The sequence below is a fragment of the Bacteroides sp. ET225 genome (assembly GCF_024733745.1).
Taxonomy (GTDB): Bacteria; Bacteroidota; Bacteroidia; order Bacteroidales; family Bacteroidaceae; genus Phocaeicola; species Phocaeicola excrementipullorum.
The window spans coordinates 1-115,343 of sequence record NZ_JANRHN010000006.1; the positions used below are offsets into that span (position 1 = coordinate 1).

Sequence of the window (115,343 nt, forward strand, 5' to 3'; positions counted from 1 at the left end):
GGTATAAAAGCTGTTTTTTGAGGAAGTAAGCGGAGGAGAAGTAGCAGAACGGGGCAAAACAGCAAAGGACTTGTCGAGGAATTATTGAGTATTCTGCAAAAAGAATACACCTGTCTGAAATCAAGAGAGTTAGAAGAATGACCCCGGTATTGGGTAATGAGTTGGCAACCGTCCTAATTGCCGCAGTCTGCATCGCTTTGCTTGTTTGGGTAACTCTTACGGATGCAAAAATAAAAAAAGCCCGTAAGAAAAAAAGGAGAAATATGTTTTTTCTTATGGGCTTACATTTAATGATGGCTTTTTATTTTAAATATTCTATGCCATTATCGGTATAATTAAATTCTGTAATAAGAACAGTCTCTTTTTGTCCAATCACTTTCTTCACAAATATTTTAGATTCACCTTTTCCTGGATATACAGTAACTGTGAATTGAATTTCGCTATTGCCACTCCGTTTAGTATATAAATTAACTAAAACACGATATTTGCCAATTGGAGCAGTTTCTTCCCAGTAGATATTTTCAACTGGCGTTGTGGTGTATGGTGATCCTGCATTTGCGTCAATATCTAAACGCCCAATTACATTTTGACAAATACGCTCTTTTTGACTAAAATATATCTCCTGTCCAGCAGGATCTATTACATGTAAATCTAAATCATCTGTCGTATTCCATTTTAATGTAATCTTTAAGCCACCCCTTCCTCCTACACTCTCAGTATTAGAAGTTTTTTTAATAATATCTATTTCAGAATTAATTGTATTAATTTGATTTTCAACAAAACTAACTTTTTCCTCTGTTTCTTTTTGCTCCTTTTCAATCTGATTTATTGTTGAATTTATGGCAGCTTCATTTGCTGCGTTTTGTTTTCGTATTAAAGCTCTTTGTTCTTCAGTATTTGCGGTTGCTAATTGTGCAGCAACTTGCCTATGAAGTTCTTCTTTCTGCTGAACTATTATATTTTTTTCCTTTACTATATCAGAAACCTGTTGACTTATCATTTCATGCTGGCGATGAAGAGCTTCACGAACTTGAACCCTTTCTTCTATTGCAGATTGTGTTGTTTTATGATCAATTTCGGCTATTGAACATGAAGAATTATCCGGCATAATTCCAAACTCTTTCATCGTTTCGATTATGCGCTGGTTATCAGGGCATAAAGCTTGTGCTTTTATGAGAATCTGTTTTCTATCTCCAATACTTCTTTTAGCTCTAAGAACAAGCTCTTCACTAATATATTGTTTAAATGAACTTCTGTCATACTGAGGTCTATCAGGAACTGTCGCAGGCATCTTTTCGACCTGCTTAAATTGTATTAAAAGGGAATCAAATACATCAATAAAAGCATTTGTTATTGTTGGTAGTTCATCTATTATGATAACATCTTCTTTGTTTATTTCTTCTGCATAAAATGTCCAATTATATGAGCCTGTTATTGTCGTACTATCATCAATAATACAGAATTTATAATGAAGCATTTCTGGATATTCAACAAGATGTAAGATCAGACCGCAATCTATTAATTCATCAAAATTAAGACAATATCCACCATTATTAATAAGATCATTATTCGTAACAAGGATGACTTTTACATTTCTGCTTAAAGCTGCTTTGATACAATTGAATAAATCCAAATTAGTAAACCATGCTACAGCTATTTTGACAGAGGATTTTGCTGCATTAATTCTATTAATAACATTATTTGCAATATCTTCGAATAGTGGAACAACAGTCCCTATAGGAACTTCTATTACTTTAGTTTCTTCTATTTCATTGGTTTCAGGTTCAGGTAATGAAATGCCTAATTTGTTAAGAATAAGTTGGCGATCTGTAGCATCGCTTATTTTCCAAAGATTTGCGATGGTACTGTTGCTGGTATATGAGATGAGATTCTCTTTCCACATTTTTGCACCATACTTTCCATTACATTTGCTAAAAAGTTCCTTGTATAAGGAAGGGCGAAAATGAAATTTTCGATTTGCTAATATTAATTGTTTTGCTAAGTCAAATTTGATGTCGTTATCTATAATCTCACCAAGTAAATTGTATATGGAATCAAATAAAGACATGTTAAATATCTCATTTTCAGAAGAAAAGTTGATTGATATGGAAAAAGTTTCTTCTTCTTGTGCTTTTTCATCCAAGGCATGCATATTAGAGGAAAAAATAGACTTTCCATCTACGACCTTTATGCATAATAGTAGTATTGTCCTTCCTTGTTTCATTGCGTCAAAGAGTTTTACTTTATCCCTAGAGATGTCTTTAGACAAAGGAAGTAGTCCTTGATTTTTAGAAGCAATCTCTTCTACGATAAATGTACGTGTTTCCCTCATATAAGAAACAATTTTACAAATGCTCTTGTCGCCAATCATATCTTTGTTTTTTTATATATATACATAACTTACATACGAATATGGTATTTTTAACACGAAGCGTGAACTGTATGCCACACTCTTACTTGAAGGTCGTAGGAAACCTTGGATACAGATGTAACAATAGCAGCCCACGCTATAGCGTGAGAACCACTATGCTATCCTTGTATCCAATTTGAAAATTTCCTACGTTTTCAAGTACAAGATAAGCATAACGCTTCTTCTTTTTCTCGTATGTCGTGGAAAGAGTTGCCTCAATCCGATTACAAAGATAGGGGATTTTTGTGATAACCCCCTATCTTCTAATGTCTTTATTTGCTTTGGGAATGGATTTTAGAGTGTATTTTATATTTTCAACCCTTTATCATGTTCAGTGGATATAAATCCTAATCCCTTTCTCCATTCATGTGCTTTCTCCTTAAACCACTGCACAAGTGGAATGCCATTCACGGATATGTGGTAATGCCCGTTCCTGTTCTTGTCCTCCTCAAACGAGAAGGCCGCATTTTCATCACGGAACTTTCGGTTGAACTCAGGAGAATAGAAATCACCTTTCAACCTTACTTTCTTCAATTTGCACAACTCTTGGATTACTCTTTCAGAGAATTTCAAGGTGTTTCGGCAGAAGTCAATCAACGGCAACAGCTTCTCCACATAAGGGAAGTACCGCTGTATCTTGTCCATATACTCGTTGAACTTGGTGCGTTCCGATTGATGCTCCCGTTCCTTTTGCTTGATATGCTGCATTAATTTTTTATTCTGCTTTTCAAGCACAGATAGACGTTGCTGTAATACTTCCCTTTCCTCTTTCAACTTATTACTGCCCAAAAGAGAACCGACCTTTGCCACAAGTGCCGTTTTCGCTTCGGTCTTGGCGGCTTCCAGCTTCTCCGACTTGATTTCTTTCCTGACCTCGCTAAGCTGCCGTTCTGCCTGCCGCTGTTCGGTTTGTAGTTGTTGCACGTTGGCTTCAAGCTCTCCCGTCTGTCGTTTCAGGTCACGGTAGTATTGGGCGGTGGCGGTGTGCCGTGCTTCCGAACCACGGACACCGCGCTGCAAGCCGTATTTCGCCATCGCCTCGGCGTAGCTGTCGTGGTAAGCGGTCATCCTTTCACGTGTCAGCAGGTCATCGGCGCACAGGCGCACGGCGTTGGCTTTCTTGCGGTAGGTGCGTTTGCCCTCCGCCTGCTTCTTCCTTGCTTTCCTGCGCTCGCCCGTCACTATCGGCACGACCGTGGCATGGATGTGCGGCGTATGCTCGTCCATGTGCAGCACTGCCGATACGGTGTTCTCCTTTCCGAACGTGCGTTGCAGCCATTGCAGGTTGTCGTTGCACCATTCGTTTAGCCTGTCCTCGTCCTGCACTCTCACCATGTCCTCGTGCGTGCCCGAAAGCACAATGCGGATTGCCCGCACTTGGTCGGGCGTTATCTTCCGCTTGATGCCAGCCGTGCGGATACGGTGGCTTATCGCCTCGGTGCGGTCTGCCACACCGTCAGGGAACTCCACCAGCTCACGGTTGAGGTGGGTGCGTGTCGGGTCGGCGTTCTTTGGCATAGTCTTGCGTTCGATGTGGTCGGATGCGCCCGTGTCAGCCGACCCTTTCGCCTTGTTGATTTGGATGCTTCTGTATCCCATGTTCGTTTCTTGTTTTTTTAGGTTCTACAAACTTGTTTGTCGGTATCCGTCCGCCTGCGGTCGTGCCGCACGGGGCAAACGGGGGTGTCCAGATGGGTGTAACCCCGTTGGCTCATTAGGGTGTTTTTAGTATGAGCGGTGCGGTGCGTGAAGAAAACGCCCTAATGAGCTATGGCTTTTTGTTTCTCAAAAGCCTGCGGCGGTGTCGGCGGTGATGTTGGCGGATATTGGTCGCCCTTTTCTTTTCGCCAGCAACATTGGTTTTCCCTTGTCGGTCGGCAGGATGGAAGTCCGTCCGACCAGCCTGCGGATGGCGGTGTTCACCTCTGTTGCTTTCCCGGCGGATTTGTTGATGGGTGAAAATCCGATGAATTGACGAATGGATACATTAACGCATTGACATACACTACAATATACATTCATCAGCGTTTCATCAAACCGCTCGCCAAAAGAGAAGTGATGTACGAGGTTACGTTCGCTTTCTCTTTTCATCAGCCATTTCCTTTTGTTGAGCCTTTGATGAGAATGTAAGTTGCTGTTATTCTTTATGTTTATAGACCCTTTCATCATTTCATCAAAATATCAGAGTGTTTCCAACTGTGCCTTGCTTACAGTGTAGTAGCGTCCTATCCTCCTGACGGGTGAATATCGGCACTCACGGTTGTAGGCGTATTCATAAGTGGTGTAGGAAAGCGAATTGGATGCAGGTGCCAGCTTCCAGCACTCCTGCACCACTTTCCGTACCTGTGACTTCTCCACCTTGACTTGCGAGCAGACGAGCAACGGGATGATGTCATTGAGGCAAAAAGAAACAGACTCAACATTCATGTTCGCCATGATATCAAGCAGCAGTTCTGTCATTTCTATCTCCAGTCTATTACGGTTGCTTCGGATAATCTCTTCCCTTTGGCACGGTTGCCCTTGGCATCCCAAAGCGTCTTTGAGATGCTCCGCTTGCAACTGAACTGCGCCACCGTCCCGTTGATTGTAACCCGTCCCATGATGGGGACAATTCCGTTCTTCTCCTTGCTGCCGTTCGCATAGAACAGCACGCGAAATGTACTTCTTGCCATACTCGTCTTTTTTTGGTTGCAAAACTATAAATCAACGAGTTAAACCTTGACAAGCAAACCTACGCAGAACGGCGCAAATAAAACTGATACTGTTAAATCTGCATTTTCAACGGGTAACGAATAGGAAACCGTTTTCCTGCTGCAATCCGCTTTGAAACGGTTTTCAGCCATTTCTCCAACTTCCGTGATTTTCTCCTAACTGCTTAAATCTCAATTCCTATTGCGTTAATCTGCTGGTTTTGTTCGATTTTTCCAGCGATATTGAGTATTCTTGAAAATCCATATATTAAGTCTATAGCCAATAGAGGCACAAACAGACAATAAAAATAAGCATCAAACCACTGATTCTTATTTAAATAAGATTGTGTATAACGGAAATTCGCTATCTTTGTATTTAGTGAGAGGAACTCTTTCCAAGACATATGATAAATCAAAGAAGCGTTATGCGCATCGAGTATTTGGAAACATAGGAAATTTTCAAATTGCACGCTCAGATGGCATAGTTGGCTCACGTTTTCATTATATAGTAAACATTTTGATAGAGTCAATCAAGAATATAGTAGTTAGAATATGAACAGGTTAATCATTTCATTTCTGTTAGTTACTGTGTTGGGGATATCAGCTTGCAGTGATGATGAGCCCCAAGATGCGGTTAAGGAAATCAGAATGTCCGTTTCTTCGGAAACTGGTTTCAGCTCTGTTTTCGGCAGCGAACAGCCCATTGAGTGTATGCTCGTCATGTCGGAAGATAATCCCGGAGTATGGGAGCCTCTTGGATTCAACAGCATCGAGGGCTTTACCTATGAAAGAGGACACGAATATTATCTTTCAGTAAAACGGACAATCCTTGCAAACCCACCTGCGGATGCTTCCGACCGTACATATTCACTTATCCGTATTCTTGAGGATAGAGTTGTCACGGAACCGGAAGTTCCGGTTGATGAGAAGATAACGTCAGAAGAAGATATCGAATACCATGATTTGTGTCCTTTTGAGAAATATGCCGTCAGCAAGGGATATATTGTCGACGGAAATGGTAAAATACTCTATGATGACGGTTCTGGCTCATCGCTGCCATCCTATGATGCAGCGCGTATATGGCTGGAAGATGTCCTTGACAAAGGAGATCCGAATTGGGTGAAATTTGAGTCCGTGCCTTACATGGCTATTTATTCGTTTGTCCTGTCCCCGTTTACTGATGAGATTCGTTTGGTACGCAACGGATCATCCGGTCCGATGTTCAAGGATGTTATACCCGAAGATGAGTTTGCCCGTATTCAATCCATGCAGTCCGGTGAAGAGGTCCATTATGCACTGATCCTTGCGAATGTCCATAAAAAGGGGCTTCAGAAGTTAGAGTTTACTGTGAAAAAACAATAACACATAGTCATTTAAGCCGAACATGCTTCCTGCCGATACCATCTTCCAAGAGGCTATAGCCGAAGCCTCCAAAGCCAACTCTCTGACCGTCAGCGGGAATACTCAAATCTGCTTATTTTTGTAAGATAATCCGGCGGACAACGGGCTTCTTGAAAAGAAACGTTATCTTTGTAGGGATTATTGGGATTATTCATTTCCTTATTTTATACAGCCATTAAAAACAGATAGATCGACATGAAAAAAGAATTTTTATTTGCCTGCGCCTTGGGACTGAGTCTGACCGTGCAGGCGAAAGGACACTTGGACATCACTTCATACAGGTATGCAGGACCTTATCTTGTCAGCCGTCCGCTGCTGGTAGACAGTACGGATGTCAACGCGAAAGCCTGGTCCGCTGCCAGTTTGCTGAAAACCCCTCTGTCGCTTGACGCTGTAGGCCAGGCTCCCGTATCGGATGCGGACAAGCTGCCTTCTGCGCCTGCCGAAGGCTATGCCTTGCATCTGATGCAGTTTGATCTGGAGAATACGGCCTACGGAAAAGCGAAGTTCAATGTGTCTGAAGTGAAGGACTGGCAGCTGTATGTTGACGGAAAGCTGACAGACAAACAGGAAATGGCGCTTGAACCGGGCACGCACGAAGTGGTGCTGAAATACCTGTCTGCTCCGGGTGAATCGGTCAAGCCCAAAGTGTCTGTTGATTCGGACGGCGAATTTTCTTTGCACCAGGGGCAGAGCCGCCTCTATACGCTGGCCGATGCCATGCACGGAACCAAGTGTGCCGGCGTGCAGGTGTCGCCCGACGGAAAGTATCTGATTGTCACTTACCTCACAAGCCTGAAGGAGGGAAGGTCGGAAACCGTATACTGCGTGAAGGAAACGCTTACGGGGAAGGAAGTGGCACGGCGCTCTGAAGCGATCCGCTGGATGCCGCTTTCGGGAGATTATTATTTCGTCCGTCAGGGCGTTTCCGGAAGGCAGCTCGTCAGCGTCAGTCCGGCAACAGGATTCGAGCGGGTGATTGCCGAAGGTCTTCCGGAAGGGAATTTCAGCATTTCGCCGGCAGAAGACTATTTGCTTTATACGCTTGTGCAGGAGGGGCCGAAAGAGCGGCAGGAAATTTATGAGGTAATTGATCCGGACGACCGCCAGCCGGGATGGAGAAACCGCACGTATGTGGCGAAGTACGACTTGAAGTCGGGGCTGATGCAGCCGTTGACTTTCGGCTACAGAAACGCGTGGGTGAGCGACATTTCTGCCGACGGACGCGAAGCGTTGCTGATGGTTTCCACTCACCGCATGGGCAAACGTCCCACTACGCTTTTCTCTGTATACCGGATGGACATGCAGACGCTGGAGGTTGACACGCTGGTTGAGGAGGACGGGTTCATAAGCCATGCGCTGTTTGCTCCCGATGCCCGGCAGGTATTGATACAAGGATCTCCCGAAGCACTGGGCGGCGTGGGGATGAATGTGGAAAAGGGACAGACGCCGAGCATGATCGACAGCCAGTTGTTTCTGATGAATGTTGCCGACCGGAAAGTGACTCCGCTTACACGCACGTTCAATCCGAGCGTTCGGAGTGTGCAGTGGAACCTGTCGGACGGACAGATTTATTTCACGGCCGAAAACAGGGACTGCTATTCGCTGTACCGGCTTGATCCTTCGAGCGGAAAGATTACCCTGCTGGATGTGCCGGAAGAGATGGTGCTTGCTTTCTCGCTGGCAGACAAGGCTCCTGTGATGGCATTCTACGGCGAAAGCGCTGCAAACTCTCACCGCATCTATACCATGAACCTGAAAAAGCAGAAGGCGGAGTTGCGGGAGGATCTGAGCGAAAAGCTGCTGAAAGGCATACGGCTGGGCAGATGTGAAGACTGGAACTTTGTCAGCTCGCGAGGCGACACCATTTACGGAAGATATTACCTGCCTCCTTATTTCGATGAAAGCAAGAAATATCCGATGATCGTTTACTATTACGGCGGATGCAGTCCGACGAGCCGCAACTTCGATACGCTTTATCCGTTCCACGCTTATGCGGCGCAGGGCTATGTGGTCTATGTCGTCCAGCCGAGCGGGGCGACCGGTTTCGGACAGCGGTTTTCGGCGCGCCATGTCAATACGTTCGGCGATTATGTGGCCGACGACATCATCGAAGGGACGAAGAAGTTCGTGAATGCCCATCCCTATGTCAACGGCAAGAAGATAGGCTGCCTTGGAGCGTCCTACGGCGGTTTCATGACACAGTATCTTCAGACGAAGACGGATATCTTTGCTGCGGCGATATCACATGCCGGGATCAGCGACCACACCAGCTATTGGGGAGAGGGATACTGGGGCTATTCGTACAGTGAGGTTTCGGGTGCCAACAGTTATCCGTGGGCGAACCCCGAACTGTTTGTGGACCACAGTCCGCTCTATAATGCCGACAAGATACATACGCCGCTGCTCTTCCTCCACGGATCAGTCGACACGAATGTGCCGGTAGGCGAAAGTATCCAGATGTATACGGCCCTGAAGCTTCTGGGACGTGAAACGGCATTGGTGGTTGTAGACGGGCAGAACCATCACATCCGCGACTACAGCCGGCGCATCCTGTGGCAGAATACGATCTTTGCATGGTTTGCCAAATGGCTGCAAGATGACGCTTCATGGTGGAATGCGATGTATCCTCCCAAAACACTGTGACGGATGAAGATCATTCATACCAGCGACTGGCATCTGGGACATCTGCTCTATGAGTACGACCGGACAGAGGAACACCGGCATTTTCTGTCGCAACTGGCCGGAATCGTGAGGGAGGAGCAGCCCGACGCATTGGTTGTAAGCGGAGATGTGTTCCATTACAGCAATCCTTCGGCTGCCTCCCAGCGTCTGTTTACCGACGCGCTGCTCGCTATACACAACGCATGTCCCCGGATGCAGATCGTGGTGACGGCAGGCAATCACGACAGCAGTTCCAAACTGGAAGTAGCGTCTAATCTGTGGAAGTATGCGGGCGTGTCCGTTATCGGGCAGATTGAAAGGAAAGACGGAAAAATCAATCTCGACCGCCATATCGTGGAGATAAAAGGGAGCGGCGGGGAACTGAAAGGCTATGTGGCGGCTGTCCCGCATGTGTTTCCGCAGAACTTCCCGGCACTTGGCGGGGACCTGCCGAGGCTGGAGCGTCAGCAGGCATTCTTCCAGACCTTGCTCGATGAAGTTGCCGGACGGAACAGCAGCGGTGTTCCGGTGGTAATGACGGCGCATCTGGCCGTAACGGGGAGCGACGTGACCGGACACGATGAAGGAAGGGGAGGCATGGAATATACTGATATCGCCGTCCTGGGAACGGGCTACGATTACCTGGCTCTGGGCCATATCCATTGCCCGCAAACTTTGAAAGGGGGGCGTGCGCGTTATTCCGGTTCGCCTGTAGCCGTCAGTTTCGATGAAGATTATGTGCATTCCGTCAGCATTGTCGAGTTGGACTCGCACGGGTCCATCCCGGCAATCCGTACAGTTCCGCTGGCTACGGAATGGCCTCTGAAGGTAATTCCGGACAAGGCGGTTCCGATCGAGGAGGCATTGGAACTGCTGGAGGCTGTGCCCGACGAGGAAAAGGCATACATCGAACTGTTTGTGCGGATAGCGGACGTTCCTCCGGCTTATTGCATGGAGCGCGCGAACCGGATTGTGAGCGGAAAGAAATGCCGCTTCTGCAGATACAAATGGGAGCGCGTTTCTGCGGAACAGGAAGAACGCCTGCACATTATCGATGCGGACAAATTGCTGACTCTGTCGCCTCAGGAGGTGGCATCGGTCTACTATCAGGACAAGTACGGACAGGATATGGGTGAAGATTTGCGCGTGATGCTGGACACGGCTGTCCGTAGGGTGAAGGAAGCCGGCGATTGACTGCCTCCGTGCAGCAAAAACTAAATCAGTCATTTATGAAACTTCAGAAATTAACGATCAGGAACATCGCTTCCATCGAACAGGCGGAGATTGATTTCGAAAACGGACCGTTGGGACAGGATGCCATTTTCCTTATTTGCGGTCCGACCGGGGCGGGCAAGTCGACCATACTCGACGCCATTTGCCTGGCTCTCTATAATACGACTCCGCGTTTGGTGCAGTCGGCGAACGAACGGTTTTATGACAGCGACTTTTCAGGACAGTCTGACGACATTGGTATCAGCGACCCGCGCATACTGATGCGCCGTGACAGTACGCTCGCATCTGTCGCGTTGGAATTTGCAGATTCTGACGGGCATGAACTGGTGGCCGAATGGAGTGTGGCGAGAGCGCGCGGAAACCGCAACGGAAGGATTCAGCGCATATCGTGGACTTTATCGGAGAAAGACGGGACGCAGATAACTGCCCGCGCCACCGACACGAGGCAGGAGATTGAACGGAGAATCGGACTTTCTTTCGAGCAGTTCTGCCGGACAACGCTGCTTGCACAGGGGGAGTTCACCAAATTTCTCAAGAGCAAGGAAGAAGACAAGTCGAATATCCTTGAGAAACTGACGGGAACCGAGATTTATTCGAAGGTAAGCCGGGAGATTTATGCCATACAGAATGAAATGAAGGCCGAGCTGGCGAATTTGCAGGCGAGGACGGAAGGGATTGTGCTGCTTTCGGAAGAGGAACTGAAGGCATTGCAGGAGGAAGCGGAACGGCTCGACAGCCGGCTGAAACAGGAAAAAGCGGATCTTTCCCGGGAAACCGTCCGGAAAAAGTGGATGGAAGACCGGAAGGCTCTGGAAATGAAAAGCGAAAGGGCGGTGGGGGCTTGCCGGGAAATGCAAGAGGAGCTGGAGTCGGAAGGGTGCAGGCAGAGCCGGAGGCTGGTTGCCGATTGGGACATCACGGAGGAGGCGAGAAGATGCCTTGCCGCACAGAAGGAACAGCAAGGCGTTATCCGGAGTGCTGAAGCCGAATTGAATCTGCTTGAAAAGGAATATGTGAGTCTGTTGGGTTGCAGGCAAGGGCTCGACCGGAAAATCGATGACGTGAAGGGATTTATTGCACAGACCGAAGCGTTCTTGGCGCAAGAGAAATGTTTTGAGGAAATGTACAGCCAGTCGCAGGCCATCATTTCGCTTGAACGGCAGCTGCTGGCTTCGCAGCGGAAAGTGAAAGAGGGGCTGGCCGGACGGCAGAAGCTGGCAGAACAGCGTCAGAAGCAGGCGGCGACGCTTGAAGAAAAGAACAGCCTCCATGAGAAAGCCAGGGAGGAAGAACAACGGAAGCAGGCGGAGGTCGACATGCTCGGCAGACAGTTGGAAGCCATGCAGGCTGATGCACTGAAAGCTGATCTGGAGAAATCCGGAAAGCGCATGGCCGAACTGGAAACGCTGAAGGAAGCGGTTGCCCGTCTGAATGAGCGGAAAACTCAGCTTGACGAAGCGGAAAAAACATTGGATGAGTTGAGAGCGCAACTGAAATCGCTTGAAGAAGTCCGGCAAGGTCTGGCGGGGGAAGTGGCTTCCGCAAAATCAGAAGCGGACAAAATGCAGGAAATCTACGACAAGCAGGAAATGGCTTGCGAGAATTGGGCAAAAGAAGCGCGGAGGCGTTTGTCGGCAGGAGATGTGTGCCCTGTCTGCGGACGGGAAATTCTGTCGCCGCTTGAACCGGACGAGCATTTCGTGTCGGTGCTTGAACCGGTAAAGAAGGAGCTTGACAAGAGCAGGGCGAAGCTTGAAGAGGTGACCGGCAAGCTGCAACGGAACGAAGCGGACTATCTGTCGCATGTCCGGTTGGCGGAATCGCAGCAGAAAAAGAAGGAGCAGGCCGAGAAGTTCTTCGGGGAAGCGCAGAATGCGGTTCTGTCATGTGCAGCCTATCCGGAAGTGTCTGATGCGGAAAACAAGATGGAAGCGGTCGGACATCTGCTTCAGACGGAATCGACGGTTCACGACGGACTGATGGCACGCTGGGGTGAGGTCAATGAATTGCATAAAAAGATAATGGGGCTGCAGAAGGTGAAAGACAGCCTGGCCCGCGCAACCGAAACCGCACGGAGCGAAAAGGAAGCTGCCGAAAAAGAACTGGCGAAGCTGGACGCTGACATCCGTGACCGGGAGAATGCGGTTGCCCGTGAGCAGAGCGCATCGGAGGATATGGAAAAGCATATCGTTCCGCTGGTAGTGTCTGGAGCATGGCAGCAGCTCAGAAAAGACAATCCGGATGACTTCATGCGCCAGCTGGACATGAAGTCACGGAACTATGTCGCCGAAGATAAAAAACGGACATCCCTGCAACAGCTGATGGACGCATATGTGCAGGAAAGGGAGGTTGTTGATGAAATCAGGAAGAATGTACTCGACAGGGAACCGGGATGGAAGGAGCTTCATGCCGAAAAAGCGGAACGATTTGAAGGTATGCGCAGCCGCTGGAACGCGCTGCTCGTTTCTGTAGCGACAGGGAAAAGCAGGCTCTTGCAGGCGCGTCAGCGGGCGGAGGAAGCGGCAGGGAAGCTGGCGGATTTTCTTGCTTCGCATCCCGAGATTTCCGGCGGCAGGCTGGAGCAGCTGGCGTTGCGCAGCCCGGAGGAGGTGAAACAGCAAAGGGAAAAGCTTCGGAAGCTGGATGAGGACCTGGTTGCCCGGCAGACGGAAATGCGGCGCGCCGCCGATGAGCTGGAAGCGCATTTGGGCATACGGCCTGAAATGAGCGAAGAGGCAACAGAGGAATCTCTCGCTGCAGAAATGGTGCGGCTGGAAGCGAATGTGTCTGACTTGACCCGCCAACTGGGAGCCGTTTCGCAGAAACAGAAGGACAATGCCGAGAATGCCGGACGGATGAAGCATCTGACAGAGCTGATTGAGTCTAGACGGAAAGAAGCGGAAGGATGGGGAAGGCTGTCTGCCTTGTTCGGCAGCGCCGACGGGAAAAAGTTCCGCAATATAGCGCAAAGCTATGTGCTCAGACAGTTGCTTTCGGGTGCCAACCACTACCTTGCGCGTCTGACCGACAGGTACCGGATGGAATGCCAGCCGGGATCGCTGACAATCCTGCTCCGTGATGAATATGAAGGCGGCGTATGCCGTCCGACATCCACGATTTCCGGTGGAGAGAGCTTTCTGATTTCGCTCTCGCTGGCGCTCGGACTTTCTTCCCTCAACCGCAAAAGTCTGTCGGTCGACACCTTATTCATCGACGAGGGCTTCGGCACGCTCGACAGCGATTACCTGAACACCGTGATGGATGCCTTGGAGCGGCTGCATCAGATGGGGGGCAGGAAGGTCGGCATCATCAGTCATGTAGACAGTCTGCGCGAGCGGATCCATACCCAGATTCATGTAGAACGGATAAACAGTACGCTGAGCCGGATTGAAGTCACAACGCTGTTCTGACCGAAGCCTCCGGCTGCGGGATATAAGAAGGTGTGTTCCGACGTTGGTTTCTCTGATCGGAACACACCTTCATTTATTGGTAGTTGACCGGTTGTTTCCCGGATACATTTCAGTCGTCGGTCTTCAGAAACTTCCACACGCCTGCACTGATTGCGCCTCCCAGGAACGGAGCGACGATGAAGAGCCACAATTGTTCCATGGCCTGTCCGCCTTCCATCAGTGCCGGACCTATGCTGCGTGCCGGGTTGACCGATGTTCCGGTGATGGGGATACATACGATATGGATCAGTATGAGGGTAAGTCCGATGATGAGTCCGGCAAAATTTCCGGCGCCTTTCTTCTGGTCGGTTGTGGCCAATACAACCAGCACGAAGATAAAGGTAAACACCGTTTCAGCGATAAAGGCCTGCGCGATGTTTCCCGGGTCGAACGTGTTTGAGCCGGTTGCTGTAGGGCCGTCATGTGTACCGGTAGAAACCAGCAGCGACAGAATCAGCGAGCCTATGATTGCACCCACAATCTGGAAGAGCATATACATCAGCGCGCGTTTCGGTTTCATTCCTCCCGACAGCCATACCCCCAGTGTAATGGCAGGATTGATATGACACCCCGATATGTTTCCGATTGTATACGCCATCGCTACCACGGATAATCCGAAGGCCATTGCAACTCCGATTGTTCCGACGCCGGCACCCACTGTGTCGGCCACTCCTCCTGCGAATACGGCGCTGCCGCATCCCATCAGTACGAGAACCATTGTTCCGACAAGTTCTGCTACATACTTTTTCATAATAATAACTTTTAAAGTGATAAGTTGCTTCTAAAGTATAGCTTTTTTGTCAGAAAAACAAATGTTTTCTCAAAAACAATGCGTTCAGACTGTCATTTTCTAAGGACCGGCATCAGGCTTCCGCCTGTTATCCGGTTGCGGAAAACGCCCGGTCGGACGGGGTGGGAGCAGGTGAGGCCTTCTGACTGTCCCGCATCCGGCCAGACAAAAGCCGAGAAGGGCGGCGGTCAAGAATGAGGACCGCCTGCTCATGTCATTTCAGCTTTTTGCCTTCCGCAAAGGCTTTGCCCACCTTTTCGCCGATTCTCAGGTATTCGTTGTTGAACGGATCAAATACAATGGGAGCCACTTTTGCCGCGTCCACTTTGCCGTTCTCGTCAAGCACACGCTCGTCTGCGCTGACGTTTACGATTTCTCCTCTCAAGATGCACGTGTCCGGATTGTAGTCTTTTACCTTGCACTCCAGCGCAACGGCAAGTTCGTCGATAAGCGGGGCGTTGACAAAAGCCGACTTCGTGGCATGGAAACCGGCCCGCTGAAACTTGTCGGGAACTTTATTTCCGGATACGAGCCCCACATAATCGCAGGCTGCCACGTGAGGCGCATCGGCCATGCTTACCGTAAACGCACCGGTTTTCAGCAGGTTCTTCACTGTCTTGTGGCCTGCGCTCAGACACAGGCTGATTTCGTTCATTTCGCTGATGCCGCCCCATGCCGCGTTCATCGCGTCCGGAGTTCCGTTCTCATCGTATGTGGCAATGATGAATACAGGCTGGGGATAGCATAAAGGCTTTGCGCCGAAATTCTTTCTCATAGTCTTTTCTATTAAAGGGTTTGCTGCTTTTGCCGCTTTCCTGAAGGGAGCGGGCATTACAAAATTGGAATAAAAAAATGAAATATGCAATAGAAACAGCACAATCTGCGCGCAAAAATGCCATTGCTGCCTGTTCAGAACTGCAGACCGCATTGTGGTTTGTATAAACGGCAGTGCTGTTTGCAAAAACCACAATGCGGTTTGTATAAACCACGTTGTGGTTTTCAGTTTTATCCGAAAATATTCAGGCTTTCTTCGGTGTCCGCCCGTTTTTTCAGTGGCTTGCCCGGCCGGAAAATTCGCCTCCGTCTGCCGGCGAAACGGCCTTGAACACCGGAAGCGGATGCTGGCTCTCGGTTTCAAATCCGTACCAGTAGCAGCAGCCGGATGCCGGATCGGAAAGACAGCACAGGCGCATCTCCTTTTTGTATGTCCCGAACCGGATATCCCATTGCGGGGGAGGCGCAACGTGTTTGGTGCGCACCTTTTCGGCAGGAGCCTTTTTGAGCGACATGCCGGCTTCGATCCATGCCAGCGCAACGCCGGTAAGGTAAGCGGGGTAATGGCTGCGGCAGAACTCGTAGAGAATAACTCCGCGGCGTTCCAGTCCCAGCGGCTGGTCGGCTACCCCCCTCGCGATGAGGTGTTCCAGCAAATGCTTCAGAAAATCTTCTTCTCCCAGAATGAGCCTGCGGGTTATCTGCTGCCACGCTTTTGCATTGTAGAATCCGTCGATCAGCCGTGACAGTTGCCGGGCTGCCTGAAGCTCATGCGGTGTAATTTCACGTGTTTGCAGCACTTCGTAGGGAGGGAGCGGAGAATAGCATACGCCCAGTTCTGCGGCACGGCGGCGCATTTCGGTTCCCGGCAGCACTTTCAGTGATTCCAGCTGGATTTCGCCGGCATGGTAGGACGCCAGCGTCCGGATGTCGTCAAAAATCTGCTGCAGATGGTACAGCGGAAGTCCCGCAATCAGATCGGCGTGCGTTTCCAGGTTGTCCAGTGAGCAGAGGTAGCGGAGCCCTTCGAGCGAACTGTTCAGATCGCCTGCCCTGCGTGAGGCAGCGAGTACATCTTCGTGCAGACTTTGTATGCCGGCTTCCAGATGGAGCAGTCCCTTCGGCATCGATGCAAGTTCGGCTTTCAGCTCTTCCGTAAGCAGTGCCGGATGTATTTCCAGATGGAAGCGGATGCCGGCAAATTCGCGGAACAGGCCGAGCAGTTCTTTGGCGCGGCGGCTGCTGTAATTGAACGTGCGGTCAAGGATGCGGATATTCTTTATTCCGTGGCTGCTGATGGTTTCAATCCGTTTCCGTACGACTTCGATGGGCAGCGTGCGCACCGGCTTTTCTCCTCCGCTCACGCAGAAAGCGCATGTGTTGAAGCATCCCCGTGTCGTTTCGAGCTGCACGAACGGTTTTCCCCAGTTGAAGAAGGGGCTCTCTTCCGGCAGGGCAAGGCGGTCGAAGTGCATGACGCGCGCCAGTCCATTGTCGTGATACGCCCCCTTTTCGTCGAGGTAGCACAGCCCTTTTATGTCCGTCCATTTCTCTTTCTCCTGCCACACATCGAGCCATTGCGGAAAAGATTCTTCCCCCTCTCCCCTGAATACAACGTCGACAAAGCGGTTTTGCCTGAGAAAGCGTTCATTGCAGCCGAGAAATTCGGGTCCTCCCAGTGCCATTGCGCAGGCGGGAAGCAGCGCATGCACTCTTGCAAGTATGTGCATCAGCGCTTCGTGAGTGAAGAGCCAGCAGGTGGCTGCTACAAGGTCGGGCTTGAGTCCGGCGACAGCCCCGGCTATCATTCCCGGATTTTCGTTTATGGTTGCCGATACCACTTCCCACTTGCATCCGGTGTTGTTCATCACCTGCGCATGAAGCGCGGGCAGCGCAAGTGAAGAATGTGCGTATGAACTGTTGAGGTCGAGCCAGAGAATCTTCATAGAAGTGCAGGGAGATTAAGAAACTGTTTTGAATTTCTCCAAAAAGTTTTTCTTGGCTTGATGTGTTCGTTTTCGTGTGTGCTTTGGGCTATTTTTTGGTCTTTTCCGCTTCTGTTCTTCGTCAGATAGCCCGCTATCTTCCTCATCACACAAACGGAAATGCCTCAAAAACTCATCCCAAATCAGCACACGATAAATTCAAAACAGTTTCTAAAAGAAAAGAGGAAGTGCCAGAGAGAAAAGTTTCGGCACGTCCTCTTCCTTGTATGTTATGTTGTTTGATTCCGCTTCCGTCAGATCAGATACTGAGAGCTGATGGATTCGTTTGTCATCACGCGGTGGATTGTTTCAGCAAACATGTCGGCGATGGAAAGCTGTTTCACCTTCGCGCAACGGAGCGAGTAGGGGATGCTGTCGGTAAAGACAATTTCCTCCAGTTCCGAATTCTGTACACGCTCTGAAGCCGGGCCCGACATGACACAGTGTGAAGCGATTGCGCGCACGGAACGTGCTCCTGCTTCCTTCATGATGTCGGCCGCCTTGGTGATGGTTCCCGCTGTGTCGACCATGTCGTCGATCAGAATCACGTTCTTGTCCTTCACATCTCCGATGATCTGCATGGAAGCCACGACATTTGCTTTCTCGCGTGTCTTGTGGCACAGCACCAGAGGCACGTCAAGGAACTTCGCATAGGTGCTGGCACGCTTCGATCCGCCTACGTCGGGCGTTGCGATAACCAGATTCTCCAGATTGAGTGACTGGATGTAGGGAGCGAAGATGGTTGAAGCGTACAGGTGGTCGACAGGGATGTCGAAGAAGCCTTGAATCTGGTCGGCATGCAGGTCCATCGTAATCAGACGGTCGATTCCAGCCACGCTCAGCAGGTCGGCCACGAGTTTTGCGCCGATGGAAACGCGCGGTTTGTCTTTGCGGTCCTGACGCGCCCAGCCGAAATACGGGATAACGGCGATGATGCTCTTTGCAGAGGCGCGTTTCGCCGCGTCAATCATCAGGAGAAGTTCCATCAGGTTGTCTGAATTCGGGAAGGTCGACTGTACCAGAAATACATACTGTCCACGAATTGATTCTTCGTAAGATACTGCAAATTCGCCGTCGGCAAAGTGGGTGATGTTCATGTTGCCCAGTTCGCATCCCAGGCTCTTGCAGATCTTTTCAGCAAGGTATCTCGAATTTGTACCCGAGAATACTTTAAAAGGTGTTGTTGCGCTCATTTGATTATATAGATATATTGCCTTATAATGATGCAAAGTTAGTCCATTTCTGTCAAGCAGACAAGTTATCGGACAGAAATTTGTTGCAGGATTCAGTCTGCCAGCTCCTTCAGCTTCTTGAAGTGGGCCAGGAGAGGCTGGTAGTTATAGTCGGAAGCGGGATTGAACTTGTTCCACAGGTCGCCGAGAACGGCGGCTCCTCCGAATCCGAAGTCCTTTATACGCAGCATGTTCTCTTCGTTCACTCCGCCCAATGCGATCACCTTCTTGTCGATGATGCCTTTTGCCGCCGCCTCGCGTATTCCCTCCGGAGTAAAGGCAGCATGGCGTCCTTCCTTCGAAATGCTGTCGAAGACAGGGCTCAAGAACACATAGTCGCAGGTCTTTTTGTCGGCCATGACTTCTTCAAGCGTGTGGCACGATGCGCTGATGTGCCCGGTATAGTTGTCGGGAACCAGCGGATTGCGGTGGTTCAGGTGGATTCCTTTCAGGTTATACTCATCCTTCAGATAAAAGTGGTCGTGCACGACGATCCGTTTGCGGTATTTTTCCGGAATCAGTGTCAGAAGCCTCTCTGCATAGACAGGCGGCGTATCCGGCTTGCGCAAATGAAGAATATCCAGCCCTGCATCGAACAAAGCCGTAAGAATTTTGTCTTCTTCGACAAAATAATTGGGGGTTGTGATAACTATCAGTTTCATTCAAATTCGTAAAAAGTCGCGCAAAGTTAATACGCTTGCCCAAATTATCCTAATGTTTACAGGGAAATCGTGTGCGTTTCCAGCGTTTTCAGGTTGATGTGCCACAGTTTTCCGCTCAGTGTATCTCCATATCCGAGAATAAGCTTGAGGGTTTCGCTGGCCTCCACACACCCGATGATGCCGGGCGTAACCCCCAGAACAGCTTTCGACGGGTGCGGCTGCGCAAGCATCCCTTCCTCGTCGGGAAACAGGTCGCGGTAGGTAGGTCCTCCCTGATGGTTGAAAACGGCTACCTGCCCGTCGAACTCACGGATAGCGCCGTAAACATAAGGTTTGTTCAGCTGCACGCACGTGTCGTTGATAAGATAGCGGGTGGCGAAATTGTCGCATCCGTCTACAACGATGTCATATCCGGCGATGATCCGGGCAGCGTTGGCGGGTGTCAGCCTTTCAGGATAAGCTTCAACCTGAATGGTATGGTTCAGGGCCTTCAGCCGTTTCTGCGCACAGAGTGCCTTCATCATTCCCGTTTCGGCTTCTGAATAGAGCACTTGCCGCTGGAGATTGCTTTCGCTGACCACATCGTCGTCTGCCAGGCCGATGTGACCGACTCCGGCTCCTGCCAGATAAAGGGCTATGGGCGAGCCCAGCCCGCCTGCACCGACAATCAGCACTTTTGCTTCTTTCAGTTTCTGCTGGCCTTCATCGCCTATCTCTTCAAGCAGAATCTGCCGGCTGTAGCGTTCTTTTTCGTGTGGGGATAGTGTGTTCATGAGCATGTTTCTTTACGTGTTGGAACCAGAGGCGCAAAGGCGCAAGCTTCCTTCGTTTCTCCGCTTGCGTTCCGGTGCCTCTGGTTGGGTTTTGCTGTTCGTTTATTTTCAGCCGTGCACTGCTGCCGGGCGGATGTGGGACACATGATCGAACGAGGCGTCCCAGTCCTTCCATACGGGTTCGCGCCCTACGGCCTTCAAAGCCTTTTCCACTTCAGCCGCTGTGCGGTCGTCGCTTATGTGGAACTGCTCCAGCGCCTGCGGATAGGTGTAATAGCCTCCCGGCTCCGTCTTGCTTTCCGCACTCATGGTCGTCACGCCCAGCGAAGCCATGTGGTCGCGGATATAAGCCGGTTCGCGGGTCGAATAGGATATGTCTACATCATGGTCAAAGATACGCATGGCAAAAGTAACCTGCGCCAGTTCTTTGTCGCTCATGATGACGTTCGGCTGGAATCCTTCGTTTTCGGCAGGGCGCATGCGCGGGAAGTTGACGCTGTATTTTGTTTTCCAGTAATGTTTCTGCAAGTAGCGCAGGTGGTATGCCATCATGGTGACATCCGTGCGCCAGTCCTCCAGTCCGATCAGCACGCCCATTCCGATGGAGTGAACTCCTGCCTGTCCCATCCGGTCGAAGCCGTTTACGCGCCATTCGAATTTCGACTTCATGCCGCGCGGGTGATAAATTTTGTACCGCTCCTTGTGGTACGTTTCCTGAAAGCAGATCACCCCGTTCATTCCATGCTTCACAAGTTCGGCATACTCTTCTGTCTTGAGCGGCATCACTTCAATCTTCAGGTTCGAGAAATAAGGCTTTGCCAGATCGAGCGCCTTTGCCAGATACGGCACGCCCGCTTTGGCCGGATTCTCTCCGGTCACGATCAGCAGGTTTTCGAAAGGCGCCAGCTTCTTGATCGCCTTGTATTCGTTTTCGATTTCTTCGGCAGTGAGAATGGTGCGCGCCATCGGATTGCTGATATGGAATCCGCAATATACGCATGAATTTGTGCATGAGTTTGTGAGATACAGCGGAATGAACATCGAGATGGTTTTTCCGAAGCGTTCTTCCGTATATTTCCTGCTGAGCCGTGCCATCGGCTCCAGGTATTTTTCGGCAGCCGGCGAGATGAGAGCCATGAAATCATCCACGTCGCAATGAGATTTGCCGAGAGCGCGGAGCACATCCGCCTCGGTTTTCGAATAGATGGCTTCGGTTGTCTTCTCCCAGCTTATTTTTTCTAATTCGTCACTAAACATGTTGTGAATGAACAATTAAAAGTTTGCGGTCGGTAGCGGAATGACCGGACTCCCTTTGCCGGTCATTCCGTTATCAATGTTATTGTTTGTTATTGATTGAAGCAAGATCCCTTGAGAGCTTCATCGCGCAGAAGTTCGGTCCGCACATCGTGCAGTATTCACCGTCGGTATGGCGGCCCTCATTGAAATATTCCAATGCCCGTTCGGGATCCAGACTCAGGTGGAACTGGTCGCGCCAGCGGAACTCATAGCGAGCCTTGCTCAAGGCATTGTCACGGATCTGTGCGCCGGGGTGTCCTTTTGCCAGATCGGCGGCGTGAGCGGCGATCTTGTAGGTAATGACTCCTGTGCGCACATCCTCACGGTTGGGAAGTCCCAGGTGCTCTTTGGGAGTGACGTAGCACAGCATGGCAGTTCCCAGCCATCCGATCTGCGCAGCGCCGATGGCCGAAGTGATGTGGTCATATCCCGGAGCGATGTCGGTTACAAGCGGGCCGAGCGTATAGAATGGCGCGTTGTGGCAATGCGAGATCTGGCGTTCCATGTTTTCGCGGATCTTATGCATAGGCACATGTCCCGGGCCTTCGATAAACGCCTGCACGTTCTTTTCCCATGCGCGCACCACCAGTTCGCCCATCGTGTCGAGTTCGGCAAACTGCGCTTCATCGTTCGCGTCGGCAATGCAGCCCGGACGCAAGCCGTCGCCCAAAGAAATGGCCACGTCGTATTGCGCAAGGATGTCGCAAATGTCATCAAAGTGTTCATAGAGGAACGATTCGCGGTCGTGTATCAGGCACCATTTGCTCATGATGGAACCTCCCCGCGACACGATGCCGCAAAGACGCTTGTCGGCCAGATGCACGTTATGCCGGCGGATGCCTGCATGAATGGTGAAATAGTCTACTCCCTGCTCGCACTGCTCGATCAGCGTGTCGCGGTAGATCTCCCAAGTCAAATCTTCCACTTTGCCGTTCACCTTCTCCAGTGCCTGATAAATAGGTACGGTTCCTACCGGCACGGGACAGTTGCGCACAATCCATTCGCGCGTTTCGTGTATGTTGTCGCCTGTAGAAAGATCCATCAGCGTATCGCCTCCCCACTTGCAGCTCCACACCGCTTTGTCCACTTCTTCGTCGATGCTTGAAGTTGTGGCAGAATTTCCGATGTTTGTGTTGATTTTCACGAGGAAGCTCCGTCCGATGATCATCGGTTCGCTTTCCGGGTGGTTGATATTGGCAGGCAGCACCGCACGTCCTGCCGCGATTTCGTCGCGCACGAATTCCGGAGTGATATAAGTGTCGATGCCCAGCTCCTTGCAGTTCATGTTTTCGCGTATGGCCACGTATTCCATTTCCGGAGTCACGATGCCCTGTTTCGCATAATACATTTGCGTGCAGCACTTGCCGGCTTTTGCGCGGTAGGGCAGGGCGATATGCTCGAAGCGCAGGTGGTCCAGCGACGGGTCGTCACGGCGCATTTTGCCGTATGCTGAGGTGACGGAAGGCAGCTGTTCCACGTCACCGCGCGAAATGATCCATTCTTCGCGCATGCGGGGCAATCCCTTTTTCAGGTCGACCTCAATGTTCGGGTCGCTGAACGGTCCGCTCGTGTCATACACATAGACCGGCGCATTGGGAGTTGTCACTTTCTTTCCGTCCACTACGGTAACGGTAGGGGTGAGGTTCACTTTCTGCATGCCCACCTTGACGAACGGAAATATTGTTCCCTTCATGTAGGCTTTCTCTGCATGTGCGTAGGCTCTGTTGTCTTTTTCCATATCGGAGAGATTTTGAAGGTTATCGTTAATCGTTTAAGAATGCGGTGAGGGGAGATGAAGCCGAAGCCTCAAAGTTTTCTCTCTGGATTCCCAGTCCGGCTTCGTATGCCCGGCGTCCGGCAATGACTGCTTCCTTGAAGGCTGTTGCCATTTCCACCGGATCTCCGGCCACAGCTATGGCTGTATTTACGAGGCAGGCCGCCGCGCCCATCTCCATTGCTTCGGCTGCATGGCTCGGAGCACCGATTCCGGCGTCAACAACCACCGGCACGTTGCTCTGTTCGATGATGATGCGCAGGAAGTCGCGCGTCTGCAGTCCTTTGTTTGTGCCGATCGGTGCGGCCAGCGGCATCACAGTAGCTGCGCCGGCTTCCTCCAGGCGTTTGCACAGAGTCGGGTCAGCCTGGCAGTAGGGGAGCACAACGAAGCCCAGCTTCACCAATTCTTCGGTAGCCTTCAGCGTTTCGGTCGAATCCGGCAGCAGGTAGCGCGGATCGGGATGAATCTCCAGCTTCAGCCAGTTGGTGCCGAACGCCTCGCGTGCCATCTGGGCGGCGAATACAGCTTCCTCAGCAGTGCGCACGCCCGATGTGTTGGGCAGCAGCTGGATATGCGGATGTACGATATGCTTCAGCATGTCATCGTCTTTGTTGTCAAGTTCGATACGTTTCATGGCCACGGTAACCATTTCTGTTCCCGAAGCCAGGATGGATTTTTCCATCACTTCATTGGAGTTGAATTTTCCGGTTCCAAGGAACAGGCGTGAGCCGAATTCCTTGCCGGCAATGACTAAATTTTTCATTTCGGTTATCTGTTTATGTTTTGTTGTTGTTTGTTCAGATTGCTGTCTGGCTGACAAGCGAAACAATTCTGCGCGTTTCGGCCACAGGATCTTCCGCGCGCAGGATGGAGCCGCTCAGGGCAATGCCCGACACGCCGGTCTGCATGACAGCCGGGATGTCATCATAGGTGATTCCTCCGATGGCGACGACAGGCAGGGAGATTCCCTCCTCTTTCATGCGCGCAATGATTTCGCGGTATCCGTCCAGTCCGAGAATCGGGCTGAGCTGCTTCTTGGTTGTGGTAAAGCGGAACGGTCCGCATCCGATGTAGTCGGCTCCGGCTTCAGCGTGCGCCTTCACGTCCTCAAACGTGTTTGCCGTTCCTCCGATGATGTAGCCTTTTCCGAGCATCCTGCGCGCTTCGGCAACCGGCATGTCATGCTTTCCTAAATGCACGCCGTCGGCATGTATCTTTTTCGCCAGTTCCACCTGGTCGTCAAGGATGAATGTCGCGCCATATTCCCTGCAGAGCGGCTGGATGCGCAGCGCTTCTTTTTCGATTTCTTCCACATCCGCGTCTTTCATGCGCAGCTGAATCCACCGGCACCCTCCTTCGAGGGCAATGCGTGCCGAGTCAGAATAAGAATACTTGGCGGTGAAATGTGTAATGAACTGAAGTTCCATTTTCTACCCTCCGCATGCAGCTTTGATGATCACCAGGCTGTCGCCCGGCTGCAATGTCTGTTCTTCCCACTGCGTGCGCGGCACCATGCGGTTGTGCAGTGCGATTGCCACTCCTTGAGCCGGCAGTTCCAGCTGGCGGGCCAGGTCGGCAACGGTGCTTCCTTCCGCCAGTTCCGTTTCTTTGTTATTTACCAATACTTTCATAATCAGTTGGGTTTAAGGATGAAAACTGCAAAGAGGCGCAGAAGGACGGGAAAATCTGAAAAGAAACTTTAGCGAACAATCCCTTCGTCGGTACTAACCGCATCAGGTTCGTAGGGTATGATCTCAGCCCGTCCGGTAGGGCACCCCTTTGTTTTGTCGTCTGCAAATATAAGAATAAAAATAAGAATGCAGGCTTTTGGAGGAGAAAATAATTTTTCAGGGAATCTTTATCTCCAGCTTGGATATGCAAATCTCCAGCCTAAAGACATGCATCTCCAGCTTGAAGATACATATCTCCAGACTGGAGATAAAGACTGTTTTCGGAAAAGCTGCGTCTTTTGCCCCGGTTTCCGCAAATCCGCGGGCCTTTCCGGACAACTATAATTTCTGGTCGGAGATCAGGCGTACGATGCGTGTCTTGCTCTGCGCGCCTTTGGTGAGCAGATACACGTGCTTGTAGGCATCCCTGTTCAGTTCGGTAGGCGAACCGTTGATGAGGATGATGTTCCGGTCGTTGGCAAATCTCAGGATACCGTTCACGTTGTTCGGATGCAGTTTCCCGATTTCATCCATCATGCAGTGCAGCTTGAAGTCCTTGAACTTTCTCGATGCGCTTTCCTTGAACACGTTCAGGAGCATGATGTTGATCATTGCCTTCACCAGAATGTCCGTTCCTTCCGATCCCACATTCGACAGTTTCTCTACAAACCCTGTGTCATTGTCGTTCTCGATGATGCGGAAACGCAGCTCGAACGAATCATACAGGCGGACGGAATCATACCGGCAGGCATGGATCTCTTTGATGAAATCGCGGAGCAGGGCGATGGCTTCCTGCTTCACCAGCTGTTCGTTCTCGGACGAAAACAGGTTGGTGCCGGGCATCAGGTCGTAGGCATGCTCCGAATAGTATTTGTGGATCGCTCTGAGGCTGTTCACAACCCGGTTGCTGCTTTCTTCCACTTTCATCTCGATGCACTGGATGACACCTACAAAGTTGCAGGTCTGGAAACCCTTGTTCACCATGCCGATCAGATGCTGGATGTCATCTTCCGAAGCTGTGAGCATCGAAGCGTCCATGCTGATCCGCTTGAAGATGTCCGAGTGTTCGTTGTTGATGCGCCGCACGAACTCGCTGATCTTGTTCTCTTCCACAAAATCATAAAGCTCGTCGGCAAAGCGCACATATTCCCAGTCGTCGGTAAATTTGGTCTGGAACTTGAACGTATTGTCTTCGTCAAAATGTCCGGTAAAGAGATTCACCTCCTTGCGCAAACGGTTCTGCAGCACAAGATACTGGTTGTCTGCGCGGTTCAGTTCGGCGATCAGCTCTGTGCATGACTTCTGGGGTACGGCCGTGCTTCCCGGATAACGGCTGTCTTCGCTGAAAATATCCTGATGCGCCTTGAACCAGTCGTATGCGGGGATCTTGCCGAAAGCCTCCTGGTCGGCAAGCAGACGCGCCTCTTCCTGTTCGGCCGCTTGCGCCTCTTTGTCCAGCCGGTCTATATCTTCCTGAAGCGATGCCGTTTCCTTTTTCAGATTTTCTTTCTCCAGGTGAAGCTCCTGCTTCTGCGCGTCCCGCCTGCGCTTCCATTCCGGAATGTTGTCGATCAGGTCGCGCTTGTCTTTCCGGTACTCGATGATGAGCGCGGCATGGTCTTTGATGAAAAGCAGTTCCCGGTCGATGTCCTGCAGCTGCCCCGCTATCTGCTGGAGGCGTTCCGTATCAGCCCCCTGCGAATGGAGTTCCTGCTTCATTTGCGACTCGTATTCCGCCTTCTCCGCGCTGATGCGCCTCTTTTCATCTTCGTCCTCCTTTTTGACCGACTCCGCGAGCCGCTGCTTTTCACCGGCGATGCGCTGCTGAAGCGCGTTCCATTCCTGCTTCAGCCGGTTAAGCTCCCTGCTCTTTTCTTCGTTCAGTCCTCCCAGCTTTTCGTCGATCCGCTTCAATTCTGCCGCCAGTCCCGTCTTTTTCTGCTGCAGAGCCTCCAGTTTCTTTCCGCATTCGGCCTCTGCCTTTTTCTTCCATTCCTCCAGGTCAAGCATATCCTGCTGGTACTGCTGTTCCAGTTTCTCAATCTCATATTCCTGAAGGCTGATGATGTCTTTCTGTTCCTTGATTCTGGGCTGGTACTTAGCCTTCAACTGGTCGGCCAGCATTTCTTTTTCCTCTTGCAGGCGACCGACGGCAGAAGCTATTTCCTTGAGCCTGCATTCGCCCGCTTCTTTTTCCGCCTGATAATCGTTGATCGACTTGATGTGCCTGTCTACAGCGTCAAGCGCGAGATTGATGCCGTAGAATGAGTTCCCGCCGTCTGCCGCCAGTTGCGGAGCCAGATCAGTCTGCCAGAGGATGGATTCGTCGCAAAGTTTCCCGATGTTGTCCTCCCATCCTTTCTTATGCTCCTTGAGCCATCCCTGCAGCGTGCGTTTGCTGTTCTTCAGAAACACCTCAAGCTCGTCCACTCTCGGGCGCAGGCTATGCTGCTCGGCCTGGAGGCGCATCATCTCCTCGTCTTTCTCCTTCAGCCCTTTCTGCAGCTCCTCTTCCCACTGCAAGGTAAGCTCCTTGATGACCAGCTGAGAATTTTCAATGCGGTTGCGCTTGCTCGCATGAAGCCCCGTGTACGACTGGATGCGGTGTTTCAGCTCTTCCTGCTCTTTTTCGAAGTAGCGTTCCTTCCTGCACAATTCCATCTGATAGTTCAGGGCAGTCAGTTCATTCTGTCCGGCGCTCTTTTCGGGATGCAGCTGGAGCGAAAGCTCCTCGAATTTCTGGTATACCGCTTCCGTATCCGCCTCATATTGGCGGCGTGCCTCTTCGATCCGCCTGTTGCTGTCGTTGTTCAATTCTTCGATCTGCCTGATTTTCGCCTCGTGAATCTTGTTCCACTGCTGGTCGAGGTTTTGAACGAGCGACTTGTATTTGGTTGATATTTCCGTATAATGCGAAGTCAGTATGCGCTGTTCTTCGGTGAGTCCCTGCCTCCGGTTTTTCCATTCATCCTTTCTTGCCGAACGTTCGATGACCGATCCGATCTGCTGGACTGCGTATTCTTCCTCCTTTTTCACCGCCTTCTGCAATTCGTTGTTCAGCACGGCAAGTTCTTCCTGCATCTTGTCGCAACGCTGGCGCGACTGTTCCTGGAGCATTGTCCGGCGTGCGATGAATCCGTTCCGTTCGGTTTCGGCCTTCCGCTTCTTTTCCGTCCATTGCGGCAGTGCCTCCACCGCATTGCGGTGAGCTGCGGCAAGTTCGCGGCATCCTTGTGCCAGGGCAGCTTGCTGGCGCGACACCTGACGTGAAAGAGAAGTGATTTCTTTCACCAGTTTCTGCGTTTCGCGTTTCTGGAATTCTTCCACATCATGCAGCCGCGTTTCAAAATTCTTCAGATGCTCCTTGTACGTGTTCAGGTCGATGGCCGTTTCGTCTTCGTTAATCGAAGAAATGATGGTCTTCTTGATGAACTCCGCATCCAGCTTGGAGTTGAGAAACACATTCTGTATGGTGCGGGGAATATTCTGATACTGCCTGCTTTCCATCAGCGCATAACGGTCCATTTCGGGGTCGCTTCCGTTTCCGTACAGAATGTTCCTGTATTCATCGTACGTGTAGATGATGCGCGAATAGTCCACTTCAGCCTGATCGAGGGCGGCACGGATGCGGTCGGTTCCGCTGTATGCCGTCCGGTTCTCATCGATAAAGAACTCCTTGCGGTACGGAGAGTCGATGAAGCGGTAGCAGACCCTTCCCATTGACTTGAAGCTGAGAATGCAGAAGAAGCCATGCTCTGTGGCCACCTCATACACGATATACGAGTTTGAATAAGGGAAATAGTATTCCGTATAGCTCTGCTTCTCCACCGGGATTCCCAGCTTCTGCGTGTCGGCGTTATAGAAAAAAAGGATGGCCCGCAGAACTGTACTCTTGCCCACGCCCTGCGTTCCGATGAAATGCACGTTGCCGTCCAGATAGATATCGTCGGCATACGGTATGTTTGCGCTGTTTATAAATATGATTCTATTCAGGTTTCTCATTGTCTTCTTCTGTGTCATCATAAATTTGAATGCTTTCTATCAGTCGCTCCAGGTAATGCCACGAGCTCAGCACCTTGTAAGTGTTGTTCTTCTCGTTTTCCAGTTCGATGAACGATTCCTTGACAAGCAGGCGGATTATGTTGTCGAGCACCTCCTTCCGCACATCTCTGTCAGAGAAATGCTTTCTCATGCCGTCGAGCTTGTTCTGCAGCGTGGCGTTGATGTTTGCCTCCACCAGAATCTGTTCGGGCTGGAAGCGGAACCCCGCGCCGAACGTTTCATCATAGGTCTTGAAAAGGTCGAGCACATCAATCCAATAGTAAGCCCTCAGGATTTTCTGTTCGAGCGTAGCCCTCGGCTCCGTGCGTGAGAAATAAAAGTATTCGTTTCCTCGCTCCAGCGTATAGCCTATCTGAGAGAAGAACAGCGAAAGCGCGTCGTAATCGTCGTCAATCATGTCATACATGTCGCGGACCGACTCGCTGCAACTGTTCGAGCAGACAAACTGCCCTTTTTGCAGGTAGTCGAAAATGGCGGATGTATGGTCGGGAATTCTAATGTTCAGTTCCATTGATGTTGTTTGAATAAGTCGATATAAAGATTATGCCGGATATACTTTGGCATATTCGTATTCTTTGTACACGCCGTACCGGTCGGTAATGCGCAACTGGTTTTCGTAGAGCGAAACGATCTGGCAGAACAGCGTCGTGCGTTCCCGGTCGTCCACTTCACGCGGAAAAGAATAACGCATGAGGAAAGAGAACAAATCCTCGGGATCTTTCTCCGGATGATTCCATAAAGCCTGTGCTTGCGCCTGGATATAACAGCCTGCCGTTTCATCGAGATCGATGGCTTCCTGATAGACGGCGGCGGCCTCCATATCTTCTTCGCTGAAAGCTCCCGCTTCGTTGCTGCGTGCGGTTTCACGGTATTGCAGATTCTTCAGCACCTTCAGAATCACCGGGCGTGCCTCGTCGCCGCTCAAATATCCGAGCGAGAGCTTGAACGAAGACGGCGGATTGCCTTCCAGCAGCACCGAATGTTCCCGTTCCACCACCTCTGTAAGGTTACTTTTGGCGCGAAGTTCGAACGTGTCGTGCAGGTATTTCACCTTTCTGATCTTTTCTACCAGAATCACCTGGCTCTTTATCTGGTTGAGGTAGTTGATGATGTCCTGCTGCGCCCGTATCAGGCTGTGAGCCGAAAGCTGCAGTTCGCTTCTCAGTTCGAGCAGGATGCGTTTCAGCTCCTCGTCCGTGGCTTCCTGAAAGAATTTCCTTTCGTCGTGCAGGATCAGGTTTTCGGTCGTGTCGATGAGCCGCTGTATGTTGATCCGCTTCTTGTCGAGGTTTTCCAGCTTTGCGATTTTTATCTGGTATGTGGGCTCGTGTTTGAACGCGTGGTCTATGCTGGTCTGCAGGTTCATGATGTTCCGGATTGTGGTGCGTGCGATTTTCCGGAACGTTATCTTGATATTCCGCACGTAGCTTTCCTTCCGGGAAGGAATCCGCTCCTTGGCGTAATAGTCCATCAGCTCGTGCAGGTATTCGATGTTCTCGTCGATAACCGCCGTATTGATTTCCTCGTTCGCTTCTAGCAGCAATTCAAAAAAGTCCATGAACCGTGCGTCCAGTTCCACGAAGTTTCCGTTCTGCCGTATCACCTCTTTTTCAAGAAGCAGCTTCAGCCGGTTTTCGTCGTCTTTCAGGAGTGCCAGCGCATCGGAATAGCGGAAAGATAAGGTTTTCCGTTTCTCGAACATTTCGGTAAGCAGCGTCCTGGATGCGGCGACGGTATTGATTATTTCGTGTATGGATCGGAATATGTACATTGTTCAGTTTTTGGAAAAGTGGGGCAAAGTTATAAAAACTTTTTGAGATTATCCACCTCCGGGCGCAGGATGCCGAATGACTTCGGCTTTCAGTCGGCACTCATTTTTACCGGCAGACACGGATGGATTCTGCATTTTTTTTCGTATCTTTCGAAACAACTCAAATAAGATAGACTTATGAACGTTTATGCAGACTTTATCCTCCGCCTGTTTGTGGCAGGAGTAATGGGAGTTTTGATCGGACTTGAACGTGAGTACCGCGCCAAGGAAGCGGGCTACCGCACGCACTTTCTGGTGGCCTTGGGAAGTGCGCTGATGATGATCGTTTCGCAGTACGGATTTGCCGACGTGCTCGAAAAGGATCTGGTGCGCCTGGATCCGAGCCGCATCGCCGCGCAAGTGGTGAGCGGAATCGGCTTTATCGGGGCAGGAACGATCATACTGCTTCAGAAACAGATCGTCAGGGGACTGACCACGGCGGCGGGCATATGGGCCACGGCAGGCATCGGCCTTGCGATCGGAGCCGGCATGTATGGAATCGGAGTGGCGGCCACCGTGCTCGCGTTGATTGGTCTGGAAGTGCTAAGCAGGTGTTTCAAGAGCCTCGGCATGCGCAACATGATCGTGGAATTCATTGCAGACAATGAAGATGTGGTAAAGCAGGTGTCGTCTGACTTCAGCAGAAAGAACTTCCGCATCTCATCGTATGAAATGGAAAAAGTGGTGGAAAACGGAAAGATGAAGTATAGCGTAACGCTTGTCATAAAAGCCAAGCAACTGGATGAAGAAGGGCTGCTGCTCCTTCTCCTCCATGACTTCCCCGGAGTCACGGTGAAGAAAATCATCTGAAACAACAAAAAGAAAAGGGTATGCCCGAAGCCCTTCCCCTCGGCCGGCATACCCTTTTTATTTAGCCGATATAGACATTTACGTGAAGGAATAGTCTGTCGTGACCGTTGTCAATGTCGAAGTCTATTTTGTCTTCGCGTGCAAGCCAGCCGATGGCGGCATTCAAGTCTCTGTCGGATAATCCGGAAGCATCCTTCAGCTTCTCATAGTCCCAATGTGCATTGTCGGAAAGGAGCTTCCATACAATGCCTGCATTTTCTCCGATTTGATTCTTGTTCATCATAGATTGAAAATTTTGTAGTTTGTTGTAATTTGTTATTGACATAGCGAAAATAAAAACAATTTTCCATTATTGCAAGAATTTAAATAATTATTTAGAAATAGAATTTGCCATATCATACATTTGGGACATTATATGTTTGAAATAGACTAATCCCGCGTCGTTGCCGAAACATGTCTGCAACATGGAATCCTGAAAGTGAGCCGTCATCCCTTTGTGTATTCATTATCCGCCGGATTTTTGGCCGGGTCGCCTCGTTTTTGCATGAGATTAGGCTTTTATTCCATTTTTTTCTTATAACTTTGCATGACCATTTGATAGAAATGTATGAGAAAAAGCAAGATAAACTGGAGGGTTCCCAAAGGAGCCGAGCTCACCGAACTTGACAAGAAAGTGCTGTCGTTTCAGAATAAAGGACACCTTGTGCCGTCGCGTGAGTTGATCAAGACGCCCGAACAGATTGAGGGCATACGGAGAAGCGGCGTGATAAACACGGCCGTTCTTGATCTGGTAGAGAAAGAAATACACGCAGGAATGAGCACGGCTGAGATTGACAAGCTCGTGTACGACTATACGGTGAGCCACGGAGCCATTCCGGCATGTCTGGGCTACGAAGGCTTTCCGAAGAGCTGCTGCACTTCAATCAACGAAGTGGTGTGCCACGGAATACCGAACGACGAGGAGATTCTGGAGGAAGGCGACATCATCAATGTTGACTGCACGACGATTCTTGACGGGTATTATGCCGATGCTTCGCGCATGTTCATTATCGGAAAAACAACTCCCGAGAAAGAAAAGCTGGTAAGGGTGGCTAAGGAATGCCTGGAAATAGGGATGGAGGCTGCCAAGCCTTTCTCGTTTGTCGGCGATTTGGGGCATGCGATTGAAAAGCATGCGAAGAAAAACGGATTTTCAGTGGTGCGCGACCTGTGCGGACATGGGGTCGGACTTGAGTTTCACGAAGAACCAGACGTTGAGCACTACGGGAAGAAAGGCACCGGCATGCTGCTTGTTCCAGGCATGGTGTTCACGATCGAGCCGATGATCAACATGGGCACGTGGGAGGTGTTCATTGATGAAGAAGACGGCTGGACTGTGGTGACGGAAGACGAACTGCCTTCCGCGCAATGGGAACATACTTTTGTGATGACGGAAAATGGTGTTGAAATCTTGACATATTAAAAACAATGAGCATTATAATATTAGGTATAGAATCATCGTGCGACGACACTTCGGCTGCAGTCATCAAAGACGGCGTATTGCTGTCGAGCGTCATAGCCAGCCAGGCGGTGCATGAATCATATGGGGGCGTAGTGCCCGAACTTGCTTCGCGCGCGCACCAGCAGAACATCGTGCCGGTTGTGCACGAGGCGCTGAAGCGTGCAGGAGTGGCAAAGGAAGAACTCAGCGCCGTAGCATTTACCAGAGGTCCCGGACTGATGGGCTCTCTGCTCGTCGGCGTTTCGTTCGCCAAAGGATTTTCGCGGGCATTGGGTATTCCGATGATCGAAGTCAACCACTTGCAAGGGCATGTCCTGGCACATTTCATAAAGGAAAAGGACGAAGAACCTCATCAGCCGGAATTTCCTTTCATCTGCCTGCTCGTGTCGGGGGGCAACTCGCAAATCATCCGCGTGAATGCGTACAACGACATGCAGGTGCTCGGCCAGACCATCGACGACGCAGCAGGAGAAGCAATCGACAAATGCTCGAAGGTGATGGGGCTTGGCTATCCCGGCGGGCCGATTATCGACAGACTGGCGCGCCAGGGAAATCCGGAAGCGTTTGCATTCAGCAAACCGCACATACCGGGGTATGACTATAGCTTCAGCGGCCTGAAAACCTCGTTTCTTTATTCGTTGCGTGAATGGGTGAAAGAAGATCCCGACTTTGTGGAACATCACAAGACCGACCTTGCCGCATCGCTGGAAAAGACCATTGTCGACATTCTTATGGACAAGCTCCGCAAAGTTGTGAAAGACACGGGTATCAAGGAGGTGGCCGTGGCAGGAGGAGTGTCGGCCAACAACGGGCTGCGCAACGCGTTCCGTACCCATGCCGAAAAATATGGCTGGAACATTTTCATCCCGAAGTTCGGATATACCACCGACAATGCGGCAATGATTGCCATAACCGGCTATTTCAAGTATCAGGACAAGGAATTTTGCCCGATAGACGCACCTGCATACTCGCGGGTGACAATAAAGTAAAACTTATTTAGAACATACGTTTATGTCAGTAGAAACCAAAACATTAAGCAAGTTGATCAGTGAATACTTCTGGAAAGAAGGGTTCACGCTGTCTACAGCCGAGAGCTGTACGGCCGGCAATGTGGCCGCTATCATCACAGCGGTTCCAGGAAGTTCTCGTTTCTATAAAGGCGGGGTGGTGGCTTACGCCAACGAAGTGAAAGAAGAGCTTCTGCACGTGAAGAAAGAAACGCTCGAAACAAAAGGAGCCGTGAGCGAAGAAACTGTAGTCGAAATGGTAAACGGAGCGATGGAAGTGCTTCATACGGATTATGCCGTAGCCACTTCGGGTGTCGCCGGCCCGGGAGGGGGAACGCCCGACAAACCCGTGGGGACAATTTGGGTGGCCGCCGGAAACAAAGAAAAGGTGTTGACCGCCAAGCTCACAGACGATGAAGGACGTGACAAAAACATACAGGCTGCAACGGCAAAAACCCTGCAGTTGTTGCTCGAATTGTGTCAAAAGCAAGAAAATGAGGAGTAAAAGTGTATTTTGTTTGCAAAATACTTGTGTATGTCAATTTAAATGGCTTACTTTGCACTCCGTTTTAAGGAACCATGAAATAAAACTATAAAAACTAGATAGAAATGTCGAAAATTTGTCAAATTACCGGAAAAAAAGCCTCTGTAGGCAACAATGTTTCACATTCAAAAAGAAGAACAAAAAGAATGTTCAATGTGAACTTGTTTACAAAGAAATTCTACTATGTAGAACAAGATTGCTGGATTAGCTTGAAATTAAGTGCTAACGGCTTGCGTATTATCAACAAGAAGGGCCTTGACGCTGCGCTGAACGATGCGGTTGCCAAAGGTTTCTGCAATTGGAAAGACATCAAAGTTATTGGTTAATTAAAAGAAGAGAAAGACTATGGCAAAGAAAGCTAAAGGTAATAGAGTACAGGTAATCCTTGAATGCACCGAAATGAAGGATAGTGGTATGCCGGGCACTTCTCGTTACATCACAACTAAGAATAGAAAAAATACCACTGAAAGATTGGAACTGAAAAAGTACAATCCTATTTTGAAAAGAGTAACAGTTCATAAAGAAATTAAATAATAAGAGACTATGGCAAAGAAAACAGTCGCAACCCTCCAGACCGGAAAGGAAGGTCGTTCTTATACGAAGGTTATCAAAATGGTTAAGTCTCCGAAAACAGGCGCTTATATTTTTGATGAACAGATGGTTCCTAACGAAAAAGTACAGGAATTCTTGAAGAAATAATTATCAGGCAAACATACGCCGAGATGAAAAAGGCATGTCCCCAGCAGGGCATGCCTTTTTTTAATTCTCAGGGCATAATCTTAATTTTGTGCCGATTTGTTCTAAAATATGTGTATTTTGCTTATCTTTGCGGTATGATACATGCTGTATCGCTAATATAAAAAGACAACTGTATGGGATTTTTTAGTTTTTTCTCCAAGGAAAAGAAGGAAACGTTAGACAAAGGTTTGTCTAAGACAAAAGAAAGTGTATTCGGAAAAATAGCCCGTGCCGTAGCCGGAAAGTCAAAAGTAGACGATGAGGTGCTGGATAATCTGGAGGAGGTGCTGATAACCTCTGATGTCGGGGTGGAAACCACGCTGAAGATTATCAAACGCATCGAAGCGAGGGCGGCGAAGGACAAGTATGTGAATACGCAGGAACTCAACAATATCCTTCGGGAGGAAATTGCAGCGCTGCTTACGGAAAACAATACGGTAGACGCGGACGATTTCAGCGTTCCTGCCGGCAAAAAGCCATACGTAATTATGGTTGTCGGAGTCAACGGGGTGGGAAAGACCACCACCATCGGAAAGCTGGCTTACCAGTTCAAGAAAGCCGGAAAGTCGGTTTATCTGGGAGCAGCCGACACATTCCGTGCCGCGGCTGTAGAACAGCTCATGATTTGGGGAGAACGTGTGGGAGTGCCCGTCATCAAACAGAAAATGGGAGCTGATCCGGCTTCCGTGGCTTTCGACACGCTCAGTTCTGCCGCCGCCAACAACGCGGATGTGGTTATCATTGATACGGCTGGACGCCTGCACAACAAAGTGGGACTGATGAACGAGCTGACCAAGATCAAAAATGTAATGCGGAAGGTTGTTCCCGACGCTCCGCACGAAGTGCTGCTTGTGCTCGACGGTTCGACAGGACAAAACGCCTTTGAACAGGCCAAGCAGTTCACGCTGGCCACAGAGGTAAACGCAATGGCTATTACTAAACTAGACGGAACAGCTAAGGGAGGTGTCGTTATCGGCATTTCCGACCAGTTCAAGATTCCGGTAAAATACATCGGACTGGGCGAGGGAATAGAAGACTTGCAGATTTTCCGGCGCCGTGAGTTCGTGGATTCATTATTTGGAACAACGGAAAAATGAGAAAAAACACAATTGACATCATCACTTTGGGCTGCTCAAAGAATCTGGTGGATTCGGAGAAGCTGATGAAGCAGCTCGAAGCAAACGGATATAAGGTGACTCACGACAGTGAGCGTCCGCAAGGGGAGATTGCCGTAATCAACACTTGCGGGTTCATCGGTGACGCAAAGGAAGAATCTGTCAACATGATTCTGGAGTTCTGCCAGGCAAAAGAGGAAGGCAGGCTGCGGAAGCTGTATGTGATGGGCTGTCTTTCGGAACGCTATTTGAAAGATCTTCAGATGGAAATCCCCCAAGTAGACAAGTTTTACGGGAAGTTCAACTGGAATGAGCTGATCAGTGATCTGGGTAAGGCTTTCCGTCCGGAACTTGCGGTTGAACGGCATCTGACTACACCGAAACACTACGCCTATCTGAAAATATCGGAAGGCTGTGACCGGAAGTGTTCCTATTGTGCCATTCCTATCATAACCGGACATCATGTTTCAAGGCCGATGGAAGAAATTCTCGAGGAAGTCAAGCTTTTGGTTTCAGAGGGAGTAAAAGAGTTTCAGGTCATTGCGCAGGAACTGACCTATTATGGAGTCGATCTCTACAAAAAGCAGATGCTTCCGGAGCTGATCGAACGCATGGCGCAGATTCCGGGCGTGAAATGGATTCGCCTGCACTATGCTTATCCGGCTCATTTCCCCGAAGACTTATTCAGGGTGATGAGGGAGAACGACAACGTATGCAAATACATGGATATCGCGCTCCAGCATATCAGTGACAATATGCTGTCGAAAATGAGGAGGCATGTGACCAAAGCCGAAACTTACGCGCTGATTGAGCGGTTCAGGAAAGAAGTGCCGGGCATTCACCTGCGTACTACGCTGATGGTGGGGCATCCCGGAGAAACCGAACAGGACTTTGATGAATTGAAGGACTTTGTGCGGAAGGTGCGGTTTGACCGTATGGGTGCGTTTGCCTATTCGGAAGAAGAAGGCACTTATTCGGCTAGACACTACAAAGACGAAATTCCTCAGGAAGTGAAACAGCAACGTCTGGACGAACTGATGGCTATTCAGCAGGAAATATCAGGCGAACTGAGCCATGCGAAAATAGGAAAGACATTCAAGGTTATCATAGACCGCAAGGAGGGAGAATACTATATCGGACGGACAGAGTTTGATTCGCCGGAAGTGGATCCGGAAGTCCTGATAAAGGCAGCCGATGGCCATCTGCTGCACACAGGATCATTCCATATGGCCAAGATCGTGGATGCGGACGATTTCGATCTGTATGCCACGCTAGTTGAATAAGGGTATGAACAACGGAGAACTGATAGGCGAGCTGTCCCGGCATTTGGGATATACGGAAGAGGAAGCTTCACATTCGGTGGCTTCTCTGATAGATGCAATGACGATGGATTTGCAGGAAGGAAAAACCGTGGCTGTGGAAGGGCTCGGCTTGTTTGAAGTGGAAAAAACACTTGAACACATTACGGTTGATCCCGTCACAGGCAAACGCTATCTGGTTCCTCCGAGCTTGAACCTTGTCTTTAAGTCTGAGTTTCAGTCAGACGCTACTCCTGCCGAAATGCATTGCTTGATGCCGCAGAATGGAAGCGATGCATTCGCCGGCACTTTTTTTGCAGCCGTCAAAAATGCACTTATTCAGGACAAGTATATAAAAATCAAGGGACTGGGCACATTTAAACTTATCGATTCTGACGTTTCTTTTGTTCCGGATGACTCATTGCGCAGTTTAATCAACAGGCCTTTTTCCCAATTTGAATCGGTGGAACTAAAAGAAGGGGTACATTTTGACGATATGGACGAACCGGTGCGCGAGAAGGGTGAGCCGGAAGAAACTCCTGTTTCTGAAACAGCTCCGGAAGCGGATGCAGCCGAAAAGCCAAAACAGGAAAAACAGCCTCGCATCCCCTGGTGTATGCTGGCTGTCATATTGCTGGCCGGCGTGCTGCTGGGAGGAAGTATCGTATGGGCTTTGGTGTCGGGAAGAAGGTATATTCCGGAATCTGTCATAAGATACATTGAAGGCCAGGAAACGGGAATGGATGAAAGCGCAAGCAGCGACACCCTGGCTTTAGAGTATGTTCCGGAAAGTGCCTCGGAGCAGCCGGCACCTGAGCAGGCCGCTATACCGGCAAAAGAAAACAAGCCGTTGTCTGACACCGTAAAATATGAGATGAAAGAAACGCTCGCAGAATACGTCATGCGCAGGGGAGAATCACTAGCAAAAGTGGCTCAGCGTTTCTACGGAAACCGCAAGCTGTGGCCTTATATTGCAAGATATAACAGAAAAAACATTCCCGATCCAGACAATGTGCCCGTAGGTACAGTTGTCCGGATTCCCCGACTGATTCCTGCAAACTAATCTCAAAGCAGCCGTTTCTGTTCCGTATTTCGTGCGGACGGAAAGAGATGAATCTTGTCAATTTTAATTTTCTTTAGTTCAATAAGGCTTAAAAGCCTTGTGCCGTCTGTATTTTTTAATGAACAATTGTTGCTTCTGTTAATGGAATACCTTAATTTTGGGTGCTCTTTCAGACAAGGGTGTCTGGAAGACTGATTTATGACAAAAAGAAGAACAAAAAGGTAAATAAGAAAACTATGGCAGAAGCTATTGACATTAGAGAATTGAACGAACGCATCGAGCGTGAAAGTGCGTTTGTTACTAATTTGGTGACAGGAATGGATCAAGTGATCGTGGGTCAGAAACACTTGGTAGAATCTTTGCTGATCGGATTGTTGTCGGACGGACATATATTGCTGGAAGGAGTTCCGGGACTTGCAAAGACTCTTGCAATCAAAACATTGGCTTCATTAATTGATTCAAAATATAGTCGTGTTCAGTTTACTCCTGACTTGCTGCCCGCCGATATTGTGGGTACAATGATTTACAGCCAGAAAGACGAGCAGTTCGTTGTGAATAAGGGACCGATCTTTGCCAACTTCGTGCTGGCCGATGAAATCAACCGTGCTCCGGCAAAAGTGCAGAGTGCCTTGCTCGAAGCGATGCAGGAACGCCAGGTAACTCTTGGAAAAGAAACGTTTGACCTGCCAAGCCCTTTCCTGGTAATGGCAACTCAGAACCCCATCGAACAGGAAGGAACTTATCCGCTTCCTGAGGCGCAGGTCGACCGATTCATGCTGAAAGTGGTTATCGATTATCCGAAACTGGAAGAAGAAAAGAAAATCATCCGCCAGAACATTTCAGGAGAAAGACGCGAGGTGCGCCCGATCATCAAGGCCGACGATATCATCGCGGCACGGAAGATTGTCCGCATGGTATATCTTGACGAAAAAATTGAACAGTACATTGCAGACATTGTTTTCGCAACCCGTTATCCGGAGAAATATGACCTGAAGGATCTGAAGGGACTGATCGGATTCGGCGGATCTCCGCGTGCTTCAATCAATCTGGCTCTTGCCGCACGCAGTTATGCATTCATCAAACGCCGCGGATACGTAATTCCCGAGGACGTGCGTGCCGTGGCTCACGATGTGCTTCGCCACCGCATCGGCCTGACATATGAAGCGGAAGCTACAAACGTGACTTCCGATGAAATTGTCAGCAAGATTCTGAACAAGGTGGAAGTACCCTGATGCCCTTGCCTTCGGAAGAAATGGGAGAAAAGGACCAGCTATTGACAAAAAGAGTTATCGGAGCGTGCCGGAACGCGGGTTCTCATCGTTTGATGTCCGGCCGCTCTGCCAACTGTAAAATCCAAAGGAATGGAAACAAGTGAACTATTGAAACGGGTCCGCCGGATAGAGATCAAGACCCGGGGACTTTCAAACAATATCTTTGCGGGGCAGTATCATTCGGCTTTCAAAGGAAGAGGTATGGCCTTTTCGGAAGTACGCGAATATCAATACGGCGACGACATACGTGATATTGACTGGAATGTAACAGCTCGCTTTGACAAGCCATTCGTGAAGGTGTTCGAAGAAGAACGTGAACTGACGGTAATGCTGCTGGTGGATGTGTCGAACAGTCTGGATTTCGGTACAACCGTCCAGATGAAGAAAGACATGCTGACTGAAATAGCCGCAACCATTGCTTTCTCGGCCATCCAGAACAACGATAAGATCGGAGTGATATTTTTTTCAGACAGGATTGAAAAATTTATTCCTCCCAAGAAAGGCCGCAAGCATATCTTATACATCATACGGGAGCTGCTGGATTTCCATCCGCAGAGTATGCGCACCGATTTGCAGTGTGCCATTGAATACCTGACGAACGTGCTGAAGAAGCGGTGCACAGCCTTTATGCTGAGCGATTTCATTGATGACCATGATTTTCAGAATGCGCTGACCGTTGCCAACCGCAAGCATGATGTGGTGGCTATTCAGGTTTATGACCGCAGAATGGAAGATCTCCCCAATATCGGACTGATGCGGGTGAGGGATGCCGAAACGGGACATGAGCAATGGATTGACACATCATCCAAAACCTTGAGGAAGGCGCACCGCGAATGGTGGATTCAGCGGCAGCAGAAACTGAATGATGTATTTACTCACTGCAATGTGGATTCAGTATCCGTGCGTACAGATCAGGACTATGTGAAAGCATTGCTGAACTTATTTGCTAAACGAAATTGAAATGAAACATAGCTTATTATTTGAAGGCAGGAGAATGCTGAAACTGCTTTGTTGTGCAGCCTGTCTGATAATGGCCGCAATTCCTGCAAAGGGGCAGGTGACCGTTGAAGCTGCCATTGATTCGCTCCAACTGCTTATAGGTGAACAGGCCAAGATAAAGTTGCAGGTGAGTATGGATGCAAATCAGAAATTGCGTTTGCCGCTGCTGAGAGATACGCTGGTGAAAGGAGTAGAGATTCTGGAGATTGCGAAACCCGATACACAACTTCTGAACGACAACAAACGCTGGCTGGTTTCCCAAGAATATACGGTAACTTCGTTCGATTCAGCCTTGTACTATCTGCCGCCTTTTAAAGTGACGGTTGACAATAAGGAATATCAGTCGGCAGCTTTAGCTTTGAAAGTATACTCGGTTCCGGTCGATACGCTGCATCCGGATCAGTTTTTCGGACCTAAAACGATTCATGAAGTTCCGCTGACACTGGACGACCTTGCATCGCTGATTTATTCGGTCCTGCTGTTTCTCATTGCAGGTGCGCTGGCTGTTTTCCTGATTGTGCGCTATCGCAACAACAAGCCGATTATACGCATTATAAAGGTTGAGCCGAAACTTCCTCCGCATCTTTCGGCGATGAAGAAGATTGAGACGATCAAGGCCGACAACAATTACCGGAAAGAAGATCCAAAGCAGTATTATACCGAACTGACAGACGTGATACGTACCTACATCAAGGAACGTTTCGGTTTCAATGCGATGGAAATGACATCGGCAGAGATAATCGGGCGGCTGCTTGAGGAAAAGGACCAGGCATCGATCAATGACTTGAAGGTGTTGTTTTCAACGGCCGACCTGGTGAAATTCGCCAAACATTCACCGCTGATTAACGAGAACGACATGAACCTGGTTACGGCTATCGATTTCATCAACCAGACGAAAATCGAGGAGGAGCCAGGCAAGAAAGAAGAGCCTAAGGAAATAAAAGTGGAAGAAAAACGTTCGAAACGTGGACGCATTGCCTTGCTGTACAGCATTACCGTTGCCGGAATCTGTGCCGTAACCGGTCTTTACCTGACCGTGCGCCATATCATCGACCTTTTCTTCTGATAAATTAAAGTTGAAGCTATGATTTTTGCTAATATTGAATATTTATTTCTGCTTTTGCTGCTGATACCTTATATTATATGGTATGTGATGCAGCACAGAAAATCCGAACCTTCGCTGCAGGTGTCAACGACACGCATGTACATGAAAGTTCCGGCAAGCTGGAAAGTCTATCTCGTTCATGCGCCGTTTTTTCTGCGTATCGTTACATTCGTGATGATTACGCTGGTGCTGGCACGTCCGCAGACGACCGACAACTGGCAGAACACCGAAATCGAGGGTATCGACATCATGCTGGCTGTGGACGTATCGACGAGTATGCTGGCTGAGGACTTGAAGCCGAACCGGATTGAGGCCGCCAAAGAAGTTGCAGCAGAATTCATCAACGGCCGGCCTAACGACAATATTGGTCTGACTATTTTTGCGGGGGAAGCTTTCACACAGTGCCCGCTGACCGTTGACCACGGTGTGCTGCTGAATCTCTTCAAGAATATAAACTGTGAAATGGCCCAACGCGGGCTTATCGACGACGGAACCGCTATCGGAATGGGACTGGCCAATGCAGTAAGCCGCCTGAAAGAGAGCAAGGCGAAGTCAAAGGTTGTCATTCTGCTGACAGACGGTGTAAACAACCGGGGAGACATTTCTCCGCTCACAGCGGCAGAAATAGCCAAGCAGTTCGGGATCAGGGTTTATACAATCGGTGTCGGAACCAATGGCACTGCACCTTATCCTATGCCTACTTATGCTGGCGTACAATATGTACAGATGCCCGTAGAAATAGATGAGTCAGTATTGACGCAAATTGCTGCAACGACTGAAGGCAATTACTTCAGGGCCACAAGCAACAGCAAGCTGAAGGAAGTGTATCAGGAAATCGACAAGCTGGAGAAGACCAAACTGAACGTAAAAGAGTTCAGCAAACGGGAAGAAGCTTATCATGTATTTGCTCTCATCGCTTTTGTCTGCATCTTGCTGGAAATCATTTTGCGCAATACTGTATTAAAGAAAATCCCTTAAAAACGTGTGACTATGTTTCGATTTGGAGAACCGTTATATTTGTATCTGCTCATCGTTGTACCGATATTGGCAGCCTTTTATTTTTATTCCAACTACCGGCGCCGCAAAAGATTGAAAGAATATGGGGATATGGAGCTTCTGAAACAGCTTATGCCGGAAGTTTCAAAGTATCGCCCGGACGTGAAATTCTGGCTTATGCTGGCGGCTATGGTTATGGTGATTTTCATGCTTGCCCAGCCTCAGTTCGGCTCTAAGATGGAAACCGTGAAACGGCAGGGAATAGAAACTGTCGTTGCACTTGATATCTCAAACTCCATGCTGGCTCAGGATGTTGCTCCCAGCCGTTTGGAGAAGTCGAAAAAGCTGATATCCAGGCTGGTTGAAACCTTCAATAACGATAAAGTCGCATTGATCGTTTTTGCTGGAGAGGCGTTTACGCAATTGCCAATCACCAGCGATTATGTTTCGGCAAAGCTGTTTCTTGAAACGATAAGCCCCTCACTGATATCCACCCAAGGAACAGATATACGGGCAGCCATCAATCTGGCTATGAAAAGCTTTACTCCGAATGATGGAGTAGGAAGAGCGATCGTTCTGATTACCGACGGTGAAAACCACGAAGGCGGAGCTATCGAAGCGGCGCAAGAAGCGGCCAAAAAGGGCATACACGTTTTCGTTTTGGGCGTCGGATCACCCGACGGTTCGCCAATACCTGTAGAGGGAAGCAATGAGTTCCGTCGTGACAAAGACGGAAATGTCGTTGTCACACGTTTGAATGAAGAAATGTGCCGTGAGATTGCCCGTGCAGGAAATGGCATGTATGTCAGGGTTGATAACACGAACAATGCGGAAAGAGCTTTGAATGCGGAGGTCAACAAGCTGGCAAAAGCAGACGTGGAAACACAGGTGTTCACTGAATTTGATGAACAGTTTAGGGTGTTGGCATGGCTTGCCTTGATTTTGCTCGCTGTAGAAATTATGATTCTTAACCGCAGGAATCCGCTTTTCAAAAATGTGAAACTCTTTAAACAGAACTAAGATGAGTGGAAAAAGGTTTTTTATGTGTTTATTTTGCTGCGGACTGGCAGTTTGTGTTTTCGGACAGAAAACAGACCGCGACTATCTGCGGAGCGGAAATAAACTTTATAATGACAGTTCGTTTGTAAAAGCCGAAATAGATTACAGAAAGGCACTGGAGCAGAATCCCAAGTCTGCTGATGCAATGTATAATCTGGGAAACACGCTTCTCATGCAGCAGAAAGCAAAAGAAGCCATGGAACAATTCGGCGCTGCCTCTAAAATAGAAAAGGATAAAATGAAACTTTCGCATATCTATCATAATATGGGGGTTATCTTGCAGTCGTCAAAACAGCTTCCGCAATGCATTGAGGCCTATAAGGAAGCACTCCGGAACAATCCGCACGACAATGAGACGCGGTATAATCTGGCGCTTGCCCAAAAACAGCTGAAAGATCAGCAGCAACAGCAGCAGGATCAGAACAAACAGGAACAGAAGCAAGACCAGAAAGAGGATGACAAACAGCAGAATAAGGATCAGCAGGATCAAAACAAGCAGAATCAGCAGAACAACCAGCAGCAACAGCAGCAACAGAACCAGATGTCGAAAGAAAATGCCGAGCAGCTGCTGAATGCTGTGATGCAAGATGAAAAGAATGTGCAGGATAAAGTAAAGAAACAGATCCAGATACAAGGACGCAAACTTGAAAAAGACTGGTAATCCTGTTTGACAAATTAAGTGGAAACAATAAAAACGGAATGATAAATGATGAGAAAGGTATATTTCTTACTTTTGATGGTGATCGCTTCGTTGCAGGGATTTGCAGCTGAACAGCCTCGACTGACAGCTGATGCGCCGGACGTGGTGGTCAGCGGTGACCAGTTCAGACTGGTATTTACCGTCAATTCGCAAGACATAAAAGATTTTCGCGCCCCTTCGATTTCGGGATTTGACGTTCTGATGGGACCAAGCCGTTCACAGCAGAGCAACATTCAGATAATCAACGGGAAACGTACATCCAGCAGCTCTACGGCCTTTACGTACATCTTGATGGCCGGAAAAGAAGGAACGTACACGATTCCTGCGGCAAGCATTGAGGTGGACGGGAAAAAGATATTCTCAAATGCAATCCAAATCAAGGTGCTTCCGCCAGACAAGACCGGCAATTCCGGAAGTAACAATGGGGGAGGTTCTGCCTCGTCTTCAAGGGGGCAGGTGGCAGGAAGCCGCATAACGAACAATGACTTGTTCATCACAGCAACGGCAAGCAAGACTCGTGTTCATGAACAGGAGGCTATTCTGCTGACCTATAAAGTATATACGCTGGTTAATCTGCGTCAGTTGGTGGGCAAAATGCCCGACCTGAAAGGATTCCATACACAAGAAGTTCCGTTGCCGCAACAAAAAACGTTCTCGCTTGAACATTATAAAGGACGCAATTACAATACAACGGTATGGAGCCAGTATGTGCTGTTTCCCCAACAGACAGGCAAACTGGAAATTCCTTCCATTACATTCGAAGGGATAGTTGCCCAGCAGACAATCTCGGATGATCCGTTCGATGCCTTTTTCAATGGAGGAGGGTATATCGAAGTCAAAAAGAAAATCGTAACTCCTAAAGTGACGATTGATGTGCTTCCGCTTCCGTCAAAACCGGCAGGATTCTCGGGAGCTGTAGGTGAATTTAAGCTGAGTTCTTCGATCAACTCAACAGATGTGAAGACAAACGATGCCGTTACGGTAAAACTCACCTTGTCGGGAACAGGAAACATGAAGCTTATAAGTGCTCCGGAGGTCAATTTCCCGCAAGACTTTGAAGTTTACGACCCGAAGACTACGGACAACACCAAATTGACGAATGCCGGAGTAAGCGGAACCAAAACGTTTGAATATCTGGCCATTCCGCGCCATGCAGGTGAGTTCAAGATTCCATCGGTCGAATTCAGCTATTTTGACCTGAAAAGCAACAGCTACAAAACGCTTAAAACGGAAGAGTATACGGTTAAGGTAGCCAAAGGAAAAGGCAATGCCGATCAGGTTATAGCAGATTTCACCAATAAAGAAAGTGTAAAGATGCTTGCCAAAGATATACGCTTCATCAAACTGGGTGATACGCCACTTATTCCGAAAGGCGACTTCTTCTTTGGGACATTAGGATACTGGATATGGTATCTGATACCGTTTGTTTTATTTGTAGCTTTTGTGGTTGTTTATCGCAAACAGGCGAAAGAGAACGCAAATGTGGCCAAGGTGAAAACTAAAAAAGCAAACAAGGTGGCTGCAAAACGCATGAAACTTGCAGGAAAACTGCTGGCAGAAAACAAAAAGAATGAATTTTATGATGAAGTGCTGAAAGCCTTGTGGGGATATATCAGCGATAAGCTGAGCATTCCGGTATCGCAGCTTTCAAAGGACAATATTGAAATGGAACTGTCACGCTACGGGGTTTCTGAGAATCTCGTAAAGGAATTCATTGACACGCTGAACGAATGTGAGTTCGCCCGTTATGCTCCGGGCAATGAAAGCGAGGCGATGGATAAAGTATACAGCGCGTCTGTCGAAGTGATAAGCAAAATGGAAAACAGTATAAAAACATTAAAAACGGATAGGAGAAACTGATATATGAAGAAACTTTCTTTCGTGCTCATACTGCTGGCGGCAACCTTTGTGCAGGTTGCCAATGCCGCAGCGACAAAAGAGGAGGCGGACGCTGCCTATCAAAAAAACAATTTCAGCGAGGCTGTCGGAATGTATGAAGAGATTCTGAATACCCAAGGAGAATCGGCCGCTATTTACTATAATCTGGGAAACGCGTATTACAAGTCAAAGAATATCGCGAAAGCTGTTCTCAATTATGAGCGGGCACTGCTTCTGAATCCGGGAGATTCTGACATCCGCTTCAATCTGGAAATGGCCAGAAGCAAGACCGTCGACCAGATTACTCCTACGGCAGAAGTGTTTATCGTTACGTGGTATAAAAGCCTTGTCAATACGATGAGCGAGCGGTCGTGGAGCTTCATCGGAATTTTTTCCTTTATTTTGTGTCTGATTACGCTTTCTTTTTATATCTTTGGAAAACAACTGTGGCTGAGAAAGACGGGGTTTGTAGCAGCGATTGTAATGCTGGTGATCACTATAGGCTCCAATGTCTTTGCTGGACAACAGAAGGACGAACTTGTCAATCGCACCGGAGCCATCATAATGGAGCCTTCCGTTGCAGTGAAAAGTACGCCCAATGAGAGCGGGACAGACCTTTTTGTCCTGCACGAAGGCACAAAAGTATACATTGACGACAATTCGATGAAGGAATGGAAGGAAATCCGCCTTGAGGATGGAAATGTAGGATGGGTTAAAGCTTCTTCAATCGAGGTCATTTGATGATAATTTTTAAGACTTTTATATAATGGACATACAGCAGTGGATAGAAGCCGACAAATCTTTATTGCTAACCCTCAATGACAATGATTCATTGCTGTGGGACGGAGTGATGTGGATTGTGACGGATACAAAGACTTGGATTCCGGCAATTGTCATGCTGCTGTATGTCATCTTCAAGAATAACAAACTCTCGCAATCGCTTGTCATACTCTTGATGTTTGCGGTGGGAGTAACTCTTGCCGACCAGATAGCTTCCGGCATCTGCAAACCTTATTTCGCACGCCCAAGACCGACACAGGACCCTGAAATCATGTATCTTGTAAATGTGGTGAACGGGTATAGGGGAGGAGCCTTTGGATTCATGTCGAGCCATGCAGCCAACACCTTCGTTGTGGCTACGTTAGTGACTCTGCTTGTCCGCAGCGTTCCGTTGGGAGTCATGATGTATCTTTGGGCGGCAATACCTTCTTTCTCACGTATTTATCTTGGCGTTCATTATCCCGGAGATATTGTATTCGGTGCTTCTGAGGGATGCATCGTCGGAGTGCTGGTATATACGCTTTTTCGCTATATGCAGAAAAAGTGGTCTTCACGGCCGCAGTATGTATCGTCACAGTATACGCCAACCGGATATTCCAGGGATGATGTCACGCTGCTTTATACCGTTCTGTGGCTGACCTATTTCTATGCTTTAATTGCAGGAATGATTGTTACGCGAACTCTTTCTTTATAAAAAATATAAGAAAAACTTCAGATTTGGTTTGCGTCTGTCATATTTTTTCATTACTTTTAAGTCGAGTTTAATAACAATATCCGTCGAACACTTAAATATTTGATTACTATGAACAGGACAATAACATTCAATGAGCTGCGAAAGATAAAAGATTCTTTGCCAAGCGGTAGCATGCACCGCATCGCCGACGAACTCAATCTGAGTGTTGAAACCGTTCGCAATTTTTTTGGCGGGCATAATTTCAAGGACGGCAAATGTGTTGGAATACACTTGGAGCCAGGACCAGACGGTGGGTTGGTGATGCTTGACGATACAACTGTGCTGGATAAAGCAATAGCCATCTTGAAAGAAGCCCAGCGGGCGTAATCATAAAGAGCTGTCAGAAGAGCGGAATGCAGTCCGCCTTATGGCAGCTCTTGTTTTTTATTGTCTAACCTAACAACAGCGGAGCCATGGAAGAAAAACTTGTAACTTTAGCTATCCTTACATACTCGAAGGCTCAGATCCTTAAAAATGTTCTTGAGAATGAAGGTATTGAAGCGTATATCCACAATGTAAACCTCATTCAGCCGGTTATATCATCGGGAGTGCGTGTGAGAATCAAAGAAAGCGATCTGCCGCGTGCCTTGAAAATAGTGGAAGATTCAGCCTGGCTGTCGGAAGAAATAGGCGAAGAAAAGCCCAAAAAGCAGCGAAGCAACAAAATACTTGTTCCGGTCGATTTCTCTGATTATTCGATGAAGGCGTGTGAGTTTGGTTTCAACTTTGCAGCCGAAATTCATGCTGAGGTCGTATTGATGCACGTTTATTTCAGTCCGGTCTATATGCCTAGCCTCCAATATGCTACGGAGGGCTTTGGCATGCCTGTTGAACCGGAAATGGGTATCAAGCATCTTTTGGAAACAGTTCATGCCCAACTTAACAAGCTGACCGACAGCATCAAGGAAAAAATAGCTAAAGGGGAGCTGCCGGATGTAAAATACACGTGTGTGTTGCGTGAAGGCGTTCCTGAAGAAGAAATCCTGCATTACGCACGGACAGAAAAGCCGCTTATCATCATTATGGGGACCCGTGGCGAAGGAGAAAAAGAAATGGACCTGATAGGCAGCGTAACCGCTGAAATCATCGACAGAAGTCCGACTTTCGTTTATGCAATTCCGGAAGGAGCGAAAAAGAAGAATTTCAAGGAAATTCGCAAGGTCGCGCTCATCACGAACTTTGACCAGAGAGATTTGATGGCTTTTGATTCCTTGATTACCACTTTCAAGGATTATAGCTTTGAAATCGCTTTCCTGAATCTGACCAGCGACGAACAGAAACGGACGTGGAATGAGATCAAACTGGCCGGCATCAAAGAATATTTCAAGAAACAGTATCCGCAACTGTCAATCGGATATGACGTGATTCCGGGCGATAATTTGCTTGCGAATCTTGACAAGTATGTAAAGGCAAATAATATTGATGTGTTATGTATAAGCAACTACAAGCGCAACGTCTTTGCCAGACTTTTTAATCCAAGCATTGCCAGGAGAATGATTTTCCATACCAGCACCCCCATACTTGTTATCAAATAGCGTAATTGGAACAAGGGCAGCAGACCCTTGTTCCATTGCATGAATCTAATTAAACATAATGCCGATTATAATCAAACAAGACATCTAACCATACATGACCCGTAGAATAACATTGCTGAGAGTTACAAAGCATCTATAAAATAAAAAGAGAATGCACGTATTTCCTGAACGATGCATTCTCTTGCTTTTTTTGTTGTATCCAAGTTTTCTCTTCAAAAATAACACCTGATATGCTTAATCCAGCAAGGAAGCCAACATATCGGCTGTTACATCTTTGGCGACTATCACGCCTTCGTTGTCCACCAGATAATTTGTAAATCCATTCTTCAGACCATAAGATTTATAAATATCCGAGTTTTCTCCCTCCATTTCCCAATAGCAGTTTCCGGAATCATTGCCGTCCTGCTCAATCGCCGCTCTATATACCGATTCATAGCGGTCGAACGAAATGGAAATAATCTTTATGCGCGCATCGTTTCCGGCCAGATGATTCAGTTTGGCATTCTTTACACGCGATGCTGCGTCATAACTCGCCCAAAAGCTCAGCAGGGTGTATTTCCCTTGTGCAGATTGCAGGTTGAGCGGTTTGGTTTCGTTACAGAGAACTACCTCAGGAGCCAGCTTGCCGACGGGCAATTCGTCTGTTAAAGTTTTTTTCTTGTCAAACGACAAAGAAATCAAGGAACTGATTGCTAATACAACAAAAAACCATTTTACATTTTTTACCATGTAATTTGATTTTAGTTAATACTATCCGGCTCTGTCCTTTTACAGCGACTTCCCGGCCGGAACGTTAGTTAAAGGATTCTGCGGATCACTCCGGAAAATCCCGTCATCTGATTGGAAGTCCGCTGCAAAAGTACGCTTTATTTTGATAGGATGAATAAAATATGCTGATTTTTTATGTTTTTCAGCATATCTTTTGACTTATATCATGCATTCAGCACTGTTCCCTGCTCATCTATTTTCAAATAAATGTCTGCAGAATGCATCTCCAGTTCAACCAGATAATAGTTTCCTGAGGGCGTTTCGATAAAGTCGACATCATCTATTTCCGCCCCCTTCCGGTTGTTTTCTATCGTGTCCGCAACTGCTTTGGGAATATCTTTCCACCTTACATCACACGACGTCTGAACCCATGCATACGAGCCGGCGTTATCCGAAGTGAAAACCACTTCTTTCTGAATACTTCCATCACGGATTTCCACTTCCACTCTGCCCCTATTCTCGTATTCAATATCCAGAATGCGGGCGCCGGGATACCGCTTTTCTATTTCTTCCTTTATATCTGAAGCCTGCTGGGGAGCCATCGGCATACGGCCTTCATCGCTGTTTCCGCCGTCAGCCTGCGCCGAAACCAGTGTTCCGTCTTCAAAATAGATCAGATCGTATTCCTGATTTTGCATTTCCACTTCAATGATATATTTGGTTTCCATGTCCTTCTGCTCAATCACATCTATATCATCTCTTCTCCAGCCGGCATATTCTCCGGACTCGAATGCCTGACGGACATTCTGGGGCAAATCCTCATAGCGCAAGTCGCGCTCAGTCATCAGCCATGTGCCGTCAGGCAGGAACCAGGCTGAGTTCTCATAACCGTTCTCAGAAAACTCTGCTTCATAGAAATCCCCTTTCCGTTCCCACTCCGCATAAGCCACATTCGGGTAACGGGACGTGAAAGCTTGCCGCAATGTGTCCGGAACCTGCACGTTCTTGTCGTCATCTTTGTCACAGCTTTGGAGGCCGACCGCACCTAGTGCAATACAGGCCAATAGAACCATTCTTTTCATATACATATACCTTATTTCATTTCCTTGATACAAAGTTGCGGAATGAATCTGAAAAGATTCTGAAATTGTCAAGATAATTTATTTTTTTGCGTATCTTTGATACCATACTTTTTGAAGCTGACTTATATGCAAAAAATATTCACAGTCTTGACGTTTCTGGCAACAGTCTTTTTCTCTATTCCCATTTGCGCTCAGAAGGTGGGGCTGGTGCTGAGCGGCGGAGGAGCTAAAGGAATCACCCATATAGGCATTATCCGCGCGCTTGAGGAAAACAACATTCCCATTGACTATATTGCCGGAACTTCTATGGGAGCCATTGTCGGTTCGCTTTATGCCATGGGATATTCGCCCGACGACATGGAGAAGCTGCTCAAATCAGACGATTTCAAGCGATGGTATACCGGCGGCATCGAGGAAAAATACATCTATTATTTCAAGAAGAATCCCCCTACTCCGGAATTCATAAACATTCGGGTATCGCTAAAAAATCCTTTGCACAAGGTGAAGACCCAGTTTTTGCCTTCGAGCGTGGTGGACCCGATGCAGATGAACCTGGCTTTCCTTGAACTGTTCGGAGAAGCGACCGCCGGGTGCAGCGGAGATTTCAACAAGCTGTTCGTCCCTTTCCGCTGTGTGGCATCGGATGTGTACAACAAGTGCCCCATCATCTTCGACAAGGGCGATCTGGGTGACGCCGTGCGCGCCTCCATGAGCTTTCCCGCCATGTTCAAGCCTATTGAAATAGACTCCGTGCTTGCCTACGACGGCGGAATATACAATAATTTCCCCGTAAACGTGATGGTTGACTCTTTTCATCCCGACATTATCATAGGCAGTGTAGTCAGTTCGAATCCGGGAAAGCCGAAAGAAGGGGATCTGATCGGCCAGCTGGAAAGCATGATCATGCAGAAAACCGACTATACGCTGCCCGATTCGCTGGGCATTCTCTTGACGTTCAAATATACCGACGTGAACCTGATGGATTTTGACCGTTACAACGAACTGCATGACGCAGGCTACAAGCGCACCATCCAGATGATGGACTCGATAAAGCAACGCATCTCCAGGCGCACAGATTCGCGGATGATAGAAAGAAAGCGCATCGAGTTCAAAAGAAGACTGCCTGAGTTCCGCTTCAGAAACATCACAATCCGGGGAGTAAACGAACACCAGAAGCGCTACATCAGAAAAGAATTTCATGCAGACGAGGACGGAACCTTTCCGCTGGAAGAACTGCGGAGGGGATACTTCCGCCTCATGTCAGACAATCTGATCTCAGAAATACTTCCCCATGCAACATACAATCCGTATGACAAGGCATACACGCTTGTACTGGATGTGAAGATGGAAGACGAGCTGTCGCTCCGCGTAGGAGGCAATGTAGGGTCTAACGGAGCCAACCAGATGTACATAGGAGCCACTTACTATAACCTGAACAACTATTCGAAAGAGGTTTCCGTCGACGGCCAGCTTGGACAGATATACAACAACTTTCAGGTGTCAGGAAGACTTGACCTGCCTACCAAGATACCGACATCCTGCCGGCTCGTCGCCTCGCTGTCGAAGTTCAATTACCTGAAACAGGAAAAACTGCTGAACAAAGGAAACGCTCCTATTTTCAACAAACAGGAAGAGAGGTTTGTCAAATTGTTCATGTCGCTCCCTTTCTTGAGCAGCCTGAAGGCAGAGTTCGGCATCGGAGCAGCCAAACTTGAGGACATGTATTTCCAGACCAATGTCATCGACTTTAATACGGCGAAACGCGACAGAAGCCAGTATGCTATATTCGGAGGCTCGGTGGCCATTGACGGCAACACGCTTAACAGCCGCCAGTTCGCCACATCCGGACGGCGCGAACGCCTGTCGGCCCACATCTATACCGGAACGGAGTATTTCTATCCCGGCGTGGCATCGGCTGATTACGAGAACGGTTACAAGTATATCCAGTCGTGGCTGCAACTGTCATATGAAATGGAGAAATATTTCAATCTCCGCCATAATTTTGTGCTGGGAAGCTATCTGAACATCTATTATTCATCGCGGAACTTCAGCCAGAACTATCGTGCGACAATGATGCAGGCAGGAGAATTTACGCCAACGGCTCATAGCAAGACGGCCTACAACGAAGCTTTCCGGGCCAATCAGTACGTAGGATTCGGGGTGATCCCCATTTATCAGTTCAACAATGTGTTCCATGCCAGGCTGGGAATTTATGGCTTTGCTCCGGTTTTTCCCATAAAAGAAGACATAAACCACAAGGCCTATCTGGGAAAACTGTTCTCCAGGTTCGAATATATGGGCGAACTGGATCTGGTGGTGCGCCTGCCCTTCGGATCGATCAGCGCATACCTAAACCACTACAGCTCACCCAATAACAACTGGAACGTGGGGCTGACATTGGGCTGGCAGATATTTGGAAGCAGGTTTATGGACTAAAAAGTTTAGAAAAAAGTTGCCCGAAAATTTGCATATATCCAACAAACTCCCTACCTTTGCACCCGTCAAACAAAAAGAGATTGGTCGCGTAGCTCAACTGAATAGAGCATCTGACTACGGATCAGAAGGTTACAGGTTTGAATCCTGTCGCGATCACCTCAGAGATTTGGCCATATTTGCTGGCCGCGTAGCTCAACTGAATAGAGCATCTGACTACGGATCAGAAGGTTACAGGTTTGAATCCTGTCGCGGTCACAAAAGGAAAAAACATCAAGTGTCGGTCGCGTAGCTCAACTGAATAGAGCATCTGACTACGGATCAGAAGGTTACAGGTTTGAATCCTGTCGCGATCACAAAGAGAGGATATTTTCATCAGCGGAAATGTCCTCTCTTGTTTTTATCTCTCCCTTTCTCGAACAGCCAGACACAAAAAAAAGCACAGGAAACGGCATCTTTCGCAATCCGCCGTTTCCTGTGCCTAATATCTCAAACCGATCAGCACTTGATCTTCAGTTCGTCCAGAATCCGCCGCATCTGTTCGTAAGTGGTAATGCGGGTAGGAACCAGCGGCAGGCGCAGACGGTTCTTTATCATTCCCATCATGCTCAGCATCGCCTTCACTCCCGCCGGATTACCGTCTACAAACAGGAGCTTGAACAGTTCCGTAAACTTGTGGTGTATGGTCAGCGCGTTCTGATAGTCGCCGGCAAGAGCCAGGCGGGTCATGCGGCTGAATTCGCGCGGGAACGCATTTCCTATAACCGAAATCACACCTACCGCTCCCAGCGTTATCAGCGGGAACGTTATGCCGTCATCTCCCGAAATCACGTCAAAGTTCTCGGGCTTGTGCTTGATGATGTCGTCCATCTGCGTGATGTTTCCCGAGGCTTCCTTGATAGCGACGATATTGTCGAAATCGCGCGCCAGGCGCAGCGTGGTTTCTGCCGTCATGTTCACCCCCGTACGTCCGGGAACGTTGTAAAGCACTATCGGAAGCTTGGTGGAGTTGGCTATCGCCTTATAATGCTGGTAAATGCCCTCCTGCGACGGTTTGTTGTAATAGGGAACCACCACCAGAACAGCGTCCACACCGGTCATATCATCGTTCTGCAACGTGTCGATAACAGTCTGTGTGCTGTTTGCGCCTACTCCCAGCAAAATGGGGACACGCCCGTTTACACGTTCAACAACCAGCTGCTTGATTTTCTTCTTTTCTTCTGCCGACAGTGTAGGCGTTTCTGCCGTTGTCCCCAGCACACAAAGAAAGTCAACTCCGTTCTGTATCTGATATTCCACCAGACGCATCAGCGACTGGTAGTCGACACTGCCGTCATCATTGAAGGGAGTGATGAGTGCCACCCCCATTCCTTTTAGTCTTCTGCGTATCATAAATGAGTTCTAAACACTTTAATAGATGTACAAAAGTACGAATATTTTCTTTTTACCCTGCATTTTTAATCGTTTTTTTACGCTTTGCATGTATTATGTAAAAATATGTATCCTATTCTTCCACAAGAGCAAGAAAGTCGTCTTCGTTCATCACAGGTATGCCCAGGCTTTTCGCCTTTTCCAGTTTGCTGGGGCCCATGTTTTCTCCGGCAAGGATGAAGCTGGTCTTCTTGGAGATGCTTCCCACGTTCTTTCCTCCGTGTCTTTCGATCATGGCCTTGTATTCGTCGCGCGAATGATGGGCGAACACCCCGCTGATGACGACTGACTTGCCTTGAAGCCTGTCGGTGCGGCCGCCCACGTCTTCCGCCGCAGCTTCCATCTGAAGCCCTGCTTCGCGCAGGCGGTTCACGAGGATGCGGTTCTTTTCGTCGCTGAAGAAACGGATGATGCTCTGCGCAATCTTCTCGCCGATTTCGTCCACCTGGATCAGGTCGTCCAGCGTGGCCGCTTCAAGCCGGTCGATCGAGGGGAAAGCCCTGGCCACTTTCTTTGCCACGGTTTCGCCTACAAAACGGATGCCGAGGGCAAACAGCACACGCTCGTAAGGCACCTGCTTCGATTTCTCCACTCCCTTGATGATGTTTTCGGCCGATTTTTCGCCCATCCTGTCCAGGCGGCAGATGTCGGCGGCCTGCAAGGTATAAAGATCGGCCGCGTCGCGGATCATGCCTTCCTGATAAAACTGGTCAACTGTTTCGGGGCCGAGCCCTTCAATGTTCATGGCGCGGCGGCTGATGAAATGTTCGATCCGCCCTTTGATCTGCGGCGGACAGGTAGATTCGTTCGTGCAGTAGTGGGCCGCCTCGTCCTCATAGCGCACCAGCTTGCAGCCGCATTCCGGGCAATGCGTGATGAAGGTCACCTTTTCGCTGTTCTGCGGGCGCGAAGCCAGATCCACGCCTGTTATCTTCGGGATAATCTCGCCCCCCTTTTCCACATAAACCATATCGCCGATGTGAAGGTCGAGCGATGCGATGATGTCGGCATTATGGAGCGAAGCGCGCTTCACCACCGTTCCTGCAAGCTGTACGGGAGCAAGGTTTGCCACAGGGGTCACCGCTCCGGTGCGCCCCACCTGATAAGTCACCTTCTCCAGTCTGGTCAGCGCACGTTCGGCCTGAAACTTGTAGGCTATCGCCCAGCGGGGAGATTTGGCCGTGTAGCCCAGGCTGCGCTGCTGGCGGAGCGAGTTGACCTTCAGCACGATTCCGTCGGTTGCCACGGGCAGATTTTTCCTCTCCGTGTCCCAGTAGCTGATGAAGTCAAAAATCTCCTGCAACGTATGCACCTTGCGCATGGCGTTCGAGATTTTGAATCCCCATCGGGCCGCTTCCTGCAAGTTTTCGTAATGCCCGTCGTGAGGCAGGTCTTCCCCGAGCAAGTAATAGAGATACGCATCCAGCTTGCGTGATGCCACTACAGCCGAGTTCTGCAGCTTGAGCGTTCCCGACGCAGCGTTGCGGGGGTTGGCAAAAAGCGGCTCCTCGCGAAGCTCCCTCTCGCGGTTCAGGTCCTCAAACACCTTCCACGGCATCAGTATTTCGCCGCGTATCTCAAAACTTTTCGGGTATCCGCTTCCCTGAAGCACCAGGGGAATGCTGCGGATGGTCTTCACGTTGTCTGTCACGTCGTCGCCCCTCACGCCGTCGCCGCGTGTCACTCCCTGCACCAGCTTTCCGTCTTCGTATGTCAGCGAGATGGACGTCCCGTCGAACTTCAGTTCGCAGCAGATTTCAAAGTCTTCGTTGAGCGACTTCTTTACCCTTTCATAAAATTCGGTCACTTCCGCCTCCGAGTAGGTGTTTCCCAGCGAAAGCATGGGGTATTTGTGCTCTACCTGCCTGAAGTCTTTGTTCAGGTCGCTGCCCACACGCACGCTCGGCGAATTTTCGTCGTAATGCTCCGGATGCTTCGCCTCCAGATCCTGCAGCTCGCGCATCAGGCGGTCGAACTCCTGGTCTGAAATGGTCGGAGCGTTGAGAATGTAGTAGTTATGGTTGTGCGCATGGAGTTCCTTGCGCAGTTGGTCGATTCTTTCTATTTCTGTCATGACATTAAAGGATGATGATTTCCGCAAATGTAACAAAAATATTCGTACTTTTGCAAAAAAGAAACGTACTACACATGAGGATAGACATCATTACTGTATTGCCCGAGATGATAGAGGGCTTCTTCAACTGCTCCATCATGAGCCGGGCGCAAAAGAAAGGAATTGCCGAATTTCATATACATAACCTCCGCGACTACGCTTACGACCGCTACCGGAAAGTGGACGACTATCCCTTTGGGGGATGTGCCGGCATGGTGATGAAAATCGAGCCGATTGACCGGTGCATAAGTGCTCTGAAGGCCGAACGCGAGTACGACGAGGTGATATTCACTTCGCCCGACGGCGAGAAATTTGACCAGAAGACGGCCAACACGCTTTCTATGGCACAGAATCTCATCATTCTTTGCGGCCACTTCAAGGGAATAGACTACCGTATCCGCGAACATTTCATCACGAAGGAAATCAGCATCGGCGACTACGTGCTGACGGGCGGAGAGCTTGCGGCTGCCGTGATTGCCGATGCGGTGGTGCGCATCATCCCGGGAGTCATCTCCGACGAACAGTCGGCCTTGTCCGACTCTTTCCAGGACAATCTGCTCGCACCGCCCGTATACACCCGCCCTGCCGAATACAACGGCTGGAAGGTGCCCGACATTCTGCTGTCGGGACACGAAGCGAAAATCCGCGAATGGGAGTTCCAGCAATCACTGGAGCGGACAAAGCGTCTGCGGCCGGATTTGCTGAAGTAAAAAAATAAGCCGTCAAGTGGATTAAAGTTATTCGTCATGCAAGATAAAATAAGCCGTTAAGTGAATTAAAATAAGCCGTCATCTTTTTGCCGGAAAATGCGGTGCGCCGTTTGTGGTGGCGCACCGCACTTTTTTATATATGCCCGTCGTCAAGAGTCCCCGCGGCAGACTTCCTCCTCTTTCATCAGCCACCGGATGCTTTTGTACATCAACGGTCCGGATAACAGTCTTATTATTAGCGATATAGCGAAACGGAATGTACACGCGCCATGTCTTGCAGAATCCTTTACAAGGATTATATTTGCCGCGACAAACATAAAATATGACTGTATGAATCATTTTATAAACATTATTTTCCCTCCCTTGTACTTTCAGGTTTGTTCTTCTCGGCTTCTTGCACAGATGACAATGATGAGATGCGGATCTCAGACAGTATCCGTTTCACACCGGACGTCCAGAATGCCTGGCTTTCAGCCGGAACAAGAGGTACGACAGAAGACGCCCGTCCGTCAGTCTCTTCTCTGGAGGCTGACGGTATGAATCTCCTTTACCTGCACACCCTCTATGCCGACAGCATAGAGCCGCTGTTTGCGGATAATGCCGGCCCGTCCACCCGTGCCGCTCCGGCAAGCGCCGGCGACATGTACGGAACGTTCGGTGTGTCGGCCTATTCATATACGGGTGACTGGAACGGCACGGAACTTCCGAATTACATGTATGACATTTCGGTCGGCAGAATCGGCAGCTCGTGGGTGCCGTCATCCGGCGGTTACTGGCCCGGAAGTGCCTACAGGATGAAATTCTTCGCCTACGCCCCGAAGGACAATGAGGCTTACCGCCTTTCCGGACGGGAAGCGTCCGGAGCTCCGACCATCTCCTGTACGGTTCCTGATGATGTGGCAGACCAGCAGGATCTGCTTGTGGCGGCATCCGGCGAACTCCCGGGCAACTCCAACACCCCGGTTAGCCTTACCTTTCACCACGCGCTGACAGCCGTGAAATTTGTGTGCGGCAGTGACATGAAGGCGGGCACCGTAAAGCGCGTGACGCTGAAAAGTGTGAACTCCGCCGGCACCTACAATTTCGAAACGCACGCATGGAGCAGTATCGGAACGGTGAAGGACTTCTCCCAAACGCTGGACAAGGCTTCCGAGGGAACGGCAGGCGAAGCCGTCACCACGGATGCGCAGACCTTCATGATGATTCCGCAGACACTTCCCGGCGGTGCGGTGATCGAGGTGGTTTTCAACGACGGAGCGGAACATATCCTGACCGGAAGCATCGGAAAACAAGTATGGCAGATGGGAAAGACCGTAACTTATAAGATATCCACCACTTCCATCAACTGGGAATACGTGCTCACCGTCGACGGACCTGCCGATTTCACCTATGCCGGAGGAACAAAGGCCTACAGTGTGACCAGTTACCGGCAAAACGGCCGGGGCGAGAAAGAACCCGTAAAATGGAAGGCGCAGTTCTCTGCCGACGGCGGAAAGACATGGAGCGACACCAGACCCGACTAGCTTACCGGGTTCACGTCAAGCGGTGCGGGCGGCACGACTGCGGCATCTCTCAACGCTACGGTTGCCGCACAGACAGGCACAACGGACAGTCCGCATACAAAGACATTAAGGGAGCTGAGGACCGGACTGGGAACGGAAAAAGTGCCTTACAACCTGGCAAACGGCAAGGGCGGTCCCGCAGTTGAGAATACCGCCAACTGCTACGTGATCGGCGCTCCGGGATATTACTCCTTCCCGCTGGTGTATGGCAACGCGATCAAGGACGGAGCAGTCAACAGTTCTGCGTATACCTCTGCCGCAGCGTCAAGTTCCAGCATCCTGAATCCGTTCGTCAACCATGCGGGAGCTGGCATCAAAGCTCCCTATCTCACGGATAACGGCTGTACGCCCGCCTATGCGGAGCTGGTCTGGCAAGATGCTTCTTCATTAGTCAGCGAAATCAGGTACAACACAGGAAGCAACGGCGGGAATATCTCTTTCAAGGTAGACAAGCATACCATACAGCAAGGCAACGCGGTGATTGCCGCCAAGGACGCTTCGGGCACCGTTCTCTGGTCATGGCACATCTGGGTGACGGACGAGGATGTGGACAATGCCATTGAGGTGACCAATCACCAGAATGTGAGATACAGGTTTATGCCCGTCCCTCTCGGATGGTGTGATGGAGAAACCGTCACCTACGGCGCGCGCGGCTGCAAGGTACGCTTTACTGCCGGTGAGCAGACAGCCGATATTGCCGTTTCCCAAAACAGCTCAACTGTCACTACCGGAGGCAATCATCCTTATTACCAATGGGGACGCAAGGACCCTTTCCGTCCGTCCAACGGCGGGAACGGCAACAAAACATGGTATGATGCAAACGGCACCGCTTCTGCCGCTCATATGAAAGTGGAGGCATTCCCGTATGGTACGGAATGTATCAGAAACTATATACTCAAGCCCGATGTGATGCAAAAGAATCTGTCGGGTGACAACACCTGCCGCAACCTGTGGAACGCCGACAACAATACGTATTCTGCCAACGACAACCAGGTCGTCAAAACCATTTACGATCCTTGTCCTGTCGGTTTCAAGCTTCCTGCCAACAATGCATTTACGGGATTTACAACAACGGGAGGAAATACCTCTAACACTTCTCCAGCCAACGGAACTTGGGACAGCGCCCGCAAAGGCTGGAACTTCTACGCCCGGGCAAACAGGACCGGACAGCAGATTTTCTTTCCGGCATCAGGGTCCCGCAACTATTCCGACGGCAGTTTGAGTCTTGTCGGAAGTCACGGCTTATATTGGCTGGCCGGACCGAACAACGAACGCAGCGGGTGGCGCTTGAACTTCTTCTCGTCGTATGTGAATCCCTTGGGCAACTACTACCGCTCGGCCGGGTATGGCGTGTTTCCTGCCCAAGAGTAAAAAAGAATGGTCCGGAGGATTACAAGAAGGTATAAAAAGAGGCTCTTTCAAAATGAAAATCAGCATTCATCTTTGAAAGAGCCTCTTTTATCTTAAAACAGAAATTGCGTTGTCAATGTCCGGTATTATACCTCCAAAGCTCCGACAATGTCCTCTACGGAAGCGTAGCCGTGACGCTCAAGGTAATCGTTTATTCCGGCTACAACCTTGACCGTTACGGCCGGATCAATGAAATTGGCTGTCCCGATCTGGACGGCCGACGCTCCCGCCAGCAGGAACTCCACGGCATCGCGCCAGTTCATGATGCCGCCGAGCCCGATCACCGGAATCTTCACGGCTTTGGCCACCTGCCATACCATGCGCAGTGCGATAGGCTTTACGGCGGCACCGCTCATGCCCCCGGTAACAGTCGACAGAACCGGCTTGCGCTTTTCTGCATCAATCGCCATTCCCAGCAGGGTGTTGATGAGCGAAACGCTGTCGGCTCCGGCGCCTTCAACGGCGCGTGCTATCTCTGCAATGTCCGTCACATTCGGAGAGAGTTTTACGATCAGCGTCTTCTTGTAGACCTTGCGGACAGCGCTCACCACCTCTGCCGCTCCGTGTGCCGAAACGCCGAATGCCATTCCTCCCTGCTTCACGTTCGGGCAGGAAATGTTCAGCTCGATTGCCGGAATATGCTCCAGTTCGTTGATGATGGATGCCGTTTCAGCGTAATCCTCCACCTGCGACCCCGAAACATTCACAATCATGTTGGTCTTGATGTCCTTGATCTGGGGATAGATGTGATCTGCAAAATAGTGCACGCCCTTGTTCTGAAGCCCCACCGCATTCAGCATCCCCATGGGAGTTTCTGCCATGCGCGGATACGGGTTTCCCTCCCTCGGCAGAAGTGTGGTTCCCTTGACGATGATTCCGCCTATATCTTCCAGATTGACGAAATCCTGAAACTCCAGTCCATAACCGAATGTACCCGATGCCGTCATCACCGGATTCTTCATTTCCAGTTGTCCTATCTTTACTTTTAAATCTGCCATAACAATTTCTTTATATTAAATACCGGACCTTCTTTGCATACACACACATGCCCCTCATCGGTCTTTTCAACGCAGCACAGGCAAGCTCCCACGCCGCAGGCCATCGTGTTCTCCAGCGACACTTCGCATTCGATGCCGTTTGCTTTGGCGTATCTGGCCACCGCTACCATCATAGGCTTCGGGCCGCAGGTGTATATCATGTCAAACTTCTCCCGCTGCAGGATGCTGTGCATCGTAACGTATCCTTTCTCTCCAGCGCTTCCGTCTTCTGTGGTGGTGAACACTTCTCCATAGGCGGCAAACTGCTCAAGCTGAAGCAGGTCGTTTTTAGAGCGCGCTCCCAACAGAAATACAGGCTTGAATCCCTTTTCAGCAAGAACTTTCCCGAAATAAAGCATCGGGGCAGTGCCTACACCTCCGCCCACAAGAAGCACTTTCTTCGTGCAGTCGGAAAGCACGCTGAATCCGTTCCCCAGCGGAAGCACCGCGTTCACTGTGTCGCCTTTCTTCACTGTAGCCAGCTTGCGGGTTCCGTCGCCCACGAGCTGTACAAGAAACCAGACTTCATTCTTTTCCCTGTCCACAAAATTGATAGAGATGGGCCGCCGCAGAAAAGTCGTGCTGGAGCCGTCGATGCGTATCTCGGCAAACTGTCCGGGCAGCATTTCAGGCAAAGGCGCGTCTTGAGTCAGCTTGATCAATACATAATTGGCATGCAAGCTGAGATTTTCCGTAACCGTAAGGTCTAAAACATATTTTTTCATACAAGTCAGATAAATTCAGTTCTGGAATGCAAAGATAAGCATTTGCAGCCAATTACAGAAGAACTTCGGGCTTGTCTGACGGGTCATTTTTCAGGCCGGAACACTTCGAATGTGCCGTTGTCGAAAAAAATTCTTATTTCAGAGATTTTCGGCTGCGGCTTTTCGATGTACTTAATCTTCTCAATTACAGTTTCTTTAGGTGGAAAAACATGATTGTCTGAGGCGTTTTCCCTGGAAAAATCAGCACCGCCCGAAGGGTTGCGCGCGATTTCCGCATTCTCGGCCGTTCTGTTGCCTGATGCAAACAGATCCGGAACCGGATTTTCCTCTTCTTTCATCTGTCCCTCGCCATAAAGCAGCCAATTGAGATTCACATAAGGACACGCCTTGTGTATACGCATTACGACCTCCAGGCTCGGATTGTTTCTCCCGCTGAAAATGTGCGAAAGCGAAGACGTAGAAATGCCCAGCTTTTCTGCAAATTCAGCATTGGTCAATCCTTCATTTTGCATGATTTTATAGATTCTGTCCTTCATTTACATTTGGAATTTGAGCGTTAACGCAGTTACAAAAGTAAGAATTTAGTTTTATAAATGCAAACCCTTGTTTGTTTATATTTGTATAATACAGATGTATACGTATCAATACATCTGTATTATTTACATGTGTAAATACATCTGTGAAGGCATATTGAATAAGTTTCAGTTTTTAGCATAACAACATGGTTATTAGATAATTATTTATGTAAAACCAATACATTTCCGCTTCAGTTTACCGATGTATACGCCTGTTGTACCTCAATCTTTAAACTACACTTGAGATAAAGGAAGTAAATGGCTGGTTTATAATACTATATCATCATATTCACTCGTTGTATCTTTATGCGTTTTACAAATGCAATCAATTGGTTTACAGTAATATATAGAAGCAAATTTCCATCTTTACATTTGACAAACATACACAATCCCCTACCCTTTTATTACAAATGGAATAAAAAATTATTAGATACATATGTAAAGCATATTTTTTAGAAGCATTCTGATTACATATGTAAATTATGTTTATTATTAGAAAGTGTCCTATTTTTTATTTGTCAGAGCTGCCTTTGTACTTCCAGATATGGTGGCGTAGAAATGGAAACAGCAATACGCATCTCCCTGTGTTGGCAATCCGGCAAATGCGTACTGCTGTTCTTTAGATTCCGGTTTAGTGCAAAATGAAGAAGACCAGGTCCCGGAGCAGATCTTCATCGGATATCGAAGGATTCCCCACACCCTTCGATTTGGCATCACAGTTGCGTATGGCACTGATAATCTGCAGCACCTTGTTTCCCGAAAACTTCTGCATGGCAGCCATATAATCCTTTGCTTGCCAGGGAGAGCGGAGTCCGAGAAACGCTGCGATTCCCTGTTCGTTTCTCTGAGGCGCATAATACGCGAGCATCAGATTTGAAAAGAAATTAAAGAGTACGGCGAGCGTCATCTGCAGCGGGTTGTTTTTGGGATTTTCCCCGAAATACTTGATTATCTGGTTTGCCTTAAGCACATCTTTCGCAATGAGAGCGCTTCTCAGTTCGAAGTTGTTGTAATCCTTGCTGATTCCTATGTTCCGTTCAATCTGTTCCGGAGTAATCCGCCGCTGTCCCGATGGGAGCGTAATGACAAGCTTTTCCAGTTCTCCCGCCATCCTGTTAAGGTCGGCCCCTATGAACTCCGCCATCATCTCGGAAGCCTTAGGCTCGATTTCGATCTTCTTGCGCTTCAGATACGAAGAGATGAATCCGGGGAGCTGGCTGTCCTTGAGTTTTTTCGATTCAAAAAGCACGCCGTGCTTCTCAATCTCGGCTACAATCTTCTTTCTCCTGTCCAGCGAACCGTGCTTGTAGCAGAACACGAGAATCGTGGAAAGCAGAGGCTTTTGCAGATAATAAGTCAGGTCGTCCAGATTTCTCAACCCCTGCGCTTCCTTGACCACTACGACCTGGTGTTCCGACATCATCGGATAGCGCCTCGCCGCATTGATTATCGCAGCCATATCCGTATCCGTTCCGAACAGGACGGTCTGGTTGAACTCCTTTTCAGTTTCCGTCAGAACGGTATCCAGGATATAGTCGCTGATGCGGTCGATATAATAGTCTTCTTCACCCATCAGAAAATATACGGGAGCGTAGACACGGTTCTTGAGGTTGCGCACGATTTCTTCGTAAGTAGTTTCTTTCATTCTTACCAGTCAAATTTCAGGTGTTTTACGGTTTTCTTTTCTTCAATGATCATGCGGAGGGCGGAGATTCCGATTTCCACATGTTCAGTGACAAAGTTTCTTGTCACGAGCGAATCGCTCTCCTCAGTCTTGATTCCTTCAGGAATCATCGGCTGGTCGGATACGAGCAGCAATGCCCCCGTCGGTATGTGGTTTGCGAATCCGCATGTGAAAAGCGTGGCGGTTTCCATATCTACCGCCATCGCCCGAGTCTTGAGCAGGTAGTTCTTGAATGCTTCATCATGTTCCCATATTCTTCTGTTGGTGGTATACACCGTCCCGGTCCAGTAGTCGCGGGCATGGTCACGGATGGCAGACGACACGGCACGCTGAAGCATGAACGCAGGCAATGCCGGAACTTCGGGAGGATAATAGTCGTTTGAAGTGCCTTCTCCCCGTATGGCAGCGATGGGAAGGATGAAATCGCCAATTCTGTTCTTTTTTGATATGCCCCCGCATTTGCCGAGAAAAAGACAGGCTTTCGGATGGACGGCGCTCAGCAGATCCATGATGATGGCAGCGTTGGGACTGCCCATTCCGAAATTGATGATTGTAATATCCTCGGCATGAGCCGAAGTCATGTTGGCGTCATGTCCCAGTACGGGAACTCCGAAATGAGCGGCAAACAGCTCGACGTATTTGTTGAAGTTTGTCAACAGAATGTACTCTCCGAAATCCTCCAGTCTTCGTTTTGTGTAGCGCGGCAGCCAGTTTGCCACTATTTCTTCCTTGGTTTTCATATTCTTTTCGTATTTTTGCGACAGAAAAATTGTCTTTAAACGCAAAAATACGAAATGTTGGCATTAAACTTACCTGCTTATCCCCATAAAATTATCGCAAAGGAAGGGAAAAACTACATTTTTGACCCGCTGAGAAAAAAGTATGTGGCACTGACACCCGAAGAGTGGGTCCGCCAACATTTCGTGAACTATCTTGTCCGCTACAAGAATTTTCCTGCCGGACTTCTGGCCAACGAGATACAGATAACGCTGAACGGTACTAAAAAGAGGTGCGACACGGTGCTGTACAGCCGCGGCCTTATTCCCCGGATGATTGTAGAATACAAAGCTCCCGATGTGGAAATCACCCAGAACGTATTCGACCAGATTACCCGCTACAATATGGTTTTGAAGGTAGATTACCTGATTGTGACCAACGGAATCAGCCACTACTGCTGCCGGATCGACTACCAGACCCGGAGCTACCGCTTTCTGGCCGACATTCCCTCATATGCAGACCTGGCGCAGGAATGAAGAGAGGCTGTTTCAAAATGAAAACGGATTCTCATATTGAAACAGCCTCCCGCACAAAATTATTTATCTGCTGATTTTTGTATCCAGATGCTTTTCTGCTTCAACCCCTGCAAGTTCCGGGTCGATCATGATTCGGCCGCAGTATTCGCATACGATGATTTTCTTTCTCATGCGGATATCCAACTGTTTCTGAGGAGGAATCTTGTTGAAGCATCCGCCGCAAGCGTCACGCTGCACGTAAGTGATGGCCAGACCGTTGTGCGAGTTCTTGCGGATACGCTTGAAGGCCTGAAGCAGGCGCGGCTCGATGGTCGCTTCGACCGTCTTGGCCTTTTCGCGCAGTTTTTCTTCTTCCTGCTTGGTTTCAGAGATGATGTCATCAAGCTCCGTCTTCTTCACCTCAAGGTCTTTTCCTCTCTCTTCGAGCGCTTCGTTGCTCTTGGCGATTTCGTCTTCTTTCGCGCTGACGGCAGCCGTATATTCCTTGATGCGCTTTTCGCAAAGTTCCACTTCGAGCGTCTGGAATTCGATTTCCTTGCTCAGCACGTCAAACTCACGGTTGTTGCGCACATTTTCCTGCTGCCCCTTATATTTCTCGATCGACGCTTTTGCCGCTTCGATTTCAATCTTCTTGTTGGCGATGTTCGTTTTCAGTTCTTCAATCTCGCCTTTGATTTTGTCGATGCGTGTGGTAAGACCTGTCACTTCATCTTCCAGGTCCTGCACTTCGAGCGGCAGTTCGCCTCTCAGCGTCTTAATTTTGTCGATTTCAGACAACAAGGTCTGCAACAGGTAGAGAGCCTTCAGTTTTTCTTCCACGCTCAGTTCGCTGGGATCTTTCTTAACTTCTTTAGCCATAGTCTTTTATAGATATTTGACGGGATTTGTATTGACACGCGTCATAGTGACTTCAAGTGTCGGGAACATCTCCCTTATGATTGAATATAAGATTTCTTTCGTATATTGTTCACTCTCGTAATGCCCTATTTCCGCAATCAGAATATCGTTCTCATAGCTGAAATAGTCGTGATACTTCACCTCGCCGGTAATGAAGACATCGGCATGCGCCTGCACCGCCTTCGGAAGCAGAAACGCCCCCGCTCCGCCGCACAGAGCCACCTTGCTGATGAGGCGTCCGCTCATGCGGGAGTGCTTCACGCATCCCGCCTCAAATATCTCCTTTATCCGTTTCAGGAACTCGCCTTCCGTTTCCGGTTCTTCCAGCTCGCCCACCAGCCCTGCGCCTACCTGGCTCCAGCTGTTCTGCAAGGGATAAAGGTCGTAAGCCGGCTCCTCGTAAGGATGCACCTCCGCCAGCGTTTTCAGAACCTTCTTCTCCATGAATGCCGGTAAAACGGTTTCGATGCGCACTTCAGGCTCCGTGTGAAGCTCTCCGATCTTTCCGCAATACGGATGGCAGCCCTTATTCGCACGGAACGTACCCTTGCCTTCCACGCTGTAGCTGCATGAGTCATAGTTTCCTATGCATCCGCATCCCGCCTCGAACAGTGCCTGGCGCACCGTTTCCGCCTGAGCTTCCGGCACAAACGTAACCAGCTTGAGCAGCATATTCCCTTTCGGCTCCAGCACCTTCAGGTTGGTCAGTCCGATTTTCTCGGCCATCTTGCAGTTCACCCCCTGCGGAGCGTTGTCCAGATTGGTGTGCATGGAAAAGATGACGATGTCATTCTTTATCGCCTTCATGATGCACCGTTCCACATAATCGCGTCCGGCAATGGACTTGTATCCTTTAAATATGAGCGGATGATGGGAAACGATGAGGTTGCATCCCAAAGCGATGGCTTCGTCCACCACGGCTTCAGTAACGTCCAGACACAACAAAGCCCCTGCAGCTTCCGCATCTGTCAGTCCGATCTGCAGTCCGGCATTGTCAAATCCGTCCTGCAATGGCAGAGGCGCGAATGTTTCAAGGGCACTTATAACTTCCTTAATTTTCATATCACGCGAAAATTTTCATGCAAAGGTAAGAACTTTTGGCGATTTATTCAATTTTTTTATTCCTTTTGTTTAATTTTGCTTGTCATCGCAAGACAGGACAAATCTTTCAAAACATATTTTATGAGAAAAAGTTATTGGCTGGCAGCAGGAATCCTCTGTTCGTTCCTGAATATGCCGTTTTCGCATGCCCAGAAAGGGTATGTGCCGACAGAAGAGAATCTTGAAGCAAGAAAAGAATTTGCGGAAAGCAAGTTCGGGATCTTTCTCCACTGGGGCATTTACAGCATGTTTGCCCAGGGAGAATGGTATCTGAACACCGGAGGGCTTAACCGCGACGAATACGCCAAGGCCGCATCGGGCTTCTATCCCGCCAATTTCGATGCGGACGCATGGGTGAAGGCGTTCAAGGATGCCGGAGCAAAATACATCTGCTTCACCACCCGGCACCATGACGGATTTTCGATGTTTGACACGAAATACTCCGATTATGACATTGTGGATGCCACTCCATACGGAAAGGATATCGTCCGCGAACTTTCGGAAGCCTGCAAGCGTCACGGAATCCGCCTGCATTTCTATTATTCGCACATCGACTGGACAAGGGACGACTATCCTGCGGGACGCTCGGGAACAAGAACCGGGAAAGATCCGAAAAAGGCAGACTGGCCGTCGTATTTCGCATTCATGAACAACCAGCTGACCGAACTTATACAGAACTACGACCCGGATGCCATCTGGTTCGACGGCGTATGGGACAAGAACGCCTCGTTCGACTGGCAGCTCGGCGAGCAGTACGGCATGATACACAAGCTGAAGCCTTCGTGCCTGATAGGCAACAACCACCACAAGACACCTTTCCCCGGAGAAGACTTCCAGATGTTTGAGCGCGATCTTCCCGGACAGAACACCGCCGGATACTCCGAAGGCCAGGAGGTGAGCCAGCTTCCTCTGGAAACCTGCCAGACAATGAACGGATCATGGGGCTACAGCGTCAAGGACCAGAACTACAAGTCGACCGAATATCTGATCAGATACCTTGTACGCGCAGCCGGCAAAGGTGCCAACCTGCTGCTGAACATCGGTCCCCAGCCCGACGGAAGCATTCCGGCAGCAGCCCTGGAGCGTCTGAAAGGAATAGGCAGATGGCTGGAGCAGAACGGGGAAAGCGTCTACGGAACAACAGCCGGCGATGTGCCCGAACGCCCGTGGGGAGTGACGACACAGAAAGGCAACAAGCAGTATGTCCACATTCTCTCATTGTCTGACGCTTCCCTCTTTCTGCCGATAAGCCGGAAGATTGCCCGCGCAACGGTTTTCGGAACAGACAAGAAAGTGGATTTCAGGCAGTCGAAGGAAGGCGTCCTGCTGAACCTCGGCGAAGTGCCCGACAGTGTAGACTATATCGTTGAACTGACCATGAAATGATTCCGCCGGAACCGGCGGTGCGGAGGAGCGCGCCTCATGCTGTTTCTGCCTTGCGCTGCAACTCCGCACCGCTCCCGTTCCGCCATTCCGGGCCGGAAAGAAGCCCGTTTCCGTGCTGCGGCTACCTCTTCCGGCAGAGCCGGACTGATTCACACCCGTATCCCATATGCATGCTTTACCTCGTCCATCACAAACACGCTTTCCAGCGAAGCGAGGTGTTCGATCGTTCCCAGCACATTCAGCACGAATTTCTGATAATACTTCATGTCCGGAGCATGGATTTTGAGCAGGTAGTCAAAGCTGCCGGAAATGTTATAGCATTCCGTCACTTCCGGAATGTCACGGACAATGCGGCTGAACTCCTGCGCAATCTCACGGTTCAGACGGTCCATCTTGACGTGGCAGAACACCACAAAGCCGCGGTTAAGCTTTTCCGCATCAAGCACCGCTATGTATTTCTTTATGTATCCGCCAGCCTCCAGGCGTTTGAGCCGCTCGAACACCGGCGTGGACGAAAGGCTGACCCGGGCTGCAAGCTCCTTGATTGTCAGCCGGGCATTCTCCTGAAGCGTGCGGAGAATCTGCAAATCGGTTTTGTCTAACGTTTCCATATGATATAAAAGTTCAAGTTAATCCCTGCAAATGCTTGTCGGCAGATTCTGAACAAGAAACGACTTCCGGCGGAAAACGTTTCCAGAAAAAAATCCGCTTGTCTTTCCGGCAAATTTATCTCCAGACTGAAGATATATATCTTTAAACGGCAGCCATTCACGAAAGGACATTATTCTGCCGGGAAGGTGCATCCGCACCGTTCGCCATATATTTATTCTAAAAGTAAAGGCAAAAATAGCTATATTTTCCAAATTTACTACAGATATTGCATAAAATTCCTGCAATGTCTTTCTTTGCAGAGAATAAAACAAACAACATAAAAACAAATTGTATGAAAACAAGAAACCTGCATTTTGAAACGCTGCAACTGCATGCCGGGCAAGAACTGCCCGACCCCACAACGGGTGCCCGTGCCGTTCCTATCTATCAAACTACTTCGTATGTATTCCGCAACTCCCAACATGCGGCAGACCGTTTTGCCCTGCGCGATGCAGGCAATATCTACGGACGGCTGACCAATGACACCCAAGCTGCCCTGGAAACCCGCATGGCCGCACTCGAAGGAGGTGTAGCGGCACTGGCTGTGGCCTCGGGAGCGGCTGCTGTGACCTACGCGCTGCAGAACCTGCTCCGCCCGGGCGACCACATTGTAGCGGCAGACAACCTCTACGGCGGCTCGTACAACCTGATTGTGCATACGCTGGCTGCAACGGGCATCACTTGCAGCATTGTGAACGTAAACGATCTCAATGCCCTTGATGCCGCCATCCGCCCGGAAACGAAGGCTGTATTCGCCGAAACTTTCGGAAACCCCAACTCGGAAGTGACCGACATACAGGGCGTGGCTGCTGTAGCGCACCGCCATCATGTCCCGCTCATCATCGACAACACCTTCGGCACTCCTTTTCTGATCCGGCCCATCGAGCACGGAGCCGACATCGTGGTACACTCTGCGACAAAGTTCATCGGCGGACACGGCACAGCCTTGGGAGGAGTCATCGTGGACGGCGGCACATTTGACTGGGCGGCATATCCCGACAAGTTCCCCACGCTGGCCAAGCCCGAACCCTGCTACCACGGAGCGGTGTTTGCCGACGTGGCAGGCAAAGCCGCATTTGTCACGCGCATCCGTGCGGTCCTGCTGCGCGACACGGGAGCCGCGCTCTCGCCCTTTCACGCCTTCCTGCTGCTGCAGGGACTGGAAACCCTTTCGCTCCGTGTGGAACGGCATGTTGCCAACGCCTTGCAGGTGGCGGATTTCTTGCACCGTCATCCCAAGGTGAAGCAGGTCAATCATCCGTCGCTGCCCGGACATCCCTGCCACAGCCTTTACACCCGCTACTTCCCTAATGGCGGAGGCAGCATCTTCACCTTCGAAATCAAAGGAGGGCAAGCGGAAGCCTGGCGTTTCATCGACTCGCTGGAGATATTCTCGCTGCTGGCAAACGTGGCCGACGTGAAGAGCCTCGTCATCCATCCCGCCACCACCACACATTCGCAGCTTTCGCCCGAAGAGCTTGCCGAACAGCATATCACGCCCGCCACCGTCCGCCTGTCTGTCGGCACAGAACACATCGAAGACCTGCTTGCCGATCTGAGCCAGGCATTGGAGAAAGTGTGAACCATCTGTAAAACGGGTGCTAATATCTGTAATTTGTGTACAGCGAGTTCAATTCTTCCGCGCTATTTTTGCAATCAAACAAAAATCAAGCCGATATGTTACGTAAAATCAGATTGACGCTCGCTGTTCTGTTCTTTGCTGCCATCACGCTGCTGTTCCTTGACTTTACCGGAACGGTGCACGCATGGCTGGGATGGACGGCAAAACTACAATTCTTGCCGGCGGTATTGGCGCTGAATGCCGGAGCTGTTGTATTTCTTCTGCTGCTTACCCTTGTCTTCGGACGAGTGTACTGTTCTGTCATCTGTCCGCTGGGCGTGATGCAGGACGTAGCGGCATGGTTCGGAAAGAAGCAGAAAAAGAACCGCTACACTTTCTCTCCTGCCAGACAGTGGCTGCGCGGCGGTGTGCTGATTCTATTTATAGCTGCAATGCTGGCCGGAGCCGGTTCGCTGGCAGCACTGATCGCTCCCTACAGTTCGTACGGACGGATAGCGGGCAACCTCTTCGCTCCGCTTTACGGATGGTGCAACAACCTGCTGGCTTATTTTGCCGAACGTGCCGGCAGCTATGCCTTTTACGAAACGGAAGTATGGCTGAAGAGTGTGCCGACTTTCGTGATTGCGGCGCTTACCTTTATTATAATATGCACGCTGGCGTGGCGGAACGGACGGACATACTGCAACACAATCTGTCCGGTAGGAACCGTACTGGGATTCTTCGCCCGGTGGTCGTGGCTGAAGCCTGTGATTGACACCGACAAGTGTGTAAACTGCAAGCTGTGCGCCCGTAACTGCAAGGCTTCGTGCATCGACATCTCCCGCCACTGCATCGATTACAGCCGCTGCGTGGCCTGCATGGACTGCATCGGCAAATGCCACAAGGGAGCCATCAGTTTTTCTCCGGCTTCCTTCCGCAAGAAGAGCATCAGGAAAACGGAACCGGAAACTCCCCCCACAGACAAAGGCGAAGGGGCGTCCCGGCGCAGCTTCCTTACCGCAACCGCTCTGGTGACAGCAGCCGTTACCTTGAAGGCACAGGAAAAGAAGGTAGACGGCGGACTGGCAATCATCAAAGACAAACAGATTCCTCACCGCAATACGCCTGTCGTGCCGCCGGGTGCATGGAGCGCGCAGCATTTTGCCCGGCACTGCACCGCCTGCCAGCTGTGCGTGTCGGCATGTCCTAACCAAGTGCTTCGTCCCGCTGCCGACCTGATGCAGCCTGAAATGAGCTACGAACGCGGTTACTGCCGCCCGGAATGTACGCGATGCAGCGATGTCTGTCCGGCTGGAGCAATACGCCCGATCACACTTGCGGACAAGTCTGCCATGCAGATAGGCCATGCCGTATGGATAAAGAAAAACTGCGTGCCGCTCACCGACGGAGTAGAATGCGGAAACTGTGCCCGGCACTGTCCTGCCGGTGCCATTCAGATGGTGCCTTCGGATGCCGGCGACCCCGGTTCGCCAAAGATTCCGGTTGTGAACGAAGAGCGGTGCATCGGTTGCGGAGCCTGCGAGAATCTCTGTCCGGCACGCCCCTTTAGCGCAATCTATGTCGAAGGACATAAGGTGCACCGCACGATCTGAGCAGCCTGAATATCCGACAGAAACATGTCAAAAGAACATTTTCCCGCCAAATCATAAAAACACAGCAAACCCTATGAATGAAAAGAACAACATCTCCCGCCGCAGTTTCCTGAAGATGATGGGAACGGCAGGAGCGGCGGCCGGAATGGCGGCTTGCGGCAACAGCACGTCACAGACAGTCCGGACAGATATACCGGAAGGACAAATGACATACCGCACCAACCCTTCGACGGGCGACAAGGTATCCTTGCTCGGATTTGGAATGATGCGCCTGCCTTCGGTGGGCGGACGCAGCGCGAGAGAGGGCAATGAGGAAATAGATCAGGAAATGGTGAACGAACTGGTGGACTATGCCCTGGCGCACGGCGTGAACTATTTTGACACGTCGCCTGCCTATTGCCGGGGAAAATCGGAACATGCTACGGGCATCGCGCTGAGCCGCCATCCGCGCAATACTTATTTTATTGCAACCAAAATGTCGAATTTCGCTCCTGCCACATGGACGAAGGAAGGTTCCATCGCAATATACCGCAATTCGCTGAAGGAGCTTCAGACTGACTATATCGACTACCTGCTGCTGCACGGTGTCGGAATGGGCAGCGGAATGGAAGAGTATGAACACCGCTTTATTGACAACGGCATGCTGGACTTCCTGCTCGCCGAACGCAAGGCCGGGCGCATCCGCAATCTGGGCTTTTCATACCACGGCGATGTGAAAGTGTTCGACCGCCTGCTGGCCGAGCACGACAAGTATCACTGGGATTTTGCGCAGATCCAAATGAACTATCTCGACTGGAAATATGCCAAGCAAATCAATCCGCGCAACACGGACGCCGAGTACCTGTATAATGAACTGGCAAAGCGCAACATCCCTGTCGTCATTATGGAACCGCTGCTGGGAGGCCGCCTGTCGAACGTGCCCGACCCCATTGTCGCCATGCTGAAACAGCGCGAGCCGGAGGCAAGCGTCGCTTCGTGGGCTTTCCGATTTGCCGGAAGCCATCCCGACGTGCTGACGGTGCTGAGCGGCATGACCCGCATGGAACATTTGCAGGACAATCTGCACACTTACTCTCCTCTGCATCCGTTGAGCGAAGAGGAATTCGCTTTCCTGCAACGGGCAGCAGACCGGATGATGCAGTTTGACACAATCCCCTGCAACGACTGCAAGTATTGCATGCCCTGCCCGTATGGAATAGACATCCCCGCCATTCTTCTCCACTACAACAAATGCCTGAACGAAGGAAACATTCCCGAAAGCTCGCAGGATGCAGACTACCGCCGTGCCCGCCGCGCTTACCTCATCGGATATGACCGGAGCGTTCCTAAATTGAGGCAGGCAAACCACTGCATCGGCTGCAACCAGTGCAGTCCGCATTGTCCGCAACGGATCGACATTCCGGCAGAACTGCACCGCATCGACCATTTTGTGGAGCGTCTGAAGCAGCAGACTTTATAAAGTGATTCGCAAGACAAGAAGCAAAGACAGGGGACACGCGGGAAACAGGGAGGAGATTTCCTTATCCGTCACCGTATGTACCTTGTCTTTGCGCTTGTCATAGCAGTGCGTCCCGTTCCTTTTTGGGGAGAGAGGCCCGGACAAGCTCATACGACCTGCGCACAAGTTCCCGTACTAGCACATCCGGCACATCGCTGTCAAAATAGACATCGTTCCACAGACGCTTGTTCATGTGCCATGCCGGACGGATTCCGGCATACCGCTCGCGCAGGTCTTCAGCGTCGTCTGCCGATGACTTGACGCAACACCGGTCGAACACTTCTATGTTCACATAGCAAAACCACTTGCTCCCCACATAAAAGCACAGCACATCCCGGCTATAGCGGTCTTTTACCGCAGTGAAAGGCATCCGTTCCGTCACTCCGGGCAATGAAAGACAATAGGTTCTGAAGTCTTCTACATTCATGATGTTTCCGCAGTTGAATTTCTGCAAAAATAGTTGAAAGGCGAAAGCAGAAAAACAAACTTGCTTGATTTTTTATGCCGAGCCGCATCCTATCTAAAAATACAAATCACCTGCTCCCTGCCATTATTTCGCAGATTTTTCCTAACTTTGCTTTCAATGAATCGTTTAATTTTACAGAAAGTGTATGAATAACTTTATGTTTTACAGTCCCACCGAGTTTGTATTTGGTAAAGAAACGGAACTGCAGACCGGTGCACTGGTAAAGAAATTTCATGGAACGAAAGCGCTGATTGTATTCGGCGGAGGTTCCGTATTGAGAAGCGGCCTGCTGGAACGGGTTAAAGAATCTTTGGACAAGGAAGGCATCGCGCATGTCGAGATGGGCGGCGTGCAACCGAATCCGACTGACCCGAAAGTGTATGAAGGTATCGGACTGGGCAGACGCGAGAAGGTGGATTTTCTGCTGCCCGTAGGCGGAGGATCAGTCATTGATACGGCCAAGGCCATAGCGGCAGGTATACCCTACGACGGCGACTTCTGGGACTTTTTCACAGGAAAAGCCGTACCGGAAAAGGCTTTGCGCATCGGCGTTGTGCTTACCATCCCTGCAGCCGGAAGCGAAGGTTCCGGCAATTCGGTCATCACAAAGACAGACGGACTGAAGAAATTAAGCCTGCGCACTCCCGAGGTTCTCCGCCCGGCATTTGCTGTAATGAATCCGGAACTCACCTACACGCTTCCCGCATGGCAGACGGCAAGCGGCATCACCGACATGATGGCACACATCATGGAACGCTATTTCACCAACACGGCTGATACGGAAGTAACCGACCGCTTGTGTGAAGGCACCCTGAAAGCCATTATCAAGGAAGCGCTCACAGTGATCAAGGAACCCGAAAACTACGGGGCACGGGCCAACATCATGTGGGCGGGAACCATTGCTCATAACGGCATATGCGGCGTAGGATGCGAAGAAGACTGGGCTTCACATTTTATGGAACACGAAGTGAGCGCACTTTATGATGTGACGCACGGCGCGGGACTGGCTGTCATTTTCCCGGCATGGCTGACTTATATGGCCGACCACAACGTGAGGAAAGTAGCTCAGTTTGCCAACCGGGTGTGGGATGTACCCGCGTCGGAAGACAAAAAAGCGATGGCTCTCGAGGGAGTGGCACGGATGAAAGCGTTCCTGCATGAAATCGGTATGCCGACTACATTCAGGGAGCTTGGGATTGAGAACCCGGATATCAGCGCACTGGTATGCAGGCTGCATGAAAACAAGGGGGAATTTGTGGGCAATTATGTCAAGCTCGACCGTCAGGCCACAAGACAGATTTATGAAACAGCCAACCTTTAAAACGCTACAGCATGATATTCAGCAATGACAACATACGGCGCCAGGACAGGCTGCTGGACGAGGAAAGAGCGATGGAGATCATCAAAGAGGGAGAATACGGCGTGCTTTCCATGCAGGATGCAGGCGGAAACGGTGCATACGGAGTCCCTATCAACTATGTATGGGACCGGGGAAATTCCATTTACCTGCATTGCGCTCCTGCCGGAAGGAAGCTGGAATGTATCGACAAATGTCCCAACGTATCCTTCTGCATTGTCGGCAGAACCAAAGTGATACCGGAAAAGTTTACCGCTGCCTATGAAAGCGTGATACTTGAATGCACGGCTCACCGCAGCCTCCACGAAGCCGAACGCATGTCTGCCCTGTCACTTCTTTTAAGCAAATACTCCCCGAACGACAAGATGAGAGGGATAGAATATGCAAACAAATCGTTTGCCAGAACAGAGATTATCCGCCTCGACATCGAGAAGATCAGTGCCAAGTGCAAACGAACCGGCCTTTGATTTTCTTCCTGCCGCTTGCAAGAAGCGGCAAAACGGAAAAGCGCAGAAGTACGCTGCATCGGCACTTCTGCGCTTTTTGTATTCAACGGTTTCCGGACAGACAAATCCGGATAAATCCGTCAACGTATTCTGTCGTAAGACTTCACCAGCATTTCATCCTTGTCAATGGCACGGATGGCAAGCCAGTTCAAGATGATGCTTATCAAAGGAAGACACAATGACCACGACGGCACAAATCCGCTGTCATCCTGTCCTTCTGCGCTCAGGATAAAATAAATTGCCGCCAGATAATATGCCACCAGAACGATAGAGTTCATGACAGTAAGCCGGATCTGGCGCTTCCGTTTCCGATAAAGGAATATCGTGATGATTGATACGACAGCTGCAACGGCCAGAAGGATGAACAGCACGCACGAAGAATAGTTCATCGTGCCGTCAGGAAGCGTATAGTAAAGGTTCGTCATCCCGAACACATCCGTTACCGTATAGAAACTGCCCACCGGCAAAGCCATCGCCACAATCATGAGAACAGCCACGAGCAGCAGATAAACCGTTTGAATTCTCTGTATCATAGAAGATTACTGCAATTTTTCCTTTTCCTTTGCCGGGTTTCTGTAGTAAACCTTACCTTCTATATACTCTTGTGTAGCGATAAGCGTCGGCTTCGGAAGTTTCTCGTAATAGCGTGAAATTTCGATCTGTTCCCTGTTTTCAAACACCTCCTCCAGATTGTCGTTGTATGAAGCAAATTCCTGAAGCTTCTTGGAGAGATCATTCTTCATCTCCGCAGCAATCTGGTTAGCACGCTTTCCGATGATGGCTACAGTTTCATAAATATTGCCTGTATCTTCACAGAGTTCCATCAGGTTACGAGTCACTGTGTTAGTAGGAGCATTTGTCTTTTTGTAATCCATAATTTATTTCAGTTAAATATAGTTGTTATTCTGCATATATGTCACTTTCCCCGGTCACGTACTTGCTGGCATCCTTGTGAATGCTTTCCGCCTCCTTCAGATATTTGCTCTCCGGAAACTCATTGATGAAAGCATAATACTCGTCTACCGCCTCACGCATACGCTCTTCCTTCTTTTCAATCACACTCTCCTTCGCCATATAATAACGTGCGCGCAAGATCAGCATCATCAGTTCTTCACGCAGTTTGGTATAGGGATAGTCGTTGAGCACATTCTGCGCAGTCACGATGGCAGCCAGGTAATTGTTTCCCGTGCTGCTGTAAGAAGCGTTGCCCGAATACGATCCCAGATCATAATACAGCTTGGCAGACAGGAATTCCTTTTCCACCAGTTTGTCCTGAAGTTCAAAAATCATATCCTGGGCCAGCTGCTTGCGGGAACTTGCCGGAAAGTACTCCATAAACATTTGCAGTTCGTTTATGGCTTTATAGGTGCTCGACTGGTCAAGGCGAGGCTCCGGAGTGTCAAGATACAGTGCCTTGCCGCAGAAGAAGCGCGCCAGTTCCGTATAGGTTCCGCGGGGATAAGTCGTGTAATACGTATTGAAATAATGAGAGGCCGTCACGAAATCTCCTTGGTTGTAATAGGTCATTGCCAGCATATAAAGTGACTCTTCGCCATTCACCGTTCCTTTCAGGATAGAGATCAGTTCTTCCAGAATTGTTGCCGCGCGCGAGTTCTGGCCTTTAGCGAAATAGCTCTTTGCGGCTTCGTACTTATACTCGTAGTCAGTGCTTTTCAGCACTTTGTTATACTCTCCGCAGGAACTCAACAACCCTGCGGAAAGGAGGCCCAACATCATATATTTTTTCATAACAGTCTGCATAGTTGAGATAGTCGTGCAAAAGTAGTCTTTTCCGCTGAATAATACAACTGATGTATGTTTTTTTAAATTATTTTTCCGTACAGGCGGAATTTCAAAGGAATTTATGTGTAATTTTACTGCCCAATCAATCAGAGGATAACATTATGAACTTCGAACTCATTTCCGATTACCAGCCCACCGGTGACCAGCCGGAAGCCATCGCCCAACTGACAGAGGGAATACTGAATCATGTACCGGCCCAGACACTGCTCGGCGTGACCGGCTCGGGAAAGACTTTCACCATAGCGAATGTTATAAAGAACATCAACAAGCCGACACTGATACTGAGCCACAACAAGACACTGGCGGCCCAGCTGTACGGTGAGTTCAAGAAGTTTTTCCCGCACAATGCGGTGGAATATTATGTTTCGTACTACGACTACTACCAGCCCGAAGCGTATATTCCCTCAACCGACACCTACATCGAAAAAGACCTCGCCATAAACGATGAAATAGACAAGCTGCGCCTGGCGGCCACTTCTTCGCTGCTGTCCGGACGGAAGGATGTGATTGTCGTTTCGTCCGTTTCATGCATCTACGGCATGGGAAATCCGGCCGATTTCTATAACAATGTCATTGAAATCAAAAAAGGCAAGCTTCTGGACCGCAACGTTTTTCTGAGAAAGCTGGTTGAAAGCCTTTACGTGCGCAACGACATCGAACTGAACCGCGGAAACTTCAGGGTAAAGGGCGATACGGTGGATATCTTCCTCGCCTACACCGACAGCATACTGAGAGTGATGTTCTGGGACGACGAAATCGACGGCATCGAAGAGATTGATCCCGTATCCGGACACAGGACAGGAAGCTTTGAAGAGTACAAGATCTATCCCGCCAATCTTTTCATGACCACCAAAGAAAGCACGCTGCGGGCAATCCACGAGATAGAAGACGATCTGACCAAACAGGTAGCCTATTTTGAGGAAATGGGCAAAACGCTGGAGGCAAAACGCCTGTACGAACGCGTGACATACGACATGGAAATGCTCCGCGAGCTGGGACACTGTTCGGGAATCGAGAACTATTCACGGTATTTTGACGGCCGGGCTCCGGGCACCCGCCCCTACTGCCTGCTCGACTTCTTTCCGGAAGACTTCCTGATCGTGATTGACGAAAGCCATGTAAGCGTGCCGCAGATCAGGGCCATGTACGGTGGAGACCGTGCGCGCAAGGTCAACCTCGTACAGTATGGATTCCGCCTTCCTGCGGCTATGGACAACCGTCCGCTCACGTTCGAGGAGTTCCAGGAAATGGCCAGACAGGTAATTTACGTCAGCGCGACTCCGGCAGACTATGAATTGCAGCAAAGCGAGGGAATTGTGGTGGAACAGGTAATACGTCCCACCGGTCTGCTCGATCCGATTATTGAAGTCAAACCGAGCCTGAACCAGATCGACGATCTGATGGAAGAGATACAGCAGCGCGTGGAGGTGAACGAGCGCGTGCTGGTGACCACGCTCACCAAACGGATGGCGGAAGAGCTGACAGAATATCTGCTGAACAGCGGCATCAGATGCACTTACATTCACAGCGACGTGGATACGCTGGAAAGAATACAGATCATGGACGACCTGAGGCAGGGAGTATATGATGTGCTTGTAGGCGTAAACCTGCTGCGTGAAGGGCTTGACTTGCCGGAGGTTTCGCTCGTTGCTATTCTGGATGCCGACAAGGAAGGCTTCCTTCGCTCACACCGGTCGCTGACACAGACGGCAGGACGTGCCGCCCGAAACGTGAACGGAAAGGTTATCATGTATGCCGACCACATCACAGAAAGCATGCAGCAGACGATTGACGAAACGAACCGCCGCCGCGAGAAGCAGCTCGCTTACAACGAAGCGCACGGGATAACTCCGAAACAGATTGTTCGCTCGCGCGACAATGCGCTGCTGGAGATAAACGGCAAACAGGCGGAAACGGAAAAGAAACAGCCGAAAGCTTACACGGAAACGCCCGTTCTTTATGCCGCTGCCGACCCGATTGTAGAATACATGTCGAAAGAGCAACTGGAAAAGAGCATCAACCGCACGCGCAAGCTGATGCAGGAAGCAGCGAAAAAGCTCGATTTCATCGAGGCGGCACAATACCGCGACGAGCTGCTCCGGCTGGAAGATATGCTCAAAGAAAAGAAATGAAAAAAGGCTTTCCTGTGTTCCCAGAAAGGAAACGCACAGGAAAGCCTTCATTTATCAGAAGCCCTTGGAGGACCAATTATTTGTCTACATTCACGTCAATACCTTTGTTGCGCAAGGTCATCGCCATCAGACGAAGGTAGTTTGAATACTGCTTTTCATCCAACGTTTCCTTCATCAGCTTCAGATTTCCATAAACTGCGTTACGGACTTTTTCATTCTTCCCTTCCTTCGCTCTGTTTGCAAGGGACATCTCAGCCTTAAAGAAGTCGCAGATGTCTGCTACCTTTTCGTTCTGAGTGCCGTTCAGCTTCAGATACTGGGTCAGCTTGGACTTGTTGATCGAACCGTCCCACGCAGAAGCGTTGTTGCTGTCCTTTACACCATCAGCGAATACTGATACGGAAAATGCCAAAGCGGCAACCAATGTTAAACCTGATTTTCTCATAATACCTAAAATTTTACTTGTTACCTAAAAACTTTTTACCTAAAAAACAATCTTAAATCTAATCTAGCTCGAGCTTTATCTTTTTACCGATACAAAGATAAGAATATGTTGAACAACATAAAAGCAAAAGCAGAAAAAAACTCGCGATACCGGTGTCATTTATTGATATATATCAAAAAACAGCTATCCAAATGAACAATTTCTTAATATTTTTGTAATACGAAACAGCCATATATGTTGTTTCCTTATCTATTTGTTACATCATGCAGGACCGGCGGCTACATTCTTTCGGAGATGAAAGGAGCCGCCGCCTTTTTTAGTCAGGGACTCACCTTTCTTCCGTTTTTTAGAGCAAGTAACAGCATTCACTGACCATTATAATGAAATAAACTGTATTTTTGTGTCCCGAAGAACAAAAAGAATTTTTTCCTAATATATAAATAAGGTATAATATGAAAGCAAAAGAGATTCCCATACTGCTTCTGACCGGTTATCTGGGCAGCGGAAAAACAACGTTAGTCAACCATATCCTCGCAAACAAACGCGGCATCAAATTCGCAGTCATTGTCAATGATATCGGCGAAGTGAACATCGATGCCGACCTGATTCAAAAGGGAGGAATCGTCAACAAGAAAGACGACAGCCTGGTGGCGCTGCAAAACGGATGCATCTGCTGCACGCTGAAGGCCGACCTGATCGAACAGGTCTTTGAACTGATGAAAATGGAACGCTTCGACTACATTGTGATTGAAGCCAGCGGAATCTGCGAGCCGGAACCGATAGCGCAGACCATTTGTTCCATTCCGCGCCTGGGAGGGGCCTACACCAAGTACGGCATCTGCCGGCTCGACTGCATCGTGACGGTTGTCGATGCACTGCGGATGCAAAGTGAATTTGCATGCGGAAACGATCTTACCCGTAAACATATCGACGAAGAGGACATCGAAAACCTGATCATCCAGCAAATCGAATTCTGCAACATCATCCTGCTCAATAAAGCAGCGGAAGTGAAGGCCGAAGAACTGGAGCGCATCAGGCAAATTATCCGGAGGCTGCAGCCTGCCGCTGAAATCATCGAGTGCAATTATGCGGATGTCGACCTGAACCGGATCATCAGCACAAACCTCTTCAACTTTGAAAGGGTGGCCACATCAGCCGGATGGATACGCGAAATCGAACGCCAGGCAACCGAAGAGGAAGAGAATGAGGCAAAACATCCCGGGCACCGGCACGAAGAAGAGCATCATCACCACGGACACGATGAGGAAGAAGACGGCCACGGCCATCACCACCACCATGCGGAAGGAGGCGAAGTGGAAGAATACGGGATCGGAACCTTTGTCTATTACCGCCGTCCGGCATTCGACATCCACAAGCTCGACCATTTCATCGCAACCAAATGGCCGAAAAATGTAATCCGCACGAAAGGGGTATGCTATTTCAGCCACAACCGCGACATGTCGTACCTGTTTGAACAGGCCGGGACGCAAAAACAGTTGAAGGAAGCGGGACTGTGGTATGCGACAGCTCCGGAAGAAGACCTGATCCGGCTGATGCAGCAAGAACCGGGACTGATGCGCGACTGGGACGAAAAATACGGCGACCGGATGATCAAGCTGGTATTCATCGGACAGCACCTCGACAAAGAAGAGCTGACCCGCGAACTGGACGCTTGCCTGGAGTGATTGCAGAACCAAGTCAAACAACAAGAATATCAAATGCCATGAAAAACCTGCTGATACTTTTTGCCCTGCTTTTCGCCGCAAATCAGGCCTGCCCGGAAGAAACCCGGAGCTTGAAAGACTACATGAGCACCCAATCCATGAAATGGGAACAGCTGCCCATGCAATGGAATGAAGGAGCCTTCTTGGGAAACGGGCGTATAGGCATGATGGTCTATGCAGACTCCACAGACAATTCGCTGACCCTCTGGCTAAGCCGTCCGGACGTAACCGACCACCGGAAAGCGCCCGGACGGAAAACGTCGATGGGAGTAATGGGCGCCTCTGTACTTACCGACTTTTGCCGGATGGACATTGGAAAGATGAAACTCTTCCCGGAAGCCCGGATACTGTCGGGCACCATGGAACTGGACATCTACAATGCCGAACTGACAGGCTTGCTGCACACGGACAAAGGCGATATCTCTTTCCGGGCATTCACTCCTTATGCGCACGAACTGAATGTGGTTGAAGTGAAAACGTCTGTGCCCTATTCATGGAAACAGTTCCCGGGAAGTCCCCGTTCGCCCCGCATCATCGTATTCCCCGACCAGAAGGAGAAGCTGAACTATGCCGACAACCCGACGCCGCAATGCGTAGCCCGCAAGCACGAAGGCTGGAGCGTACACCCGCTTCTTGCAGGGGGTGACTATGCGACCTACTGGAAAGAAACGGCCGGAAAGGACGGGACAACACTTTATGTGGCAACCATGAACGAGGTGCCGGAATCGGGAATATCGCTGCCCAAGGCCAAGACAGAAGTCGGCAGGGCCATCGCGCAGGGCACGGCATCGCTGCGCGAAAAAATGCACGGATGGTGGAACGCTTACTACGAAACAGGCATGATCTGCATCCCGGACAAAAAGATGGAGAACTTCTACCACCTGCAGCTCTACAAACTGGCTACCTGCTCGCATCCCGACGGACCTGTAATGGATACATTCGGCACATTCTACAAAACCAGCCAGTGGCCGGGAATCTGGTGGAACCTGAATGTGCAGCTTACCTACATGGCTACCCATGCGACCAACCGCCTGGAGCAGGGGGCGAACTACCAGAAGCTGGCTGACGAAGCACTGATTGACATCATGCGGACAAGAGGGCCGGCCAAGGTGGGCGACTTCGCGTGGGCACTCCACACCTACTACTCCTACATGCGCTACTCCGGCAGCTCATGGGAGGAAATCAGGAGCAAGTTCATACCTAAAGCGGAAGCGATCCTTGCCATGTACATGCCCCACCTGCAGGAGCGCAACGGCGTCTATCACCTTCTCGACATGGAGTCGCCCGAGTATGAAGGTTTCAAGACCTACAACAACAGCAACTATAACCTGGCAGCCTTGCGCTGGCTGCTTCTGACCATGACTGGCCTGAGCGAACGGACAGGAGTAAAGCCTGAGCAATATGCCGGATGGAAAGAGATCCTCGCAAAGCTGCACCCTGCCCCCGCAGACGAAAACGGCTTAATGATCGCTTCTGACAAGCCGCTGGCAAAGTCGCACCGCCACTATTCGCACCTCCTTTCTTTTTATCCGCTAAGGCTGCAAGACACCACCCGCCCGGAGGTGAACGCGCTGCTCGAAAAGTCGATCGACCATTGGCTGAACATCGAAAACGGCAAAGCGCTCGCCGGCTATTCATATACCGGAGCGGCATCTCTTTATGCCTATCAGGGAAACGGCGAAAAGGCATATGCCCAATTGCGGCATTTCCTCAACGAGCGGATCGGACTGGCGCTGCTGCTTCCCAACACAATGTATGTGGAAAGCGGCGGAAGAAACCCTGTCATAGAAACACCCCTCAGTGCAGCTACGGCCGTCACCGAAATGCTGCTTCAGGGATGGGGAGAAACCTTGCGCATCTTCCCGGCCATTCCGCAGGACTGGAAAGACTGCTCTTTCTACGAACTGCGTGCGGAAGGCGGCTTCGTTGTGTCAGCCTCACGCAAGAACGGCAGTACGGAATGGGTCCGCATACACAGCGATGCCGGACAGCCGTGCCGGATCAGTCTGCCTGAATGGAGCAGCGTATTCCAATTGCAGCAAAACAAAGTGAAGATGACTTCCGAAGGCAAGGGGTATTACGTTTTTGACATTCCTGAAGGAGGCGACATCATTCTTGCCGGAACGGACAAAGCTGACACCGGAAAGACGTACGGGCTTCCGGACTCCGGAGCATGGAACTATTATGGAGTGAAAAAAGGAAAAGGACTGCCGCGGCTGATGGACTGGCCGCTTCCGGAGCAATAGCAGATGCGCATAGAACGGAACTGGTCTGACAACTTGCTTGAAAACGCAAAGAAGTCTGTCTTTAGGCTGAACATATAGATCTTTAGGCTAAAGACATGTATCTCCAGTCTGAAGATTTACATCTCCAGCCTGGAGATACCGTTTTTTATTCCACAGCTCTGCCCGCTGCGCCCGCATTTCCGGATTTTCGTGCCGCTACACATTTCCCAGATAAACATGGCGGATTCCGCATTCAGCCGCCACCTCACGCGCCCGGACCAGCGTCCGGACGGGAGTCGGGTACAGTTCGCTCATGCGGTATTGCGGAAAGAAACGGGTAAAATGCAGCGGATTCTCTCCAAAGCCATGAGCCGCAAGCCAACGGCACATGCGCCGTATCATTTCCATGTCATCGTTCACGCCCGGAATCAGCAGGTTGGTTATCTCAATCCACACCCCTGCCTCCTTCATCAGTTCCAGCGAACGGAGGACGGGTGCGAGCGAAGCGCCGCAGACCGATTTGTACAGATTGTCAGAAAAAGATTTCAAGTCGACATTCGCTGCGCTCACATACGGCAGCAGATCCTTCAGCGGCGCTTCGTTTACATAGCCTGCCGTGACCAGAATGTTCTGCAGCCCGGCTTCGCTGCAGGCGCGGGCACAGTCGCGGGTATACTCAAGGTATGTAAGCGGTTCTGTATATGTATAGGCCACAAGCCGGCAGGAGGCTTTCTCCGCCAAAGCAACCACATCGTCCGGTGCCAGACAGCGGAAGTCCAGTTCGTCCGGAGCCGCCTGCGAGATACGCCAGTTCTGGCAGTTCCTGCACGACAGGTTGCAGCCTGCCGCGGCAAGCGAAAGGCAGTCCTCGCCGGGATGAAAGTGGAGCAGCGGCTTCTTCTCCACCGGATCGACCTGCACGGCACAAACCTTGCCGTATGCGTCGGTCCACAGTCTGCCCTCACGGTTCATCCTGCTTCTGCAATGCCCGCGGGCACCTTCCTTCAAGCGGCAGTTGTGCGGGCAAAGACGGCACACGGCCGTTCCGTCAGCGCACCGCTCATAATACTCCGCTTCACGACAGGGTATCTGCTGCTCATTCAACCTCGCCTTCATCAAAGACCTCCGCTTCGTATACATAAAGTTCGGCACTTCGCCAGCCGTTCCATCCGATGCCCGCCTTGTCGCGCGCGCAATGCCCCAGAAACTCCTCCTTCGTCCAATGCGTTTCTTCGGCCACCTGCGGCAGGAAGGTGCCGCTGCGCGCATCCTTCACCATGAAGATGCCATGCTTTCCCTGTTCAAACTCCTCAACGGAATGAATCTTTCTCAGCGGAGAAAGCACAGAAATGTCGATGCGCACATCCTTCATCTCTTCAAGCGTCACAGGCCTGAAGCGGGCATCTTCGAAAGCCGCCGCCCGCGCCATGTCCGATACGGTGAGATAAAGCGGACGCCTGCCCGCCAGCATACCGATGCATCCGCGCAGCTTTCCGTTCAGGTGAAGGGTGACAAATGCACCGCAGTTCATCTTCAGCGTGTCTGTCAGACGTGCAGAATCATACGGCAGCTCCATCTTCCCTTCCAGTTCATTCTCAATGCTCTTGCGGGCTATCCGCAGCAGTTCGGCCTTCTCCGCAGCACGCAGCGAAAACGTATCACTGACATGCCTGAAGGCTTTTCCGCCGCCGCCCTCCGACACGGCAAACGCATGGTAGCCTACCACCTCGTCACGTCCGCCGTAAGGCGAATCGCCCGAATTGCAGTAGCCCAGATGCTTCATTTGCAGACCGGGAGTTTGCTGCATCATCAGCAACAGTACGGCTATGGGAGCCTGTCCGCAGGCACTGGTCAGCAGGTTCTGATAACCGTGCGACGAGTTGCTGGCAATGGCACGCATGAATTTTTCCACCGATGCTGAAAGAATGGCATCTCCCGTTGCCTTGTCCGCCTTGCAGGCATCCGCATAAGGAGGATAGTGAGAAAAGTCGCTGCTGATGACAAACAGGTTCTCGGATGTAAAATAAGGCAGCAAAGCTTGAGCCACACGTTCCAGTTTTTCAATCCGCTGTGTTCCCACAATGACAGGCACAATAGGCGGAACGCTCTGAAGCCTTTGCTGGAGAAAAGGCAGCTGCACCTCCAGGCAATGTTCTTTCTGATGCGCCTGAGGCAAATAGCAGAACACATCGTCCGAATGCGCCAGCCTTTCACATGTTTCCTGATCGACCTTGACCTCTCCGAGCGGAGTCGCATAAGCCGGACTGACACCGTTGACAGAGGCTCCGTCGAACGCTGCCCGGTGGCTGGGACCCAGCAGAAACACGCGGCGGTAATGCGCAGACGGAGCAATGCAGGCATAAGCCTTCGAAGCCGTAGCGCCAGAAAATACATAGCCGGCATGGGGAACAATAATGGCCCGGACGCTTGATATACTGTCCGTTCCGGCCTCCGACAGATAACGGTTCACCTCTGACCTCAGCGTATCAGGATCAGCGGGATAGAAGCGTCCCGCCACCGCAGGCCGGCGTATTTCGCCGCCCGCCTGCGAAAATGAAGGAATAACATGTGCAGTCATAATGCATATAACAGATAAAAACTTCAAAATCCGATTCATCTGACAAAAAATTTGCTGGTTCACAAAAAAAATCTACCTTTGAAACCATTAACCCCAAATTAATTAGATTATGTCAGTTTTCAGAGTGATTCTCTCGATTATTTTTCCGCCTTTGGCCGTATTCGACAAAGGCTGCGGCTCCATACTTATCGTGTTCATTCTCACGCTTTTCGGATGGATACCAGGAGTCATCGCAGCCTTGGTGATACTCAACAAGTCGTAATCCGGCAGGCATTATCCGGCCACGGAATCGGCCATGGCCTCCAACCGCCTTACCAATGAATCGCGCAGCGACACGAACTGAGGCATCAGCTCAGGCTTGACCGGCTTTTTGGGCTGCGACTTGATGAGAAGCGGGTTGATGGGCTTTCCGTTCTCAAACACGCGGAAGTCAAGATGCGGCCCCGTTGAAAGTCCCGTCGATCCGACATAGCCGATCACTTCCTTCTGCTTTACGGCCGATCCCACCTTGATGCCTTTCGCAAAGCGCGACAGATGCATGTAGGTTGTGACGTACACACTGTTGTGGCGAATTTTCAGGTAGTTTCCCGCGCCGTTCGGCTGATAGGCTTTGGCTATGACTTTTCCGTTGCCGATCGCATAGACCGGAGTCCCTTTGGGCGCCGCATAGTCCACTCCGTGGTGCGCGCGGTAACGGCGGAGCACCGGATGGAAGCGGCTGTTGGAGAACCTCGACGTAATGCGGTAGAAGTCGAGCGGAGCTTTCAGAAACGCCCCCTCCAGACTGTTCCCTGTCACGCCATAGTACAGTTCCTCTCCGTCCTGAGTGAAAGGGATGGCATAATATGTGCTGTCCGAATGGCGGAAAGAAGCGGCAAGCACATGAAAATTGTCAAGCTCCTTGCCGTCTACACACTCCTGCTCGTAAACCACCCTGAACTCATCTTCTTTCTGAAGGCTGAAAAAGTCGATGGACCATCCGTAGATATTGGAAAGCACAAGTGCCAGCAACGGCGAGGCGTCACACTTCTCCATGGCAAGCCACAGTGAAGACTCTACCTTTCCTCTGATTTCCTTCTGCTTCCATTCCACCGGGTTCTCTCCCCTATACACCCGGTAACCTCCCCGCAGATCAAACACTACGTATGACTTCGGAGTTTCCTCATAAACGAAAAACATGGTCTGCGGGATGCTGTCCTTGGTCTTGAAAACCGCATAAGCCTGTCCGTCGCGTATCTTCCGCACGTCAAACACGTCTTTTGCCTTCTCATTCAGATCATGGATATTCCTCGATGTCAGCCCGTGGTTAGACAAGATGGACGAAAGGTTCTGGTTGCGCTCCACGATTCCGTAATCCACCTTGTAACGGTCCACCGGTATTCCATATTCCAGCACCAGCTGTTCAACTTCCGCCGAATCGGTCACCTCCACTTCATCAGGCTCGTCGCCGGCTTTCGGCTTCGGCCAGAAAATAAACCCCAGGGCGATAACGCCTATAACTGCTGCGGAAACGATCCGCCATTTCTTTCCGAACTTCATCATATATTCCAGTTTGTTATTTCCTGACAAATATACATTTTTTATCCGAGAGAGAATATCCCATCCGATAAAACGTTATTTTTGCAGAAGAAAAACCGCATATCGGGAAACGGCCGTCCACCCGCCCCGGTATCTCAAAAAAGAAACAAGATGAAAGAAATAATTGAGTTTTTATCCCGGCTGGAGAAAAACAACAACCGGGAATGGTTTCACGAACACAAAAGCGACTATCTTGCGGCGCAGGAAAAGTTCAACGGATTCACTGAGAAGCTGATTGCCGGCATAGCCGGATTCGATGAGTCTGTCAGCGGACTGACCGCCAAGGAATGCACCTACCGCATCTACCGCGACACCCGTTTCTCTCCCGACAAGCGGCCATACAAGTGCCACATGGGTGCATTCATCTGCCCGGGAGGGAAAAAATCCGGATTCTCGGGCTATTATTTTCAGATCGGTCCGCACGAAGCGGGTTATCCGGGCGGAAACATGCTTGCCTCAGGGGATTACTGTTTCGACCCCAAAGCGCTCCGGATTCTCCGCGAAGACATCTGCAACGATAATGGAGAGTTTGAAAAGACGCTCCGACAGGCTCCCCTGTTCAGCCTCGACAATTCCGACATGCTGAAAAGAGTGCCCAACGGATTCCCCAAAGACGCACCTTTCTCTCCTTACCTGATGTACCGCACCTATTGCCTGGTCTACGAGCCGGGGAAGGATTTCATGCTGAAAGGGAATCTGCTGGAACGCACCATTGATGCGTTCCGCACGACAAAGCCTTTCATCGCTTATCTGAACCGCGCCATCAGTTTCGCGAACGAAGAAGCGGCGGCACGCTGACCTCATTATCTGAACGCCGGCATGGGCAGATGCATGCCGGCCATCGTGAGTCCGTTCTTCCTTGCATAGTCAAGCAGAATCCGGCGAGTGGCTACGGCCTCCTGCTTGTCCATATCGTAGGAAGCGCAGATATCAGGATTCACCGTCTGCAACGCAGCTCCATGCATCAAATCTCCAACAACCAGCAGCTTGCCGATCTGATACGCCGTATGTCCCGGCGTGTGCCCGGCAGCCTTGATAGCCATGACATGTCCCGGAAGTTCATCCCCGAACTCGAACAGATGGAGCCTGTCCTTATACGCTTCCATCGTTTTCACCACCTGCGCTTTCTTCTCCGCATCCATTTTCATCCATGCGTCATATTCCGCTTTTGAGGCATATACTTGCGCTTTCGCAAACACCACGGTGTCACCTTTCATCATACCGCCGATATGGTCGCCGTGAAAATGAGTGAGATACAGGTATTCCACCTCGTCCGGAGCAACTTCCAAGGCCTTCAGTCCGGTCTGAAGCTGGCTGTCTGAAGCCCCCACCCCCGTATCGAAAAGAATCCGCTTTCCGTCTGTTTCTACCAAAAACGTACTGACCGACGAAGGAATGCCGTCTTTCAGCCCCAAGGAATCGGCAAGCTGCGATGCATTTTGGTCAAACAACCCTACGGGCATCAGCTTATCGTGGCTGTTGTCGCGGATCCAGGTAGCTTTTACACTGTCCAGCCGGATTGTCTTTACTCCCATATATACCGTGGCTGTAATGGAGTCGGCCTCGTCTGCCGCCTGCTTCTTGGCTGATCCACCACAGGCCGAAGCCAGTATCATGACTGCACCGGCCAACAGAATCATTGACTTTTTCATATCTTATACCTGTTATATAAATGTTCTTTCCCTGCAAATATACCTTTTTCTTGTGATTCAAGCAACACTTTTCTGACATAACGACACTATAAACGACATTTTGACAAACGCTTCCCTCCATGAATTTGGCTAATAAAGTTTGCACAGAATTAAATAGGCCGACAATTTGTTTAAAGAATTATCCGAAATGTGAAATGCCCTGGCCTGGAAAGTGACATTATGTCAAAAGGCACAGTCTTTGCAATTTAATGGGTGAATTCCGAAGCCGAAAGGCAGAGGGATTAAAAAACAAATTGAATGTATAACAATTAAAAATAGGAGATTACAACTATGATGCCGACTAGAAAAAATTACAGTCAGAACTGGTTACCGAGTATCTTTAATGATTTCTTTGATAACGACTGGATGGTAAGAGCCAACGCTACAGCTCCTGCAATCAATGTCATCGAAAGCGACAAAGACTACAAGGTTGAAGTAGCTGCTCCGGGTATGACAAAAGACGATTTCAACATCCATTTGAGTGAAGACAACGAACTGGTCATTTCAATGGAAAAGAAGAATGAGTCGAAAGAAGAGGACAAGGAAAACAAGAAGTATCTGCGCCGCGAGTTCTCATACTCAAAGTTCGAACAGAGGCTGGTTATTCCGGACGATGTGGAGAAAGAAAACATCAACGCAAATGTCAGCGACGGTGTGTTGACCATTGATCTTCCGAAACGTACTCCCGAAGAAAAAGCCAAAGTCAACCGTGTGATTGAAATCCACTAATCGATTCTCATCGGAATAGAGGGGATGTGCCGCAATCCGAAAGCGAAAAGGGCGCATCCCCTTTTTTATGTCCAAATCAATCCGCCCGCTTTATTTCATTATTCGGAAATAGTTTTGTATATTTGCTGCATAAAAATGGAGTTTATGAAACAGACAGTATTTTCGTGGATTCAGATACTGGCGGGCTGTACCATACTGGCCGCCGGCTTTGTCTTCTTTATCAACCCTTACAACATCGTGCCGGGAGGAGTATATGGCGCAAGCATCGTGCTGCACAACCTTTTCCCGTCAATCCAGGTGGGTACTTTCGGATACATGTTCGACATTCCCCTGCTCATACTGTCCGTCATTTTTCTCGGCGCAAAGCTGGGAGGAAGAACGATTGCGGCCGCACTGACCACTCCCCTGCTCATGAACCTGATTTCCAGACTCGCATACCCCAGCAAAGAAGCATTGCAGGCGCTCGATCCGGCACAGCTGCTGGGAGGAAGTATGGACTTGTCCGAGCATCTGATGCTTACCTGCATCATCGGTTCCGTACTGATAGGAATTGGAACCGGAATCGTCATACGCAATCAGGCAACCACCGGCGGAAGCGACATCGTGGGAATGTTTCTTCAGAAATACTGCCACATCCGGTTTTCGCACGCGATTCTGTTTGTTGACGGAACGGTTGTGTGCTTCGGACTGCTTGTCATCGGATTCGGAATCGGCAGCGCAGACGGCTCTTCGCAACCTTCATGGCATCTGTCCTTCTATTCGTTGATTGCCATCTATATCATATCCCGTGTCATTGCATACGTCATAAACGGATCAAAGAACGACAAGCTGATTTTTGTCATCAGCGACAAAAAAATGACTGAACTGCATGACTATATCCTGAAAGACCTCGACCGCACGGCAACATACATCAAAAGCAGCGGACTGTATTCAGGAGCAGACAAAGAAATGCTTTTTCTTGTTGTCAGCTACAAGGAAGTGGCGGGCGTGAAACTGAAGATCAAGCAGGCCGATCCGCGGGCCTTCGTCGTGGTCACAGACGCTTACGACACTTTCGGAGAGGGCTGGAAACAGCTTCCCTCGCCCAACGAAATCACTCCCGAATAAAAAAGCCGGATTGGGCGGCATGCGGTATTCCCGATAAATTTGTCAAACTGGCCTTAAAGAATGATGCAATCAGCAATTTAAGATAACGGGTAATTTTGATCAAGATAACGGGTAATTTCAGGTAAAAGACCGCGGTCTTTTGATCAAGATGACGAATCATTTTTCAACCTGTCCAATTGCGGCACTTTCATTTCCGTATGTCTGAAGAAAAGCATATATTTGCGTCCGCCGTAAACGAAGAACAAGCAGATTTATGAATAAAGCCCATCATTGCCTTCTGTGTCTGGGATCCAACTCCAATGCCGAACTCCATCTGAAACAGGCGGAAACGGCGCTGGGATTTCTGTTTCCCGACATCCGGTGGGGAAAGGCCGTAAACACTTTGCCCGAAGGGGACCAGTCGAAGACGCCAAGCTACCTCAACCGGATTGCCTGCTTCAGGACAACCCTGGAAGCAAACGAGGTTGCCCGGATCTGCAAGGAGATAGAAAGGGAAAACGGACGCACTCCCGAAGACAAGGACAAAGGGCTTGTCCCGTTAGACATCGACCTGCTCAAGTATGACAACCGGGTGCTGAAACCCGCGGATCTGAGCAAAGACTACGTGCGAAAGGCTATGGAAGCCTTCCCTGACAAACGTAAAGACCGGATCAATAGATCCTGACATATCCCAGCCGCGTATAGCGCACCCCGTGCGATTCATAATGCGCCAGCACCTTAGCCGATTTCACCCGCAGCACTTCGTACCTGTTCACTTTCCGGCTCCGGCAACTGAGGGCATTGGGAGTCAGGCTTCCGGCGGCGGCTTTTATCAGAAACGTGAAGCGGTTGCCGTCACGGTCGGCCGCCAGCACGTTCTGGTCTACAAAGAAGTCCGGCTTATAGGTATCCACCTGAAGGCGCACGTTAAGCACAGTCAGTTCCAGGTCTTTCAGCCTGTCGCCGACATTTCTGACAAATTTGCTTACCGAAGAGATGCGGGGCTTGTGGACCGTAAACTCGAAATGGACGATGACAAGAAAACCGGCCAGCTCCTTCAGACGGTCATATTTCTTGCTGCTTGCCACAAACTTGTTTGCAAGCCAGTACACATACGACGGGTCAATGTAAGAAATCTCAGAAAGATGCTTGCCTTTGTATTTTCCGAACGGAATGACAGTGTCTGATTCGGCATAAAAAGCTTCAAGATCGGAACCGGAAGCTATGTCAAGCCCCACATTGCAGTTTTGCAGCAAGGCAAACGCACGGTCGACCGACTGGTCAAACACAACTCCCAGCGTGCGGACAAAGACCGGAACTTCACGCTGCGCAAACTTCCGCCACAAAGCATAATAAGGGCGGTATTTTGTAGCCAGACTGATCAGGTATACCCCGTTGTCACACGTCCTTCCCCGATTGAATGTGCCGATCCGCTCCAATTGCTTGCCGGCAATTTCCGGGGCCAAACGATATAGTTCATCATTCCATCCCATCTGCTCTCCTCCTTTTCGCCAAGATAAGAAAAAAAATCCGCAAAAGCAAACAATCCGCCAATCGATATTCCCCATGGACTGCAAAAGCACAGGCATTGCAGCAGCAAAACATTTTGCATTTAAAAATAAAATTCATACATTCGTGTCCGATAACGGAAAAAACGAATTTACTACCTACGATAAAAACACAACAATCATGAAAAAGTTTATGGACGAGAATTTCCTGCTGCAAACTGAAACTGCTCAGGATCTGTATCACAACCATGCCGCCAAACTGCCGATCATCGACTACCACTGCCACCTGGACCCGAAGATGGTGGCCGAAGACTATCAGTTCAAGTCAATCACCGAACTCTGGCTTGGAGGCGACCACTATAAATGGCGGGCCATGAGAAGCAACGGCGTAGAAGAACGCTACTGCACGGGGGACGCTTCCGACTGGGAAAAGTTTGAGAAATGGGCGGAAACCGTTCCTTATACGCTGCGGAATCCGCTTTATCACTGGACGCACCTGGAACTGAAAACGGCTTTCGGAATCACCAAGACCCTGAATCCGGATACAGCGCGCGAAATATTTGACGAATGCAACGCCAAACTGGCGACACCCGAATTTTCCGCACGGAATCTGATGAGGCGTTACCGCGTAGAAACCGTGTGCACGACCGATGACCCTGCCGACTCGCTCGAATACCACATAGCCACCCGCAAGAGCGGATTTGAAATAAAGATGCTGCCTACCTGGCGTCCGGACAAGGCCATGGCAGTGGAGGTGCCGTCCGAGTTCAGAGCCTACATGGAGAAACTGTCCGAAGCCAGCGGCATCCGGATTTCAACGTTCGGCGACATGATCGACGCATTGCGCAAACGGCACGCATTCTTTGCCGAACAAGGATGCAAGCTCTCTGACCACGGCGTAGAAGAATTCTATGCAGAAGACTATACCGAAGCGGAGATCAAAGCCATCTTCGACAAAGTATACGGAGGGACAGAGCTGACCCGCGGCGAAATGCTGAAGTTCAAGTCGGCCATGCTGGTTGCCTTTGCCGAAATGGACTGGGAAACAGGATGGACCCAGCAGTTCCACTACGGAGCCATCCGAAACAACAACACCAAGATGTTCAGGCTGATCGGTCCGGACACCGGCTTTGACTCGATCGGCGAGTTTTCAACGGCAAAGTCCCTGTCCAAATACCTCGACCGGCTGAATACGGAAGGGAAACTGACAAAGACAATCCTGTATAACCTCAATCCATGCGCCAACGAAATGATTGCCACAATGATAGGCAACTTCCAGGACGGATCGGTACCCGGAAAGATACAGTTCGGTTCCGGCTGGTGGTTCCTCGACCAGAAGAACGGCATGGAAAAACAGATGAATGCCCTTTCGCTCCTCGGACTGCTGAGCCGCTTTGTGGGCATGCTCACCGACTCGCGGTCGTTCCTTTCCTATCCGCGCCATGAATATTTCCGCCGCACATTGTGCAACCTGCTCGGAAACGACGTGGAAAACGGAGAAATTCCGTTCTGCGAGATGGCACGCGTACGGCAGATGACAGAAGACATCAGCTACTATAACGCAAAGAAATTCTTCCAGTTCTGAAACGTAACGTTCCGAGAGATGTCCGAGAAATGCAAGAACAAGATCCATTGCTTCCTGAGGCCGGCAACCGTTGCAGACATTCGTGAGCTTCGCCGGCTTTTTCAGGATACCGTCCTCACTGTCAACGCAAAAGACTATACGCCGGAAGAAGTGAAGGACTGGGCTTCATGCGGCGACAGCACGGCGCATTGGGAAGACCTGCTGTCGCGCTTCCACTTTCTTGTTGCGCTGAACGCCGGCAAGCAGATCGTGGGCTTCGCATCCGTCAACGGCGAAGGCTATCTGCACTCCATGTTCATCCACAAGGACTGGCAGCGGAAAGGCATCGCCTCCGCCCTTCTCTCGGAAATGGAATCTTATGCAGGCGGCCGGGGAGCTGGCGAAATCATTTCAGAAGTCAGCATCACGGCACGCCCGTTTTTCGAGCGGCAGGGCTACACGGTAAGGAAACAACAGAGAGCCCGTGCGAACCGGCTTGAACTGACTAACTTCGTAATGACAAAAAAATTGCAGAAATGAATTACACTACTCTCCGGAAACGGCTGTCGGGCAGACTTCACGAAGACGACATTCATGAAATCACTTTTTATGCGCAGGGCATAGAGGATGAACCCGTGAAGTCCGCCCTTTATACCCTGCTCTTCGATGAAGACAAACGGATAGCGGAGAATGCGGCATGGGTATTCGCACACTTCGACCTCCACAGCAACCAATGGCTTTACCCCAGGCACAATGAACTGATCGACGAAGCAATGCGCACGCCAAGCGGCACGAAACGCCGCCTGCTGCTCGGCCTGCTGTTGCGCCAGCCGTTTACGGAAAACGGTTTCCGGACAGACTTCTTCGACTTCTGCCTGAGATGCATCGTGGCATCGGATGAACCGACAGCCGTCAGATGCCTTTCCGTAAAGCTGGCCTGCGAACAATGCAAATTCTCTCCCGAACTGCTTTCCGAACTCCGGACAACATTGGAGATGCTCGAACCGGAATCACTGTCCGCGGGAATGAAAACGGCACGAAGAAACACGCTGAAGTCAATCAGCGGCCTGATCAAAGCCCGCTAACTCCTCTGCACCGGAAAGATTCCAGTTGCAGACTTTCATGTCCACACAGCCGTTTTTCCGGAACACAACCCCCTCTCCTCTCAGCAAACCGGCCTGTTCCGGCCAATGAGGCGCTGTTCTGCCCTGACTGTTCACCACACGATGGCAGGGAAGATGCAGACTGTCCGCAGCTTCAGACAACAGCCTTCCTACCAGCCGCGGGCAGCCGGGCCTTCCGGAAAGCCATGCTACCTGCCCGTATGTCAGCACTTTCCCGCATGGAATGGACGCAACCACATCATACACGTCTTTCCTGAAATCGGAACGTTCGTTACCAGCCATAATCAATCCTCACACTGCTTTTCATTTCAGACGCAGTCCGCCGGAAGCGTCCCGCGCAAATTCTACCGGAAGCACCACCCACACATTCACGGCTTTTCCTTCGTGCCGGCCGGGAATCCAACGGGGCATTTCCGAAACCACACGCACCGCTTCCTTGTCCAGATACGGATCCAGCGAACGGGCGATGCGCACTTCGCCTACACTGCCGTCCGACATTACAGCCAGACGGACTACAGCTTTTCCTTCAATCTCCTTCCCAGCCTCCGGTCCGGGATAACACAGATGGCCGGAAATGTACCTTCTCAGCTCTTCCTGTCCTCCGGGAAAAGCCGGCATTTCCTCCACGAGTTCGTAAATCTCTTCGCAAGGAGAGGGACGACGCTCCACACTGCTGCCCGGCAAATCGGAAACGGTAACAGTGTCGTTCCGGGTCACATCCTGCCGAAGCACAGATGCGTCCGCGCCCGCTGCCGGCCGGTGCTGTTTCCGGCAAGCCCCCACTCCGCTTCCCGCCGCGAGCACCAGCAAGACAGATATGATTTTCAACGGATCCATCGTTTTCATGTCCTTCAAGGTTGATGAAATTGATACGTCCAAATGTAAGCAAAAGAATCCGTTTTTCCAACCATCGGACAGGCTTTCTGTCATGCCATATCCGCACCAGCCTTTACCACAGGAACTTTCACAGTCTTATGAAACGGTATCATGGCCGAAAGAACAGCCAGCAGAACGGCAGCCAGCAACAGGTAGCCAAACAGGATCTTTATGCCCAGCAGCAAGCCTTGATCCTGCAAGATGCCGTAGAAGCCGGCATTTGTCAGCAAGAGCGGACCGTCATACCCTCCGTGGCTGGCAGCGGCATCCTGTATGGCTATATTCTTGCGCGAAGCCTCTATCCCCGAATGCAGCACGTCTTTTGCCCCCTTTGCGTCAAGCAGCGCAGCGTTCGCTTCTTCCAGCCGGATCCGGAATTCGGCATCTTCCAGCACCAGCAGCGTATCTCCGCGGTGCACATACTGATGCTCGGTGAAGCAAACCTTCTTGACATACCTTTCAACAATGTTATTTGAGCCTTATGCCAACCGCACGGCAGCTTTTTTACCTTATCTTTGCACCGCCGACAAACAGATCGGCATGATTCTATAAACTTTATAACAGCAAAAAAGAATGAAAGTATTATTGATTAACGGAAGTCCGCGGAGCAAGGGAAACACCTGCATCGCCCTGACAGAAGCGGCGAAAGCCTTGCAAGCAAACGGAATAGAAACGGAAATGATCTCTATCGGCACAAAGGCCGTGCAGGGATGCATCGCCTGCAACCGCTGTGCGGAGCTGGGCAGATGCGTGTTCAAGGATGAACTATATAATAAGGTAAGGGAAAAGCTGGAAACGGCAGACGGCATCATAATCGGCTCGCCGGTCTATTATGCCGGACCGAACGGCTCGCTCTGTGCGCTGCTCGACAGACTGTTTTATTCCGCATCGTCTTTGCTGCAATACAAACCCGCGGCATCGGTGGCCGTATGCCGGCGCGGAGGAGCGAGCGCCACGTTCGACCGACTGAACAAGTATTTTACAATCAGCAACATGCCTGTCGTAAGTTCACAATACTGGAACAGCGTACACGGACGGCTGCCGGGTGAAGCCTCGCAAGATGCCGAGGGATTGCAGACCATGCGCACGCTGGGAAACAATATGGCATGGATGCTGAAAAGCCTGAAGAACGGAGGACAGCAGGTGCCTGAAAAAGAAAAAGGCATCATGACGAGCTTCATACGCTGACACGGAAGGATGTCCTTTTCAGCTTCTACGGAAACGGGTTGCGGAAGGCCAGCAGGGTCCGGAGTGCCTTGCCGCAATTATTTTTCACGAAAAACAACCGCCGAATAGAATATCTGAATATTTCTCAGTATCTTTGCAGGCATTACGAACATTTTTTACATTACACAATATGCAGGAAAAAATTATCATCCTTGACTTCGGCTCACAGACCACACAGCTTATCGGACGCCGTGTGCGTGAACTGAACATGTATTGCGAAATTGTTCCCTACAACAAGTTTCCTCATGACGACCCGTCGGTTATCGGCGTCATCCTCTCGGGAAGCCCTTTCTCCGTATACGACGAAAAGGCTTTCAAGGTTGATCTGACAGGCATCCGGGGCAAATATCCCATTCTGGGCATCTGCTACGGAGCACAGTTCATGGCGTATGTCAACGGAGGAAAAGTGGAACCGGCCAACACCCGCGAGTACGGGCGCGCGCATCTGGCGGAATTCGACAGCCAGAACCCGCTGCTGAAGGGAATCCGCAAGAACTCGCAGGTATGGATGAGCCACGGCGATACCATCACGGCTCTTCCGGACAATTTCGGAATAATCGCTTCGACCGACAAGGTTGCAGTGGCCGCTTATCAGGCAAAGAATGAAAAGCTCTGGGGAGTGCAGTTCCATCCGGAAGTTTACCACACGGAAGACGGAACGCAGATTCTGAAGAACTTTGTGGTTGACATCTGCGGAGGAAAGCAGGACTGGAGCGCGGCCTCGTTCATCGAAACTACGGTTGCAGCCCTGAAGGAACAGGTGGGCGACGACAAAGTGGTGCTCGGACTGAGCGGAGGCGTTGACTCGTCAGTGGCAGCCGTATTGCTGAACAAGGCTATCGGGAAAAATCTGACCTGTATCTTCGTGGATCATGGCATGCTCCGCAAAAACGAGTTCAAGAACGTGCTGCACGATTATGAGTGCCTCGGACTGAACGTGATCGGCGTGGATGCCAGCGAAAAGTTCTTTACCGAACTGGCCGGAGTGACCGAACCGGAACGCAAGCGCAAAATTATCGGAAAAGGCTTCATCGATGTGTTCGACGAAGAGGCGCACAAGATAAAGGACGTGAAGTGGCTGGCGCAGGGAACAATCTATCCCGACTGCATCGAATCGCTCTCCATCACCGGAACCGTGATCAAGAGCCATCACAATGTGGGCGGCCTGCCTGAAAAGATGAACCTGAAACTCTGCGAGCCGCTGCGCCTGCTGTTCAAGGATGAAGTGCGCCGCGTAGGACGCGAACTGGGAATGCCGGAACACCTGATTACCCGCCATCCTTTCCCGGGACCGGGTCTGGCTGTCCGCATTCTGGGCGACATCACACGCGAAAAGGTACGCATCCTTCAGGATGCCGACGACATCTTCATCCAGGGCCTGCGCGACTGGAAGACAAAGGACGCCGACGGAAAAGAAACGTCACTTTACGACCAGGTATGGCAAGCCGGAGTCATCCTGCTTCCCGTGCAGAGTGTGGGCGTGATGGGCGACGAACGTACTTATGAGCGTGCGGTTGCCCTGCGTGCCGTAACCAGCACTGACGCTATGACAGCCGACTGGGCGCACTTGCCTTACGATTTCATGGCAAAGGTTTCCAACGACATCATCAACAAGGTGAAAGGGGTAAACCGCGTATGCTATGACATTTCGTCAAAACCGCCTGCCACAATCGAGTGGGAATAACATTTTCCCGCTCTTGACGCAATAAGGAAAGGTGCGCCGGAAACTGGTTCAGACCAGCCCGGCGCACCTTTTTTCCATTTCAGCCGGACGGCGCTCGCCTTATTCCCGGACAGGATCCGGATTCCCGGCAGAAGGCTTGCCGGCAAAATACCGTTTCGCCTCCCCTCTCAGGATAACTTTGGATATGTCTATCCCCGCAGCTTCCGCCTCCGAAATCACACCTTTCGCAACAAGCCGCCTGCCTATCAGACGGAAATATCCTTCCTGCGTGTCCTTCAGCCGTCCGTCTTCCGTAAACGACCACATGAAATGCTTCGGCCTTGGAATGATGGAAGCCAGGAAGATGGATTCTTCCAGCGTAAGGGCGGAAGGGCGTTTCGCAAAATAATAGTCTGCCGCCTCGCATATTCCATAAACCATCGGCCCCCACTCGGCTATGTTCAGATACACTTCATACATCCGCTCTTTCGATGTCAGGCGGCCCGTTTCAATCACCCAGACAATCAGCGCCTCTTCAAGCTTGCGCGCCAGATTCTTGTTGCGGTTCAAAAACACATTCTTCACCAGCTGCATCGAAATGGTGCTCCCTCCCCGTGCGAACTTGCGTTTCTTGAGATCGTAAATCATCGCCTCGCGCAACGCGTCGGTCAGAAAGCCCTGATGATAGAAGAAGGCTCCGTCTTCGCTCTGGAGTACAGCCGTCTGCATGGTCAGGGGAATGCTGTCGAGAGGCACAAAGTGATTCCACGAAGGTCCCACGGCAAAAGTGCGCACAGGACTCCCGCCTTCATAGGCCGTGTATTCAAACTCTCCGGACATCTTCCGCAGATCCGAACGGCCGAACTGAAGAATCCTGAAATCTTTTGACTCCAGCCGCGAGTCAAACTTCAGGCTGTCAAGCAAAGAAAAATCTACGTCAACGAATCCCCTGTACGCCAGTTCGCCGCTCACACGCATACCGTCCAGATGCTCGAACAGTCCCTCGGGAAGGGACGAAAACAGTTCGTCGGCAGGAAACCACGGCTTGTTGACCGAAGCTGTAAAATGCCAGCCGAAAATGCCTTCCGCAGGCTGACCGTTCTTCTCCGCCCGCAAAAAAGGATGAAAAGCCAGCTTGTTGAAGCGGACCGTGCTGGCACTGTCAAGCTCAACGGCGTCCTTCTCCACAGAAATCCGGAAATCAATCGCTCCGTCATTCAGATTGACCGCCGAGGGAGAAAGCCTCCAATGACAGACTTCCAGACCTGCCACCTGCGCCTGGCCCGACAAGCGGACGCTCTCTCCTTTCCGCTCCTGCACAAACCGGCAGTACAGACTGTCGAACTTAATTTCCGCTCCCAGCCGCCGCTTGAGGTAAGGTACGGTCAGGTCGGGCGCGCTGACAGAAAGCGCAAGCCTGCGTTCCGCCGAATTGACTTCTCCTTTTGTCTGCCAGAGTTGGGTGTGCCCGTCTTCTTCAAAGGCAACCTTGCTCTCAAAACGATGGTTGCGGATGACAAACTCCGGGATGCTGAGCCGCACGGAATTGCTGTCTTTCCGCTCAGCGATGTCAATATCCGTCAGCCGGGCATCTGCCGGAAGCAGATCAAACAAGGCATCCAGCAGCAGTTCCGTCTTGCGCGCATAATCCGTTTCCGCGTGACTCCCGGCTGTCCCGGACTGATTCACGAACAGGAAATCATAGTTGGCCGCTTCCTTTTCCTTGAGGAAGTTTACCCTCAGGCCGTCCATGCTTACGCGTTCCACGTCCACCCTTCCGGCCAGCAGCTTCCATGCGCTGAGCTCCAGTTTGAGCGAGCGGAGGGCCAGCAGCGTATCTCTCTGCCTGGGAAGCACATACAATCCTTCCAGCGAAACCTCGTCCAGTCCGTCAAACTGCAATTTGCCGTAGCCGATGTCAATCCGCATCCTTTCCTCCAGACCTGCAATCTTCTTGTCCGCCACATTCCGCAGAAACTGGCTGCGGAAAGCGAAAAGAACTGCACATACGGCCAACGCCGATGCAGCAGCGATTATCCCTATTTTCCGTTTCTTTGAAATCATTTTCCAATGCTTCTAAAAATCCACATCGATGCAAATATAGTCCATAAACGGCAATATCGCACACCGGCCAAACACATTTCTCGGCAAAAGACAAGAAGATTTCAAAAAAAGACGTATCTTTACATCAGATTCAATAACCAATAAAATTTTTAGATTATGGCAAAAAGAAGAATGTTGAAAAAGAAAATTAATGATATCATAGACATTGCAGCAGGATTGTGTCTGATAGAAGCCGCCAGGGCATCGGGCGAAAAGCGCAAAGAATACGGCAAGCTCTTCATGGACATTGACGACATGCGGGATGAAATCATAAAGAGAATCAGCCATACCGAACCGGGAAGCGTGAAGCTTTTCTACAAGAAGCTGCAGGATGATTTCGATAAAGGCATGATCGGATTTTTCGCCAAACTCGAAGAACTGGGAAAGGACGAGTGATATGAAACAGGCTGTCTGCCGTTTCATCTATCACAAGCTGCTGGGATGGAAGGCAAAGGTAAGCGTTCCGGACTTCAAGAAATGTATCATCTGTGCCGCACCGCACACGACAAACTGGGACCTGATCATCGGAAAACTGTTTATCGGAGCCATCGGACGTGAATCCGGATTCCTGATGAAAAAGGAATGGTTTTTCTTCCCGCTGGGAGCGATATTCCGAAGCATGGGAGGGATACCGGTTCATCGCGGGAAACACACTTCACTGGTCGACCAGCTGATCGAACGGGTGAAGCAAAGCGATACGTTTCATCTGGCCATTACGCCGGAAGGCACACGGTCGGCCAATCCCGACTGGAAGAAGGGTTTCTACTACATTGCTTTAGGAGCCGGGATTCCGATTGTACTCATAGGCATCGACTATGAAAAGAAATGCATCTTTGCCGACAAGTATCTCATACCCAGCGGGGACATCGACAAAGACATGAAAGACATCAAGCTCTATTTCAAGGATTTCAAGGGGAAGCATCCCGAGAAGTTCGATATAGGGATGGTACAACCGTCTTGAAGCGCATAACCATCAGAAGGATGTGTCATGACCGGACATCATGCGCAGAAACACCTCGGCACTGCCGGACATTTCTGCCCATGAGATTCCGTTTGTGGCACATCTTTTTCATTTCTTGTCGGCATGGGCGTCCATCATCCGCTGCAGCTTTCCGGAAAGCAGGAAAAGAACAACCGCTGCCGCACCGCTCATGAAAACAAACAGCATGAAGAAATCAAACAGATTTTCTATTCTATACCCCATGAAACTGCGCACCGTTCCGTTCTCCGGATAATAACCGCTCAGAAGTCCCGCAAACTTGTTGGCAGCCGATGTGCTGAGGTACCACACTCCCATCAGAAGAGAAGAAAAGCGGGCTGGCGACAGCTGGTAGACAATTGACAGTCCGATGGGTGCCAGACAAAGCTCGCCCATTGTATGGATAAGGTAAAGCCCCGTAAGCCAAACCATGCTTACCTTCATGTCCGGCTCCACACCTTTCACGCCGAAAGCGATATACAGATAGCCCAAAGAAAGCAGCAGCAGTCCGATTGCCTGCTTCCGGGGAGAACAAGGCTCCATCCCGCGCTTGCGCAGAAAAGACCAGACCGAAGAGAACAGAGGAGCCAGCACTACAATCATGATGGGATTGAACGACTGGAAATAAGAAGCCGGCATCTCCCACCCTCCGATGTGCCGGTCGGTCTGCTCGTCGGCAAAGAAGGTAAGCGACGCTCCGGCCTGCTCATAGGCCGACCAGAAGAATATCACAAAGAAGGCGATGATATAGATGACCCCGATCCGCATTTTCTCTGCACGCGCCAGCGAACGGTCGGTGATGATGACTATCGGCACCACAATGGTTGTGGCATAGATGAGCGAGCCGATCCAGTCGGCACCGGCAAAACAGTGTGAAGCTCCGGCATCCCAGTTCACCGAGAACAGGAGCGTAAGCGCAACCGTGCTGACAGCCATAAGCCACACGCGCGCCGACGATGCTTTCTGACCGCCCCCTGCTTTCTCTTTTTTACGCGCGTCCGCCTTTACGGGAGCCGTTCCCACCGGATTTCCGCAGGGATCACAGATGTATTTGTTCTTGAAAATCTGAAACACGGCAGCGCCGAGCAGCATCCCGATACATGCAGCCAGAAAGCCCCATTTGAAGTCCTCGGGATGTCCCGTATTTCCTACAAGCCCGCAGATCAGCGGAGCTATCGTAGAGCCGACGTTCACCCCCATATAGAAGATGGTGAAAGCCGAATCCTTCCGCTCGTCGTCGTCTGCATAAAGGCGTCCGACCATTGTAGAGATATTGGGCTTGAAGAAGCCGTTTCCAAGAATCAGAAGCCCCAGCCCGCAGAACATCAGGTATTTGGCCAGTCCGGCCTCATGAAAATAACACGCGCTGAGAAAAAGCAGAAACTGGCCCAGGGCCATAGTCAGCGCTCCTGCCACAATCGAACGCCGGTTCCCCCAATAGCGGTCGGCTATGTAGCCGCCGATAAGCGGAGTCAGATAAACCAGCCCCGTATAGCTTCCGTAAACTTGCGATGCCGTTTCCTTGTCGAACAGCAATGCCTGCACCATGTAGAGCATGAACAGTGCCCTCATGCCGTAATAGCTGAATCTCTCCCACATTTCTGTGACAAAGAGAAGATAAAGTCCTTTCGGATGTCCTTTTGTCGTACTCATTCTTTTTTCTGTCGATAAAAATTACCTGTTTTTCATTAACCGACTGCAAAAGTAAGGAATATTTCCTGTTCCGGCAACATAAAGACAAGGAGTGTGCAAAGAATCAGCGAGCTTCAGCCCGGTCAATCAGCTGGAAAGCGGCGGTTACGCGGTCCATAAAATCCGCAGAAGGAGCCACAGCCATCAGCTGGAGGACAAGATCGTTCACGTCCGCCTTCCGGTCAAGTTCAAGCGTCTTCTGCAGGTCCCCAAGCGACTCTTCATATTTTCCCGTTTCCAGATAAAGCTGCGCGCGCGCCTTGTAGTTCTCTGCATCAGACGGACTCAGACGGATCGCTTCGTCGAGATCCTGCTGCGCCGCCTCCCACTGCTTCAGTTCCGTAAGCAGCACGCCGCGCGAATAGCGGGCAAACGAGAGGTATTCGGAATCATCCGCCGGTATCAGCTCCAGGCTCGACTGGAGTGCCTGAAGCGCCAGTTTTGTGTCGCCGCAGCAGTTGCATATCAGCGCCATATAGCAGTGTGCGTAACCGTTGTCCGGATGCTCCGTGATTTCAGCATTCAGGTATTTGTATGCAGTGACCGGATCACCGTCATTGAGCGCTTCCACCCCTTTTACATAGTTGTCGCTCGCCGGACGGGCAGGCTGCCCGGCGTATACAAAGCCGCAAAGAGCGGACAAGCAAGCCAAAAGAATCATTCGTGTTTTCATGGTGTTCTCACAGTTAAATTTCAAACGTCGGCAAATCTATGAACAAATTTGATAACCTGCAACAGAATCCTGCAAAATTCTCACGAGGTTTTATTAGATAGATAAAAAAACGTCTAAGTCTTCAAGGCTCTGGTTGATTATACCGTTGCAAACTTGACATTATAATGTTTCATGGAAAGCCCCAGCTGTTCACCGGCCTGGTCATTGCAGAACTTCAGGGCGGTCTCTTTCACCTTGAACCAGTTGAGATAGTCCTGCATGTACTTTGTGGCGACGCCCCAGAATGTTCCGTTAAGCCATTTCATTTCAACGAGCCGTGGAAAATCGACATTCTGGACTTCCTGAACAAGAACTATATATACGAGTTCACGATGGAAGATTTGGCGCACTATACGGGAAGAAGCCTTGCCACATTCAAGCGCGATTTCAAGAAGATAAGTGATCTGACACCCGAAAAATGGCTTATACGCAAGCGGCTGGAGGTTGCCTACAACTTGATGAAAGAGGGAGGAAACAAGGTTGTGGATGTCTATACCAAAGTGGGATTCAGAAATCAGTCGCATTTCTCGGCAGCGTTCAAAAAGCAGTACGGCATTGCGCCGACGGCGGTGGCGGTCATTGTATAGTTATTTATGGATAATATATTCACTATTTTTGTGGATATTCCACGGAAAAGCATTATCTTTGCAGCACAATAAAACGGATATATGTATATAGAGTTCGATAAAGACTATTTGCGTGAGCTGTTCGAGCAAGGCCGTACAAGTGACAAGAAGCACCGCTACCAGCCCGAAGTAATCAGGGGCTATTACAAATGCGTGATGTTTCTCAAACGCGCTGAAAATGTAGAACAGCTTTACCGCATACACTCCTTGAACTACGAAGTGCTGCAAGGCGACAAGAAAGGTATTTCATCCGTGCGCATCAATATCAAATACCGCCTTGAATTTACAGTCAGGGAGGTTCTCGGCGAACAGGTAATAACCGTATGCCGTTTGTTGGACATCAGTAACCATTATAAATAAGCGCGATATGGAAGCAACAGCAAAGAAAATTTACGCCCCCAACGAGTTGGTTTGTGCGGTGGCCATACATCCGGGAGAAATGCTCAAGGACGAATTGCAGGCACGTGGTATGTCGCAAAGAAAATTTGCCGGGATAATCGGTATGCCTTATACGGCATTCAACGAGATAATCAACGGGAAACGTCCGATAACCACCGATACAGCATTAAAAATCGAGGCTGCAACAGGGATTGCCGCAACGATATGGCTCGGTTTGCAGACAGACTATAATATGCAGACTGCCCGGAGAGACAACAAACTTTCCGCCATTTTGGAGAACATACGCAAGTCGGTTGCGGTTCTCTGAAAGGCCGTATGGGTTTGCATGTTCATTTGGACTTTTCACCCACACTATTTGAGCCTCACAGCAATTCCGTTGTGGGGCTTTTGCTTTACCTTTGCATCTGTAATCATAATTATAATACTAAAACAAGGACCGGCAGGGTTAAAAGCCATCTGCCGGTCCTTGTTGTTTTGAATTTATTTCTTGCTTCCTGCTTCTATCTTCTTGATGAACTTTGCCGGATTGCCGCCTACGACGCTCATCGGCGGTACATCATGCGTCACCACGCTGTTGGCACCGACAATAGAACCGTAGCCAATACGCACGCCGGGCAGAACCGTAGCACCAATGCCAATCCACACCTTGTCCTCGATGACAATGGGACGACCGTATGTCGCGCTACGGTTATCGGGATTCGGGTCGTGGTTGATGGTAATGAGGTTAACTTTTGGGGCAATGAACACACCGTCACCGATGGTGATGCCGCCACGGTCGAAGAAAGTGCAACCTTGCTGTATCCAGCATCCCTTGCCGATGCGGATGTTCTTGCCGTAATCCACATAGAACGGGGGCAGCAGTGTCGTACTCTTATCAATCTCCCTGCCTGTAATGCGGTGCAGATATTCATGCACTTCTTCCGGCGTGAGCCAGCCTTTTGCATTCATTTCCGCAGCTGTAGACATCGTGTCGAAGATGGTGCTGATCAGTTTGTCATAGCCCGGCTCGTCGGGTGAGACCATAGCACCTGAAAGGTCTTTCTCGAAAATATCCATATTGTTTATCTGTGTTATTTAGTTCTACATCCTTTATTTTACGGTAATGCCGCCATCCACAATCAGCCCCTGTCCGTTCATATACGATGCCTGCGGACTGCATAGCCACAACACGGCATCGGCTATTTCTTCCGGCTTGCCAAGGCGTCCGGCAGGGATGTCTTTCGTGAACATCTGTTCCAAAGCCGGATTGCGGAGAATCAGTTCGTCCACCATCGCAGTCTGTATCACACCCGGACATACGGCATTGATGCGGATGCCCTGGCCAGCGTAGTCAATGGCTGCCGTCTTTGTCAGTCCTAACACGGCGTGCTTGCAGGCGATATAGGCAGCCTGACCCGGAAAGCCGACAACACCGCCTGCCGATGAGGTATTGACTATGGCGCCTTGCCCTTGTTTCAACATCTGCAGGATTTCATAACGCATACTGTTCCACACGCCTTTCAAATCCACAGCAACCGTGCGGTCGAATTCGTCATCGGTTATTTCCGCCATCGGGCGTTGCGGTGTCTGTATGCCCGCATTGTTATGGGCGGCATCCAAATGTCCGTAGTTCGAGACAATCCAGTCTATCATTTCCTTTACCGCCTGCGTGTCTGACACGTCTATGCGGTAGGCCACTGCCTGATGCCCTTCCGCCACCAGTCTGGCTGCTTGCTCTTTCGGCTCGTTGATGTCTGCCAATACCGTGATATACCCTGCACGTGCAAAAGCCTCGGCACATGCTAGTCCGATGCCCATTTCCGCACCGGTCACCAATGCTGTTTTCATTTCCTTTGCATCCATATTGTTTGTTTTTTTTAAGATTCTGGCGCAAAGGTAACGGGTTTTATAGAGAAAGGCTTTGCCCGTCGGCTCAACGTATTTTGCCGTACAGTTCAAAAGAGACTGTCAGATGCTGTGGGCAGGGGAACAGCCGTACAGCCCCTTGTATGCTTTCGAGAAGTGCGACAGGTTCTTAAAGCCTACGTTGTAGCAAATATCAGTCACTTTCTGTGTGCCGGACAGTATGAGGGCGTGTGCGGCTTCCAGTCTGCGGCGAATCACCCACTTTTGCGGGGACAGGTCGCTCACTTTGCTGAAGTCCCGTTTGAATGTGGCCAGGCTTCGTCCGGTGTAATTGGCCATTTCTTCCAGCGAGAGGTCGTTGGTGTAGTTCTGTTCCATGAAGCTCATGATGTCTATCTTCCACGGATCGGCAAAGTCGAAAAGCGAAGCGTACAGGTTTTTGTCCGTGTTCAGGAGTATGTACAATCCTTCCGTCATCTTCAACTCCAGCAGTTCGTCCGTAGGCCGTATGCCGGAATTGAAATAAGGGGTCATGGACTCGAACAGGCTTACGATGTCGGGGCGGTTGGACGGTAACCTGTACAGACTGACTTTGCTCCGTCGTGCATCTTGCGGCAGGCTTCCCTTGTCCAAGCGATTGTAAAAAACACGCAGAAATTTGTCGGTGAACATCAGGAATATGGCCTTGAACTGCTCTCCTTTGTATGCCTGCTTGGTGAGCTGCACGCTGAAATCTTTGCGAATGAAGGCGCAATCTCCCTTGTGCAGTTTGGTGACCTTTTCGCGTTCCTTTATCTCCAGCTCGCCGGAATACATATAGACCAGCACATGCGAATGGTTACGGTGCAGGCAACTGCTTCCGTTGTCTGAATACATGGCAAGGAAGATGTCTGAGTACCGCAATGTATTGATTCCTTTTGTTTCCATCTTTATATATCGTTTTCCAGTGCAAAGGTAATCATTTGCTTTGACAATCTGTTTGCTGTAAAGCTCATATTTCGGTTAATTGAGGTATAGGAGAAACTTCTCTGGGGGCGACATGGAGATGCTTTTTTTTCTATTCAAAATATTACTAATAAGACCATGGCAACGCTATGGCAGAGAATTTCTTTGGGATTATGAAGTCTGACTGCTGTATATCGAGAATCTTGAATCTCCTGAAGCCTAAAGGCTTTGGGTGAACTACCGCTAAACTGAAGATTTAGCGGCTTCGGAGATACCAGTACCTCCTCTCTTTTCCTGCTTCTTCCTGCCATTGCTTTTTAGGACACGAGGTCGGTCATCCACAAGAGGACAGTCCACAGGCTTGACTTTCCCTCGTTCCGAGGGTAGGGCTTTCAAGCCAAATTCCTTTATATTGCAAGCGGCATTTAAGTCCCGGTCGTGGTGTGTACCGCACTCCGGACAAGTCCAGCTCCGCTCGCTAAGTTTTAATCCTTTGTACAGGTAGCCGCATTTGCCACAGGTCTTTGAACATGGGGCAAATCGGCCTATCTTTATGAGGTTCACGCCATACCACTTGCATTTGTATTCAAGCAGCGTCAGGAACATACCGAAAGACGCATCACCTACCGCTTGCGCTAAGTGGTGGTTACGCTGCATCCCCTTCACGTTCAAATCCTCCATGCAGATGGTGCGCACTTGGCTGTCGTGCGTGAGTGAACGGGTGATTTTATGAAGGTTGTCCTTACGGCTGTCGGCTATGTGTTCCTGCAACCGGGCTACCTTGATGCGGGCCTTGTTACGGTTTGCCGAACCTTTCTGTTTGCGGCTCAAACGCTTTTGAAACAACTTCAAACGGTCAAGGCTTCTCTGCAAGTTCTTCGGATTGCCAAATGTGCGTCCGTCAGAACATATGGCAAGCGATTTGATACCCAAATCAATACCCAAAGCCGTATCGTTCTCTACGGGTGTTGTTAGAAGTTCTTGAATAGCCGTATCAACCAATACAGATGCAAAGTATTTTCCCGAGGGTGTCATACTAACGGTAACAGTCTTTACCGTTCCCTTAAATTTGCGGTGCAGCACGGCAGGAATATCTTTCGCCTTTGGGATTGTGATTGTTCCTTTTTCAGAATCCACACGGCAATGTTGGGGGCAAAGGAAACTCTGCCTGTCCTTACGCGATTTGAAGCGTGGAAAACCTACAGTCTTGGTGTTACGGAAAAAATTGGTGCAGGCTGTATCGAGATTGCGCAAAGCACTCTGCAACGACTGGGAATTAACCTCCGACAGCCATTCATGCTCAGCCTTCAATTCACTCTTCATCAGATTGGTCAGATATACGTTGCCGAGCGTTTCCTTACGTTCCTTGTATGCCGTGATTTTCAAATTCAAAGCCCAATTATAGACAAAACGGCAGCAGCCGAAAGTCTTTGCGAACAAGACCTTCTGTTCTTCCGTCGGATAGATTCTATACTTGTAGGCACGTAACACATGGCAAATGTAACGATTTAATGCGAAACAATGATACAGAAAGAATACATCTCAAAGAATCACTCTAATATTGAAGTCATGGAAACAAACAAAGACCATATACACATGATGATATGCAGCGAACCAAAACTCTCTCCGTTACAAATCGTAAGGAAGCTAAAACAAATGTCAACAACTGCCACGTGGAAAAGGCATGAAAACTGTCTTAGACATATATTTTACAGGGAAAATACATTTTGGACAGATGGATATTTTGTGTCATCAGTCGGAAATGTCAGTCAGGAAACTATAAAAGAATCAAAGCCCGGTTAAATGGAAAGAGTCCGGTACAATACCGAACTCTTTCTATTACGGGATAATGTTTAACTTGTCTAACTTTTGGGGTGCATTTCAGTTTATTTGATACACCCTCTTCGTCTTTATTAAAAAAGTCTTTGCTATTTCGAATCTATCAATAGCCCATTTCTTTTTCCAGGGCGTTATATTTTTCCTTGTCGATCTTCCAGTAAATGTTCAGCAGGAACTGTCCCCACAACTGGCGGTCGTCCGGTTTCAGCGATTTGGCTTTTTCGTAGAAAGGAGCAGCCTTCTTGTAGAGTTCCTCTATCTGCTTTTCATTGGCAGCATATTTCGGATCGTCCATAGAGATCTTAGAGTTCTCTTCTACGATACTCTGGGCCGGGAAAAAATAGCAGTCGCCGATCTTAGAGCTCGATTCAGCCTGGAAATCGCCTCCGGCGGCAATCACGTCATTAAAGGTAGCGATCGCTCCATCGTAGTCCTTGTTTTCATACTGCAGCACGCCCTTCACGTATTTATAGTATGCCGAATTCGGATTCTTCGCGATAATTTCGTCCATTGAAGCCAGAGCGTCGGCAACTTTCCCTTTCTGGATGTAGTAGTCCATCAGGTTGCCCACAAAATATTCCTGGTTCGGGAACTTCTCAACGCCTTCCTTGATCGTGGCCAGCCACTGGGTTGAGTCGGGTGTTTCGCCCTTTCCGTACACTTCAGCCAGACACATCAGCGAGCGGAAGCCCTCTTCCTTGTGGTTCTTGCCGACAGTAGCATATTTCACTACGGCCGAATTGTCTTTCAGCGAGTTGGCAGCCAATGCGGCATAGTTTGCGATCAGAGGAACCAGCGTGTCATTCTTCACGGAAGAGATTTCGTCGAACATTGCGTTCTGCGGAGCATCTACATACAGGCCGAAGTACTTCAGCGCGCCGGCATAGTTTCCGGCATTGTAAGCGTCAGAACCTGCATTGGTCAGCTGCGGACGCACCTTGGCCAACGTTTCAGCCAGTTTCTTTCTCAGTTTCGGTTTTTTCAGCTCGCCGCTCTTCACCTTTGCCTGTTCTACCTCATCACACTTGGTGTAATATTCAAACATTTTGGCAAGGCTGTTGTAGAGCTTCGAAGTGTCTGCCTTTCCGCCCGGCAGATACAGCTTCATGTTCTCGTCGTCATAGATTGACTTCTGGAAGTCGCCTGCAAGTTTCCATGTTTCAGGATCGTTGGCAGTAGAAGGGTCAGTCAGAGCCGGTTCGATGATCTGAGCGGCCTTGGCAGGATCTCCCTTTGCTTTCTTCGCTTCTTTCACCACACTTTCCTGTGCTGACGCAGCGCACACCGTAAAAAGGAATGCCGCTGCTGTAAATAGAACTTTTCTCATAATGGTTTGAATTAGTAATACAATTTATTTTCTGTCATCATTTCTCTCTCATTCTTTCGGTTCGCCCGAATCGTCTGAAACAGCTTCCACGTCCTCCACGTCCGCTTCTTCCTGTTCCGAAGCCACCTTACATACCGATCCGATGCGGTCGTTGCGCTTGCCGAGGTCTATCAGGCGCACGCCTTGAGTTGCGCGTCCCATGATACGCACGTCGGCCACTTTCAGACGGATCGTGATTCCCGACTTGTTGATGATCATCAGGTCGTTTTCGTCCGTCACCGACTTGATGGCAACCAGACAGCCGGTTTTGTCCGTAATGCTCAGCGTCTTCACGCCTTTTCCGCCCCGGTTTGTCTTGCGGTAGTCTTCAAGGTCCGAACGCTTGCCGTAGCCGTTTTCAGAAACAACCATCACGGTTTCAGTCTGGGGATCCTTGATGCAGATCATTCCGATCACCTCATCCTGACCGTCTTCGTCAAGTGTGATTCCCCTTACGCCCGTTGCCGTACGTCCCATTTCGCGCACTGCACTCTCATGGAAGCGGATGGCCCGTCCGTTGCGGTTGGCTATGATGATTTCATTGTTTCCGTTAGTCATGCGCACTTCGATCACCCGGTCGTCTTCGCGGATCGTAATCGCGTTCACGCCGTTCTGGCGCGGGCGGGAATACTGCTCAAGCAGCGTTTTCTTTATCACTCCCTTCTGTGTGCAGAACAGCACGTAATGGCTGTTGATGAACTCCTTGTCGTTCAGGTTCTTCACACGCAGATAGGCAGTCACCGCATCGTCTGCCTCGATGTTGAGCAGATTCTGGATGGCACGCCCCTTCGAAGTCCGGTTTCCTTCGGGTATTTCGTAAACCTTCAGCCAGTAGCACTTGCCCTTTTGCGTGAAGAAGAGCAGCGTGTTGTGCATGGTAGCCGGATAGATGTGCTCGATAAAGTCAGAGTCGCGGGTGTCGCTTCCTTTCGCGCCTACCCCTCCGCGGTTTTGCGCATGGAACTCCGACAGCGGCGTACGCTTGATGTATCCCATGTGCGATATGGTGATGATCATGTCGTCGTCGGCATAGAAGTCTTCCGGATTGAACTCTTCGGAAGAATAGATGATTTCAGAGCGGCGCGGATCGCCGTACTTCTCCTTCACCTCAAGGAGTTCGTCCTTCACCACCTTGCGGCAAAGCTCATCGTTGCTCAGCACTTCTTCCAGATATGCGATCTGCTTCATGACTTCGTCGTACTCAGCGTGAAGCTGCTCCTGCATCAGTCCCGTCAGTTGGCGCAGACGCATCTCCACGATGGCGCGCGCCTGTATTTCAGAAAGCTGGAAGCGGTTCATCAGGTTCGTGATGGCC

General features: G+C 50.0%; 105 protein-coding genes, 3 tRNA genes, 4 pseudogenes and 1 riboswitch (1 of these 113 running past the window's edge). Of the genes and pseudogenes, 58 read left to right on the forward strand and 54 right to left on the reverse strand.

Annotated features, from left to right (window positions below):
* Positions 1-301: 301 nt before the first annotated feature.
* From NW212_RS04120 to NW212_RS04140, 5 genes and pseudogenes are all read right to left on the reverse strand, one after another.
* Positions 302-2,371 carry a phospholipase D-like domain-containing protein gene (locus NW212_RS04120; RefSeq protein ID WP_258337381.1) on the reverse strand — a complete coding sequence of 690 codons (2,070 nt, stop codon included), beginning with the start codon at positions 2,369-2,371 and terminating at the stop codon, positions 302-304.
* A 345-nt stretch (positions 2,372-2,716) separates the two neighbouring features.
* Complete coding sequence (gene mobV, locus NW212_RS04125) at positions 2,717-4,009, reverse strand: MobV family relaxase (RefSeq protein ID WP_258337382.1); 1,293 nt, start codon at positions 4,007-4,009, stop codon at positions 2,717-2,719.
* 186 nt (positions 4,010-4,195) lie between these two features.
* Positions 4,196-4,501: a hypothetical protein gene (locus tag NW212_RS04130; RefSeq protein WP_258337383.1), complete on the reverse strand. Its 306-nt coding sequence runs from the start codon at positions 4,499-4,501 to the stop codon at positions 4,196-4,198.
* 90 nt (positions 4,502-4,591) lie between these two features.
* Positions 4,592-4,912 (reverse strand): annotated as a pseudogene (locus NW212_RS04135) (helicase); the annotation flags it as partial.
* Positions 4,909-5,082 (reverse strand): annotated as a pseudogene (locus NW212_RS04140) (Arm DNA-binding domain-containing protein); the annotation flags it as partial. The pseudogenes NW212_RS04135 and NW212_RS04140, both read right to left, overlap by 4 nt.
* Before the next feature lie 570 nt (positions 5,083-5,652).
* Here NW212_RS04140 and NW212_RS04145 point away from each other — a divergent pair.
* The 4 genes from NW212_RS04145 (at position 5,653) to NW212_RS04160 (ending at position 13,808) form a co-directional block, all read left to right on the forward strand.
* Positions 5,653-6,462, forward strand: a complete 810-nt coding sequence (locus NW212_RS04145; RefSeq protein ID WP_258337384.1) for a DUF4377 domain-containing protein — start codon at positions 5,653-5,655, stop codon at positions 6,460-6,462.
* Between the two features lie 234 nt (positions 6,463-6,696).
* Complete coding sequence (locus tag NW212_RS04150; RefSeq protein ID WP_258337385.1) at positions 6,697-9,147, forward strand: prolyl oligopeptidase family serine peptidase; 2,451 nt, start codon at positions 6,697-6,699, stop codon at positions 9,145-9,147.
* A gap of 3 nt (positions 9,148-9,150) precedes the next feature.
* Positions 9,151-10,359 carry an exonuclease SbcCD subunit D gene (locus NW212_RS04155; RefSeq protein ID WP_258337386.1) on the forward strand — a complete coding sequence of 403 codons (1,209 nt, stop codon included), beginning with the start codon at positions 9,151-9,153 and terminating at the stop codon, positions 10,357-10,359.
* Between the two features lie 35 nt (positions 10,360-10,394).
* The gene (locus NW212_RS04160; protein ID WP_258337387.1) at positions 10,395-13,808 is read left to right on the forward strand and encodes an AAA family ATPase; all 3,414 of its coding nucleotides are present in this window, start codon (positions 10,395-10,397) and stop codon (positions 13,806-13,808) included.
* 109 nt (positions 13,809-13,917) lie between these two features.
* On the opposite strand, the gene NW212_RS04165 is transcribed toward NW212_RS04160, so the two are convergent.
* The 14 genes from NW212_RS04165 to NW212_RS04230 all read right to left on the reverse strand — a co-directional run bounded on the left by NW212_RS04165 (position 13,918) and on the right by NW212_RS04230 (position 30,639).
* The gene (locus NW212_RS04165; RefSeq protein ID WP_258337388.1) at positions 13,918-14,598 is read right to left on the reverse strand and encodes an MIP family channel protein; all 681 of its coding nucleotides are present in this window, start codon (positions 14,596-14,598) and stop codon (positions 13,918-13,920) included.
* A gap of 253 nt (positions 14,599-14,851) precedes the next feature.
* Positions 14,852-15,412: a flavin reductase family protein gene (locus NW212_RS04170; protein ID WP_258337389.1), complete on the reverse strand. Its 561-nt coding sequence runs from the start codon at positions 15,410-15,412 to the stop codon at positions 14,852-14,854.
* Positions 15,413-15,686: 274 nt separating this feature from the next.
* The gene (locus tag NW212_RS04175) at positions 15,687-17,357 is read right to left on the reverse strand and encodes a B12-binding domain-containing radical SAM protein (RefSeq protein WP_258337390.1); all 1,671 of its coding nucleotides are present in this window, start codon (positions 17,355-17,357) and stop codon (positions 15,687-15,689) included.
* Between the two features lie 293 nt (positions 17,358-17,650).
* Positions 17,651-18,589 (reverse strand): ribose-phosphate pyrophosphokinase, encoded by a 939-nt coding sequence (locus NW212_RS04180; RefSeq protein ID WP_258337391.1) that lies wholly within the window; start codon positions 18,587-18,589, stop codon positions 17,651-17,653.
* 92 nt (positions 18,590-18,681) lie between these two features.
* The gene (locus NW212_RS04185) at positions 18,682-19,290 is read right to left on the reverse strand and encodes a thiamine phosphate synthase (protein WP_258337392.1); all 609 of its coding nucleotides are present in this window, start codon (positions 19,288-19,290) and stop codon (positions 18,682-18,684) included.
* Between the two features lie 56 nt (positions 19,291-19,346).
* A complete protein-coding gene (locus tag NW212_RS04190) occupies positions 19,347-20,063 on the reverse strand; it encodes a HesA/MoeB/ThiF family protein (RefSeq protein WP_258337393.1) in 717 nt (238 codons plus the stop codon).
* Positions 20,064-20,171: 108 nt separating this feature from the next.
* Complete coding sequence (thiH, locus tag NW212_RS04195) at positions 20,172-21,320, reverse strand: 2-iminoacetate synthase ThiH (protein ID WP_258337394.1); 1,149 nt, start codon at positions 21,318-21,320, stop codon at positions 20,172-20,174.
* A 79-nt stretch (positions 21,321-21,399) separates the two neighbouring features.
* Positions 21,400-23,097: a phosphomethylpyrimidine synthase ThiC gene (gene thiC, locus NW212_RS04200; RefSeq protein WP_258337395.1), complete on the reverse strand. Its 1,698-nt coding sequence runs from the start codon at positions 23,095-23,097 to the stop codon at positions 21,400-21,402.
* Positions 23,098-23,122: 25 nt separating this feature from the next.
* Positions 23,123-23,899, reverse strand: a complete 777-nt coding sequence (locus NW212_RS04205) for a thiazole synthase (protein WP_258337396.1) — start codon at positions 23,897-23,899, stop codon at positions 23,123-23,125.
* Between the two features lie 34 nt (positions 23,900-23,933).
* A complete protein-coding gene (locus tag NW212_RS04210) occupies positions 23,934-24,563 on the reverse strand; it encodes a thiamine phosphate synthase (protein ID WP_258337397.1) in 630 nt (209 codons plus the stop codon).
* A 3-nt stretch (positions 24,564-24,566) separates the two neighbouring features.
* Positions 24,567-24,767 (reverse strand): sulfur carrier protein ThiS, encoded by a 201-nt coding sequence (gene thiS, locus NW212_RS04215; RefSeq protein ID WP_258337398.1) that lies wholly within the window; start codon positions 24,765-24,767, stop codon positions 24,567-24,569.
* Between the two features lie 62 nt (positions 24,768-24,829).
* Positions 24,830-24,925, reverse strand: a riboswitch (TPP riboswitch).
* A 220-nt stretch (positions 24,926-25,145) separates the two neighbouring features.
* On the reverse strand, positions 25,146-28,808 hold the full coding sequence (locus NW212_RS04220; protein ID WP_258337399.1) for an ATP-binding protein: 3,663 nt from the start codon (positions 28,806-28,808) through the stop codon (positions 25,146-25,148).
* Complete coding sequence (locus NW212_RS04225; RefSeq protein WP_258337400.1) at positions 28,792-29,379, reverse strand: hypothetical protein; 588 nt, start codon at positions 29,377-29,379, stop codon at positions 28,792-28,794. The genes NW212_RS04220 and NW212_RS04225 overlap by 17 nt, the downstream gene beginning before the upstream one ends.
* A 30-nt stretch (positions 29,380-29,409) precedes the next feature.
* The gene (locus NW212_RS04230) at positions 29,410-30,639 is read right to left on the reverse strand and encodes a hypothetical protein (protein WP_258337401.1); all 1,230 of its coding nucleotides are present in this window, start codon (positions 30,637-30,639) and stop codon (positions 29,410-29,412) included.
* Between the two features lie 177 nt (positions 30,640-30,816).
* On the opposite strand from NW212_RS04230, the gene NW212_RS04235 reads away from it, so the two are divergent.
* Positions 30,817-31,488 carry an MgtC/SapB family protein gene (locus NW212_RS04235; RefSeq protein ID WP_258337402.1) on the forward strand — a complete coding sequence of 224 codons (672 nt, stop codon included), beginning with the start codon at positions 30,817-30,819 and terminating at the stop codon, positions 31,486-31,488.
* A gap of 61 nt (positions 31,489-31,549) precedes the next feature.
* Here NW212_RS04235 and NW212_RS04240 read toward each other — a convergent pair whose 3' ends face one another.
* Positions 31,550-31,768, reverse strand: a complete 219-nt coding sequence (locus NW212_RS04240) for a winged helix-turn-helix domain-containing protein (protein ID WP_258337514.1) — start codon at positions 31,766-31,768, stop codon at positions 31,550-31,552.
* A 327-nt stretch (positions 31,769-32,095) separates the two neighbouring features.
* Between NW212_RS04240 and map the strand changes: the two genes are divergently transcribed.
* From map to NW212_RS04340, 20 genes are all read left to right on the forward strand, one after another.
* Positions 32,096-32,950, forward strand: a complete 855-nt coding sequence (gene map / locus NW212_RS04245; protein ID WP_258337403.1) for a type I methionyl aminopeptidase — start codon at positions 32,096-32,098, stop codon at positions 32,948-32,950.
* 5 nt (positions 32,951-32,955) lie between these two features.
* Entirely contained in the window at positions 32,956-33,978 is a 1,023-nt protein-coding gene (tsaD, locus tag NW212_RS04250) for a tRNA (adenosine(37)-N6)-threonylcarbamoyltransferase complex transferase subunit TsaD (RefSeq protein WP_258337404.1), read from the forward strand.
* 22 nt (positions 33,979-34,000) lie between these two features.
* Positions 34,001-34,501, forward strand: a complete 501-nt coding sequence (locus NW212_RS04255; RefSeq protein ID WP_258337405.1) for a CinA family protein — start codon at positions 34,001-34,003, stop codon at positions 34,499-34,501.
* Positions 34,502-34,605: 104 nt separating this feature from the next.
* Positions 34,606-34,866, forward strand: a complete 261-nt coding sequence (gene rpmB, locus NW212_RS04260; RefSeq protein ID WP_258337406.1) for a 50S ribosomal protein L28 — start codon at positions 34,606-34,608, stop codon at positions 34,864-34,866.
* A gap of 19 nt (positions 34,867-34,885) precedes the next feature.
* Complete coding sequence (gene rpmG, locus NW212_RS04265) at positions 34,886-35,074, forward strand: 50S ribosomal protein L33 (protein ID WP_005841291.1); 189 nt, start codon at positions 34,886-34,888, stop codon at positions 35,072-35,074.
* Between the two features lie 9 nt (positions 35,075-35,083).
* Positions 35,084-35,239, forward strand: coding sequence for a DUF4295 domain-containing protein (locus NW212_RS04270; protein ID WP_258337407.1), 156 nt, complete (start codon positions 35,084-35,086; stop codon positions 35,237-35,239).
* A gap of 173 nt (positions 35,240-35,412) precedes the next feature.
* Positions 35,413-36,375: a signal recognition particle-docking protein FtsY gene (gene ftsY, locus NW212_RS04275; protein WP_258337408.1), complete on the forward strand. Its 963-nt coding sequence runs from the start codon at positions 35,413-35,415 to the stop codon at positions 36,373-36,375.
* Positions 36,372-37,676 (forward strand): 30S ribosomal protein S12 methylthiotransferase RimO, encoded by a 1,305-nt coding sequence (gene rimO, locus NW212_RS04280; RefSeq protein WP_258337409.1) that lies wholly within the window; start codon positions 36,372-36,374, stop codon positions 37,674-37,676. The genes ftsY and rimO overlap by 4 nt, the downstream gene beginning before the upstream one ends.
* A 4-nt stretch (positions 37,677-37,680) precedes the next feature.
* Positions 37,681-38,754 carry an HU family DNA-binding protein gene (locus tag NW212_RS04285; RefSeq protein ID WP_258337410.1) on the forward strand — a complete coding sequence of 358 codons (1,074 nt, stop codon included), beginning with the start codon at positions 37,681-37,683 and terminating at the stop codon, positions 38,752-38,754.
* A gap of 236 nt (positions 38,755-38,990) precedes the next feature.
* The gene (locus NW212_RS04290; RefSeq protein WP_258337411.1) at positions 38,991-39,986 is read left to right on the forward strand and encodes a MoxR family ATPase; all 996 of its coding nucleotides are present in this window, start codon (positions 38,991-38,993) and stop codon (positions 39,984-39,986) included.
* Positions 39,987-40,115: 129 nt separating this feature from the next.
* Positions 40,116-40,985 carry a DUF58 domain-containing protein gene (locus tag NW212_RS04295; RefSeq protein ID WP_258337412.1) on the forward strand — a complete coding sequence of 290 codons (870 nt, stop codon included), beginning with the start codon at positions 40,116-40,118 and terminating at the stop codon, positions 40,983-40,985.
* 1 nt (position 40,986) lies between these two features.
* A complete protein-coding gene (locus tag NW212_RS04300; protein WP_375337945.1) occupies positions 40,987-42,090 on the forward strand; it encodes a hypothetical protein in 1,104 nt (367 codons plus the stop codon).
* Positions 42,091-42,108: 18 nt separating this feature from the next.
* The gene (locus NW212_RS04305) at positions 42,109-43,107 is read left to right on the forward strand and encodes a VWA domain-containing protein (protein ID WP_258337413.1); all 999 of its coding nucleotides are present in this window, start codon (positions 42,109-42,111) and stop codon (positions 43,105-43,107) included.
* Between the two features lie 12 nt (positions 43,108-43,119).
* Positions 43,120-44,145, forward strand: a complete 1,026-nt coding sequence (locus NW212_RS04310; protein ID WP_258337414.1) for a VWA domain-containing protein — start codon at positions 43,120-43,122, stop codon at positions 44,143-44,145.
* Between the two features lie 22 nt (positions 44,146-44,167).
* Complete coding sequence (locus NW212_RS04315) at positions 44,168-44,845, forward strand: tetratricopeptide repeat protein (protein WP_258337415.1); 678 nt, start codon at positions 44,168-44,170, stop codon at positions 44,843-44,845.
* 48 nt (positions 44,846-44,893) lie between these two features.
* Positions 44,894-46,744 (forward strand): BatD family protein, encoded by a 1,851-nt coding sequence (locus tag NW212_RS04320; protein ID WP_258337516.1) that lies wholly within the window; start codon positions 44,894-44,896, stop codon positions 46,742-46,744.
* A gap of 3 nt (positions 46,745-46,747) precedes the next feature.
* Positions 46,748-47,503, forward strand: a complete 756-nt coding sequence (locus tag NW212_RS04325; RefSeq protein ID WP_258337416.1) for a tetratricopeptide repeat protein — start codon at positions 46,748-46,750, stop codon at positions 47,501-47,503.
* 25 nt (positions 47,504-47,528) lie between these two features.
* Positions 47,529-48,236 (forward strand): phosphatase PAP2 family protein, encoded by a 708-nt coding sequence (locus NW212_RS04330; protein ID WP_258337417.1) that lies wholly within the window; start codon positions 47,529-47,531, stop codon positions 48,234-48,236.
* 108 nt (positions 48,237-48,344) lie between these two features.
* Positions 48,345-48,602 carry a DNA-binding protein gene (locus NW212_RS04335; RefSeq protein ID WP_258337418.1) on the forward strand — a complete coding sequence of 86 codons (258 nt, stop codon included), beginning with the start codon at positions 48,345-48,347 and terminating at the stop codon, positions 48,600-48,602.
* 86 nt (positions 48,603-48,688) lie between these two features.
* Positions 48,689-49,810, forward strand: coding sequence for a universal stress protein (locus NW212_RS04340; protein WP_258337419.1), 1,122 nt, complete (start codon positions 48,689-48,691; stop codon positions 49,808-49,810).
* 234 nt (positions 49,811-50,044) lie between these two features.
* Here the strand turns inward: NW212_RS04340 and NW212_RS04345 are convergent, their stop codons facing one another.
* Positions 50,045-50,539: a thioredoxin family protein gene (locus tag NW212_RS04345; protein ID WP_258337420.1), complete on the reverse strand. Its 495-nt coding sequence runs from the start codon at positions 50,537-50,539 to the stop codon at positions 50,045-50,047.
* 203 nt (positions 50,540-50,742) lie between these two features.
* On the reverse strand, positions 50,743-51,600 hold the full coding sequence (locus NW212_RS04350) for a PepSY-like domain-containing protein (protein WP_258337421.1): 858 nt from the start codon (positions 51,598-51,600) through the stop codon (positions 50,743-50,745).
* Positions 51,601-51,726: 126 nt separating this feature from the next.
* On the opposite strand from NW212_RS04350, the gene NW212_RS04355 reads away from it, so the two are divergent.
* The 4 genes from NW212_RS04355 (at position 51,727) to NW212_RS04370 (ending at position 54,389) form a co-directional block, all read left to right on the forward strand.
* Positions 51,727-54,036: a patatin-like phospholipase family protein gene (locus NW212_RS04355; RefSeq protein WP_258337422.1), complete on the forward strand. Its 2,310-nt coding sequence runs from the start codon at positions 51,727-51,729 to the stop codon at positions 54,034-54,036.
* A gap of 82 nt (positions 54,037-54,118) precedes the next feature.
* Positions 54,119-54,192: transfer RNA gene (locus NW212_RS04360), tRNA-Arg, on the forward strand.
* 25 nt (positions 54,193-54,217) lie between these two features.
* Positions 54,218-54,291 (forward strand) — tRNA-Arg (locus tag NW212_RS04365).
* A 24-nt stretch (positions 54,292-54,315) separates the two neighbouring features.
* Positions 54,316-54,389 (forward strand) — tRNA-Arg (locus NW212_RS04370).
* 142 nt (positions 54,390-54,531) lie between these two features.
* On the opposite strand, the gene dapA is transcribed toward NW212_RS04370, so the two are convergent.
* Together dapA and ligA are read right to left on the reverse strand one after the other, a co-directional pair.
* Entirely contained in the window at positions 54,532-55,425 is an 894-nt protein-coding gene (dapA, locus tag NW212_RS04375) for a 4-hydroxy-tetrahydrodipicolinate synthase (protein ID WP_258337423.1), read from the reverse strand.
* 112 nt (positions 55,426-55,537) lie between these two features.
* The gene (gene ligA / locus NW212_RS04380; protein ID WP_258337424.1) at positions 55,538-57,538 is read right to left on the reverse strand and encodes an NAD-dependent DNA ligase LigA; all 2,001 of its coding nucleotides are present in this window, start codon (positions 57,536-57,538) and stop codon (positions 55,538-55,540) included.
* A 74-nt stretch (positions 57,539-57,612) separates the two neighbouring features.
* Between ligA and trmD the strand changes: the two genes are divergently transcribed.
* From trmD to NW212_RS04395, 3 genes are all read left to right on the forward strand, one after another.
* The gene (gene trmD, locus NW212_RS04385; RefSeq protein WP_258337425.1) at positions 57,613-58,287 is read left to right on the forward strand and encodes a tRNA (guanosine(37)-N1)-methyltransferase TrmD; all 675 of its coding nucleotides are present in this window, start codon (positions 57,613-57,615) and stop codon (positions 58,285-58,287) included.
* A 416-nt stretch (positions 58,288-58,703) separates the two neighbouring features.
* Positions 58,704-59,810, forward strand: coding sequence for a fimbrillin family protein (locus NW212_RS04390; protein ID WP_258337426.1), 1,107 nt, complete (start codon positions 58,704-58,706; stop codon positions 59,808-59,810).
* A gap of 141 nt (positions 59,811-59,951) precedes the next feature.
* The gene (locus NW212_RS04395; RefSeq protein ID WP_258337427.1) at positions 59,952-61,220 is read left to right on the forward strand and encodes a hypothetical protein; all 1,269 of its coding nucleotides are present in this window, start codon (positions 59,952-59,954) and stop codon (positions 61,218-61,220) included.
* 125 nt (positions 61,221-61,345) lie between these two features.
* On the opposite strand, the gene NW212_RS04400 is transcribed toward NW212_RS04395, so the two are convergent.
* From NW212_RS04400 to NW212_RS04420, 5 genes are all read right to left on the reverse strand, one after another.
* The gene (locus NW212_RS04400) at positions 61,346-62,257 is read right to left on the reverse strand and encodes a dihydroorotate dehydrogenase (RefSeq protein WP_258337428.1); all 912 of its coding nucleotides are present in this window, start codon (positions 62,255-62,257) and stop codon (positions 61,346-61,348) included.
* Entirely contained in the window at positions 62,245-63,021 is a 777-nt protein-coding gene (locus NW212_RS04405) for a dihydroorotate dehydrogenase electron transfer subunit (RefSeq protein WP_258337429.1), read from the reverse strand. Before NW212_RS04405 ends, NW212_RS04400 begins: the two co-directional genes overlap by 13 nt.
* A gap of 83 nt (positions 63,022-63,104) precedes the next feature.
* Positions 63,105-63,557, reverse strand: coding sequence for a helix-turn-helix transcriptional regulator (locus NW212_RS04410; RefSeq protein WP_258337430.1), 453 nt, complete (start codon positions 63,555-63,557; stop codon positions 63,105-63,107).
* Between the two features lie 670 nt (positions 63,558-64,227).
* Complete coding sequence (gene holA, locus NW212_RS04415) at positions 64,228-65,241, reverse strand: DNA polymerase III subunit delta (protein WP_258337431.1); 1,014 nt, start codon at positions 65,239-65,241, stop codon at positions 64,228-64,230.
* A 2-nt stretch (positions 65,242-65,243) separates the two neighbouring features.
* Positions 65,244-66,020: an AMP nucleosidase gene (locus NW212_RS04420; protein ID WP_258337432.1), complete on the reverse strand. Its 777-nt coding sequence runs from the start codon at positions 66,018-66,020 to the stop codon at positions 65,244-65,246.
* A 54-nt stretch (positions 66,021-66,074) separates the two neighbouring features.
* Between NW212_RS04420 and NW212_RS04425 the strand changes: the two genes are divergently transcribed.
* Complete coding sequence (locus NW212_RS04425; RefSeq protein ID WP_258337433.1) at positions 66,075-66,533, forward strand: type I restriction enzyme HsdR N-terminal domain-containing protein; 459 nt, start codon at positions 66,075-66,077, stop codon at positions 66,531-66,533.
* A gap of 63 nt (positions 66,534-66,596) precedes the next feature.
* Here NW212_RS04425 and NW212_RS04430 read toward each other — a convergent pair whose 3' ends face one another.
* The gene (locus NW212_RS04430) at positions 66,597-67,391 is read right to left on the reverse strand and encodes a zinc ribbon domain-containing protein (RefSeq protein ID WP_258337434.1); all 795 of its coding nucleotides are present in this window, start codon (positions 67,389-67,391) and stop codon (positions 66,597-66,599) included.
* A 6-nt stretch (positions 67,392-67,397) separates the two neighbouring features.
* Positions 67,398-68,492: a Nif3-like dinuclear metal center hexameric protein gene (locus tag NW212_RS04435; RefSeq protein ID WP_258337435.1), complete on the reverse strand. Its 1,095-nt coding sequence runs from the start codon at positions 68,490-68,492 to the stop codon at positions 67,398-67,400.
* Positions 68,493-68,663: 171 nt separating this feature from the next.
* Here NW212_RS04435 and NW212_RS04440 point away from each other — a divergent pair, with 171 nt between their 5' ends.
* Positions 68,664-69,917, forward strand: a complete 1,254-nt coding sequence (locus tag NW212_RS04440) for an alpha-L-fucosidase (RefSeq protein WP_258337517.1) — start codon at positions 68,664-68,666, stop codon at positions 69,915-69,917.
* 149 nt (positions 69,918-70,066) lie between these two features.
* Here the strand turns inward: NW212_RS04440 and NW212_RS04445 are convergent, their stop codons facing one another.
* Positions 70,067-70,528: an Lrp/AsnC family transcriptional regulator gene (locus NW212_RS04445; protein ID WP_258337436.1), complete on the reverse strand. Its 462-nt coding sequence runs from the start codon at positions 70,526-70,528 to the stop codon at positions 70,067-70,069.
* A 332-nt stretch (positions 70,529-70,860) separates the two neighbouring features.
* On the opposite strand from NW212_RS04445, the gene NW212_RS04450 reads away from it, so the two are divergent.
* The 3 genes from NW212_RS04450 (at position 70,861) to NW212_RS04460 (ending at position 75,201) form a co-directional block, all read left to right on the forward strand.
* Entirely contained in the window at positions 70,861-72,150 is a 1,290-nt protein-coding gene (locus NW212_RS04450; protein WP_258337437.1) for an O-acetylhomoserine aminocarboxypropyltransferase/cysteine synthase family protein, read from the forward strand.
* 95 nt (positions 72,151-72,245) lie between these two features.
* Positions 72,246-73,742: a 4Fe-4S binding protein gene (locus NW212_RS04455; protein ID WP_258337438.1), complete on the forward strand. Its 1,497-nt coding sequence runs from the start codon at positions 72,246-72,248 to the stop codon at positions 73,740-73,742.
* A 73-nt stretch (positions 73,743-73,815) separates the two neighbouring features.
* Positions 73,816-75,201 carry an aldo/keto reductase gene (locus NW212_RS04460; protein ID WP_258337439.1) on the forward strand — a complete coding sequence of 462 codons (1,386 nt, stop codon included), beginning with the start codon at positions 73,816-73,818 and terminating at the stop codon, positions 75,199-75,201.
* A 97-nt stretch (positions 75,202-75,298) separates the two neighbouring features.
* Here NW212_RS04460 and NW212_RS04465 read toward each other — a convergent pair whose 3' ends face one another.
* Positions 75,299-75,667 carry an MmcQ/YjbR family DNA-binding protein gene (locus NW212_RS04465; protein WP_258337440.1) on the reverse strand — a complete coding sequence of 123 codons (369 nt, stop codon included), beginning with the start codon at positions 75,665-75,667 and terminating at the stop codon, positions 75,299-75,301.
* A 184-nt stretch (positions 75,668-75,851) separates the two neighbouring features.
* Between NW212_RS04465 and NW212_RS04470 the strand changes: the two genes are divergently transcribed.
* Positions 75,852-77,027 carry an iron-containing alcohol dehydrogenase gene (locus tag NW212_RS04470; protein ID WP_258337441.1) on the forward strand — a complete coding sequence of 392 codons (1,176 nt, stop codon included), beginning with the start codon at positions 75,852-75,854 and terminating at the stop codon, positions 77,025-77,027.
* A gap of 11 nt (positions 77,028-77,038) precedes the next feature.
* The gene (locus NW212_RS04475; protein WP_258337442.1) at positions 77,039-77,530 is read left to right on the forward strand and encodes a pyridoxamine 5'-phosphate oxidase family protein; all 492 of its coding nucleotides are present in this window, start codon (positions 77,039-77,041) and stop codon (positions 77,528-77,530) included.
* A gap of 119 nt (positions 77,531-77,649) precedes the next feature.
* Here NW212_RS04475 and NW212_RS04480 read toward each other — a convergent pair whose 3' ends face one another.
* The 3 genes from NW212_RS04480 to NW212_RS04490 are packed head-to-tail and all read right to left on the reverse strand — an operon-like array spanning position 77,650 to position 79,318.
* Positions 77,650-78,102 (reverse strand): DUF4293 domain-containing protein, encoded by a 453-nt coding sequence (locus NW212_RS04480; RefSeq protein ID WP_258337443.1) that lies wholly within the window; start codon positions 78,100-78,102, stop codon positions 77,650-77,652.
* A 6-nt stretch (positions 78,103-78,108) separates the two neighbouring features.
* The gene (locus tag NW212_RS04485) at positions 78,109-78,444 is read right to left on the reverse strand and encodes a DNA-directed RNA polymerase subunit omega (RefSeq protein WP_258337444.1); all 336 of its coding nucleotides are present in this window, start codon (positions 78,442-78,444) and stop codon (positions 78,109-78,111) included.
* A gap of 25 nt (positions 78,445-78,469) precedes the next feature.
* Positions 78,470-79,318 carry an outer membrane protein assembly factor BamD gene (locus NW212_RS04490; RefSeq protein ID WP_258337445.1) on the reverse strand — a complete coding sequence of 283 codons (849 nt, stop codon included), beginning with the start codon at positions 79,316-79,318 and terminating at the stop codon, positions 78,470-78,472.
* Between the two features lie 155 nt (positions 79,319-79,473).
* On the opposite strand from NW212_RS04490, the gene uvrB reads away from it, so the two are divergent.
* A complete protein-coding gene (gene uvrB / locus NW212_RS04495; protein WP_258337446.1) occupies positions 79,474-81,504 on the forward strand; it encodes an excinuclease ABC subunit UvrB in 2,031 nt (676 codons plus the stop codon).
* Between the two features lie 76 nt (positions 81,505-81,580).
* On the opposite strand, the gene NW212_RS04500 is transcribed toward uvrB, so the two are convergent.
* On the reverse strand, positions 81,581-81,949 hold the full coding sequence (locus tag NW212_RS04500) for a hypothetical protein (RefSeq protein WP_258337447.1): 369 nt from the start codon (positions 81,947-81,949) through the stop codon (positions 81,581-81,583).
* 452 nt (positions 81,950-82,401) lie between these two features.
* On the opposite strand from NW212_RS04500, the gene NW212_RS04505 reads away from it, so the two are divergent.
* Together NW212_RS04505 and NW212_RS04510 are read left to right on the forward strand one after the other, a co-directional pair.
* On the forward strand, positions 82,402-83,634 hold the full coding sequence (locus NW212_RS04505) for a GTP-binding protein (protein WP_258337448.1): 1,233 nt from the start codon (positions 82,402-82,404) through the stop codon (positions 83,632-83,634).
* Between the two features lie 38 nt (positions 83,635-83,672).
* A complete protein-coding gene (locus NW212_RS04510; RefSeq protein ID WP_258337449.1) occupies positions 83,673-85,919 on the forward strand; it encodes a glycoside hydrolase family 95-like protein in 2,247 nt (748 codons plus the stop codon).
* A 195-nt stretch (positions 85,920-86,114) separates the two neighbouring features.
* Here NW212_RS04510 and amrS read toward each other — a convergent pair whose 3' ends face one another.
* Both amrS and amrB read right to left on the reverse strand, forming a co-directional pair.
* A complete protein-coding gene (gene amrS, locus NW212_RS04515; RefSeq protein ID WP_258337450.1) occupies positions 86,115-87,014 on the reverse strand; it encodes an AmmeMemoRadiSam system radical SAM enzyme in 900 nt (299 codons plus the stop codon).
* Positions 86,995-88,476, reverse strand: coding sequence for an AmmeMemoRadiSam system protein B (amrB, locus tag NW212_RS04520; RefSeq protein WP_258337451.1), 1,482 nt, complete (start codon positions 88,474-88,476; stop codon positions 86,995-86,997). Before amrB ends, amrS begins: the two co-directional genes overlap by 20 nt.
* A gap of 109 nt (positions 88,477-88,585) precedes the next feature.
* On the opposite strand from amrB, the gene NW212_RS04525 reads away from it, so the two are divergent.
* Positions 88,586-88,738, forward strand: coding sequence for a YqaE/Pmp3 family membrane protein (locus NW212_RS04525; RefSeq protein WP_258337452.1), 153 nt, complete (start codon positions 88,586-88,588; stop codon positions 88,736-88,738).
* A gap of 11 nt (positions 88,739-88,749) precedes the next feature.
* Here the strand turns inward: NW212_RS04525 and NW212_RS04530 are convergent, their stop codons facing one another.
* Positions 88,750-90,018, reverse strand: coding sequence for a peptidoglycan DD-metalloendopeptidase family protein (locus NW212_RS04530; protein WP_309148239.1), 1,269 nt, complete (start codon positions 90,016-90,018; stop codon positions 88,750-88,752).
* A 147-nt stretch (positions 90,019-90,165) separates the two neighbouring features.
* Between NW212_RS04530 and NW212_RS04535 the strand changes: the two genes are divergently transcribed.
* Entirely contained in the window at positions 90,166-90,852 is a 687-nt protein-coding gene (locus tag NW212_RS04535) for a DUF2461 domain-containing protein (protein ID WP_258337453.1), read from the forward strand.
* Positions 90,853-90,857: 5 nt separating this feature from the next.
* On the opposite strand, the gene NW212_RS04540 is transcribed toward NW212_RS04535, so the two are convergent.
* Complete coding sequence (locus NW212_RS04540) at positions 90,858-91,706, reverse strand: MBL fold metallo-hydrolase (RefSeq protein ID WP_258337454.1); 849 nt, start codon at positions 91,704-91,706, stop codon at positions 90,858-90,860.
* Positions 91,707-92,036: 330 nt separating this feature from the next.
* On the opposite strand from NW212_RS04540, the gene NW212_RS04545 reads away from it, so the two are divergent.
* The 3 genes from NW212_RS04545 to NW212_RS04555 all read left to right on the forward strand — a co-directional run bounded on the left by NW212_RS04545 (position 92,037) and on the right by NW212_RS04555 (position 94,245).
* Entirely contained in the window at positions 92,037-92,474 is a 438-nt protein-coding gene (locus NW212_RS04545; protein ID WP_258337455.1) for an Hsp20/alpha crystallin family protein, read from the forward strand.
* A 144-nt stretch (positions 92,475-92,618) separates the two neighbouring features.
* Positions 92,619-93,581, forward strand: coding sequence for a YitT family protein (locus tag NW212_RS04550; RefSeq protein WP_258337456.1), 963 nt, complete (start codon positions 92,619-92,621; stop codon positions 93,579-93,581).
* A 253-nt stretch (positions 93,582-93,834) separates the two neighbouring features.
* Positions 93,835-94,245, forward strand: coding sequence for a 2-amino-4-hydroxy-6-hydroxymethyldihydropteridine diphosphokinase (locus NW212_RS04555; RefSeq protein ID WP_258337457.1), 411 nt, complete (start codon positions 93,835-93,837; stop codon positions 94,243-94,245).
* Here the strand turns inward: NW212_RS04555 and NW212_RS04560 are convergent.
* Positions 94,232-95,053 (reverse strand): hypothetical protein, encoded by an 822-nt coding sequence (locus NW212_RS04560; protein WP_258337458.1) that lies wholly within the window; start codon positions 95,051-95,053, stop codon positions 94,232-94,234. The two genes, NW212_RS04555 and NW212_RS04560, sit on opposite strands and share 14 nt — an antisense overlap.
* Before the next feature lie 196 nt (positions 95,054-95,249).
* On the opposite strand from NW212_RS04560, the gene uxaC reads away from it, so the two are divergent.
* From uxaC to NW212_RS04575, 3 genes are read left to right on the forward strand one after another with little or no spacing between them, the layout of a single operon-like run.
* Positions 95,250-96,653 (forward strand): glucuronate isomerase, encoded by a 1,404-nt coding sequence (gene uxaC / locus NW212_RS04565; protein WP_258337459.1) that lies wholly within the window; start codon positions 95,250-95,252, stop codon positions 96,651-96,653.
* Between the two features lie 18 nt (positions 96,654-96,671).
* Positions 96,672-97,172: a GNAT family N-acetyltransferase gene (locus NW212_RS04570; protein WP_258337460.1), complete on the forward strand. Its 501-nt coding sequence runs from the start codon at positions 96,672-96,674 to the stop codon at positions 97,170-97,172.
* Positions 97,169-97,717: a hypothetical protein gene (locus NW212_RS04575; RefSeq protein ID WP_258337461.1), complete on the forward strand. Its 549-nt coding sequence runs from the start codon at positions 97,169-97,171 to the stop codon at positions 97,715-97,717. Before NW212_RS04570 ends, NW212_RS04575 begins: the two co-directional genes overlap by 4 nt.
* Here NW212_RS04575 and NW212_RS04580 read toward each other — a convergent pair.
* The 3 genes and pseudogenes from NW212_RS04580 to NW212_RS04590 form a co-directional block, all read right to left on the reverse strand.
* The gene (locus NW212_RS04580) at positions 97,688-98,038 is read right to left on the reverse strand and encodes an MGMT family protein (protein WP_258337462.1); all 351 of its coding nucleotides are present in this window, start codon (positions 98,036-98,038) and stop codon (positions 97,688-97,690) included. The genes NW212_RS04575 and NW212_RS04580 overlap by 30 nt on opposite strands.
* 21 nt (positions 98,039-98,059) lie before the next feature.
* Positions 98,060-98,602, reverse strand: coding sequence for an energy transducer TonB (locus tag NW212_RS04585; RefSeq protein ID WP_258337463.1), 543 nt, complete (start codon positions 98,600-98,602; stop codon positions 98,060-98,062).
* Positions 98,603-98,895: 293 nt separating this feature from the next.
* Positions 98,896-99,087: pseudogene (locus tag NW212_RS04590) on the reverse strand (biotin/lipoyl-binding protein); the annotation flags it as partial.
* Between the two features lie 118 nt (positions 99,088-99,205).
* Here NW212_RS04590 and NW212_RS04595 point away from each other — a divergent pair.
* Positions 99,206-99,820 (forward strand): flavodoxin family protein, encoded by a 615-nt coding sequence (locus NW212_RS04595; RefSeq protein ID WP_258337464.1) that lies wholly within the window; start codon positions 99,206-99,208, stop codon positions 99,818-99,820.
* A gap of 169 nt (positions 99,821-99,989) precedes the next feature.
* Complete coding sequence (guaA, locus tag NW212_RS04600) at positions 99,990-101,543, forward strand: glutamine-hydrolyzing GMP synthase (RefSeq protein WP_258337465.1); 1,554 nt, start codon at positions 99,990-99,992, stop codon at positions 101,541-101,543.
* Positions 101,544-101,642: 99 nt separating this feature from the next.
* Here the strand turns inward: guaA and NW212_RS04605 are convergent, their stop codons facing one another.
* Positions 101,643-103,586: a transglycosylase domain-containing protein gene (locus tag NW212_RS04605; protein WP_258337466.1), complete on the reverse strand. Its 1,944-nt coding sequence runs from the start codon at positions 103,584-103,586 to the stop codon at positions 101,643-101,645.
* Between the two features lie 156 nt (positions 103,587-103,742).
* Here NW212_RS04605 and NW212_RS04610 point away from each other — a divergent pair, with 156 nt between their 5' ends.
* Positions 103,743-104,021 (forward strand): hypothetical protein, encoded by a 279-nt coding sequence (locus NW212_RS04610; protein ID WP_258337467.1) that lies wholly within the window; start codon positions 103,743-103,745, stop codon positions 104,019-104,021.
* Between the two features lies 1 nt (position 104,022).
* Positions 104,023-104,586 (forward strand): 1-acyl-sn-glycerol-3-phosphate acyltransferase, encoded by a 564-nt coding sequence (locus tag NW212_RS04615; RefSeq protein ID WP_258337468.1) that lies wholly within the window; start codon positions 104,023-104,025, stop codon positions 104,584-104,586.
* A 108-nt stretch (positions 104,587-104,694) separates the two neighbouring features.
* Here the strand turns inward: NW212_RS04615 and NW212_RS04620 are convergent, their stop codons facing one another.
* Both NW212_RS04620 and NW212_RS04625 read right to left on the reverse strand, forming a co-directional pair.
* Positions 104,695-106,257 (reverse strand): peptide MFS transporter, encoded by a 1,563-nt coding sequence (locus tag NW212_RS04620; protein ID WP_258337469.1) that lies wholly within the window; start codon positions 106,255-106,257, stop codon positions 104,695-104,697.
* 103 nt (positions 106,258-106,360) lie between these two features.
* Positions 106,361-106,969, reverse strand: coding sequence for a hypothetical protein (locus NW212_RS04625; protein ID WP_258337470.1), 609 nt, complete (start codon positions 106,967-106,969; stop codon positions 106,361-106,363).
* A gap of 299 nt (positions 106,970-107,268) precedes the next feature.
* Between NW212_RS04625 and NW212_RS04630 the strand changes: the two are divergent.
* From NW212_RS04630 to NW212_RS04640, 3 genes and pseudogenes are all read left to right on the forward strand, one after another.
* Positions 107,269-107,595 (forward strand): annotated as a pseudogene (locus NW212_RS04630) (helix-turn-helix domain-containing protein); the annotation flags it as partial.
* Between the two features lie 81 nt (positions 107,596-107,676).
* Positions 107,677-107,994, forward strand: coding sequence for a type II toxin-antitoxin system RelE/ParE family toxin (locus tag NW212_RS04635; RefSeq protein ID WP_258337471.1), 318 nt, complete (start codon positions 107,677-107,679; stop codon positions 107,992-107,994).
* A 7-nt stretch (positions 107,995-108,001) separates the two neighbouring features.
* Entirely contained in the window at positions 108,002-108,340 is a 339-nt protein-coding gene (locus tag NW212_RS04640; protein WP_258337472.1) for a HigA family addiction module antitoxin, read from the forward strand.
* Between the two features lie 173 nt (positions 108,341-108,513).
* Here the strand turns inward: NW212_RS04640 and NW212_RS04645 are convergent, their stop codons facing one another.
* The 4 genes from NW212_RS04645 to NW212_RS04660 form a co-directional block, all read right to left on the reverse strand.
* A complete protein-coding gene (locus NW212_RS04645; protein WP_258337473.1) occupies positions 108,514-109,089 on the reverse strand; it encodes a DapH/DapD/GlmU-related protein in 576 nt (191 codons plus the stop codon).
* Positions 109,090-109,122: 33 nt separating this feature from the next.
* The gene (locus NW212_RS04650; RefSeq protein ID WP_258337474.1) at positions 109,123-109,875 is read right to left on the reverse strand and encodes an SDR family NAD(P)-dependent oxidoreductase; all 753 of its coding nucleotides are present in this window, start codon (positions 109,873-109,875) and stop codon (positions 109,123-109,125) included.
* Between the two features lie 105 nt (positions 109,876-109,980).
* Positions 109,981-110,805 carry a helix-turn-helix domain-containing protein gene (locus NW212_RS04655; RefSeq protein ID WP_375337946.1) on the reverse strand — a complete coding sequence of 275 codons (825 nt, stop codon included), beginning with the start codon at positions 110,803-110,805 and terminating at the stop codon, positions 109,981-109,983.
* Positions 110,806-111,066: 261 nt separating this feature from the next.
* On the reverse strand, positions 111,067-112,314 hold the full coding sequence (locus tag NW212_RS04660; RefSeq protein ID WP_258337475.1) for a transposase: 1,248 nt from the start codon (positions 112,312-112,314) through the stop codon (positions 111,067-111,069).
* A 30-nt stretch (positions 112,315-112,344) separates the two neighbouring features.
* Between NW212_RS04660 and tnpA the strand changes: the two genes are divergently transcribed.
* Positions 112,345-112,626 (forward strand): IS200/IS605 family transposase, encoded by a 282-nt coding sequence (gene tnpA, locus NW212_RS04665; RefSeq protein ID WP_258337476.1) that lies wholly within the window; start codon positions 112,345-112,347, stop codon positions 112,624-112,626.
* 139 nt (positions 112,627-112,765) lie between these two features.
* On the opposite strand, the gene NW212_RS04670 is transcribed toward tnpA, so the two are convergent.
* Together NW212_RS04670 and gyrA are read right to left on the reverse strand one after the other, a co-directional pair.
* A complete protein-coding gene (locus NW212_RS04670) occupies positions 112,766-113,989 on the reverse strand; it encodes a tetratricopeptide repeat protein (protein WP_258337477.1) in 1,224 nt (407 codons plus the stop codon).
* A gap of 48 nt (positions 113,990-114,037) precedes the next feature.
* Positions 114,038-115,343, reverse strand: partial view of a DNA gyrase subunit A gene (gene gyrA / locus NW212_RS04675; RefSeq protein WP_258337478.1) — the 3' portion only. It continues 1,214 nt past the right edge of the window; the window shows 1,306 of its 2,520 coding nt (coding positions 1,215-2,520); its start codon lies off the right edge, out of view; the stop codon is at positions 114,038-114,040.

Bases quoted from the DNA above. Each gene is read 5' to 3' on its own strand.
- rpmB (WP_258337406.1), top strand. From the start codon at position 34,606: ATGTCGAAAATTTGTCAAATTACCGGAAAAAAAGCCTCTGTAGGCAAC.
- holA (WP_258337431.1), bottom strand. From the start codon at position 65,241: ATGAAAGAAACTACTTACGAAGAAATCGTGCGCAACCTCAAGAACCGT.
- NW212_RS04325 (WP_258337416.1), top strand. From the start codon at position 46,748: ATGAAGAAACTTTCTTTCGTGCTCATACTGCTGGCGGCAACCTTTGTG.
- NW212_RS04315 (WP_258337415.1), top strand. From the start codon at position 44,168: ATGTGTTTATTTTGCTGCGGACTGGCAGTTTGTGTTTTCGGACAGAAA.
- NW212_RS04455 (WP_258337438.1), top strand. From the start codon at position 72,246: ATGTTACGTAAAATCAGATTGACGCTCGCTGTTCTGTTCTTTGCTGCC.
- NW212_RS04155 (WP_258337386.1), top strand. From the start codon at position 9,151: ATGAAGATCATTCATACCAGCGACTGGCATCTGGGACATCTGCTCTAT.
- tnpA (WP_258337476.1), top strand. From the start codon at position 112,345: ATGATACAGAAAGAATACATCTCAAAGAATCACTCTAATATTGAAGTC.
- NW212_RS04425 (WP_258337433.1), top strand. From the start codon at position 66,075: ATGTTGGCATTAAACTTACCTGCTTATCCCCATAAAATTATCGCAAAG.
- NW212_RS04525 (WP_258337452.1), top strand. From the start codon at position 88,586: ATGTCAGTTTTCAGAGTGATTCTCTCGATTATTTTTCCGCCTTTGGCC.
- amrB (WP_258337451.1), bottom strand. From the start codon at position 88,476: ATGACTGCACATGTTATTCCTTCATTTTCGCAGGCGGGCGGCGAAATA.
- NW212_RS04610 (WP_258337467.1), top strand. From the start codon at position 103,743: ATGGCAAAAAGAAGAATGTTGAAAAAGAAAATTAATGATATCATAGAC.
- NW212_RS04555 (WP_258337457.1), top strand. From the start codon at position 93,835: ATGAATAAAGCCCATCATTGCCTTCTGTGTCTGGGATCCAACTCCAAT.
- rpmG (WP_005841291.1), top strand. From the start codon at position 34,886: ATGGCAAAGAAAGCTAAAGGTAATAGAGTACAGGTAATCCTTGAATGC.
- NW212_RS04285 (WP_258337410.1), top strand. From the start codon at position 37,681: ATGAACAACGGAGAACTGATAGGCGAGCTGTCCCGGCATTTGGGATAT.
- NW212_RS04295 (WP_258337412.1), top strand. From the start codon at position 40,116: ATGGAAACAAGTGAACTATTGAAACGGGTCCGCCGGATAGAGATCAAG.
- tsaD (WP_258337404.1), top strand. From the start codon at position 32,956: ATGAGCATTATAATATTAGGTATAGAATCATCGTGCGACGACACTTCG.
- NW212_RS04530 (WP_309148239.1), bottom strand. From the start codon at position 90,018: ATGATGAAGTTCGGAAAGAAATGGCGGATCGTTTCCGCAGCAGTTATA.
- NW212_RS04545 (WP_258337455.1), top strand. From the start codon at position 92,037: ATGATGCCGACTAGAAAAAATTACAGTCAGAACTGGTTACCGAGTATC.
- NW212_RS04350 (WP_258337421.1), bottom strand. From the start codon at position 51,600: ATGAAAAGAATGGTTCTATTGGCCTGTATTGCACTAGGTGCGGTCGGC.
- NW212_RS04605 (WP_258337466.1), bottom strand. From the start codon at position 103,586: ATGATTTCAAAGAAACGGAAAATAGGGATAATCGCTGCTGCATCGGCG.
- NW212_RS04635 (WP_258337471.1), top strand. From the start codon at position 107,677: ATGTATATAGAGTTCGATAAAGACTATTTGCGTGAGCTGTTCGAGCAA.
- NW212_RS04120 (WP_258337381.1), bottom strand. From the start codon at position 2,371: ATGATTGGCGACAAGAGCATTTGTAAAATTGTTTCTTATATGAGGGAA.
- NW212_RS04620 (WP_258337469.1), bottom strand. From the start codon at position 106,257: ATGAGTACGACAAAAGGACATCCGAAAGGACTTTATCTTCTCTTTGTC.
- NW212_RS04330 (WP_258337417.1), top strand. From the start codon at position 47,529: ATGGACATACAGCAGTGGATAGAAGCCGACAAATCTTTATTGCTAACC.
- NW212_RS04430 (WP_258337434.1), bottom strand. From the start codon at position 67,391: ATGGCTAAAGAAGTTAAGAAAGATCCCAGCGAACTGAGCGTGGAAGAA.
- NW212_RS04650 (WP_258337474.1), bottom strand. From the start codon at position 109,875: ATGGATGCAAAGGAAATGAAAACAGCATTGGTGACCGGTGCGGAAATG.
- NW212_RS04420 (WP_258337432.1), bottom strand. From the start codon at position 66,020: ATGAAAACCAAGGAAGAAATAGTGGCAAACTGGCTGCCGCGCTACACA.
- NW212_RS04490 (WP_258337445.1), bottom strand. From the start codon at position 79,318: ATGAAAAAATATATGATGTTGGGCCTCCTTTCCGCAGGGTTGTTGAGT.
- NW212_RS04585 (WP_258337463.1), bottom strand. From the start codon at position 98,602: ATGAAAACGATGGATCCGTTGAAAATCATATCTGTCTTGCTGGTGCTC.
- NW212_RS04625 (WP_258337470.1), bottom strand. From the start codon at position 106,969: ATGAAAACACGAATGATTCTTTTGGCTTGCTTGTCCGCTCTTTGCGGC.
- NW212_RS04465 (WP_258337440.1), bottom strand. From the start codon at position 75,667: ATGAATGTAGAAGACTTCAGAACCTATTGTCTTTCATTGCCCGGAGTG.
- NW212_RS04205 (WP_258337396.1), bottom strand. From the start codon at position 23,899: ATGAAAAATTTAGTCATTGCCGGCAAGGAATTCGGCTCACGCCTGTTC.
- rimO (WP_258337409.1), top strand. From the start codon at position 36,372: ATGAGAAAAAACACAATTGACATCATCACTTTGGGCTGCTCAAAGAAT.
- ligA (WP_258337424.1), bottom strand. From the start codon at position 57,538: ATGACAGAAATAGAAAGAATCGACCAACTGCGCAAGGAACTCCATGCG.
- amrS (WP_258337450.1), bottom strand. From the start codon at position 87,014: ATGAAGGCGAGGTTGAATGAGCAGCAGATACCCTGTCGTGAAGCGGAG.
- NW212_RS04480 (WP_258337443.1), bottom strand. From the start codon at position 78,102: ATGATACAGAGAATTCAAACGGTTTATCTGCTGCTCGTGGCTGTTCTC.
- NW212_RS04615 (WP_258337468.1), top strand. From the start codon at position 104,023: ATGAAACAGGCTGTCTGCCGTTTCATCTATCACAAGCTGCTGGGATGG.
- uvrB (WP_258337446.1), top strand. From the start codon at position 79,474: ATGAACTTCGAACTCATTTCCGATTACCAGCCCACCGGTGACCAGCCG.
- NW212_RS04230 (WP_258337401.1), bottom strand. From the start codon at position 30,639: ATGTACATATTCCGATCCATACACGAAATAATCAATACCGTCGCCGCA.
- NW212_RS04400 (WP_258337428.1), bottom strand. From the start codon at position 62,257: ATGGCAGATTTAAAAGTAAAGATAGGACAACTGGAAATGAAGAATCCG.
- trmD (WP_258337425.1), top strand. From the start codon at position 57,613: ATGAGGATAGACATCATTACTGTATTGCCCGAGATGATAGAGGGCTTC.
- thiH (WP_258337394.1), bottom strand. From the start codon at position 21,320: ATGTTTAGTGACGAATTAGAAAAAATAAGCTGGGAGAAGACAACCGAA.
- NW212_RS04190 (WP_258337393.1), bottom strand. From the start codon at position 20,063: ATGAACACACTATCCCCACACGAAAAAGAACGCTACAGCCGGCAGATT.
- NW212_RS04440 (WP_258337517.1), top strand. From the start codon at position 68,664: ATGCCGTTTTCGCATGCCCAGAAAGGGTATGTGCCGACAGAAGAGAAT.
- ftsY (WP_258337408.1), top strand. From the start codon at position 35,413: ATGGGATTTTTTAGTTTTTTCTCCAAGGAAAAGAAGGAAACGTTAGAC.
- NW212_RS04220 (WP_258337399.1), bottom strand. From the start codon at position 28,808: ATGAGAAACCTGAATAGAATCATATTTATAAACAGCGCAAACATACCG.
- NW212_RS04390 (WP_258337426.1), top strand. From the start codon at position 58,704: ATGCGGATCTCAGACAGTATCCGTTTCACACCGGACGTCCAGAATGCC.
- NW212_RS04550 (WP_258337456.1), top strand. From the start codon at position 92,619: ATGAAACAGACAGTATTTTCGTGGATTCAGATACTGGCGGGCTGTACC.
- NW212_RS04445 (WP_258337436.1), bottom strand. From the start codon at position 70,528: ATGGAAACGTTAGACAAAACCGATTTGCAGATTCTCCGCACGCTTCAG.
- NW212_RS04345 (WP_258337420.1), bottom strand. From the start codon at position 50,539: ATGGTAAAAAATGTAAAATGGTTTTTTGTTGTATTAGCAATCAGTTCC.
- NW212_RS04475 (WP_258337442.1), top strand. From the start codon at position 77,039: ATGATATTCAGCAATGACAACATACGGCGCCAGGACAGGCTGCTGGAC.
- NW212_RS04570 (WP_258337460.1), top strand. From the start codon at position 96,672: ATGTCCGAGAAATGCAAGAACAAGATCCATTGCTTCCTGAGGCCGGCA.
- dapA (WP_258337423.1), bottom strand. From the start codon at position 55,425: ATGATACGCAGAAGACTAAAAGGAATGGGGGTGGCACTCATCACTCCC.
- NW212_RS04160 (WP_258337387.1), top strand. From the start codon at position 10,395: ATGAAACTTCAGAAATTAACGATCAGGAACATCGCTTCCATCGAACAG.
- NW212_RS04165 (WP_258337388.1), bottom strand. From the start codon at position 14,598: ATGAAAAAGTATGTAGCAGAACTTGTCGGAACAATGGTTCTCGTACTG.
- NW212_RS04210 (WP_258337397.1), bottom strand. From the start codon at position 24,563: ATGGAACTTCAGTTCATTACACATTTCACCGCCAAGTATTCTTATTCT.
- NW212_RS04460 (WP_258337439.1), top strand. From the start codon at position 73,816: ATGAATGAAAAGAACAACATCTCCCGCCGCAGTTTCCTGAAGATGATG.
- NW212_RS04500 (WP_258337447.1), bottom strand. From the start codon at position 81,949: ATGAGAAAATCAGGTTTAACATTGGTTGCCGCTTTGGCATTTTCCGTA.
- NW212_RS04560 (WP_258337458.1), bottom strand. From the start codon at position 95,053: ATGGGATGGAATGATGAACTATATCGTTTGGCCCCGGAAATTGCCGGC.
- NW212_RS04505 (WP_258337448.1), top strand. From the start codon at position 82,402: ATGAAAGCAAAAGAGATTCCCATACTGCTTCTGACCGGTTATCTGGGC.
- NW212_RS04185 (WP_258337392.1), bottom strand. From the start codon at position 19,290: ATGAAACTGATAGTTATCACAACCCCCAATTATTTTGTCGAAGAAGAC.
- NW212_RS04290 (WP_258337411.1), top strand. From the start codon at position 38,991: ATGGCAGAAGCTATTGACATTAGAGAATTGAACGAACGCATCGAGCGT.
- map (WP_258337403.1), top strand. From the start codon at position 32,096: ATGAGAAAAAGCAAGATAAACTGGAGGGTTCCCAAAGGAGCCGAGCTC.
- thiC (WP_258337395.1), bottom strand. From the start codon at position 23,097: ATGGAAAAAGACAACAGAGCCTACGCACATGCAGAGAAAGCCTACATG.
- NW212_RS04645 (WP_258337473.1), bottom strand. From the start codon at position 109,089: ATGGATATTTTCGAGAAAGACCTTTCAGGTGCTATGGTCTCACCCGAC.
- NW212_RS04150 (WP_258337385.1), top strand. From the start codon at position 6,697: ATGAAAAAAGAATTTTTATTTGCCTGCGCCTTGGGACTGAGTCTGACC.
- NW212_RS04575 (WP_258337461.1), top strand. From the start codon at position 97,169: ATGAATTACACTACTCTCCGGAAACGGCTGTCGGGCAGACTTCACGAA.
- NW212_RS04595 (WP_258337464.1), top strand. From the start codon at position 99,206: ATGAAAGTATTATTGATTAACGGAAGTCCGCGGAGCAAGGGAAACACC.
- NW212_RS04640 (WP_258337472.1), top strand. From the start codon at position 108,002: ATGGAAGCAACAGCAAAGAAAATTTACGCCCCCAACGAGTTGGTTTGT.
- NW212_RS04270 (WP_258337407.1), top strand. From the start codon at position 35,084: ATGGCAAAGAAAACAGTCGCAACCCTCCAGACCGGAAAGGAAGGTCGT.
- NW212_RS04175 (WP_258337390.1), bottom strand. From the start codon at position 17,357: ATGAAGATTCTCTGGCTCGACCTCAACAGTTCATACGCACATTCTTCA.
- NW212_RS04300 (WP_375337945.1), top strand. From the start codon at position 40,987: ATGAAACATAGCTTATTATTTGAAGGCAGGAGAATGCTGAAACTGCTT.
- NW212_RS04655 (WP_375337946.1), bottom strand. From the start codon at position 110,805: ATGGAAACAAAAGGAATCAATACATTGCGGTACTCAGACATCTTCCTT.
- NW212_RS04355 (WP_258337422.1), top strand. From the start codon at position 51,727: ATGCAAAAAATATTCACAGTCTTGACGTTTCTGGCAACAGTCTTTTTC.
- NW212_RS04310 (WP_258337414.1), top strand. From the start codon at position 43,120: ATGTTTCGATTTGGAGAACCGTTATATTTGTATCTGCTCATCGTTGTA.
- NW212_RS04235 (WP_258337402.1), top strand. From the start codon at position 30,817: ATGAACGTTTATGCAGACTTTATCCTCCGCCTGTTTGTGGCAGGAGTA.
- NW212_RS04540 (WP_258337454.1), bottom strand. From the start codon at position 91,706: ATGAAAAAGTCAATGATTCTGTTGGCCGGTGCAGTCATGATACTGGCT.
- NW212_RS04450 (WP_258337437.1), top strand. From the start codon at position 70,861: ATGAAAACAAGAAACCTGCATTTTGAAACGCTGCAACTGCATGCCGGG.
- NW212_RS04255 (WP_258337405.1), top strand. From the start codon at position 34,001: ATGTCAGTAGAAACCAAAACATTAAGCAAGTTGATCAGTGAATACTTC.
- NW212_RS04670 (WP_258337477.1), bottom strand. From the start codon at position 113,989: ATGAGAAAAGTTCTATTTACAGCAGCGGCATTCCTTTTTACGGTGTGC.
- NW212_RS04180 (WP_258337391.1), bottom strand. From the start codon at position 18,589: ATGAGCGCAACAACACCTTTTAAAGTATTCTCGGGTACAAATTCGAGA.
- NW212_RS04240 (WP_258337514.1), bottom strand. From the start codon at position 31,768: ATGAACAAGAATCAAATCGGAGAAAATGCAGGCATTGTATGGAAGCTC.
- NW212_RS04510 (WP_258337449.1), top strand. From the start codon at position 83,673: ATGAAAAACCTGCTGATACTTTTTGCCCTGCTTTTCGCCGCAAATCAG.
- NW212_RS04485 (WP_258337444.1), bottom strand. From the start codon at position 78,444: ATGGATTACAAAAAGACAAATGCTCCTACTAACACAGTGACTCGTAAC.
- uxaC (WP_258337459.1), top strand. From the start codon at position 95,250: ATGAAAAAGTTTATGGACGAGAATTTCCTGCTGCAAACTGAAACTGCT.
- NW212_RS04580 (WP_258337462.1), bottom strand. From the start codon at position 98,038: ATGGCTGGTAACGAACGTTCCGATTTCAGGAAAGACGTGTATGATGTG.
- thiS (WP_258337398.1), bottom strand. From the start codon at position 24,767: ATGAAAGTATTGGTAAATAACAAAGAAACGGAACTGGCGGAAGGAAGC.
- NW212_RS04470 (WP_258337441.1), top strand. From the start codon at position 75,852: ATGAATAACTTTATGTTTTACAGTCCCACCGAGTTTGTATTTGGTAAA.
- NW212_RS04305 (WP_258337413.1), top strand. From the start codon at position 42,109: ATGATTTTTGCTAATATTGAATATTTATTTCTGCTTTTGCTGCTGATA.
- NW212_RS04335 (WP_258337418.1), top strand. From the start codon at position 48,345: ATGAACAGGACAATAACATTCAATGAGCTGCGAAAGATAAAAGATTCT.
- NW212_RS04340 (WP_258337419.1), top strand. From the start codon at position 48,689: ATGGAAGAAAAACTTGTAACTTTAGCTATCCTTACATACTCGAAGGCT.
- guaA (WP_258337465.1), top strand. From the start codon at position 99,990: ATGCAGGAAAAAATTATCATCCTTGACTTCGGCTCACAGACCACACAG.
- NW212_RS04410 (WP_258337430.1), bottom strand. From the start codon at position 63,557: ATGAAGGACAGAATCTATAAAATCATGCAAAATGAAGGATTGACCAAT.
- NW212_RS04225 (WP_258337400.1), bottom strand. From the start codon at position 29,379: ATGGAACTGAACATTAGAATTCCCGACCATACATCCGCCATTTTCGAC.
- NW212_RS04130 (WP_258337383.1), bottom strand. From the start codon at position 4,501: ATGAAAAGAGAAAGCGAACGTAACCTCGTACATCACTTCTCTTTTGGC.
- NW212_RS04145 (WP_258337384.1), top strand. From the start codon at position 5,653: ATGAACAGGTTAATCATTTCATTTCTGTTAGTTACTGTGTTGGGGATA.
- NW212_RS04405 (WP_258337429.1), bottom strand. From the start codon at position 63,021: ATGAAAAAATATGTTTTAGACCTTACGGTTACGGAAAATCTCAGCTTG.
- mobV (WP_258337382.1), bottom strand. From the start codon at position 4,009: ATGGGATACAGAAGCATCCAAATCAACAAGGCGAAAGGGTCGGCTGAC.
- NW212_RS04535 (WP_258337453.1), top strand. From the start codon at position 90,166: ATGAAAGAAATAATTGAGTTTTTATCCCGGCTGGAGAAAAACAACAAC.
- NW212_RS04435 (WP_258337435.1), bottom strand. From the start codon at position 68,492: ATGAAAATTAAGGAAGTTATAAGTGCCCTTGAAACATTCGCGCCTCTG.
- NW212_RS04320 (WP_258337516.1), top strand. From the start codon at position 44,894: ATGAGAAAGGTATATTTCTTACTTTTGATGGTGATCGCTTCGTTGCAG.
- NW212_RS04170 (WP_258337389.1), bottom strand. From the start codon at position 15,412: ATGAGAAAGAATTTCGGCGCAAAGCCTTTATGCTATCCCCAGCCTGTA.